We start from the raw sequence: 114,748 nt of genomic DNA, 5'->3' as shown, positions 1-114,748 counted from the left end.
CTTCCGCCCCTGCCTGCGCTGCCGGCCGGAACTGTCGCCGAGCGATGGAGCGTGGCGCCGCGGCGACGCCGTGCTGGCACGCGCGCTGACGCTGATCGACCAGGGCCTGCTGGCCGAACAGCCCCTGTCGGCACTGGCCGAACGCGTAGGCCTGGGCGAGCGGCAATTGCGACGGCTTTTCGTCGAGCGCCTGGGCGCCGCCCCGGTTGGCGTGCACGGCACCCGCCGCCTGCTGTTCGCCAAGCAACTGCTGACCGAGACCACCCTGCCGATCACCGAGATCGCGATGGCGTCGGGTTTCGGCAGCCTGCGCCGCTTCAATGCAAGCTTCCTTGAGGCCTATCGGATGGCGCCGCGCGATCTGCGCCGCCGACCCGCGGCCGCAGCCGATGGAGTGCTGGTGTTGCGGCTGGGTTACCGCCCGCCGTACGACTTCACCGCGATGCTGGATTTCCTGCGCGGACGTGCGCTCCCCGGCGTGGAGCGGGTCGACCACGAAAGTTATGCGCGCGTTACCGGACCGGCGGCTTCGCCCGGCTGGTTGCGGGTCAGCGCGTGGCCTGGCGGCGACCATGCGCTGCAGCTGGAACTGCGCGGCGTGCCTTCGGTGCAACTGCTGCCCATCGTCAGCCGGCTGCGGCGCATGTTCGACCTGGATGCCGACCCACGGGCAATCGCGGCGGCATTGTCGCGCGATGCGCGCCTGCGGCCACTGCTGAAGAAGTGTCCCGGACTGCGGCTGCCCAGTGGCTGGGATGGGTTCGAGATCGCCATGCGCGCGATCATCGGCCAGCAGGTCAGCGTGGCTGCGGCACGCACCCTCACCGCCCGACTGGCGCAGGAATTTGGCGCAGCGCTGCCGGTCGGTTTCGCCGAGGGCATGTCGCACCTGTTCCCGACTCCCGAAGCGCTGGCCGAGGCCGACCTCCGCCGCATCGGCCTGACCCGCACGCGTGCCGAGACGGTACGCACGGTGGCTCGCGCGGTGCTGGACGGCCGCGTGGATTTCAACGGCGAACGCACCCTGGACGATTTCGTGTCCCGCTGGGTCGCCCTGCCGGGGATTGGTCCGTGGACAGCCAGCTACATCGCCATGCGCGCGCTGGGCCATCCGGATGCGTTTCCCGCCGAGGACCTGGTGCTGCAAAAGGCTTTTCCCGGCAGTCCTGCTACCACACAGGCGGAGGCAACGCGGATTACCGCGAAGGCGCTGACCGCGCGCGCCGAGGGCTGGCGCCCCTGGCGGGCGTACGCGGTGATGCAGTTGTGGAAGGATTCGATGGGTGATGGAAAATCGAAGACCGTCGCAAAGGATCCAGCGCGAAAAATTACCGCCGTCATTCCCGCGAAGGCGGGAACCCAGTGACTTCCGCTGTTTCGATCGGCAAACCCGACAGGCTCCGAATTTTCGTGGCGGGGATGACGGATTTTTCAAAAAACAAAGCAAAGCAAAAGCAAAAGCAAAAGCAAGAGCACCCTCCTCAATCCTCCCCTGCGCTGCGCGCAAGGGAGGAGGCAGAAGCAGAACCGAGGTATCGAGAGCACCCTCCTCAATCCTTCGCTGCGCCCGCGCAAGGGAGGAGGAAGAAGCAGAACCCAGGTATTGAGAGCACCCCTCCTCAATCTCCCCTGCGCTGCGCGCAAGGGAGGAGGCAGAAGCAGAACCGAGGTATTGAATGATCCACTACCAATACATGAACAGCCCCGTCGACCCCCTATTGCTCGCCGCCGACGAACAGGGATTGCGCCTGATCGAATTCCACCGCCCCCGCCATGCGATGGCGCGGGTGGCCCACTGGAGTGAAGGCGACAATGCGGTGCTGCAGGCCACGCGGGTACAACTGCAAGAGTATTTCAGTGGCACGCGCAGCAGTTTCGAACTGCCGCTGACGCCGATGGGCACGCCGTTCCAGAAGCAGGTGTGGTTCGCGCTGGCCGCTATTCCCTACGGAAGCACCATCAGCTATGCGCAACTGGCGCTGCGCGTGGGCAAGCCCAGCGCAATGCGCGCAGTCGGCGCGGCCAACGGGCGCAACCCCTTGCCCATCGTGCTGCCCTGCCACCGCGTCATTGGCGCGGATGGTTCGCTGACCGGCTTCGGTGGCGGCCTGCCGACCAAGCAGTTCCTGCTGGAGCTGGAAGGCGCCTTGCCGCGCGCGGACGACCTGTTCGCCTGATTGTCTCGGGTTCCGGCCCCGTGCCGGAGCGGACCGCTAGTCGGCTAGCAGGGTTGCAAGGGTGGCGCGATAACGATGCGCGATGGATTCCCGATCGCGGTGGCGTCCATCGGCGACCCACTGCTGCCCACCCACGTGCACTTCGGCCACCGCATTGCGGTTGCCGCTGAAGATCCAGCGATCCACCACGTCGCCATCGCTGGCACCGGCGAGGATCGGCGCATTGGCATCCAGGACCAGCAGGTCGCCACTGCCGTCCTGGCCGGTGGGCGCGCTGCCGCTGGCCAGTGCGCCGCGCAACAGGGTCTCGCCGACGCTGCTGGAATCGGTGCCGACCGCGATGTTGCGATGGCGGGTGACCAGGCGCTGGCCGTATTCGAGCCAGCGCAATTCCTCGACCGGGGAGACCGAGATATGCGAATCCGAGCCTATGCCCCAGCTGCCGCCGGCATCGAGGTAGTCACGCAAGGGAAACAGGCCGTCACCGAGGTTGGCCTCGGTGGTCGGGCAGATGGCCACGGTGGCGCCGCTGGCCGCCAGCCGCCTGGTTTCCTCGGGCACCAGATGGGTGGCATGGACCAGGGTCCAGCGCGCATCGACGTCAAAATTGTGTTGCAGCCACTCCACCGGGCGCGCACCGCGCAGCGACAGGCAGTCCTGCACTTCACCGATCTGCTCGGCGATGTGGATATGCAGCGGCACGTCGACAGGCAAGGCGCTCAACACCTCGCGCATTGCGGCTTCCGGCACCGCACGCAGGCTGTGGAAGGCACAGCCGATGCGCAGCAAGCCGTCCTGTTCCGCACGCAGGGCCTGGTGCAGCTGCAGGAAGGCCTCCAGGTCGTGGCCGAAGCGCTGCTGGCGCGCCGACAGCGCGCGCCCGTCGAAACCACCACTCATGTACAGCACCGGCAACAGGGTCATGCGGATGCCGGTGTCGCGCGCGGCGGCGATCAGGGCCCGCGACATTGCCGCCGGATCGGCATAGGGACGGCCATCGGGCGCATGGTGCAGGTAATGGAACTCGCAGACGCTGGTGTAGCCGGCCTCCAGCATTTCCACATACAGCTGCGAGGCCACCGCGTAGGTGCTGTCCGGATCCATGCGCGCGGCGAAGCGGTACATGGTCTCGCGCCAAGTCCAGAAGCTGTCCTCCGGATGGGTCTGGCGTTCGGCCAGCCCGGCCATCGCGCGCTGGAACGCATGCGAGTGCAGGTTGGGAATACCTGGCAGTTGCAGGCCGTGCTGCGAACGGGTGACTAGCGATGCGGGAACATTCATCGCCGCATTCTCGCCTACCCTGACGGACAGCGCGAGGTGCCCCGCCTAGTTGGCCGGCTCCCGCGCGACCACCCATGCGAGGCCGCGCGTCACATCCTGGCCCTGGCGGTATCGAAGACCTCGCGCGCCACGGCAGGCGCGTCGTCGACGCCGGAGAAAGTCAGCGTCACCAGGTCTTCGCCGGTGCGGATCATCAGCGCCGGACCCACTGCGGCGGCCTGGTCGCCCAGACCCTCATAGGGATTGGCAATGCCCGGCTCGATGTTGCCCATCATGCCCATCGCCGTCATCGCGGCGTGGCCGTCGCCCCAGGTCACCGCGAATTCGACCTGCGGGCTGACGCCCTGCTCAGGCGCATACACACATTCGGTCTTGCCGGACGAACTTTCGTTGGGCACGCCGATCACGGTCGCGCCCAGGATCTTCGACATTTCCGCAGCGGTCACCAGTTCGCAGGCGCGCGGCGCTGGTTTCGTTTCCGTGGCGGCCTGGCCACTGACGGCGGCGTGCGCGGCTTCTTCCGCAGGCGTGCTCGCAGCCGGTCTCGAACATCCACCCAGCATCGGCAACGTCGACATCAGCAAGGCGAGCAGGAAACAGTTCGGATGCATGGGATTTCCCTGAACGGATTGGGAGGTGAGTGAAGGCGGCGCAGGTGATGGGCGATCAGGGCGAAGCCGTTTCGTCCACGGCCGTTTCAGCCTGCGTGCGCTGCGCTTCGCGCAAAGGCGTCTTGCCGCTGACGATGATGATTCCAGCCTCTGCAGCTCTCTTGCCCGCACCGGTGGCCTGCACGGCTGCATCGCTGGGCGGCCGGGGTGGCAAGGGCTGCGGATTCAGCGACACCGCATCGGCGGCATGGCCGACTCCGGCGCCTTGCTGCAGGCCTGCTTCCTGCGGCCGGCCGGCGCTGACGCGCACCCCTTGCAGGAGGCGCTGCGAACGTTCGCCACCATTCGCCCGCGCATACTCGGCTTGCAGCTGCCCGCGCTGGGCCTGGCCGATGCCGTTGCGGTTGAACGGGAAGGGGGAACCGGTCAAGCCCGGCCAGAGCTCAAGCAACTCTTCCGGCGCGTTGTCGCCGACCCGGTTGCAGCGGGTGTGGTGCAACCACGGATCCTGCTCGCAACGCGCGCCCATCACCACGGTGAAGGATTGCGAGGGTCCAGACAGCGTGCTGACCTGGAACACTTCCGATGCATTGGCGTTGGCAGGGTTGTCCTCGCTCGGCGTCCAGGTGGCCGAGACGCGGTAACCGAGCATGCGGCCGCTGTCACGCGCAGTGCAGACGCCACTGAAACTGTACTCGGCGCGTCCCGGCGACACCTGGCTGAACACCGGTGGCGCAGCCAGGCTGCCTCCATGACAGTTCACCGGCGGGATTTGCGGTGGGTCGGCACGGGTCTCGCCGATTCCCAGCATCGCGCCAGCAAACACACCACACAGCGCGATGCCGGCGCGACCCGCGCTTTTCGTGGTACTGGAAGACGCCGCGCGGTTCATGGCGTGCCCCCCGCCGCGCGGCACTGCGACTCGAGGCCGGGCGCAGCGGGTGAATTGCGAGCGCGGGCCTGTCGCGCATTGATGCAGATCGGTGGGTCGGCGACGGGAGGATACGGGATTCCAGCGGGCTCCAGCGCCGTGCCGGACATCGCTGGCACGGGCGCAATTGCAACCGAGCCTTCAAGCGCCGGACCCTTGTGCGGCTTCACCCGGCCCAGGGCCAGCACGGGTTTCTCCGTGGGCACCCGGCCAAGTGCAATCGGCGCCTTGGGAATCGTCGGCGCATCGCAGATCAGCCCCATTGCATCGAGCCATTTTCCCGAGCGTCCATGTATGCCGGTGGCAATCTGGTTGGCGGGACAACGCAGGGAGCCATGATTGCGGCTTGAGAACTGACCCATCACTCCGGCTGCGCCGGTGTATTCCGGTGCATCGAGGATGGCGGAGGGATAAGCATCTACTGCTTGCTCGGCAACCACCTGGCCACAGAACAGATGGATATTGTTGACGACCTCGGTGACGCCTTCCGATTTCACGTCAATGCCGATCACCACCGGGGTCCTGGCTGGACACAGCAGGCGCTGCATGTCGCCGCCCGCGCCTCCATACCAACGTTCTGTGGGAGCTTGGGCTGCGCTGGTCTTGCCCGGTCCGGTGGGCAACACACAGAGCGGCCGGATCGCGTCCACGTCGTCGCCGACGCGCAGTTCGACACCGGCAAGCAACTGTCCGGGCACGCACGGCGCCTTGAACTGCCCCCCACCGCCGCCGCCGGTTGCAGGGAGATAGCCTTCCGCATGTGCGCTGATGGTTACCGCTGCGAGCGAAGCAAGCAGCGCAAGCGCGCGGAACAAGGGCTGACGGATCAGCGGACCTTGCCTGTCCGGTAGTCCAACCGGGGAGTGGTATCTCTGCTTCGTGACCGGGGCGCGGCCTGCGGCGCAGCGCAACAATTCTGTTGTTTTCATTCGTATGCTCCTGGGTGCCCGGCAGTCCGCAGGCAGCGGCTGGTACCGTCGACACAACAAGGAACACGGTGCGGCGGCGAATGCGGACATCGGGCAGTCCGGATACGCTTTTTACGGGCAGATTGTCAGTGCATGCTTGCTGACGGCTTCCCAGGCCTATCGGCCCTGGCCGCCGTCAGGGTGGAAACCCGTACGGCGGTTTCGGCCTCGGCCAGGCTTGCCGCACCCGGCGCGTCATACCGTCGGCTCGCCTCGAGCGCTTTCACCGCCCATTGGCGCGCCCCTTTCGCATCGCCACTGCGGAGCAGCAGATGGCTGTGCAGCAACCACAACCTGGGTTGCAATCTGGCGTCATGCAGGCCCTGTACCTGTTCCAGCATCGCCAGGGCCTTGCGGCTGTGTTCCAGTGCGGCGTTGGGGCCCGAACGAATGACCGCGATGCGCGCCAGGCCGGCTTGGGCCAGCGCTGCTTCGGCGCCCGGCGGACCGTCCGAGGCCAGCACGCTGCGGAATTCGACCTCGGCTCTGGACAGATCGACCGAAACCGCTTCGGGATGGTCCAGCAGGAACCGGCCCCAGCGCTCGCGCATGCGCATTGCAGGCTGCGATCCGGGCGCCTCCCGGGCGAGATACTCCGCATGCGCCGCTGCCAGCACCCTGCGCGCGTCCGCCGTGCGACCCAGGCGGTCATACGCGTCGCCGAGCTTCAGACGCACCTCGCGCAGGTCGTATTCGTATTGCGTTTTCTCCAGATACGACGCCTGCGAGGCTTCGAACAACGGGATCGCCTCTGCTGGCCTGCCTTCCGCCGCCAGGCTTTCGGCATACAACTCGCGCGCCCAATGGTCGTTGGTATTGGTTTTCCAGTCCGCGGGAATCGCAGCCAGCATGCGTGCGAAGAGTGCGTTGGCACGCTCGCGTTCCCCGCGCTGATGCAGCATGCGGGCGTGATAAGCCAAGGTTAGCCAGTAGTTAGCGTGATGGATGCCATAAGTCTGTCGAGCCAGCTCCTCAGCGCGTTGGTAGGCGCTTTCGGCTGCAATGAAATCACCCAGCTTCTCCAGCTTGCGTGCCAGGTTGTTGTGCAGCAGGCCGATCAGTGCATCATCGCGATCCGGAGCTGACAGGGCCGCTGCCAGCGCCTGTTCGATAAGCCGCCTTGCCCTGGCATGATCGCCCGCTTCACTGCTGTCCCGGGCCGCCATGTTCAGCGACGCCGCATAGCCGTTGCCATGCGGTGCAAGCCTTGCGTACAGCGCATTGGCCCGTTCGATTGCACGGCGTCGCTCCTCCTTGCGGTTGGCCTCCGCTCCCAGAGCGCGCGCCTTGGTGCGCCACCAGTCGGCGCGCATCACGCTGTCGTCCTGCCCTGAAGAAGCGAGCAAGCCATCGCTTTCGGCAAGCAACTGGTTGGCGCGAACGTAATCCTGCCGCAGGCACGCGGCATCGGCCTCGCTGACCATGCCTGCGATCACCACCGGATGGGCAGGCCCATAGTGCGCGCGCGCCAGCTGCATGCGGCGCTTCTGGGTAGCTGCATAACGTTCCTCGTCGGGCAGGTTTCCATAGATGGTTGCCGTGGTTCCCAGCAGCTCGATCTGCAGCTCAGGTTGACCTGCGAAGTCACGCTCGATCCTGGCAGTGCCGATATCCAGCAATTCACGTGCGGTGACCTGCCCCCGCGGCCGGTCGCTGGCGATGCGTGGATCGTTGGCGCTGAAGATGCCGAGCAGGAAGTCCTTGGTCGCAGTCGCACGCGCGGCCTCGCGTTCGGCGCGCCGTGCCTGCCAGGTGGTGCCTGCAAGCCCGGCGACAAGGGCCAGCAACAGCATGCCGGTGCCGATGGCCGCGGTACGGTAACGGCGCAGCAGGCGCCCAAAGACATACCAGCGCGCGCCCTCGCGCGCGAGCACTGGTTCCCGGGCCAGGTGCCTGCGTACGTCCGCCTGCAAGCCGGCGACCGTGGCATAGCGCTCGCCAGGATCCTTGCGCATGGCCTTGCCGACTACCGCATCGAGATCCCCGGCAAGCAAGCGCCTGCCTACGGGACCGGATCCGTCCGGCCTCGCGACTGCGCTGGGCGCCGGCGCGGCTTCATGCAGCATCTTGTCGATGGCCACGGCAACCGGCAGGCGATGGGTCGGCCACGGCAATCTATCGGTGAGCAGCTGGAACAAGAGCACGCCGAGGGCATACACATCGGTGGCGGTGCTGACCGGCGCCAGGGTGAGTTGTTCAGGGGCCGCATACGACAGGGTCATTGGTGCGCCGCGGGTCGGCTCGTCTTCACTGCCGGTGAGCAGCTTGGCCACGCCGAAGTCGAGCAGCTTGACCTGGCCGTCACCATCGATCATGACGTTTTCCGGCTTGATATCACGGTGGATCACCAGGTTGCGGTGCGCATAGGCCACCGCATCGCAGGCCTGCAGGAACAATTCCAGACGGGCCTGGAGACTGGCCCCGTTGCTCGCGCACCATTGCGTGATGGCCACGCCTTGCACCAGCTCCATCACCATGAAGGGTCGCCGGTCATCGGTGATGCCCGCGTCGTAAAGACGGGCGATGCCGGGATGCTGCAGGCGCGCCAGGATGCGGCGTTCGGCGACGAAACGGCCAAGGTGTTCCACCGCATCGTGGCGCAGCAGCTTCAGCGCCACCTGCTGGTCGAACTGCCCGTCTGCACGCTCCGCGCGATAGACCTCGCCCATGCCGCCGCGTCCCAGCAGCGAGAGCACGCGATAGGCGCCCACCCGATGGCCCGCCTGCAATTCGGAAATGGTGGAGGGCCGTGACACGGCCTCGGCTGCGGGGCGGTCGAGCAGGTCGCCGCGGGTGTCGAATTCGGCCATCAGCGCCAATACTTCCGCACGCAACCGCGGATCGTCGCCGGTGCACGCCTCGACGAACGCGAGCCGCCCCGACGGCGCCATGGCCAGCACCTGGTCGAGCAAGCGGTCGACGCGCGCCCATTGCTCGGCGACGTTGGCGTTGTCCATGGACGCTCCGGTTTCCACCCAGACTACCCGAAACGAAAACGGGCCATGAAATCGGCTGAGGGAGCGACTTTGGGCCTGCCAAGGGGCGGCTATGCCAGAATCGGCGCAGGAGCACTCCTTGAACGATGACCTTCCCAGCCTGCTGCAAGACGAACGATTGCCCGCGGAAACGCGGCGCGGCGCGGCCGAGCTGTTGCCGCTGCTGTATGCCGACGTGCACCGTATCGCGCGCAATGAGCGGCGACGGGTGCGCGCCGGCGACACACTGCAAACCACAGCCCTGATCAATGAGGCCTACCTGAAGCTGTTCCGGTCGGCGGCCTTCAACGACCGTGCGCACTTCCTGCGCTCGGCTGCGCTGGCCATGCGCCACGTACTGGTCAATCACGCCCGCGAAAATCTGGCGGAAAAACGCGGTGGCGGCATGGTCGTGGAGTCGCTGGAGGGCCAGGAGATCGGCAGTGTTGAAGACCAGTCCCTGCTCGACGTCCATGAAGCACTCGACCGTTTGTCGCTGCTGGATGAGCGCCTGGGACAGGTGGTCGAGTGCCGTTTCTTCGCCGGATATACCGAGCAGGACACCGCCCTTGCCCTGGGATTGACCGACCGCACCGTGCGTCGCGACTGGATCAAGGCGCGCGCCTGGCTCAGGCGGGAGCTCGGCGCCGCGCATCGACTTGCACCGGAAGACCAGCAGACATGACAGATCGTGCATCCGATCCATCAGCACAGCGCGGCCCATGGGATTGCCTGCTGCTCGGCGGTACCGTCGCAACACTCGCACAAGGCGCCGGCTACGGCGTCATCGAAGACGCGGCGTTAGGCTGGCGGGATGGCGTCATTACCTTCGTCGGCACTCGATCGCAGTTGCCCGATGCAGCGGAAATGCTGGCGCACGAGGTGATCGATGCACAAGGCAGCTGGATCACTCCGGGCCTGGTCGACTGCCATACCCATGCCGTGTTCGCAGGCAACCGCGCGGGCGAGTTCGAACAACGCCTGCGGGGCGCGAGCTACGAGGAAATAGCACGTAGCGGTGGCGGTATCGTCTCCAGCGTGCGCGCCACGCGGGAAGCAAGCGAGGCGGACCTGTTCGCCCAGTCCCTGCCCCGCGCGCACGCGTTACGCGACGACGGCGTGACCACTCTGGAGATCAAGTCGGGTTACGGCCTGGATTACGAGAACGAACGCAAGATGCTGCGGGTGGCGCGCCAGCTTGGCGAGGAACTCGGCATCAACGTTCGCACCACCTTCCTTGGTGCCCATGCCCTGCCACCCGAATTCGAAGGGCGCGCGGACGACTACATCGATGCGGTCTGCGAATGGCTGCCGCGATTGCACGACGAAGGGCTGGTCGATGCGGTGGACGCGTTCTGCGAGCGCATCGGCTTCACGCTTGCGCAGACGCGCCGGGTGTTCGAGCTCGCGGCTTCATTGGGACTGCCGGTAAAGCTGCATGCCGATCAGCTGAGCGATGGCGCAGGCGCGGCACTGGTGGCCGAGTTCAGCGGACTGTCGGCCGATCATGTGGAACATACTTCCGAAATCGGAGTTCGTGCGATGGCCCAGGCCGGCACCGTGGCGGTATTGCTGCCGGGCGCATTCCATTGCCTGCGCGAAACGTTACTGCCTCCGCTCGATGCGTTCCGCCGGCATGGCGTGCCCATGGCCGTGGCCACCGACTGCAATCCGGGCACCTCGCCACTGCAATCGCTGCGTCTGGCGATGTCGCTGGCGTGCACGCATTTCCGGCTGACGCCGGAAGAAGCCTTGCGTGGCGCTACGACCCATGCGGCCAGGGCTCTCGGCTTGCGGGATCGCGGTCTGCTGGCAGTGGGCATGCGCGCGGACCTGGCGCGCTGGAACATAAACCAGCCTGCCGAGCTTGCCTACTGGCTTGGCGGCGACCCGCTGATTGCCCTGTATTCGGCCGGCAACCGGATTCGCTGACGCCAGAAACAAAAACGCGACGCCGGGCGTCGCGTTTTGTGCATGACGGCGGTGAGCCGATCAGCCGGCTTTCGCCACCGTCTTCTTGGCCACGGCCTTTTTCGCCGGTGCTGCCGTCTTGGTCACGGTCTTCTTGGCGACAGGCGCAGCCGGACCCACGGCGACCTTTGAAACGTGCGTGCGTGCATTGCCGTAGCTGGCGATGCTGCGCTTGCCCTTGGTAGTCTTGCGATCACCTTTGCCCATGGTTTGCTCCTGATTTGGCGGTTGCGCCTTGCGCGCGAGGCCGCAAAGCCTATCACGCAGGCCTCAATGCGCACAGCTCGCGTCGTGCATGTGCCAGTGGTTCAGCCGCAGGTTGACGATATGGGCCAGACCTACCAGGGCGCCGCCCAGGGTCATGACGACGGCATGCACCACCACCTGATGATGCAGCGGCGACACAGAGATACCCGCCCACAGGATCGCCAGGCCGATCAGCAGCAGGGTCAGCGCCCGGAACGTGCGATGGCGCCGGTACCCCCACAGCAGGCTGAACAAGCCCAGCACGGTCACGAAAAGCACGAAGCCGCGTTCGAACCCATCGCCCAGCCAGGCAGACAGCCCCAGCGACGGAATCGCCGCCAGCAACAGCGGCGTCAGCGCGCAATGCACCGCGCAGATCACCGAGCCAGTGGCGCCAAATCGATCCAGCAGGCTGCGAAAGCGGGAATCCATGAGTTCAGTATGACTTTCGGGAGGGGACGTTCCGGTGTTGCTATAATATAACATCAATAACCGACTCCCGCAGGATCTCCGCATGACCCTTGAAAGCGCCTTTGCCCGCAACTGGCTTGCGATTGGCTTGGCATTGGCACTCCCCCCGGTCACCGCTTTTGCAGTTGAAACCGACTCCAGCGCTCCACCGACCGATAGCCGCCACGAGGGCGACCCCGCATCTGGCGCCCATATCAAGGATCTGGACAGCGTGCTGGTCACCGCCAGTCCATTACGGGATGCCGCTGACGCCCTGAGCAGGCCGGCCGAAGTACTGGCCGGGGAACGCCTGGACGAAACCCGCGCCGCAAGCCTGGGCGAAACGATCTCCAGCCTGCCTGGCGTGCAGAGCTCCAGCTTCGGACCCGGCGTGGGCCGGCCCATCCTGCGAGGGCTGGACGGGCCCCGGGTCGCAGTATTGAGCAACGGCCTGTCCACCCAGGACGTCTCCACGGTAAGCCAGGACCACTCGCCCGCAGTCGAATCATTTCTTGCCGACCAGATCGAGGTTCTGAAAGGTCCTTCCACACTGCTTTATGGAAGCGGCGCCATCGGCGGCATCGTCAATGTGGTTGACGGCCGCATTCCGGAAGCGCCCATCGAAGGCGGCTTCAGTGGTCGCGCTGAAATCCGATTCGACAGCATCAATGAAGGCAATACCGACCTGGTACGCGTTGATGCGGGCAACGACCGCTTCGCCCTGCATGCCGATGCCGTGTATCGAAACAACAAGGATTACGACACCCCAAACGGCAGCCAGCCGAATACCTTCATCGATACCAGGACCGGTGCGGTCGGTGGTTCGGTGCTGGGGGAATGGGGCTTCGTGGGCGCTTCTGCATCGCGCTTCGAAGACGATTATGGAAATCCCGGGGAACCGGGCGATCTGTCCGCCGGAGAGCGCGGCGTGTGGCTGAAGATCCGCCAGGACCGTTACGACCTCAAAGGTGCGCTGATCGAACCGTGGGGCGAAGGCAGCAGCCTGCGCTACAGCTTCGGGCATACCGACTACAACCACATCGAGTTCGAAGGCGAAGAAGTCGGCACCACATTCGTCAAAAAAGCGGATGAAGGAAGGGTGGAAGCGGCGTTTGGTGGCGCCTCGGCCTGGAAGGGCGCTGTCGGCTTGCAGGGCGGGGATTCGACCTTCGCGGCTGTCGGCGAGGAATCATTCGTTCCCGAGACCCGCACCCGCTCTCTGGGTATCTTCGGTGTGGCGCGCCGGAACTGGAATGACTTCCAGCTGGACCTGGGTGCCCGTATCGACCAGGTGGAAGCCGATCCGCTTGATGGACCGGCGCGTGATTTCAAACCGGTCAGCCTTTCACTAGCCGGCGGCTGGCGTCTCAGCGAGGAGTGGCGGCTGACCGCCAACCTGGACCATGCGGAACGTGCACCGGCCGAAGAGGAACTGTTCGCCGACGGCCCCCACCTAGCAACGCTTGCCTACGAAATAGGCAGCGCAGACCTGGGCAAGGAAAAGGCAAACCAGCTGGAGTTCGGACTGCAATATCAATCCGCGCTCATGGATGCGAAGGTGTCCCTCTACTACAACCGCTTCGACGATTTCGTCTACCTTGCCGATACCGGCGAGCAGGTTGAATTCGAAGACGGCCAGTTCCTGCCCGTACGCCAATGGAGCCAGGCAGATGCGCGCTTCCACGGCGCGGAGGGCGAAGCGACGTTCCACCTGGCAAACGGCGATCGTGGTACTTGGGACCTTCGCGTGTACGGCGATACGGTGCGCGGCGCGCTGGCCAGTGGCGGCAACCTTCCCCGTATCGCCCCATCCCGGCTGGGGACCCAGTTGCGCTGGGCCCGCGAAAGCTGGCGTGGGTCAATCGGCGCGATCCGCTATGACAAGCAGGACAAGGTCGCCGTCAACGAAACGCCGACGCCCGGCTACACGCTCGTAGACGCCCACCTCGCCTACCACCATGACGCGGGCGGCAGCGCTTGGGAATTATTCCTCGATGGCAGCAACCTGACCGACCAGACCGCGCGGGTCCATACCTCTTTCCTCAAGGATTCGGTAGTGCTGCCGGGCCGGGGCTTCTCCACCGGCATACGTCTGTTTTTCTGATCCAGGCCAGCCCGCGAAGACGGCTGCCAGGGCAGCGGCCGCCTTTGCTGTTGACATATACGTGCATATGCACTTGAATGCGGGAAATCCATTCCGCCGCTTGCCATGCCGACCGCAGCCGACAGCGTCTGTACGTGTTTCCGCCTGCGCCGCGCGGCGCGCCAGGTTTCGCAGGTATACGACCGCGAACTGGCCGCAATAGGCCTGAGCCTCAACGAATATTCGATCCTGCGTCATGCCCAACGCGGGTCCAGGCTGTTGGGAGAGCTGGCTGAGTCGCTTGGCATGGAGCGCACGACACTGACTCGTAACCTGCGGCCGCTGCTGGCCGCAGGCTGGCTACAGGAAGATCGGGGTGAAGACGGTCGCCAACGCCTGATCTCCCTCACCGCCAGCGGAAAAGCGCAGCTCGCTATTGCCCGACCGCACTGGAAGCGCGCCCAGAAGCGCATCGATACCAGCTTCGGAAGCGAAGCTGCAGCAAGGCTGCGCGATGACCTCGACCGACTGGACCACGCATTGCGCGGCGGCATGGAGACCATTGCATGAGCAGCGTTCCAGCGTCACGGCCTGGTCCGAACATGCACTGGGGCCTGTTGCTCGCCGCAGCCACCATGCTGATGATCACCATGGGCGTGCGCCAGACGACAGGACTTTTCCTCAAGCCCATCCATGAATCCACCGGAGTTGGCATTGCAGCGCTGAGTTTTGCGCTGGCGATCGGACAGTTCGTATGGGGTGCGGTGCAGCCGATCTTCGGCGCCGTCGCCGACAAGCAGGGATCCACCCGCATTCTGGTGGCCGGAGGAATCCTGCTGGCACTGGGCATGGCGCTTACGCCGCTCATGTCGACGCAATGGGGATTCATGTTCACCCTGGGACTGCTCACCGCGGCGGGCGCTGGCGCGGGCAGCTTCTCAATCCTGATTGGCGCCACTGCTTCGCGACTGGCACCGGAAAGACGCTCGTTTGCCGCGGGATTCATCAATGCGGGCGGCTCATTGGGCCAGTTCGTTTTCGCGCCGCTGGTGCAGATGGTGATCACTGCAGCGGGCTGGGGCATGGCCATGTTCGGGCTTGCAGCAGCCTCCCTATTGACCCTGCCGCTGGCCTGGCCGTTGCGCAGGAAAGCAGCGGTACCCGCAGGCACTACCAGCGGCAGCATCACGGCAGTCAAGGAAATGACCTTGCGCGAACAGGTGCGCATCGCCCTACGTGATCGCAGCTACTGGCTGTTGCATCTTGGATTCTTCACCTGCGGTTTCCACATCGCTTTCCTGGTGACCCACCTTCCGGGCGAGATCGCCTTGTGCGGCTTGCAACCCAGCGTCGCGGGCGTGTCGATTGCGCTGATCGGCCTGTTCAATGTCGCCGGGAGCCTGGTGGCCGGCGCATTGGGGCAGCGTTACCGGATGAAGCTGATACTCGCGGTGATGTATGCAAGCCGTGCAGTGATGATCGCGATCTATCTGATGTCGCCACCGACACCGGCGACCTTCTACATCTTTGCCGCCGCGCTGGGATTCACCTGGCTGGCAACCGTGCCGCCAACGGCTGGCCTGATAGGCAAACTGTTTGGCCCGCGGTACCTGGGCACTTTGTTCGGACTGACCTTGCTGTCGCATCAGATCGGCGGTTTTTTTGGCGCCTGGCTGGGTGGCGTGGCGATGGAGAAGCTGGGCGACTACACCTGGATGTGGTACGCGGACATTGCCCTGGCGCTGATTGCGGCGGCAGCGAACCTTCCCATTCGCGAAAAGTCTCTCCGCCTCGCCACCGTGGGAGCGGCGTAAGTCACGATGCACTTATTGGGAAAACCCCATTGCGACTCTCGTCGCGCCTACGAGCCTAAGGGCTAGGCCGCGCAGCGCGCGCACAGGCCGTGCACTTCCAGCGTCTGCGCCTGTGGCTGGAAGCCCAGCGCCTTGGCGCGCGCCTCCAGCTGGCTGACCACCTCGCGGTCCTCCAGCTCGACCGCGCTGTGGCAGCGGTCGCAGATCAGGAACGGCACCGAATGCTGGTCGCTGTTGGGGTGGTGGCAGGCGACGAACGCATTCACCGATTCCAGCTTGTGCACGAAGCCGTTGGCCATCAGGAAGTCCAGCGCGCGATACACCGTGGGTGGCGCGTCGGCCCCCACGCCCTTCTGCGCGCGCACCAGGTCCAGCAACTCGTATGCCTTTACCGGTTTTCCGGCCTCTGCGATCAGCTGCAGCACGCGCGCACGGATCGGGGTCAGGCGCAGCCCGCGTTCCTGGCATGCACGCTCGACCGCCAACACGAAGCCATTGGCGTCGCTGACGTGGTGCTGGGGGTCCGTGCAGGAGTGCGTCTGTGACATGGGAATGAGGACGGGCGGCGGTCAGGTGGCGGCAGGGATCTTGATGAGTGCGGCATCGATGCGTTTCAAGGCCTGCTCGCGCCCTGCCAGATACACGGTCTGGGAAATGTCCGGGCTGACCTGGGTGCCGGTGATGGCAACGCGCAACGGCTGCGCCACCTTGCCCATGCCCAGTCCCAGCGCTGCGGCAGTGTCATGCAAGGCAGTCGAGACCGACTCCACGGTCCACTCCACCGCATTCGAGAGGTGGTCGCGGGCAGCAGCCAGCGGCGTGGCAGCGGCGGCATTGAGATGCTTGGCGACGGCGACTTCGTCATAGGCTGCCAGCGGCTGGTACCAGACCGCGGCGCGCTCCGCCATTTCCTTCAACGTATGCACGCGATCACGCAATGCAACGACCACGTCGGCAGCAGCAGGGCCATCGGCCACCTGCAGCCCGAGCCTGTGCAGCTGGTACTCCAGCTGCGGCGCGATGGCGACGGGATCCTCGTTCTTCAGGTAATGCTGGTTGACCCAACCGAGCTTGTCCATGTCCAGTCGCGCGGCCTTGGAATTGACGTCTTCCACCGAGAACAGCTGGATGAGTTCCTCCCGGCTGAACAGCTCCTGGTCGCCATGCGACCAGCCCAGGCGTGCCAGGTAATTGATCAATGCATGCGGCAGGTACCCGGCATCCTTGTATTGCATGACGTCGGCGGCGCCGGTGCGCTTGGACAGCTTGGCGCCTTCCGGGTCCAGGATCATCGGCATGTGCGAGAACAGCGGCACCGGTGCGCCCAGCGCCTCATAGATGTTGATCTGGCGCGGGGTGTTGTTGATGTGGTCGTCGCCGCGGATCACGTCGGTGATGGCCATGTCGATGTCGTCGATGACCACCGCGAAGTTGTACGTCGGATAGCCGTCGGAACGGAAGATCACCAGGTCGTCCAGCTCGCTGTTGCTGATCTCGATGCGACCCTTGATGCGATCCTCGAACACCACGCTGCCGCCTTGCGGATTCTTGAAGCGGATCACCCGGTTCGGGTCTTCCCGGTACGGCAGGTTCTGCTCGCGCGCGCGGCCGTCGTAACGCGGCTTGTCGCCGGCAGCCTGGGCAGCATTGCGGATCGCATCCAGTTCTTCCCTGGTTTCGTAGGCGTAGTAGGCCTTGCCGGCGGCGACCAGGTGTTCGGCCATCTCGCGGTAACGATCCAGGCGCCGGGTCTGGTAGATCGGACCTTCGTCATAGTCCAGCCCCAGCCATTCCATTGCCTCCAGGATCGCGTCGATGGCGCCCTGGGTGCTGCGCTCCTGGTCGGTGTCCTCGATGCGCAGGATGAAGTCGCCGCCACGGTGGCGCGCCTCCAGCCAGCAGTACAGCGCGGTGCGTGCGCCGCCGATGTGCAGGTAACCGGTGGGGCTGGGGGCGAAACGGGTGCGGCAGGACATTGGCAGGCTCGACGGGAACAGGGATCTTGCGAAGCAGGCGATTTTACCCCGTTGAACCTACAATCCGGCCATGAGCACCCTTTTCATCTCCGATCTGCACCTGGATTCCACCCGGCCCGCAATCACCCGTCTGTTTGGCCGCTTCCTGCGCGAGCAGGCATGCAAGGCCGATGCCCTGTACATCCTGGGTGATCTGTTCGAGGCGTGGGTAGGCGATGACGACCCTTCAGAAGTGGGCGTCTTCGTGGCCGCCGCCCTCCAGGAAGTCGTCGCCGCGGGCGTGCCGGTGTATTTCATCCGCGGCAATCGTGATTTCCTGGTCGGCACCGATTACGCCCGCCGCGCCGGTTTCAGGCTGCTGCCCGACCCTGCCGTGGTGGTGTTGCATGGCAAGCCGGTCCTGCTGATGCATGGGGACCTCTTGTGCACCGATGACGTCGCCTACCAGGCGTTCCGCACGCAGACGCGCAATCCGGCCTGGCAGGCGCATTTCCTTGCCCAGCCCGTGGAAGCACGGCTTGCATTCGCTGCGCAGGCGCGCGCGGCCAGCCAGGCGCACCAGGCGCAGCTGCGCGAAGGCGGCAATGACGTGCGCTTCGAGGCCGTGACCGACGTAACCCCGGCCACGGTGCAGGCCACCTTCGCGCGCTTTGGCATCGACACCATGATCCACGGCCACACCCATCGCCCTGCCCTGCACGAGGTGACGGTGGATGGTCGGAATTGCCGCCGCATCGTGCTGGGCGACTGGTATGAACAGGGATCGGTGCTGCGCGCGGATGCCGATGGCTTCCACCTGGATTCACTGCAGACGCCCTAGCAAAGCGCCTACGGGGCCAGTTGCTCCAACGCGGCGATTTCCTCGGCATCGAAACCGGCCTGCAATCGCGCCTGGTGGTTGAACGGGCCGCGCAATACCGGACCGGCATATTTCGTCAGCAGTTCGCGGAAGGTGGAGCGCGGCTCCAGCCCGGCCCGTTCGCAGTACCAGCGGTACCAGTGCGAGCCGGCGGCGACGTGCGCCACCTCCTCGGCAAGGATCAGTTCGAGGATTTGCACGCTCGCACCGTCACCCAGGTTGCGCAGCTTGGCGATCATGCCCGGGGTCACGTCAAGCCCGCGCGCTTCCAGCACCCTCGGCACCAGCGCCATGCGGGCGAGGCCATCATGCGCGGTCTTTTCGGCCATTTCCCACAACCCATTGTGGGCGTCGAAATCGCCGTACTCATGGCCCAGTTCACGCAGGCGATCGCGCAGCAGCACGAAATGCCTGGATTCGTCGTTGGCCACCGATACCCAATCCGCATAGAACTGCGGGGGCAGTCCACGGAAACGGTAGACCGCGTCCCAGGCCAGATCGATGGCATTCAACTCGATATGCGCGATGGCATGGATGAAGGCGGCACGGCCTTCGGCGCTGCCGATGCCGCGTTGCGGCAGGTCGCGCGCTGGCACCAGACGCGGTCGCAGCGGCCGCCCTGGCATGCGCACAGCTTGCGGTGCAGTCGCCTCGGGATCGACGATGAGGTCGCCACGGAAGAACGCGGCGAAATGCGACTGGGTCAGTGCAACCTTCGCGTCGGCTGATGCGGCATCCAGGCACGCGCGAGCGGCTTCAAATAGTGAATCCATGGCTACAGCGCCATCCCTGCCGCTATCGACAGTCGCATGTGTGAAATGACGCTGGCAGGATCACGAAACCCGGCGCTTGCGCTTCGCTTCGTCCGAGCGCAGCGATTCGATGCGTTCGAAGTAGCCCGGCTCGATACCGGTAACGTAATTGCCGTCAAAGCACGACGAATCGAAGCGCTGCAGGTCCAGGTTGCCTTCGCGAACCGAGGCTTCCAGGTCTTCCAGGTCCTGGTAGATCAGCCAGTCGCAACCCAGGAATTTCTCGATGTCCTCGATGCTGCGCTCGTTGGCGACCAACTCATCCACCGCCGGCATGTCGATGCCGTAGATGTTGGGAAAGCGCACCGGCGGCGCGGCCGAGGCCAGGTAGACCTTGCGCGCGCCGGCATCGCGCGCCATCTGCACGATCTGCTGCGAGGTGGTGCCGCGCACGATGGAATCATCGACCAGCAACACCACGCGGTTGCGGAATTCCAGCGGGATGGGATTGAGTTTGCGGCGCACCGACTTCACCCGCTCGCCCTGCCCCGGCATGATGAAGGTGCGGCCGACGTAACGGTTCTTGATGAAGCCTTCGCGGTACTTCACGCCCAGCACGTTGGAGATTTCCAGCGCCGCGTCGCGCGAGGTGTCGGGAATGGGGATGATGGTGTCGATGTCGTGGTCCGGACGCAGGCGCAGGATCTTTTCGCCCAGCTTGACCCCCATGCGCATGCGCGCCTTGTGCACCGACACGTTGTCGATCATCGAATCGGGGCGCGCGAAGTACACGTATTCGAAGATGCACGGCGCGTGCTGCTGCGGCTCGGCGCAGATCTCGGAGAACAGCTCGCCACGCGCGGTGATGACTATGGCCTCGCCCGGCTGCACGTCGCGCACGCGCTGGAAGCCGAGGATGTCGAGCGCCGCCGATTCGGAGGCGACGATATATTCATTGCCCTCGTTGTGTTCGCGCTTGCCCAGCACCAGCGGCCGGATGCCGTGCGGGTCGCGGAAAGCGACCAGGCCCAGGCCCAGCACCACGCTGACCACCGCATAGCCGCCCTTGACCCGGCGATGCACGCCTGCGACGGCGCGGATCGCGGTTTCCGGCGACAGGGTACGCTGACGGTCGAGTTCGTGCGCAAACACGTTCAGCAGCACTTCGCTGTCCGAATCGGTGTTGATGTTGCGGCGATCCTCGGCGAACACGTCCTGGCGCAGGGCTTCGGTATTGATCAGGTTGCCGTTGTGGGCCAGGGCGATGCCGTACGGCGAATTGACGTAGAACGGCTGCGCCTCGTCCAGGCCTTCGGAACCGGCGGTGGGATAGCGGCAATGGGCAATGCCCACCCGGCCTTCCAGGGTGCTCATCGCCTTGGGATTGAAGACATCGCGGACCAGGCCGTTGTCCTTGTGCACGCGCAGGCGCGTGCCGTCGGCGGTGGCGATGCCCGCCGCATCCTGGCCGCGATGCTGCAGGACGGTCAGCCCGTCATAAAGCTGCCCCGCTACGTTCTGGTGACCGACGATTCCGACGATGCCGCACATGGTTTGCGTACTCCGCTTGCTTATTGCGTTGCTGGTAGCGAGTGGGGCCGTTTCTGGCCATTGGGATGCGTGGAGGGTTCGATGTTCGCAGGCTCACCTGCCGGGCTTGGCCCGATCGCTTCGATACCTGCCTCGATGTTTGCGGGCCCCTGCCCGCCGGCCACGATGCTCGCCGGATACCTGCCTGCCGGAACGCCTTCCACCGCCTGCCGCTGCGACACGCCACCTTTGGCATTGTCGATGACTTGCTTGACGATGCCGTCCAGCAAGGGGCCGGACACTGCGTCCGGCCCGCCATTATCGCCCGGGAGGGGGGCTTTGCGAAAATCCATTTCCGGAACGGACCAGCCCGGCAGCCTGGCGCGCATCCAGCTGGCGCCCGGCATCAGCAACGGAAGTGCCACGGATTGCTGCCAGGCCGGTTCCCGCGGCAAGGGCGTGAAGCCCAGCGCCAGCACCAGCAGGCAGGCCAGGAAAGCGCCACGCAGCAGGCCCAGGCCCGCGCCCAGCAGACGGTCAACGCCCGACAGCCCGACCGATTTCACCATGGTCCTGGCAAGCGCCCCGAGCAATGTCACTGCCACCATCACGCCTACGAAAGTCAGCGCGTAGCCGCTAAAACGCTCCGTCATGGTCGGCATGCCGTCATCGGAGAGCCAGACCCCGATCTCGCCGCCGAACTGGAAGGTGATCCAGCCCGCGAGCAGCCAGGCTGCGGTCGAAACCAGGGTGCCGACCAGGCCGCGGACCAGGCCCAACAGGACCGATCCGCCCACGATGATCAACAGCAGGATGTCGATCATCGGCTAGTCAACGGCATGGTGCGGACTGTTGCGGCAGGCGACCTGCCCAGGAATTGCACCAAGCCGGCCAATTGGACACGCGTCCGCAGAGTCGGACCGTTGCTGCTGCAGCGGAGCGTGTCCACTCGAAAAATTCAGGCCTCGAGCTGTTACGGATGCGGACGCACCATGCCTTCGATACCCACTTTTGCCGCGACCTGTGCCTTCAGCCGGTCAGCATCGGCACGACTGGCCACCGGCCCCACACGCACCCGGTTCAAGGTGCCCTTGTCTGTGTTGACCTGTTCGACGAAGGCGCTGAAACCACCTGCGCGCAATTTATCGCGCATGGCAGCCGCATCGGAAGCCTGGGAAAAGGCGCCCAATTGCACCGCAAAACCAACGCTGGAAGCCGCGGCCTTGGGTGTTTCAACCGGCTTGGCGACCGGCGCGGCCGGGAGGGGGGCCGCGGCCACCGGCTTCGGCGCCGTAGCCGTCGGCTTGGGCACTGCTGGCGCTGGAGTGGCCTTGGGTGCCTCAGGCGGCAAAGGCTGAGTGGTTACCGGCGGCGCGGCAACCGCCGCCTGCGCCACCGAGGTTGAAGGGCTTGCAGTTGGAGCGGAAGGCGTTGCGGGCGCCGCGTCCAGGGTCACCACCTGCGCCTTCACATCGCTGCGGACCTGTGCGGCTTTCAGGCGAACTGCTTCGGCGTCGGCGCGGTCGGTGTAGGGACCGATGCGCACGCGATAGGCGGTGCGGCCGTTGATGGTCGCCGGCTCGCGAAACGCGGGCAATGCGGACTGCTTCAACTTTGCGATCACCACGTCGGCATCGGCCGGGGTTGCATAGGCACCAAAGTTGACCGCGTAGTTGCCGCCGGCCGTGCTCGCCGGCAGCATCGCAGCGGCGGCATCGGGGGTTGAGCCGAGCGGAACCGCCTCGCTTGCCGAGGCACCCGCTGCCGGTACCGGCGCGCTGTCCATGCCTACCACTCCGCCTTGGGGCGCATTGCCTGGTGTCACCAGCGGCAGTTCCCGGGTTTCGTACTGGCCGCCGGGCGCGGCGGGCACATCAAGCGGGACGTCGGAGACACCACTGTCGGGGGCAGGCCCCTTGATCAGCATGGGCAGGAAGATCACCGCCAGTGCTACCAGGACGACGGCGCCGATCAGGCGTTGCTTGAGTGCGGTATCCATGCGGGCTCGCAAAACGACGCGGCGGGAATGCCGCGCGAATTATACGGCGCGATGAATCGGCTTCCCCGTCATTGACCTGAATGCAGGACCGCGAGCGCCTCGGCGACGGTGTGGAAGGAACCGAACACCACGATACGGTCGTCGTCGCGCGCATGGGCACGGGCGGCCGCCAGCGCCGATGGCACGTCGGGATGGCGGGATCCGCGTGCCGCCGCAGACGCGGACAATTTGCCTGCCAGCGCGTCCACATCCTGCGCGCGCGAACCCACGCCGTGCAGGCCCGCAAGGAACCACGCGGAAACCTCGCCCTGCAACGCGTCCACCACGCCTCCCACGTCCTTGTCGGCAAGCGCCGCGAACACGGCCAGGGTCTGTCCCGGCACAGGGGCGGCACGCAGCCATGCCGACAGCGTACGCGCGGCCTGCGGGTTATGGCCCACGTCCACGATCACCGGCGTGCCCTGCAGGCTGAAACGCTGCAGCCGTCCCGGCAAGGCCGCAGCGGACACGCCCTGCGCGAGCGCGGTGACCGGAAGCTCGATGTCCAATGCGCGCAGTGCTGCAATGGCAGTGGCGGCATTGGCCTGCTGTGCGGCGCCGCTCAATGAGGGACAGGGCAGCCGGACCTCGAAGCCCGCGTCCCACCAGCGCCAGTGCGCGTTATCCACGGGCTCGTGGAAGAAATCACTGCCCAGGCGAATGGCATTGGCGCCAATGGCATAGGCATGGCGCAGGACACTGGACGGCGAATCGATTTCACCCAGAACCAGCGGCTTCCACGCACGGGCGATGCCCGCTTTTTCGAAGCCGATGCTCTCGCGGTCGTTGCCCAGCCAGTCCACATGGTCGATATCGACGGTGGTGATGACCGCGACGTCCGCATCGACCAGGTTCACTGCGTCCAGGCGACCACCCAGCCCCACTTCCAGCACCACCAGGTCAAGCGCGGACTGCTGGAACAGCCAGAGCGCAGCCAGTGTGCCGAATTCGAAATAGGTCAGTGGCGTTTCCCCGCGCGCGGCCTCCACCACTTCGAAGGCGCGCACCAGTGCGGAATCGCTGGCGTCCTGGCCGTCGATGCGCACGCGTTCGTTGTAGCGCAGCAGGTGCGGCGAGGTGTAGCTGCCCACCTTCAATCCACCGGCCCGCGCGATGGCCTCGATGAAGGCGACCGTGGATCCCTTGCCATTGGTGCCGCCGACGGTGATGACGTGCGCGGCCGGCTTGTCCAGCGACAGCCGCAGGGCTACCTCGCGGGTGCGCTCCAGGCCGAGTTCGATCGAGCTGGGATGCTGTTGCTCAATGTAGTCGAGCCACTCGTGCAACGTGCGTGCCACGGCGTTACAGCGCCCGGTGGACCGCTTCGCCGAAGAACGGCGTGTGGTGCGAGCAGTCGTTGAGGCGCACGACTTCCAGATGCTCCACGTCGGGGCCTTCCAGCAGGTTGAGCGTGGTCGGCGCCTGGCGAAAGCTCCACAGCTTGGCCAGCGGCAGTCCCAGGATGCGGCACAGGATCACGCGGTTGACCGCATCGTGCGCCACGACCAGCAACGTATCGCCGTCGCCCAAGCCTTCGGTGGCGCGCGCGAGGCCCTGCCAGGAACGATCGAGCACCTGTTGCAGGGATTCCCCGCCGGGCATCAGGACCGTTTCCGGCTCCTCGCGCCAGGCACGCAACCGCGTGGGGTCCTTGCCGTCGATCTCGCTGGCCAGCAGGCCTTCCCATTCGCCATGCGCGATTTCCTGCAGATCGGCGTCCAGGGTCAGCATCGGCGCGCGGTCGCGGCCCAATGCCAGTTCTGCGGTACGCCGCGCGCGCGACAGCGGCGAGGCCACCGCGCGGGTGATGTCCATGTGCGCCAGGCGCTTGCCTAGTTCGGTGGCCTGGGACTCGCCCGTGGCGGAGAGGGGAATATCGATCTGGCCCTGGTAACGGCCTTCGGCATTCCACGGCGTTTCGCCATGGCGGGCAAGCAGGATGCGCATGCGTGGGTGGATCCAGTCTGGGAATAATGCCGTTGCAGCTTGCAACAACGAAGGGAGCGAATGATACCGCTCCCTCCATGCGCCGTGCCGCCACGCCTGCGATCAGCGCGCCACGTCCATTTCCTTGAGCAGGCGCGGCGCCGGATACACCTCCTGCATGATCCAGCGCAGGTAACGGCCGTCAACGGAGATCATCCGGGTCATCGCCGGGTCGAATACCCAGTTCGAGCTGACCGACTCCCAATTGCCGTCGAACGCCAGGCCGACCAGCTTGCCCTGCGCGTCCAGCACTGGCGATCCGGAATTGCCACCGGTGATATCCAGGTTGGACAGGAAATCCACCGGCACGCTGCCCAGGCGTTTGTCCTGCAGTCCACCGTAGCGCCTGGCCTTGACCGCATCCAGCAAGGCCTGCGGCGCATCGAAGGGCTCTTCGCCCGTTGCCTTCGCCGCCACGCCTTCGATGGTGGTGAACGGCGTGTACTCCACGCCATCCCTGGGCTCGTAACCGGTGACGTTGCCGAAGGTGATGCGCAGCGACAGGTTGGCGTCTGGATAGACGAACTCGCCCCGGCTCCTGCGATAGTCCGCCACCGCCTGCAGATAGAGCGGCCGCGCAAGCAACGCCTCACCGGCGCGGGTCTTGCGCTGCTCTTCCAACGCCAACAGGGTGGGCATCACGGCCACGGCGTACTCGATAGCCGGATCCTTGCTTGCCTCGAAGTCCTTGCGGTCGGCCTGCAGCCACTTCAGGCGTTCCCCGGTGCTGCCGAGCCGGGTCCGGGCCAGCCGGTCCAGGACACGCTCGAGATCCCGCTCCTTGTCGCCGCCCAGCAATGTATCGATCGCTGCCTGGCGTTGGGTCGCAGGCAGCTTCACGTATTGCTGCAACCAGTACTGCTGCAGCTGGCGATCCATGGCGGCCACGTAACGACGTTCCAGCTGCTTCTGCGCGCCTTCGATGGTGGGCAGGTCGCGCTGCTGGTAACCGGCCTCGCGCTCGGCGTCCGGCTTCTCGCGCTCGATCGCCAGCCGATACAGCTGGATGGCCGACCCGAGCGTGGCGGTGCTGTTGAGCTGGCCAACGACGAAATCGCGTTCGCGCGTCGCCTTGGTTATTTCGCCCAGTTCCAACAACTTCCCGTGCGCCGCCAGCGCCGCGCCGCCCTTCGCCCCACGGCTGCGCAGCCATGCCAGTACGGCGTCCTCATCGGCATGCTTCTGGGCGGCCGCATCGATGCGTTGGAAACCTGCAAACTGGCCTTCGTAGTTCTTGCTGGTGTTGCTCCAGCTGGCCACGGTGCTGGCGTACCTCACCTGTATGTCCGGATCCTTCTTGCCTGCCGCCTGCACCAGCGCGATCAGGTTGGCGTAGTGCTTGCCCACGGTCGGATAGGTCCAGCTGGCCGTATTGTCGAACTCGCTGGCCAGCGCGTAGCGGTTGGTCGTACCCGGATAACCGGCGACCATGACGAAGTCGCCCGCGCCAAGCGGCTTGTCGGCGAACTTCAGCCAGTGCCTGGGACGGTACGGCACGTTGTCGGCCGAGAAGGCGGCCGGCTTGCCGTCCTTGCCCACGTAGGCGCGGTAGAACGCGAAGTCGCCGGTGTGGCGCGGCCACATCCAGTTGTCGATGTCGCCACCGTATTTCCCCACCCCGCTCGGTGGCGCATAGGCCAGGCGCACGTCCCTGATTTCCAGGTTGCGGAACAGGCGATAGGCATTGCCACCGGAAAAGCTGAAGAGGCGGCAGCGGAAGCCAGCCTCGGCTTCACAGTCGGAAACCAGCTTCTTGTCGAAAGCTTCGAGCGCATGCGTGCGTGCCAGCGGATCGTCGCCCGCCAAGCTGATGGCCGCCTTCGCGTCGGCAGTGACATCCCTGATGGAATCAAGCACGTAGATGCGCGCGTTGGGACCGGCGCTGAGCTCGTCACCGGGCGTGGCCGGGTTGAAGCCCTGCCGGATGAGGTTGTTGGAGGCCGTCGAGTTCAACTGGATGGCGCCGTAGGCGCAGTGATGGTTGGTGACCACCAGCCCACCCGGCGAAACAAAGCTGGCGGTACAGCCGCCCAGCGCCACCACGGCACCCATGGGGTCGCCGGTGAGGTCGGCCAGCTGCCTGGCCCCGAGCTTGAGCCCGGCCTTCTTCAATGGTCCGGAAATCTCCGGTAGCTGCTGCGGTACCCACATGCCTTCGGCTGCAAGCGCAGCGCCCATCTGGGCTGACAACACGGTGGCAAGCGACACGGATAGCAACTTCAGGCGCACGATAACTCCTTGCAGATCATGGACTTTCAATTGTAGCGAGGGGGTCCGCCGCTGGCTCCCCTGACCAATGGCACGGGCGTTGGCGCCCCCATCTGGTCCGTCATCTGGCCCAGCGTATAATTCGCGCCCTCTATCAAGCAGGGCCTGCCCCGTCATGGCGCAAACGATGAAAGCACTGGTCAAGCGCGAAGCGGGCAAGGGAATCTGGATGGAACAGGTTCCGGTGCCCAGGCCTGGTCCCAACGACGTGCTGATCAAGCTGGAGAAGACCGCCATCTGCGGCACCGACCTGCACATCTACCTGTGGGACGACTGGAGCCAGCGCACCATCAAGCCGGGCCTGACCATCGGCCACGAGTTCGTCGGCCGCATCGTCGAACTGGGCTCGGCAGTCAGTGGCTACCAGCTGGGCCAGCGCGTCTCGGCCGAAGGCCACATCGTCTGCGGCCACTGCCGCAACTGCCGTGGCGGCCGTCCGCACCTGTGCCCGAACACGGTCGGCATTGGCGTCAACATCGACGGTGCCTTCGCCGAGTACATGGTGATGCCGGCCAGCAACCTGTGGCCGATCCCCGACCAGATTCCCAGCGAACTGGCTGCCTTCTTCGATCCCTACGGCAACGCGGCGCATTGCGCGCTGGAGTTCGACGTGGTCGGCGAGGACGTGCTGATCACAGGCGCCGGCCCGATCGGGGTGATCGCCGCCGGCATCTGCAAGCACATCGGCGCGCGCAACGTGGTGGTCACCGACGTCAATGATTTCCGCCTGAAACTTGCGGCCGACATGGGCGCCACCCGCGTGGTCAACGTGGCCAAGCAGTCGCTCAAGGACGTGATGGCCGACCTGCACATGGAAGGCTTCGACGTGGGCCTGGAAATGAGCGGCAACCCGACTGCGTTCAACGACATGCTCGACTGCATGTACCACGGCGGCAAGATCGCGCTGCTGGGAATCCTGCCCAAGGGCGCGGGCGTGGACTGGGACCGCATCATCTTCAAGGGCCTGACCGTGCAGGGCATCTACGGCAGGAAGATGTACGAGACCTGGTACAAGATGACCCAGCTGGTGCTGGGTGGCTTCCCGCTGGGCAAGGTGCTGACCCACCAGATGCCGATCGACGATTTCCAGAAGGGTTTCGACCTGATGGAAGCGGGCAAGGCCGGCAAGGTGGTACTGAGCTGGAACTGATGGCGGCTGATCAAGCAGGCAACGAAAAAGGGCGCCAATGGCGCCCTTTTTCTTTAAAAGACAGGTGCGCTTACGGGGCCCAGGTCACGGTCAGCACGGCGCGGTCGTCGGCGAGCTTGCCGAAGTTGACGTCACCGTCATTGTCGGTGCCCACGTATCCCAGGCCGACGGTGAAATCGCCCCATGACTTGTTCAGCGTCACCGAATAATCGGTGTAGTCGCGGATCAGTCCCGAGAACGTGCCGTGGCCGATACCAGCCGAAAGCGTCATGTCCCAGGGCAGGTCGGCGCTGCCGCCGGCAGCGTAATACCAGCCATCCTCGCCCGAGTTGTAGACGTCGTTGGTATAGCCGACGGTAACGTTGACGTGGCCGCCAAGGGTCAGCTTGGTGATGAGCTCGTTGTAGGCCAGGTCGCTGGCATTGTCGCCGCCCATGTAGTTGTAGCGGTTGAGCAACACGTCGAGGTTGACGAATTCATCGCCCAGGTCGGTGTTGTAGCCGATGTAGGTGTCGACTTCGGCGTTCACGTCGGTGCCGAAGTCGACGTTGGAAGCCCAGACGCCTGCGTACAGGCCGACCGGAGAGGTGTAGGTGAAGCTGCCCTGCAAGGCCGGCTTTTCATCGGTCTGCGACACGCCACGGAAGGTGTAGTCGGAGGTTGCGGCAACGGTGAATGCGAAAGGCGATTCCGCTTCTTCTTCCGCCACGGCCGAATCCTGCGCGAACGAGACGAGCGGCATGGCTGCCAGGACGAGTGCAACTGCGAAACTGAGCTTGACTGGCTTCATCCGGATTCTCCTGAGGGTTATCGATTGATGGCGGCAACCGCGAAGCGATCACGCATTCACGGTTTTTTAACCAACTCGATACTGCGACGCACCATGGGCCCTGGTCAAGCCCCGCCGGGCCCGGAATTCCATAAAGTTTCCAAGGACTTGTGCCGCCGCATCGCTCAGCGCGGAAACACCCCAAAATGGGTCGCGCCCAGGGTGATTTCCGCACCAGGATCGTGCGTTGGGGTGCCCGCACCGGCGGGCAGCTCCAGTTCGACTTCCGCCTCACTGCCGCGCAATCGCGCCCACAGGCGCTGGCGGGCACCACTGCGCTGGCTGTTGAGCACGGTCGCCGGCCAACCTGCTTCAGGCGTCTGCAGCAGGCGCAGATGCTCCGGACGCACGTACAGCTCCATTGCCCCTTCTCCTTGCAGGCCGACCGGCGCCGGCAGCCGCAGGCCCGCGACTTCAAGGCCACCCTCGTGCCAGCGTCCAGGCAATCGGTTTACCGCACCCACGAAGGAATACACGAATGGGCTGGCCGGATGGTCGTAGGTGTCGGCGGGACTGCCGAGCTGTTCGATGCGACCCTGGTTGAGGATGGCGACGCGGTCGGCCAGCTCCAGGGCTTCTTCCTGGTCATGGGTGACGAACACCGTGGTCAAACCGGTGCGGTCGTGGATTTCGCGCAGCCAGCGCCGCAGGTCGCGCCGTACCTGCGCATCCAGTGCGCCGAACGGTTCGTCCAGCAACAGCACGCGCGGCTCGATGGCCAATGCGCGCGCCAGGGCAACGCGCTGGCGCTGGCCTCCTGACAGCTGTGAGGGAAACCTCGACTCCAAGCCATCCAGTTGCACCAGCGCAAGCAGTTCGGTGACGCGTTCGCGTATGCGCGCCTCCGGCCAGCGCGCGTCGCCGCGCCGCACCCGCAGCCCGAAGGCAATGTTGTCGCGGACATTCATGTGCCGGAACAGCGCGTAATGCTGGAACACGAAACCCACGCGCCGCGCCTGCACGCTGAGCTGCGAAGCATCCTCGCCCGCCAGGAACACGCGACCGGTGTCGGCCTGCTCCAGCCCTGCGATGACCCTCAGCAAGGTGGTCTTGCCCGAACCCGACGGGCCCAGCAGCGCCAGCAACTCGCCCTCGCGCACATTCAGGCTGATGTCGTCCAGCGCGGTGAAATCGCCGAAGCGCTTGCTGGTGTTCTCGATGCGGATGCTCATGCGGGCTCTCTCGATGGATCTCTCAATGACGTCGGTTGGCGGCGAGTGAATCGCTATGCCGCCATTCCAGATAGGCCTTCAGCACCAGCGTGACCAGGGCGCTGAGTGCCAGCAGCGACGCCACCGCGAACGCGGCGCTGTAACTGCCCGAAATGTCGTTGTAAAGCACCTCCACGTGCAGCGGCAGCGTATTGGTACGCCCGCGGATATGCCCGGACACCACCGACACCGCGCCGAATTCCCCCATCGCCCGCGCGCTGCATAGCAGTACGCCGTACAGCAGTGCCCAGCGGATGTTGGGCAGGGTCACCCGCCAGAACGTCTGCCAGCCGCTGGCGCCCAGGCTGAGGGCGGCCAGTTCCTCGTCGCTGCCCTGCTGCTCCATCAGTGGCATCAGTTCGCGGGCGATGAACGGGAAGGTCACGAACAACGTCGCCAGCACGATGCCCGGCACCGCGAATATGACCTTGGGCAACTGCAGGGTGTACTCGCCCAGTCCAGGAAGGGCGAAATGCCAGCCCTCGTCGATCAGTGGCCAGGCCCAACCCTGCGCGCCGAAGATCAGCACGAACACCAGGCCTGCGACCACCGGCGACACGGCGAACGGCAGGTCGATCAGGCTGACCAGCAAACGCTTGCCGGGGAACTCATGCTTGCTCACCGCCCAAGCCGCCGCCACGCCGAATACCAGGTTCAGTGGCACTACGATCACGGTGACCAGCAAGGTAAGGCGAATCGCCGACAGGGTGTCGGCTTCGGTGATCGCAGACAGGAACGTCGGCAGGCCGGCACGCAGGGCTTCCACGAAAACCAGCAGCAGCGGCATCAGCAGGAAACCCAGCAGGAAACCCAGCGCCAGCACGATCAGCACGACCTGCACCCAGCGCGGCTCGGTGATGGCCGAGGCCATGCCGTTCTGGACGGTGCTGGCGGGTGCCCGGAGTTCCTGGCGCGGCATGGCGATGACAGCGGTAATGGCGTCGCCCATCTTAGCCTCCCCGCCGCGACAGCCTGGCCTGCAGGGTGTTGATGACCAGCAGGACGGCCAGCGACAGCAGCAGCATGGCCAGGGCAATGGCAGTGGCGCTTGCGTAATCGTATTCGTCCAGGCGGAAAGTGATCAGCAGGGGCGCGATTTCGGTCAATCCGGGCAGGTTGCCGGCAATGAAGATCACCGATCCGTACTCACCCACGCCGCGCGCAAAGGCCAAGCCAAAGCCCGCCAGTACCGCCGGCCACAGGGCAGGCAGTACGACGCGGCTGACCGTATGCCAGCGGCTGGCGCCCAGGGTGGCGGCAGCCTCTTCCAGTTCGCGTTCCACTTCCGCCAGCACCGGCTGCACCACGCGCACCACGAACGGCAGGCCCACGAACACCAGCGCCACCACGATGCCCAACGAGGTGTAAGCCACCTTGATGCCGGCCTTCTCCAGCCATTGGCCGATCCAGCCCGACGGCCCGTAAAGCGCGGTCAGCGCAATGCCAGCCACGGCAGTGGGCAACGCGAACGGCAGATCGATCATGGCATCGAAGATGCGCTTGCCGGGGAAGCGATAGCGCACGAAGACCCAGGCCACCAGCGTACCCATCACCGCATTGAACGCGGCCGCGGCAAACGCGGTGCCGAAGCTCAGTTTCAGTGCAGACAGGACGCGGGGCTGGGTCCATATCTCCCATAAACCCTGCAGCCCAAGTCCGCCGGCCTTGACGAACAGGCCGGCCAGCGGAATCAGCACGATCACGCCCAGCCAGGCCAGGGTGATGCCCAGGCTCAGGCCGAAACCGGGCAGGACGCGCTTGCGCCCTGCCCTTTCATGCCGCGAAGAAGTTGTTACCGCCATGGATTATTTTTCGGACTGGATCTGGTCAAACACGCCGCCTTCGGCGAAGTGCGTGGCCTGCGCCTTGGCCCAGGAACCGAACACGCCTTCTATCGTCACCAGTTCCACCTTCGGGAAACGGGCAATGTCGGCGGGATCTGCGAATTGCGGATGGCGCGGCCTGTAGTAATGCCTTGCCGCGATCTTCTGGCCCTCGGGAGAATACAGATACTGCAGGTAGGCCTGCGCCACCTCGCGGGTGCCGTGCTTGTCCACGTTCTTGTCCACCAGTGCCACGGGTGGCTCGGCCAGTATCGACAGCTTCGGCACCACGATCTCGAACTTGTCCGGTCCCAGTTCCTCGATGGAAAGAAACGCCTCGTTTTCCCAGGCCAGCAACACATCGCCAATGCCGTTCTGCACGAACGTCGTGGTGGCGCCGCGTGCGCCGGTATCCAGCACCGGCACGTTGCGGAACAGCGCGCGCACCATGTTGCGGGTCTTGGCTTCGTCGCCTTTGAAGATCTTCAGCCCGTACGCCCAGGCAGCCAGGTAGTTCCAGCGCGCCCCGCCGGAGGTCTTGGGATTGGGCGTGATCACCGCCACGCCCGGCCGCAGCAGGTCGGGCCAGTCCTTGACCTTCTTCGGATTTCCCTTGCGCACCAGGAACACGATGGTGGAGGTGTAAGGCGTGCTGTTTTCCGGCAGGCGCTTCTGCCAGTTCGCCGGGAAAAGCTTGGCGCGCTGGGCGATGGAATCCACGTCATAGGCCAACGCCAGGGTCACCACGTCCGCTTCCAGGCCGTCTATCACCGAGCGCGCCTGCTTTCCCGATCCGCCGTGCGAGGTTTCTATCTCGACTTTCTGGCCTTTTTTCTGCAGCCACTCCTTGGCGAACGCGGCGTTGAAATCCTTGTACAGCTCCCGGGTCGGGTCATAGGAAACATTGAGCAGTTTCACATCCTTGGCCATGGCACCGGCGGCAAGGGTCAGACCGAAGGCAAGCAGCACGGCCCGGAGCGATGATGAGACGGATGTGGATTTCATGTAGGAAGCTCCGGTTTCTTAAAAGGCTACTTGCAGGCGAGTGAATACGGCTTTCTCGTCTTCGCGATCGGCACCGCCCGCGGCGCCGCCTTCCAGGCTGGTCTGCAGGTAATTAATTACCAGCTTGAGGTTGCTGTTGAGGTACCAGTTCAGACCCACGGTCCAGGACGATGCCTCGCTGGAGGAGACCGCCGGATCTGCGAACAGCGGGAAAGCATCCTCGTCCACTTCCAGCACGCCATAGCGGCCGACCAACTCGAACGCGCCCCAGCCGTCCTTGCCCGGATTGAACGGGTTCGATGGCTTCACCACTCCACGATAGCTGGCGTCCTCGCCGGTCAGCACGTAACTCGCGGTTGCCTGCCAGGCCTTGTGGGAAAACTCGTCGCTCACCCCGCCGATGCGTACTTCCTGCCTGGACACGATGTACTCGGCCAGCAATCCGAACGCATTGCGATAGTAATAACCCTGGGGTGAGAACCGGCTCTGCTGGCCATCGGCCAGGACGGCCGCGCGATAGTTGAAGAACTGCACCTGGCCCGGGGTGCGGTAACGGGGCAGGAAATTGTTGCCACTGCCGACCTTGTCGCCGACGCTGGCACCGATGCCGAAGCCGAGGCCGGACCAGGCGTTGGCGCTGTTCTTGAAGGGTTCGAAGAACACGCGGCCGGCATACTCGAACTCATTGTCCGGATTGGCGGTGACCGCATCGCGTCCATCGACGGTTCCGTTGAACACGCCGATGGCGTAACCCAGCCGCCCTTCGGCCACGTCACCCTGCAACTGGATGCCGATGTCGCGGTTCGGCGCCAACTCGCTTGGCAGCGCCCGTTCCACATCGGCCAGCGCCGAGGAGGATTGCAACCGCTCCAGCCCCACCGGGGAAGTGAACTTGCCCGCGCGTACCGTATAGGCGGGATCAAAACGCAGGTCCACGTAGGCGTCGACGATGCTTGCGCTGTCGCCTGCGAATTCCGGAGTGAAACGGAAGCCGACCAGCTTGCCCAGCGAGCCTTCGATGATCGGCCGCGCGGTGCGCAGCAGGAAGGTGTCGTTGTTGCCGGACGGCACGCCGTCCAGGAAGAACCGGCCATCGCCCTGCAGCAGTCCGCGGATCTTGATCTCGTAGTCGCCATTGGCCGACTTGAACGAAGCACCCTTGTCGTTGACCGCGATCACCGGCGCTTCCTTGGCCTTGGCCACCTGTTCCTCCTGCTGCAGCTCCAGCTTTCGCTCCAGGATGCGCAGGCGCTGGTCCAGATCGGCCAGGCCCGGTTCGCCCGCTGGTGCGCCTTCGTCGCCCTCGTCCGGAGTCCCGATGACGCGGCGCTCCAGCGCTTCGAGGCGCTGCTGCAATTGTTCAACCGTGAGCTTTTCCTGGGCCGAAGCAGGAACAACCAGCGCACAGGTCATTGCCCCCGCGATCCATGCGGTCCTGGCCTTCGACTTGGCTTGCCTGGTTCCTGATCTCACGGCTGATTCCTGAATAGGCCTCTCGGCTGGAAGGCTGATGCTGCGTATGCACATTGCCAAGGAGAAATGAATTAAGCCCCTGGACTTATGCCGTATTGGCATGACCTAGCCTACTGTCAGGTCTGGAGTCGAAATGGATTGTTAAACTGGCGCTCTTTATTGAGTGCATGGCCCATGTCCGACTCGCTGACCTCGCATTACGCCGCGGAGCTCGACTCCATCCGTGCCCAGGGGCTTTTCAAGTCCGAACGCATCGTCACCAGCCCGCAGTCCGCGGAAATCGAGCTGGCCGACGGCCGCAAGGTATTGAACTTCTGCGCCAACAACTACCTGGGCTTGGCCGACCACCCCGACATCATCCAGGCCGCGAAGGACGCACTGGACAGCCACGGCTTCGGCATGGCCAGCGTGCGCTTCATCTGCGGCACCCAGGACCTGCACAAGCAGCTGGAGGCCAGGATCGCAGAATTCTTCGGCACCGAGGACACCATCCTCTACGCTGCCTGCTTCGATGCCAATGGCGGGCTGTTCGAGCCATTGCTGGGCGAAAACGACGCAGTCATTTCCGATGCACTCAACCATGCCTCGATCATCGATGGCGTGCGCCTGTGCAAGGCCAAGCGGTTCCGCTACGCCAACTGCGACATGGCCGACCTGGAAACGCAGCTGCAGGCCGCTGACGCTGCCGGTTGCAAGACCAGGCTGATCACCACCGACGGCGTGTTCTCGATGGATGGGTTCATTGCACCTCTGGATGAAATCACCGCGCTGGCGAAGAAATACGGCGCACTGGTCCATATCGACGAATGCCATGCCACCGGCTTCCTGGGCGCGACGGGCCGCGGCTCGGCAGAGGTCAAGGGCGTGCTGGACAGGATCGACATCATCACCGGCACCCTCGGCAAGGCGATGGGCGGCGCGCTGGGCGGCTTCACCACGGCGAAGAAGGAAGTCATCGAACTGCTTCGGCAGCGCTCACGCCCCTACCTGTTCTCCAATTCGCTGCCGCCGCACGTCGTGGCCGCCGGTATCAAGGCGTTCGACATGCTCGAATCGGCAGGCGACCTGCGCGAAACGCTTTCGCAGAACACCCGATATTTTCGCGAGAAGATGACGGCCGCAGGTTTCGACATCCGTCCGGGCGTGCATCCCATCAGCCCCGTGATGCTGTACGACGCGCCCCTGGCGCAGCGATTCGCGGCGCGGCTGCTTGAGGAGGGCATTTACGCGATCGGCTTCTTCTTCCCTGTCGTTGCCAAAGACCAGGCACGCATCCGCACCCAGATCAGCGCCGCGCATACCCGCGAGCACCTCGGCCGGGCCATCGACGCCTTCACCCGCATCGGGCATGAGCTGGGCGTCATCAAGAGCTGACCGCCTCACAGGCTGCAAAAACTATTCGTTTCCGGCAGTCAACCCGGCCACTTCGGCCGGGCTCAAGTGACGCCATTGCCCCTTGGCCAGGTCGCCCAGCATCAATCCGCCAATTGCGATACGGACCAGCCGCAGCACGTTGATGTCGAAGGCGCTCAGCAACCGTCGTATCTGGCGGTTGCGGCCTTCGTCCAGCACGATTTCCAGCCATGCATTGCGCCCGCCGCAGCGGAGCAGCTTGGCCGCGCTTGCGCGCAGCAGCTCGCCATCCACCTCCACTCCTGCAACAAGGCGACCCAACAGGGGTTCATCGGGTATGCGATCGACCTGCACGTGATAGGTCTTCGACGGACCGGTTTCAGGATCGCTTATGCGTGCCGCCCATTCCGGATCGTTGGCGAAAATCAGCAGCCCCTCGCTGGCCTTGTCCAGACGTCCGACCGGCGCAATCCAGCCCAGGCCGGCACCGTCGAAACAACGGTAGACCGTCTCCCGTCCGCGCTCGTCGTGTGCGGTGGTGACCAGGCCGCGGGGTTTGTTGAGCACGAGGTAACGAAGCTCGCCCTGCCCCCTTTCCACGCCATCAATGGCGATGCGGTGGATACCACGCACCACGGGGAATTCGATATCCCTGACCACCCGGCCGTCGACGGATACGCGTCCAGCGGCTATCCATGCAGCCGCTTCCGTGCGCGAACAGATGCCCAGTTTCGAAAGGGTCCGCGCCAGCCCATGCCGCACGGCTTTGCTGGCGGAAGACTGGGCAGCTTTTGCAACCACGGGCATTTACCTTGCGCGCCCGCAGTGCGGGCGGCCTCGCTGGAGGATTACTTGTTGACAGGCTCGACGGGTGCAACAACCGGTGCCGGAGCGGCTACCGCAGGCGCTGCCTTGACCACGCGTACGCCACGGGACTTCATCCACGCATCGAATTCGTCGGCGGTCATGCGCTTGCCGTTCTGGGTCATGTCGAAGCGCCATGGCGTATTGTCGAATTCTGTCTTCGGCTTGTAGGCAGCCGGATCATTCGGATTGGCCACGCTCTGGACGGGCATCGCCATCGCCACGTTCTGGCAGGCCTGCACCCGCATCCTCAGCAATACCCGATCGACTGACTGCGCCTCGTCATAGGCATGTGCCAAGACGCCACTCGGCGAGCCCAATGGAGTGGTGTTGGCGAACAGCTCCGGTGCAACCGGCGACAGGCTCGTCTGCGAAGAAGAAAGCGGCGCTGCAAGCACGCTGCCGCTGCAATTTTGCAGGGCATTGGCGGCCGGGATGACGCAGAAGGCAAGCAAGCTGGAGACAACGATGCGGCGCATGGGCAAACCCGGACTGAATGTGTGCCTGAGTGTAGGAAGCGACGCCTGCAATATCAAGGAATGCAGGCGCGTGACGCTGCAATCCAAGTTACCGCAGCGGTTCATGCAGCCCCGCAGGCGGATACGCACGCAAAAAGAAGCCCGGCACTAGGCCGGGCTTCGGGTCTTGCTTGAACCTGCGTCCGATTAATTCTGGACGTTCAGCTCGGTACGACGGTTCTTCTCGCTCTTGCAAGCCGGGAAGGCCTGGCCCAGGTCTTCCAGCGGACGGCTCTCGCCGTAGCCGTTCGGGCCCGCCAGACGGCCGGCATCGACGCCGTTCGTGGTCAGGTAGTCATACACAGCCTTGGCGCGACGCTCGGACAGGCCCTGGTTGTAGCCGTCCTTACCGCACTGGTCGGTGTGGCCGGCGACTTCAACGCGCAGATCCGGGTAACGCTTCAGGATTTCGGTGGCTTCGCTCAGGATCGCGATCGCGTCCGGACGCAGCGTGGCCTTGTCGAAGTTGAAGTTGACGCCTTTCAGGTCGATCGCCACGGAAACCGGGCAACCGTCCGGTCCGATGGTCTGGCCAGCCTGCGAACCCGGGCACTTGTCGTTGCAGTTGTTGACGCCGTCGCCGTCGTCATCCAGGTCTGCGCAGTTGGCGGCAACCGGCGGGGCAACGGGTTCAGCAACGGCGCGGGCACCGAGCGGAATCACGACGCCGACCGAAGCCAGGATGTCGCCGAAGTAGCTTTCATTCTGCTGGTGCGGGTAGCCCTGGCTCTGGGCCGGACCGGCTTCAGCCGCGAAGCTGGAATCGTCGAAGTCGGCACGGTAGGCCAGCTCGGCACGTACTGCTACGCGCTTTTCGAACGTGGACTGCACGCCAACACCAAGCTTGGCGGCAAAGTTGCCGTCCTTGCGCTGGCCCGGGGAATTCGGGTTCGGGAACGCGTCGTACTCTTCTTCCGAACGCTGGTAGCCCAGGCCCGCAAGCAGGTACGGGTTCCAGCCACGGCCTTCAGAGATGAAATGGCGGCGCAGGTCCAGCGAGACGCCGTACTGGCTCCAGTTCAAATCGTCATTGGCGCCGGCGACACCACCGTCAAAGTTCGGGTTCTGGTAGTTCAGCTCGCCGTCCAGCGACCAGTTCGGGCTGATGAACTTGCCCAGGCCAAGGCTCAGGAAAGGAGTGTCTTCAGTGCGGCGGTCATTGTCCTGCATGTTGTAGCCAACCGCGCCCGTCAGGTACCAACGGTCGTCGAACTCCTGAGCGGAAGCGGCCTGCGCCCAGCTCAGACCGGCCAGCATTGCGGCACAGAGAATTTTCTTATTCATTTGCAGCTCCTTAAAAAGAAATCAGATGTTAGAGAAACCGGAGTACTTCGCTACGGGTCCAGCTTTATTAGTAGTTCAGACGGCCATGTCTGCACGCCATCCAGGCAAGGTTATGCGCGTCCACGTGAAGGCCGTGTTAACGGTACCGTAACAAGTCAGGTCCCGGCCAACAGGGCGCACTATCTCATATCAGGCTGCACGGTACATGTTCATGAATGCGTCGCCTGCCATGTTGGGCGCCGTCGCGGGGGGCAGCCATGGCGCGCGGGAGCTGGGGATGGCGGGGCTGACAGCTGTGTGGCCAACGTCCAGTCGCCTTTGACCAAAGGCCAAGCAAATGGCTTCCCAGGCGCTTTCGGGCGCCCGCGTGCTGCGGTGCTGGCACGAAGACGACTTCACCGACCAACCTATGTACCGCTTGTCGGGATCATGGTTGCCGGCCAGATGTCCTTGAATTGCAGCCAACGGATTCGCGCCGATGGCGGAGCAGGCGGTACGGGTTCCGTTCGTGCAGAGAGCCGGCAACAAGAACCCCGCCAGCTCTGGCAGAGCATCACACGCGTTTTCACGGCGCCAGGAGGGTCGATCCTGTGGTCCACCACCTGACCGCCGATGTCGACCATCACTTGTAAGGCTGGGGGCGAACGGCGGAACGCAGTTCATGACTCCTGGGAGATCCGGAGCGGGAACCTTACGGGTCCTGGCAGCCACAGCGCGCCTTTCTTCCGCATCGGTCCAGGCTTGGTTGAACGTGCACGCATGCAACACACCGACCCGCCGCCAACGCTTGGATGACAGATTCCTGGCCCGACCTTTGTTGCATGGAAACCAAACCGCTGCCTTCGCTGTTCCTGTCCCACGGCTCCCCGATGATGGCCCTGGAGGATTCGCCCACGGCACGCTTCCTGGACGCCTTGGGCACCTCGCTGCCACGCCCGCGAGCGGTGGTGGTGGCATCGGCGCACTTCATGGCCCGCGAGCCGACCGTGACGTCGAACCTGGCGCCGGAAACCATCCATGATTTCGGCGGCTTCCCCAGGCCCCTGTACGAGATCCAGTACCCCGCCCATGGGGCACCGGTGCTGGCCGGGGAAATCGCCTCGCGGCTGATCCAGGCCGGCTTCGACGCCCGCGTCGATGACCGCACGGGGATCGACCATGGCACCTGGGTGCCGCTGCGGCGCATGTACCCGGGGGCGGACGTTCCGGTCGTGGCCCTGTCGGTGAATCCGTCCCAGAGTGCGACCTGGCACTACCAACTGGGGCGCGCCCTGGCGCCGCTGCGCGAGGACGGCGTACTGGTCATTGGTTCCGGCGGCTATTCCCACAACCTGCGTGAGCTTGACTGGCAGAACGGGGATGCCCCCCTCTACCCGTGGGTAGAGGCCTTCACCGACGCACTCAGTGCGAAACTGCTGGCAGGCGACCTGCAAGGCGCCCTGGACTGGCTCGCGCTGCCGGAAGCGCGCCGCAACCATCCCAGCACCGAACATCTGTATCCGCTCTACATAGCGCTTGGTGCAGGCGGCCCCGATGCCGTGGCCACGCGGCTGCACCACGCGGTGCAGATGGGTGGCATGGCGATGGATGCGTTTGCCTTCGGACAGGCTGCCTGAGGCTCAGGGGGCCAGGCCGCGCTCCCAGGGCGCGTCACCGAACTGCAGCACCAGGAAATCGACGAATGCCCCCACCCGTGGCGGCACCAGCCTTCGCTGCGGCATCACCGCGCTGATGGCGGTCGTGGCGAGCCTGCAATCAGGCAGCACGACCTGCAGGCGTCCGGCACGCAGGTCTTCGGCCACGTGCCATAGCGAATGGATGGCAATGCCCTCGCCCGCCACCGAGGCATCACGCAGCAGTTCGCCGTAGTTGCTTTCGAACCTGCCCTGCACGCGGATTGCGTGTTCCTCGCCATGCCGATCCTGCAGGCGCCATACATCCTGGCGACCGGCACTGCCGAACAGCAGCAGGCAATCGTGCTGCACCAGATCCCGGGGCAGCTCTGGCGCGCCGCGCCGCCGCAGGTAATCGGGTGAGGCGCACAGCACCCGCCGGTTGGGCGCGATCTGCCTGGCCACCAGGCCCGAATCTTCCAGAGCGCCAATGCGGATCGCCAGGTCGAATCCTTCGCTGACCAGGTCCACGACCTGGTCACTCAGGTGCACGCTGATGCGCAGCTTGGGATGCATGGCCAGGAACTGCGGCAGCAGTGGCGAGATGTACTGGCGACCAAAAGAGGCCGACAGCGTGACCCTGAGAGTCCCTGCGATTTCGGTGCCGGTCTCGCGCAGCCCCGAACCCAGCGCTTCCAGGTCTTCGACCAGCACCCGGCCCTGCTGCGCCAGGGCCGCGCCTTCGGGAGTGGGATGCAGGCGGCGGGTGGTCCGATGCAGCAGGCGCACGCCGAGGTCACGCTCCAGCCGCTTCAGTCGCTGGCTGGCCACGGCCACCGACAGATCCAGGCTGCGGGCCGCTGCTGTTATGGAGCCCAGATCCAGGACCCGAAGGAACAGGGCGAGATCGCCTACCCGATCCATTATCAATAATCCGTTGAAATTGATTAGCCATAATCGCCGTTTTTAATATTGCGCGGAAGTCCCAAGCTGGCGGCCTTCGGAAATCCGGGTCCTTATCTTGAACACCACCACTTCCACCGTTCCCGCCGGTCGCAGACGCTTCCCCATTGCCCTGTATGCGCTGACGGCCGGCGCCTTCGGCATCGGCACGACCGAATTCGTGATCATGGGCCTGCTGATGCAGGTAGCCGCCGACCTGCAGGTCAGCATCGCCGCGGCCGGACTGTTGATCTCCGGCTACGCACTGGGCGTGTTCGTCGGCGCGCCGCTGCTGACCGCCGCCACCCGTCGCATGCCCCGCAAGGCGGTGCTGGTTGCGCTGATGATCATCTTCACCCTGGGCAACCTGGCCTGTGCACTGGCGCCCAGTTACACGGTGCTGATGATCGCCCGGGTGGTCACCTCGCTGGCCCACGGCACCTTTTTCGGGGTTGGCGCGGTGGTGGCGACCGGCCTGGTTGCGGAAGATCGCAAGGCCTCGGCGATTTCCATCATGTTCACCGGCCTGACCGTGGCCACCCTGCTCGGCGTGCCCGCGGGCGCCTGGCTGGGCCTGCATCATGGCTGGCGCGCAACGTTCTGGGCGGTGACCGCGATCGGCGTCGTGGCCACCGTAGTCATCGCGACGCTGGTGCCGAAAGACCGTGGCGATGCCGCACCCATGGCGTTTGGGGACGAGCTGAAGGCCGTTGCGCGCCCGCAGGTGTTGCTGGGGTTGCTGATGACGGTGCTGGGTTTCGGCGGCATGTTCACCGTCTACACCTATATCCAGCCGCTGTTGACGCAAGTGGCAGGGTTCGCCGAGGCCGCCGTGTCGCCCATCCTGCTGGTGTTCGGCGTGGGAATGATCGTGGGCAACCTGCTGGGCGGAAAATTCGCTGACCGCCGCCTGCTGCCTGCCCTGCTGGGAACGCTGTCCGCGTTGGCCCTGGTGATGGGCCTGATGACCTTCGTGCTGCACAGCCAATGGGCCATGGTGCTGTTCGTCGGGCTGCTGGGCGCGACGGCGTTCGCCACTGTTTCGCCGCTGCAGCTGTGGGTGCTGCAGAAGGCCAGCGGCGCGCAAAGCCTGGCCTCGAGCCTGAATATCGGCGCCTTCAACCTGGGCAACGCGTTCGGCGCGTGGCTGGGTGGCGTGGTGATCATGCATGGACCCGGCCTTGAAGCCCTGCCATGGGTTGCGGCGCTGGTGCCGCTGTCCGCATTGATGGTGGCGCTGTGGGCGATTGCGCTCGAGCGTCGCGGTCACCCGCCCGTGTTGATCGAACAGACCCACTCTGCCTAACCTTCCCTCCCTTCCCCCAAGGAATACACCTCATGGAATACCGTCACCTCGGCCGCTCAGGTTTCAAGGTCCCCGCGTTGAGTTTTGGCACCGGCACCTTTGGCGGCCAGGGCAAGCTGTTCAGTGCCTGGGGCAATACCGACGTCAGCGAGGCAAAGCGCCTGGTCGATATCTGCCTGGACGCCGGCCTGAACCTGTTCGACAGTGCCGACATCTATTCCGGTGGCGCCTCGGAATCGATCCTGGGCGCGGCCATCAAGGGCCGCCGAGACCAGGTGCTGATCTCCACCAAGGCCACCTTCCGCTTCGATGACGGCCCCAACAATGTCGGCTCGTCGCGCTTCCACCTGGTCAACGCGGTCGAAGCGGCGCTGATGCGCCTGGGCACCGATTACATCGACCTGTTCCAGCTGCACGGCTTCGATGCCAGGACGCCGGTGGAAGAAACCCTGTCCACGCTGGATGACCTGGTGCGGGCCGGCAAGATCCGCTACCTCGGCGTTTCCAACTTCTCCGGCTGGCACCTGATGAAGTCGCTCTCGGTCTCCGAACGCCACGGCTGGTCGCGCTATGTCGCCAACCAGACCTATTACTCGCTGATCGGCCGCGACTACGAGGAAGAACTGATGCCGCTGGGCCTGGACCAGGGTGTGGGCGCGGTGGTGTGGAGTCCGCTCGGCTGGGGAAGGCTTACCGGCAAGATCCGCCGCGGCCAGCCGCTGCCGGAAACCAGCCGCCTGCACGACACGGCCGAATTCGGTCCGCCGGTGGAACAGGAGCGCCTGTACAAGGTCGTCGACGCGCTGGACCGGGTCGCCGCCGAAACCGGGAAGAGCATTCCGCAGATCGCCCTGAACTGGCTGCTGCAGCGTCCCACCGTGTCCTCGGTGATCATCGGCGCGCGCAATGAGGAACAGCTGCGCCAGAACCTTGGCGCGGTGGGCTGGTCGCTCAGCGCCGGACAGGTCAAGGCACTGGATGAGGCCAGCGCGACCACGCCGCCCTACCCGTACTGGCACCAGCGCGGTTTCGCCGAACGCAATCCTTCGCCGGTCTGAACCAAGGAGTTGCACATGAAAGCCGTCGCCCTGACCCGCTACCTGCCCATCGACGATCCGCAATCATTGCAGGACGTGGAACTGCCCCGACCCGTGGCCAGCGGGTTCGACCTGCTGGTGCGTGTGGAAGCCATCTCGGTCAATCCCGTCGACACCAAGATCCGTTCGCCCAAGCCGCAGGTCGAAGCCCAGCCGAAGGTGCTGGGCTACGACGCGGCCGGCGTGGTCGAAGCCGTTGGCGAGCATGTCACCCTGTTCCAGCCGGGGGACGAGGTCTATTACGCGGGCGACGTCACCCGCAGCGGCACCAACGCACAGTTCCACCTGGTCGACGAGCGCGTCGTGGGCCGCAAGCCGGCGACGCTGGAGTTCGCGCAGGCCGCCGCGTTGCCGCTGACCACCATCACGGCATGGGAGCTGTTGTTCGACCGCATGCCGTTTTCCGTGGATATGGAAGGCAATACACGCACCCTTCTGATCATCGCCGGCGCCGGCGGCGTGGGTTCGATCGCGATCCAGCTGGCCAGGCATGCGGGTTTCACCGTCATCGCCACCGCTTCCCGCGGCGAAACCATGGCCTGGTGCAAGGAAATGGGTGCGCACCACGTCATCGACCATCGCCAGCCGCTTGCCACCCAACTCGAGGCTCTGGGCTACAGGCAGGTCGATGCGGTCCTCAACCTGGCCGACACCGACCGCTACTGGGAAGTCATCGGCGAAATCATCGCGCCCCTGGGACATGTGGGCCTGATCGTCGAGCCCAGCGGGCTGCTGAAGATCGGCGACCCCTACAAGGCCAAGAGCGTGGGCATCCACTGGGAGATGATGTTCGCGCGGGCGCGCTTCCAGACGCCGGACATGATCGAACAGCACCGGCTGCTCAACCGGGTCGCGAGCCTCATCGATGCCGGCGAACTGCGCACGACCCACACCCAAACGCTGGGCGCCATCAATGCAGCCAACCTGCGCGAAATGCACCGTCGCCTGGAGTCGGGCACCACCGTCGGCAAACTGGTGCTGGCCGGCTGGGACTGAGTGTCGCAGCCATGCGCGGCGGGCAGCCGATAGACTCGGCGTCCGCCCTGGAATCCGCGCATGACGTTTCCTCCCCGTTTTCTCCCCAGGCTCGCCCAGCTCGTCCTCGGACTTTTCCTGTACGGCATCGGCATCAGCCTGATGGTGCGCGCAGGCATCGGCATCGCGCCCTGGGATGTACTGACCCAAGGCCTGTCGAAACAGACCGGGCTTGCGTTCGGGACACTGACCAATCTCATCGGCCTGGCCGTGCTGCTGCTGTGGATTCCCATTCGCCAGAGACCCGGCCTGGGCACGGTGCTCAATGTGCTGCTGATCGGCCCGAGCGCGCAGTTCGGCCTGTGGCTGTTCCCGGAATTCCACGGACCCTGGCATCAGGTGCCGGCGTTCCTGGCCGGCCTGTCGGTGCTGGCCCTCGCCACGGGCATGTACATAGGCGCGGCGTTCGGTCCCGGTCCCCGCGACGGCCTGATGACCGGCCTGCACCGGCGCAGCGGCTGGCCGATAGGCCGGGTGAGGACGCTGATCGAAGCGGCCGTGCTGCTGGCCGGCTGGGCGATGGGTGGCAATGCGGGCTGGGGCACGCTGGCGTTCGCGCTGGCCATCGGCCCGATGTGCGCGGTGACCATGCGCTGGTTCGCGGCGACACCCGCACGGGCCGAGCCTTGCCCGGGAACCGGATAACCGGCATCGTGCGTGCTCCATACGCACACGTATCCGTTGCATGACGCCTGCCAGCCCGTTGCCTTCCGCCACCGAAGCGGTCAATCCACACTACCCGCATCTGTTCGCGCCGCTGGACCTGGGCTTCACCCGGCTCCGCAACCGGGTGCTGATGGGCTCCATCCATACCGGCCTGGAAGACCGGGCCAGCGATTTCCCGAAGCTGGCCGCGTATTTCGCCGAGCGCGCCGAGGGCGGCGTGGGCCTGATGGTGACCGGCGGCTTCTCGCCGAACCTGGTGGGTTGGCTGAAGCCCTTCGGCGGCAAGCTGTCCTGGCCCTGGGAAGTGCGGCCGCACAAGTTCGTCACCCAGGCCGTGCACGACAACGGCAGCAAGATCTGCCTGCAACTGCTGCATGCCGGGCGCTACGCCTACCACCCCTTTTCGGTAGCGCCGTCGAAGCTCAAGGCGCCGATCAACCCGTTCACCCCGCGCCAGTTGTCTTCGCGCGGCGTGGAGCGGCAGATCACCGCCTATGCAGACGCCGCCCGCCGCGCGCGCGAGGCCGGCTACGACGGCGTGGAAGTGATGGGCTCGGAAGGCTACTTCATCAACGAGTTCACCGCCCCGCGCACCAACAAGCGCAACGACGCCTGGGGCGGCACCCCGGAGAAGCGCATGCGTTTCGCCGTGGAAATCGTGCGCCGCGTGCGCGAGGCCTGCGGCCCGGACTTCATCATCATCTACCGCCTGTCGCTGCTGGACCTGGTGGACGACGGCAACCAGTGGCAGGAAATCGTGGCCCAGGCCAAGGCCATCGAGGCGGCCGGCGCCACCCTCATCAACTCGGGCATCGGCTGGCATGAAGCGCGCGTGCCGACCATCGTCACCTCGGTGCCGCGCGCGGCCTTCGTCGATGTCACCGCCAAGCTCAAGCCGCACGTGTCCGTGCCGCTGATCGCGACCAACCGCATCAACATGCCCGACGTGGCCGAACGCATCCTTGCCGACGGCATCGCCGACATGGTGTCGCTGGCACGCCCGCTGCTGGCCGACCCGCACTGGACCAACAAGGCGCGGGCTGGCAAGCCCCAGTCGATCAACACCTGCATCGCCTGCAACCAGGCCTGCCTGGACCATGTATTCGAGAACAAGCGCGCCAGCTGCCTGCTTAACCCACGCGCCTGCGCCGAGACCGAACTGAACTACACCAGGACCTTCAAGCCCAAGCGCGTGGCCGTGGTCGGCGCCGGCCCGGCCGGACTGGCCTGCGCGACCGTGGCGGCGGAGCGCGGCCACCAGGTGACCCTGTTCGATGCGGCCGCCGAAATCGGCGGCCAGTTCAACTACGCCAAGCAGATTCCCGGCAAGGAGGAGTTCCACGAAACCCTGCGCTACTTCCGCCACAAGCTGGAGGAGACCGGCGTGCAGGTGAGGCTGGGCACGGTGGCGACTGCGGACAACCTCGCCGGCTTCGACGAAGTGGTGATGGCCACCGGCATCGTGCCCCGGCAGGTGGATTTCCCGGGTGCCGCCCACGCCAAGGTGGTGAGCTACGTCGACGTGCTCAGCGGACGGGTGAAGGTAGGGGCGCGTGCCGCGATCATCGGCGCCGGCGGCATCGGTTTCGACGTCGCCGAATACCTGGTGCACGAGGGTCACTCTTCCACGCTGGACCCGAAGCGCTGGATGGCCGAATGGGGCGTGGATCCGACCTTCGAATCACGCGGCAGCCTGGTCAGGCCGCAGCCCGAGCCGCCCGCGCGCGAAGTCTGGTTGCTGCAACGGTCCATCGGAAAACCCGGCGCCCGGCTGGGCAAGACCAGCGGCTGGGTCCATCGGGCCACCCTCAAGGCCAAGAAGGTGCAGATGCTGGGGGGCGTGGAATACCTGGGCGTGGACGAGGCCGGCCTGAAAATCCGGGTGGCCGGGGCCGAGCAGGTGTTGCCAGTCGACCACATCGTGGTCTGCGCCGGCCAGGAACCCCGCCGCGAACTGCAGGCCCAGCTGCTGACGGCGGGCATCACCGCCCACCTGATCGGCGGCGCCGACGTGGCCGCCGAGCTGGATGCCAAGCGCGCCATCGACCAGGGCAGCCGGCTGGCCGCGGCCCTGTAAACGCGTCGTCCCAGGCCGCGTTCGGCTGGGCATCGAAAGTCGGCGATGAAGCTTTTTTGCTTTCCCGAACAGCAAATCGGCTTTCGGGAACAGCAAATTGCTCTTCCCGAACAGCAAATCGCTCTTCCGGAAGAGCAAATCGGTATTCCGGAACAGCAAATCGGTCTTCGGGAACAGCACATTGCTATTCCCGAACAGCAATTCGGTGTTCCGTAGCAGCAATTTGCTCTTCCTGAGCCGCAGATCGTCTTTCCGGAGCAGCAGAAACCAAGGGAGTCGCCAGGCGCCCGGCACCGATCGACAGCAGGGTCAGCGGCCAATTCCAGGCTTCGCGACTCGCTCGCCTTTAGACACGCTCCTGCAGGGCAATCGGCCAGGCAGGCGCCTGCCTTGACCGGCATTTCCGTGCTGCCCAGGGAGGGCCCGGAACCCGCCCGCCGAGCCTTACGCAGCCAACTCTCCGGTGCCGGTCCGGACACGGCCTGTGCGACAGGCCCAGCCCGGACCGAACCCATCCAGAGTAAAGACTCCATTTGCAATCAATCACTTAGCATGATTGTCAAGCTTCCTGGTTCAGGTGACGTTGGGTATTCGGCCCTTACCTTGCGCCAACTTTTCGGCCCGCCCCCGTTTCAACTGGCAGGCCATCCCGGCCCTGATCCCACCTTCTGGCCGGCCTCGGGCAGCTCGTCGGAGTAGCTGCCTCCCCATGACGCCCTGACGCCGTGTCTATCCAAAACGCATCCTCCCGATGGAGGGCGCGTGGACGCTGCCAAGACGGAGCAAGGAGTTCCCTGAATGAAACTGGCCTGGATCCTCTGGCTTTCCAACATGCTGCCGCAACCGGCCGCTGATTCTCTCTGCCTCAGCACCACCGTTTACCTGGAAGCCCGCGACCAGACCCTGCGCGGCCAGCAGGCCGTGGCCGAGGTCGCCCTGCGCCGCCTCGACAGCGGGTTGTGGGGCGACTCGATGTGCGAGGTAGTCACTGCCCGCAAGCAGTTCGCCCCCACCATCGTGGCACCGGGCACCCGCCTGCAGAACCCGGAAGCCTGGGCCGCCTCGATCAACGTGGCCCTGGGCGCCGAGCGCAACTGGGCATTGCCGGTTGGCCAGCGCAAGGAGATCGTGCCGGGCGCCAGCCACTTCATGGCCCACAACATCGCCAGCCCGAGCTGGCGCAATGCCTACCAGGTGGCGCAGATCGGCGACCACACCTTCCTGCGGGTGCAGAAGCTCAAGCCGCGCCCTTCATGACGGCCACGGCCTAACGCCGCGTTACCTGCGCGGCATCGACAATCCAGTCATGGATCGGGAACATTCCCCCCTATTTCCCTGGAGATGATCCGCATGAAGCTCTACACCAAGCCTGGCGCGTGCTCGATGGCCGACCACATCGCCCTGCGCTGGATCGGCAAGCCATTCGACCTGCAGGTCATGGACGCCGACAGCATGAAGACCGCTGAATACCTGAAGCTCAATCCGGCCGGTGCAGTACCCGTGCTCGAGGTGGATGGCTGGGTCCTCACGCAGAACGCGGCGATCCTCAATTACCTGGCCGACTCGTTCCCCAAATCCGGCCTGGGCGGCGACGGCAGCCCGAAGAGCCGTGCCGAGATCAATCGCTGGCTGGCCTTCCTCAACGCCGACCTGCACCCTGCCTTCCATCCCATCTTCGGTTCGACGCGTTACCTGGGCGACGAAGCGATGATCCAGGCGACCAAGGACAACGCGCGCACCAAACTGCGTGGCCTGTTCGAACGACTCGACGCGCAGCTGCAGGGCAAGGACTGGCTGACCGGCGACCGATCAATCGCCGACCCTTACCTGTTCGTCACCCTGCGCTGGGCCAAGGGCACGCAAGTGGATCTGTCAGGACTGCACAACCTGGAACGCTTCTTTGCGCGTATGCACGCCGACCCTGGCGTGGCCGCGGCGATGACCGCCGAAGGCGTCTGAGGCACGGGCAGGCGAGAAACGGGCACGGCGCAATGCCGTGCCTGGATGGCAAGTCAGGCCTGCACCTCGGCCCGCGTGCGTACCAGCCATTCGCTGGCAAACGCATGGTCCTTGGCCTTGGTAAGCGCGGTGGCGATTTCAGGAAGCAGGGCCAGGAGCGAGTCCACGTCCGGGCACTTCTCCACCTTCAACTGCACGAAATACCCTTTCAGTCCCAGGTGCCTGCGCACAGTATCGGTCACGATCTCGTACAGGCGCCGGTAGCGGCCGAAGTCGGCCGGCAAGGTCACCGCACCGGGCAGAGGTCCCAGGGCCGGCGCCGTCACCGGTTCGGTGCGTTTCACCAGACCCAGGACGACCAACTGCTCCAGCCCGTCCTCGGGCGCATGCAGGCCGGCCATCATTTCGCGCAATTGCGCCTGGTCGCGTTGCCCGTCGACCATCAACAGCAGCGAACGCAGCGATGACGGCAACCGGTGCCCTCGATCCTGGATTTCCTGCTTGCCTGCTTCGGTCTTGAAATAAACATCCCCCACTTGCATCCACTCCCCTCCGGTCAGCAGACGAATCGTCGTCTGGTCGTGCAATTCCCCATCGCAAGAGTGACGGCAATCACTGCTTCGATCCGTTATCGGAGTCACAAATGCAGGCCGCTTCCCCACGCAACACGGGAAACGACCCGCCAATACAAGGGTCCCGGGTCCATTCGCGCAAAAGCCCGCGTGAATTGTCTGGCCGGCACACGCCCCCATATCAAGTGTCCAAGCACCTCCCCTACAGGACATTCCATGCACCCCCACCTGCTTTCCCCGGTCCAGGCCGGCTCGCTGACCCTGCCCAACCGTGTCGTCATGGCACCGCTCACCCGATCGCGCGCCAGCCAACCGGGCGATGTGCCCAGCAGCATGAACGCCGAGTACTACGCCCAGCGCGCGGGGGCCGGCCTGATCGTGTCCGAAGCGACCCAGATTTCGCAGCAGGGCCAGGGCTATGCCTGGACCCCTGGCATCTACACCGATGCCCAGGAAGCAGGATGGAAACTGGTCACCGATGCCGTCCACGCCAGGGGCGGGCGCATCGCGGCCCAGCTCTGGCATGTGGGACGCATCTCGCATCCGCTGCTGCAAGCGGACGGCGCGGCCCCGGTCGCACCGTCGGCCCTCATTGCCGAAGGCGCCAAATGTTTCGTCGTCCAGCCGGACGGCACCCCCGCCAATGTGCCAACGGCGCTGCCACGTGCGCTGGAAACAGCGGAGATCAGTGGCATCGTTTCCGAATATGCGCAGGCGGCGGCGCGCGCAGACCGCGCCGGTTTCGACATGGTCGAGGTGCATGCGGCCAACGGCTACCTGCTGCAGCAGTTCCTGTCGACCAACAGCAACCTGCGTACGGACGGCTATGGCGGCTCGCTGGAAAACCGTGCCCGCATCGTGCTGGAGGCGGTCGATGCGGTCATCGCGGTGCTGGGAACCGGTCGCGTCGGGGTCCGGCTGTCGCCGCATTTCGCGGCCCACGGCATCGCCGACGCCGAAGCCGAGGCCAGCGCCCTGTACCTGGCCCGGGAGTTCAGCCGGCGCGGGATTGCCTACCTGCACATTGCCGAGCCGGACTGGGCGGGCGGGCCCAAGCTGACCGATGCCTTCCGGCGCGAGCTGCGCGAGCAGTTCACCGGCATGCTGATCTTCTGCGGTGGCTATTCGGCAGCGCAGGCCGAAGCACTGATTGCCAGCGGCCTGGCCGACGCGGTTGCCTTCGGACGGCCCTACCTGGCCAATCCTGACCTGGTGGAACGCTTCCGCGCAGGCGCCACGCTCAACCAGCCCGATCCGGCCACCTTCTACGGCGGCGGCGCGCATGGCTACCTGGATTATCCGGCCCTCAAACAGGCCGCCTGATTCGGTAGACAGCGCAGGTCCGCCCTTGCGGGGGCGGCCCTTGCGCCACCCGCTCGCGGACACAAAAAAAACCGCCTTCCGGGCGGTTTTTCCTTGGCTGTTGCATGCGCGGCCGTCGCGCCCAACCAGATCGGCGCAAGCCGTTGATCCGGTTGGTGGGCGGTACAGGGTTCGAACCTGTGACCCCTACCATGTCAAGGTAGTGCTCTACCGCTGAGCTAACCGCCCGGTATGCCCCGAGGTGAAGCTTTCAGGGGCGCGAATCATAGCATCCATGCAGGCGATGCGGAATCCGGCCCTGCTTTTCCGGAAATGCCCACGGCCACATCGGCACGGCGGGCATCCTGGGCCCACCGGCTCAGATCACCAGGCTCGCGTCCTTCAGCTTGTGGATCTCGTCGCGTAGCCTTGCCGCGTCCTCAAACTCCAGGTCGCGGGCGTGCTGGTACATCTGCTGCTCCAGCAGCTTGAGGCGGGCCGCAATCTGCGCAGGACTGAAGGAAGCGTAGTCCGGCGATTTCTCGGCCACGCGCTTGCCCTTGCCGCGCCCACCCTTGCCGGCCTGCCCTCCGTCGTTGGCGGCGTCGCTGCGCGCGCCCTCCAGGATGTCGACGATAGGCTTGGCGACCGAGATCGGGGTGATGCCATGTTCCAGGTTGTATTCCACCTGCTTCTCGCGACGCCGGCTGGTTTCGTCGATCGCCGCCTGCATCGAAGCGGTGATCTTGTCGGCGTACAGGATCGCCTTGCCACGCAGGTTGCGCGCGGCGCGGCCGATGGTCTGGATCAGCGAACCGCGTGAGCGCAGGAAGCCTTCCTTGTCGGCGTCCAGGATCGCCACCAGCGAGACCTCGGGCATGTCCAGACCTTCGCGCAGCAGGTTGATGCCGACCAGCACGTCGAACTTGCCCAGGCGCAGGTCACGGATGATCTCCACCCGCTCCACCGTGTCCACGTCCGAGTGCAGGTAGCGCACTTTGATGCCGTGCTCGCCCAGGTATTCGGTCAGGTTCTCGGCCATGCGCTTGGTCAGCGTGGTGATCAGCACGCGGTCGCCCATTGCCACGCGCAGGTTGATTTCCGACAGCACGTCATCGACCTGCGAAGCCACCGGCCGGATTTCCACCGGCGGATCGATCAGCCCGGTCGGGCGCACCACCAGCTCGACCACTTCGCCCACCGATTCGCGCAACTCGTACGGCCCGGGCGTTGCGGAGACATAGATGCTGCGTGGCGAACGCTCCTCCCATTCCTCGAATTTCAGCGGGCGGTTGTCCAGCGCCGAGGGCAGCCGGAAGCCGAATTCCACCAGCGTCTCCTTGCGCGAACGATCGCCCTTGTACATGGCGCCGATCTGCGGAATGGTCACGTGCGACTCGTCGCAGACCAGCAGCGCGTCCGGCGGCAGGTAATCGAACAGCGTCGGTGGCGGCTCGCCGGGTGCCTTGCCGGTGAGGTGGCGCGAGTAGTTCTCGATGCCGTTGCAGAAACCGACCTCGGCCATCATTTCCAGGTCGAACTGGGTACGTTGGGCCAGGCGTTGCGCTTCCACCAGCTTGTTCTGCGAATACAGCTGTTCCAGCCGCTCCTTCAATTCGACCTTGATGGTCTCCACCGCGGCCAGCACGCGGTCGCGGGTGGTGGCGTAGTGGGTCTTGGGATAGATGGTGTAGCGCGGCAAGCGGCGCAGGGTCTCGCCGGTCAGCGGGTCGAACAGGGTCAGGTTCTCCACTTCGCCGTCGAACAGTTCGATGCGCAGCGCCTCGATGTCGGACTCGGCCGGGAACACGTCGATGACCTCGCCCTTGACCCGGAAGGTGCCGCGATGCAGTTCGTACTCGTTGCGCGTGTACTGCAGCTGGGTCAGGTGCTTGATCAGGTCGCGCTGGTCGATGTGTTCGCCGCGCGACAGGATCAGGCGCAGCGACAGGTAGTCTTCCGGCGCGCCCAGCCCGTAGATCGCCGACACCGTGGCCACCACGATGGTGTCGCGGCGCGACAGCAGGGCCTTGGTCGCGGCCAGGCGCATCTGCTCGATGTGCTCGTTGATCGAACTGTCCTTCTCGATGAAGGTGTCCGACGACGGCACGTAGGCCTCAGGCTGGTAGTAGTCGTAATAACTGACGAAATATTCGACCGAGTTGTGCGGGAAGAACGACTTGAATTCGCCGTACAGCTGCGCGGCCAGGGTCTTGTTCGGCGCCATCACCAGGGTTGGCTTCTGCACCGCCTGGATGACGTTGGCGATGGTGTAGGTCTTGCCCGATCCGGTGACCCCCAGCAGCGTCTGCTTGGCCAGGCCCGACTCAAATCCCTCGATCAACTTGGCGATGGCCTGCGGCTGGTCGCCAGCGGGGGAATAGGAAGAAACGAGTTCGAAACGTTCGGTCATGGTGGGGGTTCAATGGCGAAAAGCCAGTATAACGGCGCCCCGGATTACGAACGCGTCAGTAAAACTCCTACCCGACGGTGCGGGACTGGCCGATTTCCCGAACCGGGTCTGGAAGGCAATCTGGTCATGCCCGGACAGGGCCGACCAGGACAACGCCCATGTGCAGGACGCACCTCGCCCCTCTTTCCCCCCTCACCCCGCCCCCGTGGGTGGTCCGGCGCGGGGCCCGCACCGGCTTCAGCCTGCTGGAGCTGATGGTTACCCTGGCCATCGCCTGTATTGGACTGGTCATCGGCGTGCCGTCCTACCAGGGCCTGGTGGAACGCCAGCGCGTCACCTCCGCCATGCACCTGCTTACCGCCCACATGGCCTCCGCACGCATCACCGCCATCACCTACCGGATTCCCACCGTCGTCTGCCCTTCGGACCGCGCCGGTGGCTGCCGCCAGGATGGGGACTGGAGCCATGGCTGGCTGATGTTCTTCGACGCCGACGGCAACCGCAGTCCCGATGCGCGCGAAGACATCCTGCGCGATGAGAATGCGCCCATCCATCCCTCGCTGCGCATCCTGTCTTCCAGTGGCCGGCCGCAGTTGCGATACCTGCCCGATGGCCGCAGCGCCGGCAGCAACATCAGCGTCCGGCTGTGCCGCGAGGACATGCTGTTGGGGACTGTGATAGTCAACAACGTAGGGCGAATCCGCAGTGAAACCTCCAGCGGACACCGTCCCTGCCAAGGCTGAACAGACAAGGCGCGGCTTGCTTGAACGGCGATCCACGATGAGTCAATAGGAGGAAAAAAGTGGTTCCGCCTTGCCTGAGCGCAGCACCGCCCATACAATGGCCGCCCCGCCCGAATAGCTCAGCCGGTTAGAGCACTTGACTGTTAATCAGGGGGTCGTTGGTTCGAGTCCAACTTCGGGCGCCAGTAAACTGAAGGGCTTGCGATGAACTCGCAGGCCCTTTTTATTTGTCCTCTCCAGCCTGGGGACGTTGCGGCTTCGGCTTCACTACCGCCCCGGCTCAATGACCCATGCCAACCCGAGCAACGGCCACATGCGCTGCGCAGCTCACCGCATCGTGGGGATGACGAAACTCTGGTCGGATATGGGCCCGCCCTTGGGCCAGCGCTGGGTGATGGTCTTGGTGCGCGTGTAGAAGCGCACGCCATCCATGCCGTACTGGTTGAGGTCGCCGAAACCCGAACGCTTCCAGCCACCGAAGCTGTGATAGGCCACCGGCACCGGGATCGGCACGTTGATGCCGACCATGCCGACCTCCACCCTGTCGGCGAATTCGCGCGCTGCATCGCCATTGCGGGTGAAGATGGCCACGCCGTTGCCGTACTGGTGCCTGGACGCGAGCTCAAGCCCTTGCTCGAAGGTTTCCGCACGCACGATCTGCAGTACCGGTCCGAAGATCTCCTCGCGGTAGGTCCTCATTTCGGGGGTCACGTGGTCGAACAGGCTCGGGCCCAGGAAGAACCCCTGCTCGCTGCCAGCCAGTGAGAATCCACGGCCATCCAGCACCAGCTCGGCGCCCTCGTCGACACCCATCTGCAGGTAGGACTCGACCTTGCTGCGGTGGGCCGCGTTGATCAGTGGTCCGTAATGCGCCCGGTCGTCGGTCGAGTTGCCGATACGCAGCGCCTTGATGGCAACGACCAGTTTCTCGCGCAAGGCCTCGGCGGTTTCCCTGCCGACCGGCACGACCACCGGCAAGGCCATGCAGCGCTCACCCGCCGAACCGTAGGCGGCCCCCACAAGATCGGCGACTGTCTGGTCCAGATCAGCGTCAGCAAGCACGATCCCGTGGTTCTTGGCGCCACCCATCGCCTGCACCCGCTTGCCGTGCTGCGCGCCCAATGCGTACACCGACTGGGCGATGTCGGAAGAACCGACGAAGCTGACGGCCTTGATGGTCGGATGCCGGAGGATGGCTTCCACCGTGTCCTTGTCGCCATGGACCACGTTCAACACGCCTGGCGGCAGGCCCGCCTCGATCATCAGTTCCGCCAGGCGCACGGGCACCGAAGGATCGCGCTCGGAAGGCTTGAGGATGAAGGCGTTTCCGCAGGCAATGGCAGGCCCGAACATCCACATCGGGATCATTGCCGGGAAGTTGAACGGGGTGATACCCCCCACCACGCCCAGCGGCTGCCGAGCGGAATACACATCGATGCCCGGCCCGGCACCCTGCGTGTACTCGCCCTTCAGCAGATGTGGAATGCCGCAGCAGAATTCGATGACCTCCAACCCCCGCTGGATGTCGCCTTTGGAATCAGCAATCACCTTGCCGTGTTCGCTGGAGAGGAGATGGGCGAGTTCCTCCATGTGCACCTCCAGCAGGCGTTTGAATTCGAACATCACCCGCGCGCGGCGCTGGGGATTGGTTTGGGCCCAGCCCTTTTGGGCCTGCGCGGCATCGGAGACGGCCAAGTCGAGCTCCCGGGAAGAAGCCAACGGGACATGGGCCTGGACAGCACCCATGTTGGGATCGAAGACCTGCCCGTAGTGTCCCGGGGTACCCGGCATCTTCCGGCCGCTTATGAAATGGTCGATTTCGCGCATGGATCTATTCCTTGCACTTCAGCTCTTCGTCACGGCTGGCCACTGGACCGGCACCGCCGACCTGATAGTAGACATTGCCGCCAGCGGAGGCGTCTGCTTGCGAAGCGGCCGTCCGACCGGCGTGGCCCTTCCAAGCAGCCTACTTCCGGATGTAACGCGTGCGCAACCTGCACGACCAGTGAAGCGGCCAGCAAAATTCAGACAGTGACCTGGCGTGCCTGCGAGCTCTGCCTGAGAGCGCACTCGGCCCAATTCCAAGAGCCGTTCGCATCAAGAAAAAAAGAAGCCGCCAGGCAGGCGGCTTCTTCGCGCAGCGGGCTATCGTCCAGACTCACCAGCACTCAGACAGGGTCGCCGCGCCACTTTTGGTCTTCACGCCGGCCTGCGTCAGGGTTAGTGTTCCGCACCGGTCCACCGCCTGGGCGCCAGCCGGAGTCGCAGTGATGGTGAACGTGTTGGCATCGCCGAACGCGCCGGCGGGCGTCAGGTTGTAATGGGTGGTCGCTCCGGCTTCTCGCGGGGAAACCGTGGTTGGCAGGGTGAAACCCACATAACTGTTGTTGGTGGAGTGGAATCGCTCAGCCAATCCTGCGTACTCCACCATATCCGCCTTGGCCTGGGCGCGGCGCGACTTGCGGATCTGATCCTGGTAGGACGGATAGGCAATGGCGGCAAGGATCGCCACGACTGCAACCACGATCATCAACTCAATCAAGGTGAAGCCGCGCACCCTTCCCGCGAGTGCTGGCAGGCGCAACGCATAGGTTGGCACCACGGTTTTTCCATTGCTCATCGCACCTGTCTCCATGATTGTCGCCCGCACGGCCTTGGGATGTACATGGGTGGCGCCCCCGCCACTTGCACCAGCATCGTGCAGCGTGTTCCAGGCGGAGGTGCTACTTCAGTACAACCAGGACTGCCTGGAACGCAGGTGAGCGGCTGGACGCGGGGATTGGACATTACTGCGACGTCTTTCACCGGTGCCGACCCACCCGTATCCAGGGTGATGGCTCCCGTGGCAGTCCCCGGCTTTGGCCCGGTGGGCGACCCTACGCTAACCTGTGAAAGCGCAGCTCCGCCACTCAGGGCGTTCAATCCATAAATCCTGTTAAGCCCTTCCCCGGAGCATGAGCCAGTCGAGAGTGGCGCATAGGAAGGGAAAAACACGACGCCCCCTTCTATTCGCGGATAGCCTACCGAACGCTCGCCGGTGGCGGCGACAGTACCGCTGGTGGTGATTCCGAGATCCAGATACCAGCCGAGTTTGCCCGCAGTCAGGACGTTGGTACTGACCGTACGGTTGATTCCGACGTCCGCGCTGGCGGTTTGCTGCTGCAACGCGCTCCGCCCACTGATCGCCACACCGTTATCCAGCACGCCGTAAAGCGTCTGTATCTGCTTATCGGTCTTGTCATTCTCGAACGAAAAGCTGCCCGTGCCGAAGTACAGCATCACGCCGCCATTGGGACCACTCGCGGCCTCGAAGCCACCCATGACAGGCTGGCGCGCACCGGTGCCGTCGGTAGCGACAAACAGCGGAGCTGCCGGGACCGTATTGTTGCGCAGATCGAATTTCCAGACCGCCCCGTTCTGGTCGCCGGCATAGACGGTGTCGGCATATCCGTCCCTGCCCGAAGTGGTGGTGCTGCCCACGAACCGGTCCACCGCGATCAGGTTGCCCAAGCCATTGGTGATGGCAGCGCGGGCGCTTTCCTCCGCCTTGATCTTGGTTACTGCGCCCGTGGCGACATCAACCACGAACAGGACCGCATCCTGGTTGATGCTGTTGTAGCCATTCCCGAAGATAGCCTTCCAGGACACCACAGAACCGACCTTGACTGGAACGATCACCGGCTTGCCCAGCACGTAACCGATGTTGTTCCTGACCGGCACTCCGCTCGAATCAAGCGCGGTCACCTGGTCGTTTACTTCCCAGAGGACGTTGCTGGGACCGAAACTGACCGGAGTGGTGACATCAAGGCCGAACACGCCACGACCACCGGCGCCTGCAGTGCCTACCAGCACGGTCTTCCAGCTGCTTCCGATATAAGCGTCGGAAACCGTGGAAGGACCGTCCACGTAATACGTGTGCTTGAACACCTGCGCGTTCTTGTCAAGGATGTTATACGGGAACAGCAGGTTACCCATGTGGCCAACAGCGGTGGCGGGCGCATAGGCAAACAATTCAACGCCTGTCTTGCCGTCGAATGCATGCAGCATGCCGTCGTTAGCGCCCACGTAGACCATGGGCTTGTCCGCAGTTTTCTTGGCCGACATATGCGTCGCATAGCTGGTGGCGTACGGATAAGTGAAGGTCCCATTGGCCTGCAGGTCGCGCACTGAGCGGTAGCCGTAGTCGAGAATGGGCGAAGTGACCAACGGGCTGGAACCCACGATATCCCCTAGCCGTGTCGTGCGCTTGCGTAGGGGCGTCGTCGTCGAAGTCTCCAGACTCTGGTCGCCGCGAAGATAGTCTATCGCCTGAGCCAACGTGACCTTCAATTTGCTCGTGACACCGGTAATGCCATCACTCGCGCCAGTGGCCGTGCAACGCTTCAAACTGTCTACACATAGATCTGCGGCGGATACGTTCGACGCATTGAACACCGCAGCGGCAGGCTTTACGGCACCGTTTGTCTTGCCGAAAACAATGTTGCGGGCTGCGGCCGCCGGAATCTTGCCGGGATCCGTCACCTCCCAGAGGCTCGTGAAGGTCACCACGTTCGTTAGCGGATCGCTGGCGGCCGACTGGCCACTCAAGGTGCTGAACCAATCGGTACTGTTGTTGGCCGAGGTATACCGCGGCACGACCGTAAACGATCCCGCTCCGATTCGGGAGCCAGTCAAGCCAATACTGCCAGAAGGCGTGTTGCCCGAACCTACCGAAGCTAGGATCCTGCGCATCGCATCGACGATTGCTGTTGGCGACTGGGCATTGATGTACTCACCGCGAGTATTAAGTGCGGCATGCCAGATATCGTCGACGTTCGCCGGGTTCAGATTCATGGTGCCGGTCGCACCCCATGCAGGTGGATTCGCATAGGGGTCGGCGGTCGCAGCAGCGTTGACGTCATAGACCGAGCCACGTGCGCCGAGCGTTACTCCGTAGAAGTTAACGTGCTGGTTCCTGTTGCAATCGAGGCGCGGATCGGGATTGGCCCCAGCGCACTGGTCTGGGACAGGCACATTGCCAAGTCCCATATCCGGGCGGATGTTGTTCTTGTACGACCACATTGCAAGATCGGCGATGGTATTGGACTGATTGTCGGCAAACGGCGTTCCCAAGCCCCCATCCTGGTTGTCCACGCCGGTAGTGACCAGACCACTATTGTTGTCGTTGGTGTAGCCGTCAGTGAAAAGCATGGCTGCATTCTTCTGGCAAGACAACTGCACCGGCGCTCCCGCATCGGTGCGCCTGAACTGATCGCCCATGTAACGGACCGCCCTACGCAGCGGCGTGTTGCCTGACGCATCCAAAGAACGCATCTGTGTATACAGACTGGCCTTGTCAGTGTTCATGTCGTACATGGTGACATTGCCCGACGGTGGAGCCGGATTGATCTTGAAGTAGCCCACCCGCATATCCTTTACGTCGGCCATCGACTGGGTCATGCCCGCGATCATCGCTCGGTTGCGGTTTCCATGATAGGTCCACCAATTGGCGAAATTCTGCGCCGCAGCTGTGCCACCCGTAGTGAAATTGCCTGCCAGATAAACATACTTGTAAAGGTCCGCGCCCTTGGGGCCCGCAGCCTTGATGAGCACCCGCTTGGTCAGGTCATAGCCCACTGGAGGCGTGGCCGTCGTACTCAGGTAGACCACCGCTGGGTAGTATTCGAAAGTAACACTGCAGTTCGAGCCAGCCGGGAACGTGATGTCGCTGGTGAGCGTGATCCAATTATTGGTTGCATTTCCGGTGCCCGGAACCGGGGAGTTGCTGCACTTGTTGTTGTTGTTGTACCTGGTTCCCTCGTACAACACCATGCCCGCCGTGAAGGTGAACGTACTCTGCAGTGGCTTGGTGAAGTCGAATGTCGTTCCACCATTGCGCACATCCTCGACAGCCGCGGTGACCGGAGAATCCGTCTCGAAGGAGCCATTTGCCATCTGCCAAGGCTTGTAATCCACTGCCGGATTGAAATAAGCGCGGTTGTACTCAGGATCGCGTGCTGCGCCGTAATGGTCCGGCCTGGGTGCACCGTCATCCACGACCTTGGAATACTGAGTGCCCGACTCAAGCGCCACGCCGTTCGCATCAAAGAAGCTGCGAGTGGTGTTGTTCCAGAAGCACCTTCCCTCTGCCGTCCTGCACAGCGTTTCGTCGCTGCTCATGGACCCGGAATTGTCCACCCCCATGAGGAACGCAGGCTTGATGTTGGCTTCGATATTCAACGGAGCCTGCGCCAGGGTGCCGGCCCCTTGCACCGCGAACGCCGAATAAACGTAATAGCCCATTACTCCCAAACCCAGGAGGGCGACGGCGGAAACGAGCTGAATGCGTCGGAATGACATGGCGTAGCTCTCAGGGGCTGAAGATCGTGTCGATGGCGGCGTCGGCCGTCGGATTGCTGGCGAAATCGGTTGCGTACGTTGTCACTTGGTAAATCGGGTTTGGGTCGCCGCCCTTCTCGGCTTCCCTGCCCATGCCCAGACTGGCGCCGCCGGAAATGCACTGGCCAATGGAGCGCACCAGCACCCGGTCGGCGGCTGCGTCGTCCATGGCGCGCTGCTTGGCCCAGTTGGTGGCATCAAACCCGGTATCGCAGATCTGCTCTATGGGCGCCGCGGTGCACGCGCTGGCTGTGCGGTTGACCTGCGCTTCGATGTAGCACTCTGTCATGCGCGCACTGCCTTCACTGTTCTGGAAGGCCAGATTCACGTTGCGGTAGTTGGCTGACATCTTTTCCTGGAGCCCCGCCACCTGCATGCCTACGATGCCGATAAGCGCCATCAGGATCAGCATGATCAAGGCGACGTACAATACTGCCCCGCGCTGAGAGGCGGCGGAATGCGGATTTATGCGCCTGTGTTGCATGGAAATCGCCTTCTTCATTGACCGTACAAACGATTACGCAGGGCAATCGTTGCTTCATAACTGTTGCGGTAGCGTCCATCAGCGGGCACGGTGTAAACCACCCCCAGGGCACGACGAGGGTCGACCGGCGCGGGTGCGCTGGAAATATCAGGACTGCGTGCGAGCAAACCCACCTGGACCTGACCCACTCGACGCCAGCTGGCTGCATTGGTAACGCCACCGGCCGGATCTACCACAGCTGCGGTGTTCTGCATGCCGATGTTGCCACTCAGGCTGTTGACGTCGGTCGATTCATCCTGCCCATACAAAAGCTGCAGATTCTCGATGCCTTCCACCAGCTCTTCAGTGATATTGGTGATTGCGTTGCTGCCTGCAGTAGAGGAGAAACGCGCTCGATACAGGGAGGGGACACCGCGGTTGTTGACCCCTACGTAGTAGGCAACGGCGTTGGCACGGTAAAGCATGGACTGGCCAGCCGGACTGGCGGTGTAGCGCCCGCTGAAATCGGTCGCCGTGGTATTCAAGCCATTCGCAGTCGCCGTAACCACGCCGGTGCCGGGTGCCACCGTGGAACCTTGGAAGACATCCGTGTAAGAGCAATCGGAAGCACCAAAGAGCACCGGGGTTGCGACGCCTTCGTCAGTGAGCACGCTCCACTTTCCGGAATCCACCGTTACCTGGCTTCCAGCCACGCCAATGATGGGCACTCCGTTTGCGCCCAAGTAGCGCAACATGAGAACGTCGCTGCCCACCCGGGGCGCCGGATTCAGGTTGCTCAGGTAGGCGGGAAGCGCCGGCGTGAACCCGGCCGTCGCACCGGCCACGTTGACGGTGTTTGTCGGCGCGGAATTGGCCGCCTCATAACCCTGGATCGAGATAGCAAAATTGAGCGGATTATCGGTTGCTGCCAGGTGGGAGATCAGCGCGCCGTTGGTCTGCAGCCGGGCCTGGTCATTGACACAACCATAATGGCCCGCCATGCGGATGTCGCGCTGCAGATAATCCATGGCGAAACGGCCATTCTCCTGGACACGCGCCAATCCTTCAGACAACTGGTAAGCAGTGCGGGAAGCACCGAATACCTGGACCAAGCCTATCAGCAGGATCAAGCCAATCAGCAACGCGATCATTAACTCGATTAGCGAAAGGCCCTGGATGTGTTTGCGCGATATCCGGTTCACAGGCGGGTACTCAAGGTAAGGGTGCCGGTCTCATATGCGCCAGTCCTGCGGGCAGCATTGCTTTCCCAGCGCTGGTCTCCCCAGACAATGGTCACCGTGGCAATTCCACCCGCATAGGTGACTGTTGCGCTTGATCCGACACCAAGCGCGGCGCGGACCTGGCACTGCCATCGCGTGATGTTGCTGGCGACGGTGACTGTGCCAGTAGCGCGTGTGCAGGCAGTGTCGGTACCGCCAGTGAATGTCGCATTACGGTACTCAACGGCACCGAGCCTGTTGCTGCGCATCTGATCGAGCATGTCGTACGCAAGATTGGTGGCATGGGTCCGCTGATTCGCGCTTTGCGAATAGCGCACGCTCATCGTCTGCAAAAGCGCAAATCCGAGCAGCCCGACGGCCATTACCAATACGGCCACCATCACCTCGATCAGAGTGAATCCGGCCTGCCGGCCGCGACCGGCCATATTTCGGCCTGAGCGGATCATCATGGACAATCACTCCGTTCCATCGTTACCTGGCCCGTCATGTTGACGTTCATGGTCCTGACCAGGTTGCTGCCTGCCGGACACACATACGATTGCATCACAACGGCCTGGTTTCCTCCCATCGCTCCGCCAGTGCCATTGCGGGCCGACATACGCCCGCGGTTATCGAAGACGAAAGCGCCCACGCCGCCAGCATTGATCGCCATTTTCGACCTGCCTTGCGAATAACGGACGATGGTGTCGGTGGCCTCCAGGGTGCCCAGGCCGACATTGCCGACATCAGTCCACACCAGCCAGCCCAAGTTCCAGTCTGCTCCACAAGTCGCGCCGTCCGCGCTCGCGCATACGCCTGCGCTCTGGGTCCCGCGGATCGCCTCGCTGCGCGCCAGGGATATCGCCCCGAGGAATTCATTGGTCGTTGTGGCGACTTGGTTGGAGCGCAGGCTGGCTTGGAAGCTTGGAAGGGCGATCGTCAGCAGGATAGCCGCGATGGCAATCGTGACCATCAGCTCAAGGAGGGTGAATCCCTTCATTTGGTGCGTAGACATCGAGCATCCGCTCCCCAGCCAGGATGGATGCACCTTATCCGAGGCCGGGTGCCAGGCAAGCCAGTTCAGGATAGGCGGTCGGGATAGAGCGACAGGCGTTGCCATTCCGGTGGGCGCCGGCTCATTTATCCAGGGGCACCACCACCTCACACTCGTATCCACCGTCGCTCGGAGCGCCCGACAGCCGGGCGCGCATGCCGAACTTGTACTTCAATCGATAGGCGATGTTGCGCTGGGCATGACCGGTTCCCCGCTGTAGCGCCAATCCCGGGAATTGCGGGGGTGGTGTCGGGTTGCCGATGCCGAAGTGCAGGTTCTCTTCATCGGTCCAGATCGCGATGTCCACTTTGCCTCCCTCAGGCAGCCGGGATATGCCATGCAGCACCGCATTTTCCACCAGAGGTTGCAGCATGAGGTGGGGCAGGCGCAACGACCACGGCAACTGATCGCCCAGGCGCCACTCCACTTGTAAGCGATGCCCCATGCGCAGCGATTCTATGGACAGGTAGCGCTTGGCGAGTTCAACTTCCTCCAACAGGCTGGAATCTCCGTCGTTGACGCCGAGCGCGGCCCTGAAAAGGTCGGACAGATCCAGCACCGCACGTTCGGCCACTTCGGGGTCGCGACGCACTAAGCTAGCTATCAGGTTCATGCTGTTGAAGAGGAAATGCGGTCGAATCCGTGCCTGCAATGCGTCTGCTTCGGCACGCGCATTCGCGTTCACCTGCGCCGACCAACGATCAATGACGTAGAAGTATCGAAGCAACAGGGCCGTCATCAACACCGCGATCGCCGCGCTTCCGCATAGGAATCGCCAAAACCCGACGTTCATGGCTGACGTCCCCAGAGTGTTGTACAGCGCGTACACCACTCCCGCGGCGAACAAGGCAATTGCACCAACCAACGCCAGCGCGACTGCCGCGCCCAGTGCGTGGGGCAGGCGCGACAATGGCCTGCGCAGCATGCACAGGAGCACCGCGACGGCCAATGCAATCCACAACGAGAGGGCGCTGGCTGAAACGAATTGGGACAGTGTCGGCGCGGCCTTGCCCGCCGGCCACAAGGCCACCACCACCACGACCAGTTCGGCCATCCCCAGCATGACCAATACCCTCGGTCGCCGGCAGAAGTCAGGTACCCAGGGTTCCCCCGTGCCAGTCACCATCCGATTCCCCCTGAGCTATGGATTCCATACACCCGGCATCAGTTCCACTCGCAGACCTGTCTGCAACTTGCATGCCGCGCTCAATTACGGCGGTGGCCCAGCCTGCAGCAGCGCTACGCCAACACGCGATAGCAAGGCCTGTATTCCCCCGCAATCTTCATCCGCCGCTGTTCGACGAACGCGCGCAGCAAGGCATCCAGTGCCTGCATCATGTCGGGGTCGCCATGGATCTCGAAAGGTCCGAATTCCTCGATGCGGCGCATGCCGTCTTCCTTGACGTTGCCGGCGACGATGCCGGAGAACGCGCGGCGCAGGTCGGCGGCCAAAGCGTGGGCGGGGCGTCCGTGGTGCAGGTCCAGTGCGGCCATGGCTTCGTGCGTTGGCACGAACGGCTGCTGGTATTCGAGCGGCACGTCGATGGCCCAGTTGAAGAAGAACGAATCCTTGTGGGCGATGCGGTACTCGCGCACCTTCCTGATGCCGGCGGTCATGTTTTTGGCCACCGCGACGGGATCGCCGGTGATGATCTCGTAACGCGTCGTGGCCGCTTCGCCCAGGGTAAGGCGGATGAACTGGTCGATCTGTTCGAAATACGGCGCGGCGATGGTCGGGCCGGTGAGGATCAGCGGGAACGGCAGGCCGGCGTTTTCTTCCCGCAACAGGATGCCAAGCAGGTAAAGGATTTCCTCGGCCGTACCCACGCCGCCCGGGAAGACCAGGATGCCGTGGCCGACACGCACGAACGCTTCGAGACGCTTCTCGATGTCCGGCATGATCACCAGGTGGTTGACGATGGGATTGGGCGATTCGGCGGCGATGATGCCCGGCTCGGTGATGCCGATGTAACGCGTGGTGCGGCGGCGCTGCTTGGCGTGGGCGATGGTGGCGCCCTTCATCGGGCCCTTCATAGCGCCCGGGCCACAGCCGGTGCAAATGTCCAGGTCGCGCAGGCCCAGCTCGTAGCCGACCTGCTTGGTGTAGATGTATTCCTCGCGGGAGATGGAATGGCCGCCCCAGCACACGACCAGATTGGGATCGGCCGGCTTCAGGATGCGTGCGTTGCGCAACAGGCCGAACACCGCGTTGGTGATGCCTGCGGAGGAAACCAGTTCGTCTTCGTGCTCGGGGCCCAGCTCGATGGCGGTGTACGCCAGGTCGCGCACCACCGCGAACAGCAGCTCGGCCACGCCACGGATGATTTCACCGTCGACGAACGCCATGGCCGGCGCATTAGCCAGGTCGATGCGCACGCCGCGGTCCTGCTGCAGCACCTGGATGTCGAAGTCGGGATACAGGTCGCGGGCCGCACGCGGGTCGTCCGACGCACTGCCGCTGGTCAATACCGCCAATGCGCAGCGTCGCAGCAATTCGTGCATGCCGCCGCTGGAGGCATCGCGGAGCCGCGCCACTTCAACGCGCGACAGCACGTCCAGCCCACCACGCGGATAGATCCGCGCGTCCTGTACCGGCAGCGCCCGGGTTGCCGTTTCGGTCATTTCCATGCTCGTGCTTGTCTTCATCGTGGGGCGGAACTGTAGCGCAGTCCGCCCCACAAAAGAAAACGGCCGGATATACCGGCCGTTCTCGTCAAGCACCTGCAGCAAATCAGAACTTGTAGCGGAAGCCCAGCTGCAGCGACCACTGCGAAACGCCCTGGTCGAAGCCGTCGGCATCGCCGTTGGCCACAGTCGGCTCGTCGGCGAAGCTGTAGCTGTACACGTACTTGCCGCCGTGGATGCCCTGCAGGGTGGCGACGCGGGCGTCGGCGAAGAAGCCGTAGTCGTAGATGTGGCCCCAATCCTTGTTGATCAGATTACCCACGTTCTGGATGTCCAGCCAGATCTCGGACTTGTGGCCCTTGAAGAAGCCGGGCAGTTCCTGGCTGAGGCGTACGTCGAAGGTGTTGACGAAGCTGCCGCGGAAGCCGTTGGTCGGCGCAATGCCGCCTGCGTACTTCGCCAGTTCCGGATGGGCCTCCAACCAGGTGAAGAAGTTGTTTTCCATCGCGGCGTTGGCGGTGAACACACCTGCGGCCGTCAACGTACCGAACTTCACGTCACCACGGCCGTTGGGCACGTAGAACAGGTCGTTGGCGGTACGCGTGTCGCCGTTGGCGTCGTTGACGAAGACATAGCTGTACGGACGGCCGCTGCGGCCTTCGTAGACCAGGCCCACGCTGGTTTCGTTGTCACCGAAGAACTTGTGCTTCCAGTTCAAGGAGCCCGAGAAGCGGTCCCTGATCTCGTAGCGCGCGGTGGTTTCCACGTCTTCATTGATGTTGAAGCCGTACTGGTAACCCCAACCCGAGCTGGCGGTGGAGCTGGTCAGCGGGCCGACTTCGGTGGCGCGCGTGAAGGTGTAGCCCAGGTTCCAGGACCAGTCGCTGTCGGCAGTCCAGGGCTTGGCGAGGCTTACGGTGAACTGCCTGGTCTTGCCCTTGTCGGTGTTGTCGATCAGGAACACGTTGTTGTAGGCAGCGCCACGGCCGAAGCGTGCATCGCCCGAGGCCCACGCGCGGCCGGTACGGGCCGGGTTCCAGTACAGCTCACGACCATCCGGGCCGAGCAGGTTGGCCACCGGGCCTGCGCCTGGCACCGGTGTCGGGCCCAGGTTGAGGCTCTGGTAGTACAGGCCGCTCTTGACGTTGGTAAGCAGCAACTCGGCCGAGGCCACGATGCCGTACCACGGCAGCTCATGGTCGATCGCCAGGTTGGCCTTCCAGATGGACGGCAGCTCGAAGTCGTTGGCAACGAAGTTGACGTTCTGGGTCGGCAGCACGCCCGGGCCCGCGGGAACGGTGGGGTTCAGGCCATCCGGACCGAACGGAACGGTCGGGTTGTAGGACTGGTAGTTGTAGGAGACGTAGTTGAGGCCGGTGGTGTTGTAGCTGTTGCCGATCCAGACCTGCGGCGCATCGCCCTGGAACAGGCCGATGCCACCACGCAACTGGGTGGGGCGATCGCTGTTGAAGGTGTAGTTGAAGCCGAAGCGCGGCTGGATCAGGAAATCGCCAGTGAAAAGTTCGCTGTTGTCATAGCCGAAATAGGCCGACGCGCCCGCGTTGTACTGCGGAGCGGGACTTGCGTCAGGACGGTCGCCGCGGACGCCCAGGGTCAGGGTCAGGTTGTTGTTGACGTACCAGGTGTCCTGGATGAACAGGCCGAGGTTGGTGCTGGCGTATTCGGCGGCGATGGAGCCCGGCGAGGTCTCCTTGCTGAGGTTGTAGCTGCTCCACACACCGTTGGCGAAGTTGTTCAGGCCGAAGAACGTATAGGTGCCATAGGAGTTGGCGCCGAAGTAGTTGTAGATGTCGTTGTCGCTGTAATTGGCGCCGAACTTCAGGTCATGGTCGCCGAGGGTCAGCGTACCGGCCGCGTAGTAGTCCCAGGTCTTGGTCAGCAGGGTGTTGCCGTGGGTGTTGGCCTCGGTACCCAGGTAGATGGAATCGCCGCTGGGAGACGCCTGGCTGCCGCCGAAGAAAATACGGATGCTGGGGGCGGTGCTGTCGGTGACGCGGACGGCGCTGTAATCGCGGTAGGAGGCCTTGAACTCGGTGGAGAAGTTCTCGGTCCAGTCGCTGAACACCTGGGCCACGTAGCTTTCGACGGTCTTCTCGTGCTGGTACCAGTACGAGCTGAGCGAAACGCTGGAAGCAGCCATGCCCTGGATGCGCAGCTTGTCCTGCACCAGCTTGCTGTAACGCAGGCTTGCGCGGTGGTTGTCGTTGATGTTCCAGTCCAGCTTCAACGCATATTCTTCAAGATTGGTATCGCCGTTGCTGGCCAGTCCACCGGCATTGAAACCGTAGCTGTCAGCGATCTGCTGCGCGCGGCTGATGTCGGCATCGGTGATGACGGCATTGGGCTTGCCCAGCGCAGTGGTGCTGAGATCGACACCCGGGGCTTTCTGCTCGAACTTCTCGTAGTTGGCGAAGAAGAACAACTTGTCCTTGACCACCGGGCCACCGATGGTGACGCCGTAGGTCTGTTCCTTGGTGAAACCGCCGAAAGGCTGGCCTTCGGGGTTGTCGCCGAACCAGTCGCCGTCACGGTAGGTGCCATAGACCGAGCCGTGGAATTCATTGGTACCCGACTTGGTCACCGCATTGACGGTTGCGCCCGAAGCCGAAGGCGTGCTGACTTCGTAGCCGGACAGCTTGATGTCGATCGCCTCGATGGCGTCCATCGCGACCGGCTGGCGGCGCGTGGTCATGTTGTTGCCTTCCAGGCCGAATGTATCGCTGGCCGAGACACCATCAATGGAGATGGAGTTGTAACGCGGGTTCTGGCCGCCGGCCGAGATGGTGCCTGAGGCGCGGTCGACGAAGGCGACGCGCGGGTCCAGGCGCATGTAGTCCTGGATGTTGCCGCCGATGGAAGGCAGGGCTTCGATCGTGACCTGGTCGAGGTTGGTGCCCGAACCCATCTTGGTGGCGCTGAACACTTCCGAGCCACCGGCCACGCCGATTGCGGTCACGGTTTCCAAGGTGGCGACGTCGCCGCCTGCCAGGGTCGCATTGACCGTACCGACCTGATTGAGGCCCAGGTAGATGTTTTCTTCCGAATCGGTGCCAGCACCGGCCTTTACAACCAGGACCGTGTACGGACCGCCGACGCGCAGGCCACGCGCGGTGTAGCGGCCATTTTCGTCAGTGGTAGCGCGGCTGACCGTGCCCGATTCCACGTGGGTGATGGTGACCTCGGCGCCGGCGACGGGAGCGCCGTCACTGCCGGTGACCAGGCCGCCCACACCGGACGAGGTGCTCTGCGCGAAGGAAGGCGCCGCGGCGAGCGCGACCACGAGACCAAGGGCGAGCTTGGACATCCGGAAACGGGGTTGATTCATTTGGTAAGCCTCAGTGCGGGTTGGCGATGGCGAAAACAACTGGATAAGGCAAGCGCAGGCACTCCGGATGGAGTGCTGGCGGTGAAGTGATGGGGTCCCTGTTTGGCCTGCGCCCTGAAGCCGCGAAGGTTAATAACAGGTTAACACGGTAGGCCTGATTTGTGACCGCCCGATGACCGCTTTTTGCGTTGCAGCATGGTCAAAAATCCGGCAACTTCGCTGCGGAACCTGAAGCGATCAGATACTGGGCGGTGAGAGTTTCAGGTAAGTGCCTATTCCATCAAGGAACATCTGCACGGAGATGGCAACCAGCAGCATGCCCATGAGGCGCTCCAAAGCGGTCAGCGCACTGCGCCCCAGCCAGCGATACAGCAGCGTGGCCGAAAACAGGATCACCGCGGTGGCTCCCCACGCGATCATCAGGGCCAGGCTCCAGTCCCACAGGCGTCCGGCCTCGTTGCCCATCAGCATCACGGCGGCCATGCCCGAAGGGCCCGCCACCAGCGGGATGGCCAGCGGGACGATGAAGGGTTCGCCGCCCGGGAGCTCGCCCATCAGGCCTTCGGGGCGCGGGAAGATCATGCGGATGCCGATCAGGAACAGCACGATGCCACCGGCGATCTGCACCGATTCCTGGCGCAGGTGCATCAGTTCCAGCGCGTACTTGCCGCCCCACAGGAAGCCCATCAGCACACCGAGCGCGATCAGCAGCTCGCGGGCCAGGACTATGCGCTGGCGTTTCGGCGCCAGGGGCTTGAGCACGCTGAGGAAGACCGGGATGTTGCCCAGCGGATCCAGGATCAGGAACAGCAGCAATGCCGCCGACAGGATCGTCACGCGCGCACGCTCCAGACCTGGCCGCGTTGGGATTGGCCGGCCGGCGAGAGCAGCGTCACGCAGGCCTGCGCGTAGTCGGCCGGGTCGCGCGCCTCCGGATCCTTGTCATCGGCATAGGCCCTGGCCCGCAGGGAAGTGCGCATTGGACCGGGCTGCAGCGCCGACACGCGCACGCTGGAATTGGCGAGTTCGGCATCCAGCATGCCCACCATCGCGGCCAGACCGTGCTGGGCCAGGCCGTAACCGCCCCAGTAGGCCTGCCCTACCCGACTCATGTCGTCCACGGTGAACACCAGCGCGGCGTCGCTGGACTGCTTCAGCAAGGGCAGGCAGGCCTGCGACAACCACCAGGGCGCAGTCAGGTTGACGTGTACGGCCCGGGCGAAATTCGCCGGGTCGGTGTGCTCCAGCGGGGTGAGCCCGCGAAACTCGGCCGCGCAGTGCAGCAAGCCATCCAGGCGTCCCAGCTCACGCTGCAGCCGATCGGCCAGCTCGGCATAGTCGTCGGGCGCCGCACCTTCGAGGTCCAGCGGATACAGCAAGGGCTCGGGACCCAGCTTCGCGCAGGCATCGTAGATGCGGTTCAACTTGGCTGGCTTGCGCCCCAGCAGCACCACCGTGGCCCCGGCACTGGCGCAGGCCTGTGCCGCCGCGCTGCCCAGGCCACCCTGCGCGCCACTGACAAGGACCACCCGCCCCTGCAACGCCCCGGTTTCCCGGGTCGGCAATCCAATCAGGCTCACGGAACCAGCGCCTCTGAAACGATGCGCTCCAGCTCGCCGGACTCGAACAGCTCCAGGGTGATGTCGCAGCCGCCGATCAACTCCCCATGGATGAAGAGTTGCGGAAACGTGGGCCAGTTGGAGAAGCGCGGCAGGTTGGCGCGAATCTCCGGCTCTTCCAGCACATTGACGGTATGGACCTTGCCGGCACCGGCCAGGGTCAGCGCCTGCATGGCGCGGCTGGAGAATCCGCACATGGGAAACTCCGGCGTGCCTTTCATGAAGAGCACGATGGGATGGCTGTCGAGTTCGGCCTGGATTCGTTCCATCACCGGCATTGCGCTTCTCCTGCTTTGACGGCGTGCAAACCGCGGTCGGGTAGACTCCCATTGTAAGCCTTCGCACGGCCCCGCCGTCGCGCCGAACAATCCCTGCCCAGCATTGCAAAAGGAAAAGCCATGGCCATTGAACTTCCCCCGCTCCCGTACGACCGTACCGCGCTGGAACCGCACATTTCCGGCGAAACCATCGACTTCCATTACGGCAAGCACCACAAGACCTACGTGGACAACCTCAACAAGCTGATCGAGGGCACCGAGTTCGCCGATCTGCCGCTGGAAGAGATCATCCGCAAGTCGCAGGGCGGCATGTTCAACAATGCCGCACAGGTCTGGAACCACACCTTCTACTGGAACGGCCTGAAGCCGGCCGCTGACGGTGGCGGCGGCGAACCCGGCGGCAAGCTGGGCGAGCTGATCAACCAGGCCTTTGGCGATTTCGCCAAGTTCAAGGAAGAGTTCACCAAGACCGCGATCGGCACCTTCGGCTCGGGCTGGGGTTGGCTGGTGCAGCGTCCCGATGGCTCGCTGGCCCTGGTCAGCACCTCCAATGCCGCCACCCCGCTGACCGGCGATGACAAGCCGCTGCTGACCATCGACGTGTGGGAACACGCGTACTACATCGATTACCGCAATGCGCGGCCGAAGTACGTGGAATCGTTCTGGGCGCTGGTGAACTGGGATTTCGTGGCCGCCAACCTGCGCTGATAGCTTCACGGCGCGAACCAGGAAAAGCCGGGCATGTCCCGGCTTTTTCATTGGCCCGGTGCGCGCTGTCAATCCACGGAATCATCCCCAGCCCGGGCACGCCCGATGCCCAATCCAGACCAAACCATCCAGTTGCCTGTGTCAACGCATTCGCTCCTGCCGGGTTACCGCAAACGCAGGACCCGACCAACCAGGAGAACGCGATGAACACTTCCCGATGGCTGATGGTTTCAACATTGGTGGCGGCTACGCTTTTCAGCGGCACGGCGCTGGCCCGCAACACCAGGCATGACCGCGACAACAACCCGCCCGGCCCCGCGGGCGGCCCGGGCACCAACTGGGAAAATCCCCCCGGCTGGAGGGGTGGCCCGGGCACTTCGCCGGACTATCGCTACTATCGCCATGCCGGCAAGCGCTACAAGTTCACTGCCGGCCGCAATGGCTATTACTACAACCCCGGTTTTGGCTACTGGCACCCGAGATACGGGTTATGGAACCAGGCGCGCCGCTGCTGGCTGGACTTTGACAACAATCCCCCGGGACCGATCGGCGGACGCGGCACCAACTGGGAGAATCCTCCCGGTGCTCGCGGCGGGCCGGGCGCCTCTCCAGACCGATACGGTCGCTGCCGCTGAGTCCTGGCAACGGAATGGCCGGGAAACCGGCCATTCCACCTGGATGCACGGCGTCGCTATCGCAACGCCTGGACGATAGGCGAAACCTGCGATTGGCGGGCCAGCAGGTCGCCCACTTGCCCGACCTGGGTGGCGAGTTCGGTCGTGGTTTCGGCGCGCAGCGTGGCGTGTCCGACCTTGCGCCCTGAACGCGGCAATTTGCCGTAGTCGTGCCAGTGGCCCGTAGGCTGCGACAGCACGGCCGTGCGATCGGGGACCTCGCCAATCCAGTTCAGCATGCAGGCATGGCCGAGCATGCGAGTGTCCCCCAGCGGCAAGCCGAGCACCGCGCGGATGTGGTTCTCGAACTGCGACGTCTCGGAACCTTCGATGGTCCAGTGCCCTGAGTTGTGGACCCGCGGGGCCATCTCGTTCGCCAGCCATTGTCCGTCGCGGCAGAAAAGCTCCAGCGCGAACACGCCCACGTAATCCAGCGCATCGGCGAGGCGACGTGCATGGGCGAACGCCTGCTCTGCCAGCGCGTCATCGACGATCGCCGGCGCAAGGCTTGCCGACAGCACACCGTCGACGTGCCAGTTCTCGGTCAGGGGCCAGCTGCGGAATTCGCCATCGCGTCCACGCACCGCCACCACCGAGAGCTCGCGCTGGAACGGGATGAAGGCTTCGACGATCAACCCGACGGTAGCTGCCTGGGAACCGAGCGCCTGCCAGGCTGCTTCCACATCGGCTACGGACCTGATCCGGAACTGACCCTTGCCGTCGTAGCCCATGCGGCGCGTCTTGAGTATGCAGGCGCCGCCGATCCGGGCCACCTCGGTTTCAAGCTCATCGCGCGTGGCAACCGCGGCGTAATCGCCGACCGGGATGGCCAGGCTGCGAAACAGGTTCTTCTCGACCAGCCTGTCCTGGGCCAGTGCCAGTGCACGCGGGTTGGGGAATACGGGCACGCGGGCGGCCAGCCACTCCGCACTTTCCGCCGGTACGTTCTCGAAATCGAACGTGGCCACGTCTACGCGTGAGGCGAACTCGGCCAGCGCGCTTTCGTCACGGTAGTCGCCCACCAGCAGCGGCGCGCACTGGCCGGCACAGGCATCGGCCTCGGTGTCCATGACCAGGAACCGCAGCCCGAGCGGTGCACCGGAAAGCGCGAGCATGCGGGCCAGCTGCCCGCCGCCCAGAATACCGACGGTGGTCATCAGGCCGATCCGGAACTTGCGATCGGCAGGCGCGGGTCATCGTTGGCAGTCACCTCGTCGCTTTGCCTGCTACGGAATGCTTCAAGTGCGCTGGCGATGCCGGCATGACCCGGCGCAAGCAGGGCAGCCGCGAACAACGCGGCGTTGGCGGCACCGGCATTGCCAATGGCAAACGTGGCGACCGGGATGCCCGCGGGCATCTGCACGATGGACAGCAACGAGTCCATGCCATTGAGGGCTTTGGACTGCACCGGCACGCCTAACACCGGCACGGCGGTCTTGGCGGCCAGCATTCCCGGCAGGTGCGCGGCGCCACCGGCACCGGCGATGATTGCGCGCAAGCCGCGGGAAGCCGCGTTTTGTGCATAGGAGAACAGCACGTCCGGTGTGCGATGCGCCGAGACCACTTTTACTTCGTAGGGAACACCTAGCGCATCGAGCTTCTGCGCGGCGTGCTGCATGGTTTCCCAGTCGGAACGGGACCCCATGACGATGCCGACCAACGGGCTTGGGGCTGTGGCGGTCATTGCCATCCTCTCTGGAAAAAAGGGCAGGCCATTCACAGCCTGGGTTCGCAAAGGCTTATTCTAGGTCATCTTCAAAGCCCGACGACGACCCCATGGACCGCAAACTGCTCGACCTGCTGTGTTGCCCTGTCACGCGCCAGCCGCTGGCCCTGCTTGATGCGCCGGGTCTTGAAGCATTGAATAGGGGCATTGCCGCAGGCGGGGTCAAGCGCGCCGATGACACCGCGCAGACCGACACCCTGCGTGAGGCCTTGCTGACCCGCGATCGCAAGACGATCTATCGGGTGGATGATGGAATTCCGGTTCTGCTGGCCGAGGAAGCCATTGCCACGGCCCAGGTGGAAGGATTTCCCGGCTGATGCCACGCGACCTTTCGCCGCCTCCCGCGCACGTGGTTGCCGATGACGTGGCTCGCGCGCTGGCCGAAGACCTGGGCACGGGCGACGTAACCGCTGCGCTGTTGCCTGACGTCGCCGATGTTGCCTACCTCCTCTGCAAGGAAGACGCCGTGGTCGCGGGGCGGCCGTGGTTCGATGCATGCCACCGCGCGCTGGATCCTGCGGTGGTGATCGACTGGCGCGTGCAGGAAGGCGACCGCGTGCCGGCGGGCACCGTGCTGGCCACGCTGTCCGGCCGCGCTCGCGCGCTGGTCAGCGCGGAACGGGCCAGCCTCAACTTCATGCAGACACTTTCGGGAACGGCAACCACGACTGCCGCCTATGTGAAAGTTGTGGAAGGCACGGGCACCCGAATCCTCGACACGCGCAAGACCCTTCCCGGCCTGCGCCTTGCACAGAAGTACGCGGTGCGCTGCGGTGGCGGCAGCAACCACCGCATCGGCCTGTTCGATACGGTGATGCTGAAGGAAAACCATGTTCGCGCCGCCGGCTCGCTGACTGCCGCCGTACGTGCGGCCCGCCAGGCGCAGCCCGCGTTGCCGCTGGTGGTGGAAGTGGAAAGCCTGGCGCAGTTGGAGGAAGCACTTGCCGCCGGATGCGACCGCATCCTGATCGACGATTTCGACGTTGCCATGCGTCGGGCCGCCGTACGCATCGCCGCCGGGCGCATTCCGCTGGAGGTTTCCGGCGGAGTCAGCCTGGAAACACTGCGCGGCATCGCCGAGGACGGCGTGGATTTCATCTCGGTTGGCGGATTGACCAAGCACGTGCACGCCATCGACCTGTCGCTGAAACTCGGCCCTGCGCCGCGCTGACCGCCGATGACCCTGATTATCCTGATGATCGCCGGGGCGGCGCTGTTCGCCTACTGGAACGCCGCGCGCGCGGCTGCCGAACACGCCAAGCAACTGGGGCGCAATGCGTGTTCCGCTGCCGAGGTGCTGTGGCTGGACGAATCCGTGCACGCCTCGGGCATCCGCGTCCGGCGCGGCGAGGATGGTCGCCTGGGCTTCGAACGCAACTTCCGCTTCGAATACTCCTACGATGGCGTCGACCGCCATGTGGGTCGCATGGTCCTGCGGGGCGAGCGGCTGGTGTCCTTTGTCGGACCGGTCAGGCCGAGCGTGGCACCGATCAACCTGCACTGAGCTGTGCGTCGTAGCGTCCTAGGGGCCAGGTCCGGCCCACGATGCCTTTGGGTAGAGAAGCAGCAGCCCGCAAGCATCGCGGGCAAGGCCCGTTCCTGCGTGCGGGGCGGTATTACTTCACGACGCGCAGGTGCGGGCGTTTCGCAGGCCTGCCCGCGCCTTCGTCGGAGGGTGTTGCGGGCGAAGGTGGCTCATCGTCATCCCCTGGGCCGGTGGTGGCACCACCAATCTCGTCGGGCAGCGCCATGCCCTGCCCGGTTTCCCGCGCGTAGATGGCAAGCACGGCGGAAATCGGCACCATGACGGGATAGCTGACCCCGCCAAAGCGCGCACTGAAGCTGACCGAGCTGTTGTCGATCTGCAGCCGCACCACCGCGCGCTCGGCGATATTCAGCACCACCTTGCCTTCCTTCACCGAGCTGGGAGGCACCTGCACTCCGGCATGCGTGGCATCGACCAGCAGGTGCGGCGTCATGTCGTTGTCGGCAATCCACTCGGACAGCGCCCGCAACAGGTACGGACGATGGCTGGTCATGCGTGGTGTTTCATCGGTCATCGTTTGAGGTCAGGTCGTCCGCTTCGCGAACCGGGAAGTCGCCGGCTGCGCCGCCCGGGAAGGGTAAAGCAATGTGCTTGTCTTCACCATTTCCAGCAGCGACGCCGCCGCTTCACCCCCGACTGATCAGGCCGGGATCTCGCGCAGGCGCTTTTCCTGGTCGGTCAGGCTGCGCACGAACCCGGGATTGCGGAAGATGCGGTTGCCGTAGTCCTCGATGGCCTTGCCGTCCTTGGGCAGCGGGATGTCCAGCGAAGGCAGGCGCCAGATAATTGGCGCCATGGCGCAGTCGGCCAGGCTCATTTCCGGATTCAGGAAGAACTTGTAGGCCTTGAACAGCGGCACCGAAGCAGTCAGCAGTTCCTTCAGTCGCTTGCGCCCGGCCTCAGCCTGGGCCTTGTTGCCCATCTGGATGGCCTGTACCTGGGGCACCCAGTCGTGTTCCAGGCGCAGCATCGCCAGGCGCAGGCGCGCCCGCGACAACGGGTCGACCGGCATCAAGGGCGGATGCGGGTAGCGCTCGTCCAGATATTCACTGACCACCGAGGCGGCATACAGCACCAGGTCGCGCTCCACCAGCGTGGGCACGGAATGGTAGGGATTGAGGTCGATCAGGTCTTCAGGCGGATTCTGCGCATCCACCGGCACCAGATCGTAAGTCACGCCCTTGGCCGCCAGCACCAGTCGCACGCGATGGCAAAGCACGTCGTCAACAGAAGAAAACAGGGTCAAGGTATTTCGCATACGAGGACTCGCAGCCATCTGGCTCTCCGAACGACCGGAACCGCCGGTCGCATCGACGCCGGCAGCCCTTTGCTGACGGTCGCCACGGCCTCGAGTAGGAATGTTCCAGCCGGGCCGTGTTCCGGCCCGCCCCATTGATTCGCGCACCGCCACGAATCGGCTGGAAAATCCGCTTAGTGGACGTCCTTCCAGTATTCCTGCTTGAGCAGGAAGGCCAGGAAAGTCAACGCCACCAGGAACAGGATCACCCACACACCCATGCTCTGGCGCTTCAGGGCGGCAGGTTCGCCGGCATACTCGAGGAAGTTGGTGATGTCACGCGCGGTCTGGTCGAACTGTGCGGGGGTCTGGCTGCCCGGCTGTGCCAGCGTCAGTCCCTCGACGTGGCGTTCGCCGACTGCATCCGGCTCGCTCAGTTCCGCGTGCTGCATTCCCTGCATCTGCCACAACGGATTGGGCATGGATGCATTCGGGAACAGCTTGTTGTTCCAGCCCACCGGACGGCTTTCGTCCAGGTAGAACGACTTCAGGTACGTGTAGATCCAGTCGCTGCCGCGGACGCGTGCAATCAGGCTCAGGTCGGGCGGCATCTTGCCGAACCACTTGGTGGCCGGATCATGCGGCATGGACACCAGGATCTGTTCGCCGAACTTGGCACCGGTGAAGTTGAGGTTGGTCATCACCTCTTCCTCGGTCAGGCCCAGGTCCTCGGCCATGCGCGAATAGCGCAGGTACTTGAGCGAATGGCAGCCGGAGCAGTTGTTCATGTACAGCTGTGCGCCACGCTGCAGCGAGGCCCGGTCGCTGAGGTCGTTGCCGGCCTGCAGCGTGTCGCCACCTTCGGCCGCGGACACCGACAGTGTCAGCAGCATTGCGCCGAGGAACACGGCCAGGCGCGCGGCGAGCTTGCGCGAAATCAGGTTCTTAGTCATGCGTCGTCACCCGTTCCGGCACCGGCTTGGTTTTCTCGAAACCAAAGTATGTGTAGACCCACAGGAAGATGAAGAAGCCAAAATACAGCACGGTCAGCACGCGACCCACGATGGTCTCGACCGGATCGGTACCCGGCCCTGCGCCGATCTTGCCCAGGTAGATGAAGCTGAATGCGAAGATTCCAATGGCGATCTTGTAGGCCAGGCCGCGGAACTTGATCGACTTGACCTTGCCGCGGTCCAGCCATGGCACCAGGAACAGGACGGCAATGGCGGAGAACATCACGATGACGCCGATCAGCTTCTGCGGAATCACGCGCAACATCGCGTAGTAAGGCGTGTAGTACCAGACCGGCTTGATGTGCGCCGGGGTCACCAGCCGGTTGGCTTCGGTGAAGTTGTCGTGCTCCAGGAACCAGCCACCCACCGCCGGAATGAAGAAGATGATGAATGCGGCGATGATCAGCAGGAAGCCGACACCGACCAGGTCCTTGACCGTGTAGTAGGGGTGGAAGGGAATGCCGTCCTTGGGCGCCGTCGGCGACCAGCGGTTGCCCTTGGGACCATGCTTGACGTCGACGCCTTCGGGATTGTTCGAACCCACCTCATGCAACGCGCCCAGGTGCAGCACGACCAGCAACAGCAACACCAGCGGCAGTGCAATCACGTGCAGGGCGAAGAAGCGGTTGAGGGTGGCATCGCCGGGCAGGTAGTCGCCCATGATCCATTCGGTCAGCCCATTGCCGATCACCGGGATGGCGCCGAACAGCGAGATGATGACCTTGGCGCCCCAGAAAGACATCTGGCCCCACGGCAGCACGTAGCCCATGAAGGCTTCGGCCATCAGCACCAGGTAGATCAGCATGCCCAGGATCCAGACCAGCTCGCGCGGTTTCTGGTAGCTGCCGTAGATCAGGCCGCGGAACATGTGCAGGTACACGACAATGAAGAACAGCGAGGCGCCGGTGCTGTGCATGTAGCGGATCAGCCAGCCCCACTCGACGTCGCGCATGATGTATTCGACCGACGAAAAGGCTTCGGCCGCCGACGGCTTGAAGTGCATCGTCAGGAAGATGCCGGTGACGATCTGGTTGACCAGCACCAGCATGGCCAGCGAGCCCATGTAGTACCAGAAATTGAAGTTCTTCGGCGCGTAGTACTCGGTCATGTGCTTGCGATAGACCGGCAACAGGCCGGGGGTTCGCGCGTTGAACCATTCCACTACGTTGCCCGCGGTGCGGGTGATGATGTTGTTGGCCATGGCTTACGCGGCCCCCTGTGGATCGAGACCAATCACGATGGTGTTGTCGTCCTGGTAATAGTGCGGCGGCACCAGCAGGTTGATGGGTGCGGGAACGCCCTGGAACACGCGTCCGGACATGTCGAAGCGCGACTTGTGGCAGGGGCAGAAATAGCCGCCCTTCCATTCCGGGTCGTACGGCTCGGGCTTGATCTCCGCGACCATCTCCGGCGAGCAACCCAGGTGCGTGCACAGGCCAACCAGTACCGAGATGTCCGGCTTGACCGAACGGAACTCGGGGTTGCCCTTCAGCACGTATTCCGGCTGCTGTTCCTTGTTGGTGGACTCGGGATCGCGCAGGCGCCCGTCCAGGGTGGGCAACGCGTCCAGGATCGCCTTGGAACGCTTGACGATCCAGATCGGCTGGCCGCGCCACTCGAAGACCAGGCGCTGGCCTTCCTGCAAACCGGTCAGATCCGCCGTCACCGGCGCACCGGCCAGCTTGGCCCTTGCACTGGGATTCCAGGACTTTATGAACGGTACTGCTACAAATCCGGCACCCACCGCGCCCACCACAGCCGTGGTCGCGGTCAGGAACCGGCGTCGGCCCGTATTCACAGGCTCATTGACCCCATCATTTGCCATCCGGCACTCCGCAAAACATTAGGTAGCAAAAGGCTGCCAAAGCCGTCGCCGTTACTCGGGCGAGGACCACAAAAGATGGGAAATTGTAACGGAAGCCTTAATCAACCGACAACGTTGGCCGGTAAATCAATGACTTGTGGGTGCCTGAACGCCTGCAGGCGTTCAACGTGCGCCGACCGCGCCCCGATAACGGTCCGCCAGCTGCCCTACCCGGACCACGTAGCGCTGGGTTTCCTGGTACGGCGGCACGCCGCCATGGCGATCAACCGCACCCTCGCCCGCGTTGTAGCCGGCGGCGGCGAGGGTCAGGTTTCCATTGAAGCGCTTCAGCAGGAAGGCCAGGTATTGCACGCCCCCACGGATGTTCTGGCTGGCATCGTAGGAATTGGTGACCCCGAAACGACGGGCCGTGCCCGGCATCAGCTGCATCAGGCCCTGCGCGCCGGCGTGCGACAGCGCCATGGGATTGAACGAGGATTCGGCGTGGATGATGGCGCGCACGATGGCCTCGTCCACGCCGTAATCGCGGGCCGCGGCTGCGATCTCGGCCTGGTAGGACGCGGTGTTCAAGCGCAAGGTGCCGAAATTGACACCCGGATTGGCGGCGCATGCGAAACAGGTTTCGATGAAGCTGTACTTGATGGTGCGGACGCTGGCGATCGCGACCATGCCAGCGCCCCTGGGCTTGGTGCTGGTGTAATGGCGAACGCCATCCTTGATATAGGAGTAGACCTGCCCGCTGACTACCCGCCGGGTATTTCCGGCCCGCGGCGGGGTCGTGGCCATGGCGGAGGCCGTACTCCCGACCTTGGCCGAAGAGGATTCCACTGGGGTGATGACCGAACCCGTGCCGGCCATGCCGGTGGCGGTAACTGGCGTTGCGGGCAAGGAAACCCGGGTAGCGACGGGCGCGGACATGGCCGAGCCGCCGGACCGGCCAGGCGAATACCGGCTGATCACCTGGCAACTGGAGCCGCCGATGCGCTTGCTGACATAGCTCGGCACGCCGTCGGCGCCGGTGCACTTGTATAGCGTGCCGGCAGCAGCGGGCAATGCCAGCACAGCCGTCATGGCCGCCAGCGCCAGCAGCGCAAATCTTCGAGAAGCCCCCTTCATGCGCGGAGTGTCCCAAGTAAACCGGTGATTGCCAAGTGCTTGTGCGACAAAAGGATTTCTCCAGGAAGCGGAGGGTGACCCACTTCTCATTGCACGCGCCGGTTGTAGCGGCTTTGCCTAAGCAAACGCCAGCCGCATGCCAAGGCGGCCGCATGGCTTGGCGCCCCCCGCTAAACTAGGCGCCTCTTCCGCCAAAACCCGCCTGGATTACCCACCATGCCCGGGATCGCCCCCACCTCCCCGCCTGCCGCAGACGCCGCGCCGCTGCTGCCGCTTCCACACCCACAGCCAGCTACCGCGAAAGAAGCAACACCCGTGCCACTGCCTGCCCGGGGCAAGTTGTTCATCAAGACCCACGGCTGCCAGATGAACGAGTACGACTCGTCCAAGATGGCCGACGTGCTGGCCGATTCAGACGGGCTGGAGCTGACCGACAACCCCGAGGAAGCGGACGTCATCCTGATCAATACCTGCTCCATCCGCGAGCGGGCCCAGGAAAAGGTCTTCAGCCAGCTTGGCCGCTGGAAGTCGCTGAAGAAGGACGGCAAGCCGGTCCTGATCGGAGTGGGCGGCTGCGTCGCCTCCCAGGAAGGCGCCGCCATCGTCAAGCGCGCGCCCTACGTGGATCTGGTGTTCGGGCCGCAGACCCTGCACCGCCTGCCCGAACTGATCCGCGCCCGACGCGAATCCGGCCAGCCGCAGGTGGACATAAGCTTTCCCGAAATCGAGAAGTTCGACCGCCTGCCCGAACCGCGCGCCGACGGCCCGGCTGCCTTCGTGTCGATCATGGAAGGCTGCAGCAAGTACTGCAGCTTCTGCGTGGTGCCTTATACCCGTGGCGAGGAAGTCAGTCGCCCGTTCGAGGACGTGCTGGTGGAAATCGCGCAACTGGCCGGCAAGGGCGTGCGCGAGATCAACCTCCTGGGCCAGAACGTCAACGCCTATCGCGGACCGTATGGCGAAGGTGAAGTGGCTGACCTGGGATTGCTGATCCGGACCATGGCTGAAATAGAAGGGGTCGACCGCATCCGCTTCACCACCTCGCACCCGCTGGAATTCTCCGACTCGCTGGTCGAGGCCTATCGCGACGTGCCGCAACTGGCCAATTACCTGCACCTGCCGGTGCAGGCCGGCAGCGACCGCATCCTGGCGGCGATGAAACGCGGCTACACCACGCTGGAGTTCAAGCAGAAGATCCGCAAGCTGCGGGCGGTGCGGCCGGACATCTCGATCTCCTCGGACTTCATCGTCGGCTTCCCGGGTGAAACCGATGCCGATTTCGACAAGACCATGAAACTGATCGAAGACGTGGGCTTCGACCAGTCCTATTCCTTCATCTACTCACGCCGGCCAGGCACGCCCGCGGCGGACCTGGAGGACGAAACGCCCGAGTCGGTGAAGCACCAGCGGCTGGCCCGCCTGCAGGCCGCGATCAATGCCAATTCCACCCGCATCTCGCAGGGCATGCTCGGCAGCGTGCAACGCGTGCTGGTGGAACGCCACAGCACCCGCGACGCTTCCGAACTGACCGGGCGCACCGAGAACATGCGCTACGTCAATTTCCCCGGCAATGCGCGCCTGATCGGCCAGTTCGTCGACGTGGAAGTCACCGAGGTCATGGCCAACTCGCTGCGCGGAAAACTCCTGGTCAGCTGATGGCGGCCACGCCGCCAGTGGCGCATGCGTGACTCCCGCCAATGGATTCCACGAAACATGGGCAGTGGGTTTTCAATCCAGGCGCTTGTGGAACCGCAGGATCGCCAGCGACATCATCACCACGGTGAAGGCGAGCAGGGCCAGCACGTCCGGCCATAACTCCAGCAGGCTGGCGCCTCGCAGCACCACGCCCCGGATCAGGCGCACGAAATGGGTCAGCGGCAGCACTTCGGCGATCCATTGCGCCACCCAGGGCATGCCGTCGAAGGGGAACATGAAGCCGGACAGCAGGATTGAGGGCAGGAACAGGAAGAACGCCATCTGCATGGCCTGGAACTGGGTGCTGGCCGCCGTGGAGACCAGCAGGCCCAGGGTCAGGTTGGCGACGATCAGCAGCATGGCCGCGCCATACACGCCCCACAGGCTGCCGTTGATGGGCACCTTGAACAGCCACACCCCCAGCAGCAGCACCACCGTCGTCTGCACCAGGCCCACGCCGATATAGGGCAGGACCTTGCCCACCATCAATTCGCCACTGGACACAGGGGTGGTGATCAGCAGCTCCAGGTTTCCGCGCTCTTTTTCGCGCACGATGGCCATGGCCGTGAACATCACCAGGGTCATGGTCAGGATGACGCCTATCAGCCCCGGCACCACGTTCACCGCCGAACGTCGCTCCGGGTTGTACAGCGGCAGCACGCTGATCTGCCCCTGCAGTCGGCTGGGCCCCCGCCCGTCCAGGGGCATCTGCGCAAGCTGCCGCGCGGTGGCTTGCACCGACGTATCGCTGCCGTCGACGATGACCTGCAACGCCTCGCGCCCGTCGATCCTGCGGCGCTCGAAATCGGAGGGAATCACGATCCCGATCTTTATCTCGCCCTTGCGCAGCAGGGTCTGCAGCTCCTGGGGCGTACGCACGCCGGCTACCGGCCGGATCACGCCGGTAGCGAACAGATCCTGGGTCAGCGCGCGCGAACCGCTGGTGCCGGAAAGGTCGGCGACCGCCGCAGGCAGGTTACGCACGTCCAGATTGATGGCGTAGCCGAACAGCAGCAGCTGCAGTGTCGGAATGCCGAGCATCATCGCCACGGTCATCCGGTCGCGCGCCATCTGCCGCAACTCCTTCACCATCACCGCGAAGATCTGTTGCGCCTTCATGCCGCCTGCGCCTTGTGCCCGGAATGGGTGGCGGAAACGAATACGTCCTCCAGGTTCGGCTCTATGGGCATCACGTCCGCCGCGATGCCCCTGGACCGCAGGAACTCGTGCAGCTGCGATTCCATTCCGGCAGCGGCGTCGGTCAGCACGCGCAGGTCGTTGCCGACCTGGGCCACGCTGATTACGCCCTGCGCGGCGTGGAGGGCGGCCTGTGCCTTGCGCGGCTCACTGGCGCGCACGCCGATAGTGCGGCCGGCCAGGCCGTGGGTAAGGTCTGCAGGCGTTCCATCGGCGACCAGGCGTCCGGTATCGAGGATGGCGATGCGATGGCAGCGCTCCGCTTCGTCCATGTAATGGGTGGAGACGAGGATGGTGGTGCCGGCATCGGCCAGGTCGAAGAGCTTCTCCCAGAAATCGCGACGCGATTCCGGATCGACCGCGCTGGTGGGTTCGTCCAGGAACAGCAGCTCCGGCTTGTGGACAATGGCGCCGGCAAGCGCCAGGCGTTGCTTTTGTCCTCCGCTCATCGTGCCGGCGAGCTGCCTGGCGCGATCGGCAAGGTTGTAGGCGCCAAGCAGTTCCTCTATGCGCGAACGGCGCCTGTCTTTCGGCAACCCTTGCACGGTGGCCAGAAATTCCAGGTTCTCGCGCACCGTGAGGTCTTCGTACAGCGAGAATTTCTGGGTCATGTAGCCGATACGCTTGCGCAGTTCCTCGGCCTGCTGCGGAATCTTCAGGCCCAGCACCTCGATCTCGCCCGCGCTCGGCGTCAGCAGGCCGCACAGCATGCGGATGGTGGTGGATTTCCCGGAACCGTTCGGCCCAAGGAATCCATACACGCTGGAACGCGGTACGTTCAGGTCCACGCCATCGACGGCCTGCATCGCTCCAAAGCGTTTGCTCAGCCCGCGCGCGCGGATGACCGTATCGCTGGATTCGTGCGGGATCATGCAGTGGAACCGAGGCAGAAAACATCCGTCATTCCCGCGAAGGCGGAAACCCGGTGACTTTGCTCATGCGCTCCAAGCCGAACCCCGCGAGCCGAAGGCGCTGGGCACCCCCCTTTGCGGCAGTGACAAGCGTAAGCAACACCACGGAAACTACTTTCCATCTGCAGTCGCCGCAAACTCGACGCGCACCGGCATCCCGGCGGGCAGGTCGGCATCGGCCTTGTCCAGGGTGATTTCGGCCAGGTAGCTCAGTCGCTCCGCATCACGGCCGGACAGCGCGTAATACGGCGTAAAGCTCGGCTCGCTGCGAATCATGCGCACGCGGCCGTCAAAGGCAGCCTCGCGACCGTCGACGAACACGCGCGCCATCTGCCCCACCCTGACGTTCACGCGCATCGGCTCCGGCACGTACACGCGTGCGTAAGGAGCGTCGCCCACCAGCAGGATCGCCAGCGGCGAACCCACCGGCGCCTGGTCGCCCAGCTTGTAGGGCAGGCTGTCCACGCGGCCTGCGCGCGGCGCGACGACATTGAGCTTTTCCAGCGAGACGCTCTGGGCCAAGGCCTGGGCCTCCGCGGCAGCGACCGCCGATCGCCCCTGCGCGACCTGCTCGCTGCGCGTACCGCGCTCCAGTTCGAGCAGGGCCGACTGCGCTGCGCGCACCTGCGCCTGGGCGTTGCCGGCCGCGGCACGCGCCCGATCCACGTCGGCGGCGGCCACCAGTCTCTGCCTTCCCAGCGGCTGCAGGCGCGCGTAGTAGGCGCCGGCATCGGCGGCCTGCGCCTGCGCAGCCGAAAGTTGGGCGCGGGCCTGGGCAATCTCCTCGCTGCGCGGACCCGCTTCCAGTTCGGACAACGCTTCACGGCTCTGCTGCGCCTGCGCCTGCACGACGGCCAGCTGCGACTGGGTCCGGGTCAATTCAAGTTGCATCAGTGGGGCGCCAGCCACTACCTGCTGGCCTTCGCGTACGTCCATGCGCACGATTTTCTCGGCCACCGGCGCCGGCAGCGTGACCCGGTCCCACTCCAGCGTACCCAGCACCTGCGATTCGCCCGGTTGGCAGGCCGACAAGGCCAGCGCACACAGAAGCATCAGAGGAAGCGTTTTCCTATTGCTCACGGTCCAGCTCCAATCCGCGATCCAGCAAAGAAAGCGTATGCAGGCGCACGGTGTCGAAATTGAGGTCATCGGCGTTGAACAGGCGCCGCCAGATCGGAGCGCCTGCGGCCGGGAACAGGGTCAGCCCCACCAGTGAAACCATCAGCAGGCGTGGATCCAGATCAGGATTGATCCGTCCCTTTGCCTGGGCCTCGGCGAAGCGGCCAGCCATCATTTGCGGAAGCTGCGGCCCCAGCTGTTCGAACAGCAGGTCGCGCAGCGCGCCGCCGTCGCAAAGCACCTCGCGTACCCACAGGGCAGGCAGCCACGGATGCTCGACCACGATGGCGCCGATACCGTTGACAAAGCCCCCGATCAGCGCGGCGATGTCGTCCCCCGCCTTCACCAGCGGTTCGCGCAACCCCGTGAACACAGGAAGGATCTTGCGGCTGATCACTTCCGCCTGCAGCTGCTCCTTGTCGCCGAAGTAGTAATGCAGCAGTGCCGGCGTCACTCCAGCCTCGCTGGCTATATCGCGCAAGGAGGTCGCAGCGATGCCCTTGCGCACGAAACAGGCCAATGCCGCGTCCACCAGTTGCAGGCGCAGGTCAGGCGAGTCGGCCACCGGGCGGCCGGGCGAGCGTCGCTTCGCGGCCTTTCTGTGCGGGGCCGGTGTGGGGTTCGTATCGGGAACAGGCGGAGAGCTGGTCATGGACTAATATTTAATTCATCAATTAATTAACTGCAAGTCGCTGCCGACGAACGGTTATCGTCTGGTCGCCTTCACCCGCCCGCGATACCCTGCACCGCCCACTGCGGCCCGCTTGCCATCGACCAGAACGCCCCAAAGTTGTGGGTCTTCGTACTCGAGGCCGTACCCCTTCCCGATACTCCCGATTTCCAGGAATTCGGTGGCGCCTTCGTGCTCTGCTACCAGATCCCCGGACTGGCCGAGGATCCTGTTCGCCGCGCCAGCGAATTTCTGCGCGAAGCCGGCTGGCGTGTCACGGGGGTGCAGGAAGATCCCAGCCAGGTCCGACGCGAGGACGCGCCCGACGCCTCGCACTTCGATCACGCACTGATCGACGACGAGGCTTACGTATTCCACCAATGGCGCGTCGACGACGCCGATGACCAGACCAGGCACTGAGCAACCCATGACTGCAACCGAAAAACGCGAATTCCTGCTTGAACCCGAGAACATCGAGCACCTGGCCAACCTGGCCGGCCCGTTCGACGCGCACCTGCGCCAGATCGAATTGCGCCTTGGCGTGGAAATCGCCAACCGCGGCAACATCTTCAAGGTCACCGGCCCTGCTGCGGAAGTGAAAGCCACCGAGAAGCTGCTGCGCGCGCTGTACCAGGAGGCCGGCGAGGAGACTTTCGACAGTGAAGCCATCCACCTGCGGCTCAACGAGGCCAACGTCTCCCATGTAGCTTCTGGCGGATACGAGCCGCAGGAAGTCGCCATCAAGGTCAAGCGCGGCACCGTGCGCGGGCGCGGCCCCAACCAGGCCGGTTACCTGCATGCCATCGCCACCCATGACATCAACTTCGGCATTGGCCCGGCCGGCACCGGCAAGACCTTCCTGGCCGTGGCCAGCGCGGTGGAGGCACTCAACGAATCGCGGGTGCAACGCCTGATCCTGGTGCGGCCGGCGGTGGAAGCCGGCGAGAAGCTCGGTTTCCTGCCGGGCGACCTGAGCCAGAAAGTCGATCCCTACCTGCGACCGCTCTACGACGCGCTCTACGAAATGCTGGGCGTGGAAAAGGTGATCAAGCTGCTGGAGAAGAACGTCATCGAGATCGCGCCGCTTGCCTATATGCGCGGACGCACGCTCAACGATGCGTTCGTGATCCTGGACGAGGCGCAGAACACCACCATCGAACAGATGAAGATGTTCCTGACCCGCATCGGCTATGGCAGCACCGCGGTGGTCACCGGCGACCTGACCCAGATCGATCTGCCCAAGCACGTCAAGTCCGGACTTAAGGACGGGCTGGAAGTGCTGCGCGGGGTGGAAGGAATCAGCTTCACCTTCTTCACTTCACGCGACGTAGTGCGTCATCCGCTGGTGGCGAAGATCGTGCAGGCTTACGATGCGCGCGATGGCAAGGATGCCGATGCCGAACAGATCTGATGCAGTGACCTTTCTTTGTAGAGCCGGCTTTCCGGCTGCTTATTCGTGAACCAGCCAGAACCATCAACAGCAGCCGGGCAAGCCCGGCTCTACAGAAATCAAACCATGACCCAGGGTCCCGTGATACTCGAAGTCTCCGTCAGCTACGCCCTGCCGCGTGCGGGACTGCCGTCGGCGGTCAGCTTCCGCAAGTGGGTCGCCGCGGCGCTGGACGGGCGCATCCGCGAGGCCGACCTGGCCGTGCGCATCGTCGACACCAAGGAAGGACGCGCACTCAACCGCCATTACCGCGGCAAGGACTACGCCACCAACGTGCTGAGCTTTCCGGCGGAAATCGCCGAAGGCGTGAAGATGCCGAAGGGCTTCAAGATGCCGCTGCTCGGCGACCTGGTGATCTGCGCACCGGTGGTGGCACGTGAGGCCAGGGAGCAGAAGAAGAAGCTTGCGTCCCACTACGCCCACCTGACCGTGCACGGCGCCCTGCACCTGCTGGGCTGGAACCATGAAGACGACCGCGAGGCCGAAGCAATGGAACAGCTGGAACGCGAAATCCTGGCCGAACTCGGCATCAACGACCCCTACACCATCGAGGACTAGGCATGCGCCGTCTCCTGCTTTCCCTGGCGCTGTCGCTGCCATTCCCGGCGCTGGCCCAGACCGTGCCAGCTCCGTCGACTCCCGCCGCCACTACCGCCGTCGATGCGGAAAAGCTCGACCTGGCCCGGATCGACCTGCCGGCCCTGATCGAGTGCCGCAAGGAACTGGCTGATTTCCACTACCTGGCGCCGGCGCTGGCCGATCCGCTGCAGGCCGTGGCGCTGGGCTGGCGTCCCCTACCGCAAGCCAACCTGTTCATGACCGAGTTCATGTTGAACACCCCCATCATGGTGTTCGGCCACGCCACCGACCATATCGCCTTCACCGGCGACAGCATCATCGGCCTGCTCGACCTGCCCGACCCGCGGCCGCTGGCCAAGCAGCTTGAGCTCGAGACCGCCATCGACACGCCGGCCAAGGCCATGTTCGGCAAGGAACTGGTCAGCATCGAGGAACCCAATGCCGAAGCCGGCGTCACCTTCATCCGCTCGGTGGTCCTCAATGTCTCCAATGTGGCCTCGCATCCGGGCAAGACCCTGGTCGGCTGCAGCTACAGCCTGGACCTGGCCGAGGATCCCGAACCGGCGGCCGCAACGGCGCCGTCCGTCGACGCAGCCCCCTGAGCGGGCCTGCTAGACTGCCGCCGACGCCCTCCCCCCGGGCTGCATCCCAGCAAACACGCAATGTCAGAAGACGACAGTATTCCCGCGCCGGACGCCTCCGAGAAACATCCGGAGAAGCGGCGCACCTGGCTGGACCGCATCAGTTCGGCGTTCTCCGGCGAACCTTCCTCACGCGATGACCTGGTCGCGCTGCTGCGCGATGCGCAGGCCGACGGCCTGATCGCCAGCGACACCCTGCGCATGATGGAAGGCGCCATCGCCGTGGCCGACCTGACCGTGGGCGACGTGATGATCTCGCGTTCGCAGATGGTGTCGCTGCCCGTCTCCTCGCGGTTCCTTGACCTGATGAAGGAAGTGGTGGAGTCGGGCCACTCGCGCTTCCCGGTGCATGGCGAGAACAAGGACGAGATCCTGGGCATCCTGCTGGCCAAGGACCTGCTGCGTGGTGTGGTCGCCGACAACGGGCCGGGCAACGTGCGCGAGCTGCTGCGGCCGGCGGTGCTGATCCCCGAGTCGAAGAAGCTCAACCTGCTGCTCAAGGAATTCCGCCTGTCGCGCAACCACATGGCCATCGTGGTCGACGAGTACGGCGGCGTCGCCGGCCTGGTCACCATCGAGGACGTGCTGGAGCAGATCGTCGGGGAGATCGACGATGAGCACGACGATGCCGAGGAAGGCGCCGACCAGATCGCCGCCCACGCCGACGGCCAGTACGTGGTCGACGCGCTTACCCCGATTTCCGATTTCAACGAACGTTTCGGCGCCCACTTCCCCGACGACGAATACGACACCGTCGGCGGCCTGGTCACCGCCGCCATCGGCCACCTGCCGGACACCGACGAGGAACTGACCCTGGGGCGCTTCGAATTCCGCGTAGCCAAAGCCGACGCACGCCGCGTGCATGCGTTCCACGTCGCCGTGCTTCCCGATAACTAGGTTGTCCGCCCGCGCTCACATGCTGGTCCGGTTTCTGCTGCCGGCCCTGTTCCTGGGGTTGCTTGCGCTTGGCAATGCGGCGTGGGCGGCTACGCCCGCCGCCGCCCCGCGCATCGGCGTGATGACCATGCAGCCCGGCGAGATCTTCTTCGAGCGCTTCGGCCACGACGCAATAGTGGTGGTGGATGCGCAGACCGGTGAGGCGACCTCGTACAATTTCGGCTTCTTCGACATGGCCGAGCCCGGCTTCGTCGACCGCTTCGCCCATGGCGACATGCAGTACTACCTGGTCGCCCTGCCCCTGCAACAGGACCTCTCCTATTACCGCGAGGTCGGGCGCGGGGTGAAACTGCAGTGGCTGGACCTGCCCGCCGACCAGGCACGCTCGCTGGCCGCGGCACTGGCCGAACGCGCCAAGCCTGAAAACGCGCGCTACCGCTACGACTACTTCACCTCCAACTGTTCCACCCAGGTGCGCGATTCGCTGGACACCGCGATGGGCGGGGCGCTGAAGCCGCAGATGGTCGGCCGCTCGCGGGGCAACACCTTCCGCAGCGAAGCGGTGCGCCTGGTCTCGCCGGTGCCGTGGATGTGGCTGGGTTTCGACATCGGCCTGGGGCCGTATGCGGATGTGCCGATGTCGCGCTGGGAAGAGGCCTACGTGCCGATGCGCCTGGCCGACAGCCTGCGCGAGGCAAAGAACGCGGCGGGGCGCCCGCTGGTGCAGGCCGAGCAGGTTCTTGTCGAGCACCGCATCTCGCCGGAACCAGCCGAGCAGCCGCGGCACTGGTGGCCGTGGCTGCTGGCCGGCCTGGCGATTGCCGCGGCCATCGTGCTGGTGGCGCCACGCAAGCCGCGACTGCTGGCCGCACTCGCCATGCCGTTGTGGCTGGTGTGCGGCCTGTGCGGCGCGGTGCTGGTGTTCCTGTGGGGTTTCACCGAACACCAGGCGGCATGGGCCAATCGCAACCTGCTACTGCTCAATCCGCTGTGCCTGCTGCTGCTGCCCGGGGCGGTCACCCTGCTGCGCGGGCGCCGTCCTGCAGCGTGGTTCGGCTGGCTGTTGATGACCGTCGCCGGACTCGCGGCAGTGGCGTGGATCATCCACTGGCTGCCCTTTGCACTACAGTACAACCAGAGCTGGATCGCCCTGCTGCTGCCGGTGCATGCGGCGCTTGCATACGTATTCGGCCGGCGACCCAGCTTGTTGCGGTGAGTCCACTGGCGCAGGATGCGGGCTCATTGCCGCTACCCGGATGCCCGCATGCTCCTTCGCCTGTTCGCGCTGACCGTCCTGTGCGTTTCCACCCAGGTGCTGGCGGCGCCGTCGGCTCCGGTCCTACCGAAGGTCGGCATCGCTTCGCCTGATGGCAGCCTGGCGGTGGAAGTCACCACCGACAATGACGGCCGGCCCAGTTACGCTGTATTGCGCGGCGGCAAGCCGGTCATCACGCCTTCGCGACTTGGCTTCATCTTCCTGGACGTGCCCAAGTTCGAACGCAACTTCGTCATCGCCCGGCATTCGGAGTCCAGCTTCGACCAGAGCTGGGAGCAGCCCTGGGGCGAGCGCCGCCGCATCCGCAACCACTACAACGAGCTCCGCGTCACCCTGAAGGAAAAGACTGCACCCAAGCGCAGCATCGACGTGGTGTTCCGCGTCTATGACGACGGCCTGGGTTTCCGCTACGAATTCCCGAAGCAGCCCGGCCTGGAGCAGGTGAGGATCGGCAGCGAACTGACCGAGTTCAACATCGCCGAGCCGGCGACCGCGTGGTGGATTCCGGCCGGCGAATGGAACCGCGAGGAATACCTCTACCACCGCACGCCACTGCAGGAAGTCGGCGATGCGCAGACCCCCATCACCCTGCGCACCGACAACGGCCTGCACCTGTCCATCCATGAGGCCGCGCTGGTCGACTACGCCGGCATGAACCTCACGCGCATCGAAGGCCGCAAGCTCAGGGCCGACCTGACGCCCGGCATCGGCGATGGCAAGGTGGTGCGCAATGCACCGTTCAACACGCCCTGGCGCACGTTGCAGGTGTCCGACGATGCCGGCGGGCTGGTGACTTCGTCGCTGATCCTCAACCTCAACGAACCCAACACGCTCGGGGATGTGTCCTGGGTCAAGCCGATGAAGTACGTGGGGGTGTGGTGGGAAATGCACCTGGACCGGAAGACGTGGGCGTCCGGCCCCAAGCATGGCGCCACCAATCAAAACGTGATGAAGCACATCGACTTCGCTGCCAGGCACGGCTTCGGTGGCGTGCTGGTCGAAGGCTGGAACGTGGGCTGGGATGGCGACTGGTTCGGCAATGGCGAGGACTTCAGCTTCACCCAGCCGTATCCGGATTTCGATATCGAAAAGCTCGCCGCGTACGCGAAGTCGAGGAACGTGCGACTGATCGGCCATCACGAGACCTCCGGCAACGCCGCGCATTATGAATCGCAGATGGACGCGGCCTTCGACCTGTACCAGCGGCTGGGCATCAACGCGGTCAAGACCGGCTATGTCGCCGATGCCGGCCAGGCCAAGGTCATGGGCCTGGCCGGCAAGGTGCATTACGCCTGGCATGAAGGCCAGGACATGGCGCGTCATCATCTCAAGGTGGTCACCGAGGCGGCCAAGCGCCATATCGCCGTCAACCCGCACGAACCCATCAAGGACACCGGCCTTCGCCGCACCTATCCCAACTGGATATCGCGGGAAGGTGCCAGGGGCATGGAGTTCAGCGCCTGGGGCGTGCCTGGCAACCCACCCGAACACGAGGCCAACCTGGTATTCACCCGCCTGCTGGCCGGGCCCATGGACTACACGCCCGGCATCTTCGGCATGAAGACGCGCGCGCCCGACGGCGTGGCCACCACCTGGGCCAAGCAGCTGGCCCTGTACGTGGTGATCTACAGTCCGATCCAGATGGCCGCCGATCTGCTGGAGAACTACGAGAAGAATCCCGGCCCGTTCAAGTTCATCGAGGACGTGCCGGTGGACTGGGACGAGACCCGGGTGCTCAATGGCGAAGTCGGCGACTACGTGACCATCGTGCGCAAGGACCGCAATTCGGACGACTGGTACCTGGGCTCGGTGTCGGACGAGGAAGCGCGGGAACTGCAGGCACCGCTGTCGTTCCTGCAACCTGGGCGAAAGTATGTGGCGCAGATCTACCGCGATGGTGACAAGGCAGACTGGAAGCGCGCCCCGCAGGACATCGTGATCGAGGAACGCAGCGTCACCAGTGCCGACACGCTGACCCTGCGGCTGGCGCCGGGCGGCGGCCAGGCGATCCGTTTCGTCGCCCGATAAAGGCCCGCTGTGCGCTCGGCGCAGTTCGCGCGGCTTGCCGGGCCGGCCGCGGTGGCGCACGATTCGCACCTATGAATTATTTGAACAAGCCCGTGCTTCCCTCCTGCGTAATCAACTGCGTCGTCTATGACAAGGAAGGCCAGCGCCACGACATCACCCTGGATGCGATCAGCGACGTACTGGCGCAGGACGATGGCAGTTTCGTATGGGTGGGACTGTACGAGCCGGCCGACGAGATACTGGAGAAACTGCAGGAAGAGTTCTGCCTGCACGATCTGGCCGTGGAGGATGCGCAGAACGCGCACCAGCGGCCCAAGGTGGAGGCCTATGGCAATTCCATGTTCGTGGTCACCCACACCGCGCAGGTGGTGGACGAGAAGATCGTCTACGGCGAAACCCATGTGTTCGTGGGGCCGCGCTATCTGGTGACCGTGCGCCACGGCGCGTCGCTGTCGTATGCGCCGGTGCGTGAACGGGTGGAGCGCGAACGCGAACTGCTGGTGCTGGGGCCGTCGTATGGCCTGTACGCGGTACTGGATTTCATCGTCGACAACTACCGTCCGATCATCGACGAGTTCCGCGATACCGCCGATTCGCTGGAGCAGGCGATCTTCGCCGACACCTACAGCCGCGACACGGTGGTGCGGCTGTACGAACTGAAGCGCGAACTGAGCAAGATGCGCCTGGCGGTGGGTCCCCTGCAGGATGTGCTGGCCCAGCTCAGCCGCACCCAGAGCGCGCTGGTCCCCGAGGAAGTGAGGCTGTACTTCCGCGACGTCCACGACCACGCGCTGCGCGTCAACGAGTCTCTGGATACCCTGCGTGAAATGTTGACCACGGCCTTGAGCGTGAACCTGTCGCTGGTGACGCTGGGCCAGGGCGAGGTGGTCAAGCGCCTGGGTGCGTGGGCGGCGCTGCTGGCCGCGCCTACCCTGATTGCCAGTTGGTACGGCATGAACTTCCATCACATGCCGGAGCTGGACCAGGCCTATGCCTATCCCGTGCTGATCGTTGGCGTGGCCGTGGTCTGCGGGGCACTGTATGCCATGTTCAAGCGCGCCAAATGGCTTTGAGGCCCGCGGGCTGGCGATGCGGCGCTGCACAAAGTCCCGCGCAGGTCATTAAGACCAAAGTTGCAGGCTGAATCCGCCGTTACACATTGACCCCCATCGCGCATGGGAGGACTCTACCGGCAGTTCACCGGAGGGGTTCGCATGAAGGGTTTCTCGAAGTTGGCATGGGCCGCGCTCGCCGTACTCGGCGCGTTCTGCCTGGGCACCGTCGCCTTGCGTCGTGGCGAACAGATCAACGCGCTGTGGATAGTGGTCGCGGCGGTTTCGATCTACCTGGTGGCGTATCGCTACTACAGCCTGTTCATCGCCGACAAGGTGATGGGACTGGACCCCACCCGCGCAACCCCGGCCGTACTGCGCAACGACGGACTCGACTTCGTCCCCACCAACAAGCACGTGCTCTTCGGGCACCATTTCGCCGCCATTGCGGGCGCGGGCCCGCTGGTCGGACCGGTGCTCGCCGCACAGATGGGCTACCTGCCCGGCATGTTGTGGCTGATTACCGGCGTGGTGCTGGCCGGCGCCGTCCAGGACTTCATGGTCCTGTTCATCTCAAGCCGCCGCGACGCGCGTTCACTCGGCGACCTGGTACGCGAGGAAATGGGCAGGATTCCCGGCACCATCGCCCTGTTCGGCGCGTTCCTGATCATGATCATCATCCTGGCGGTGCTGGCGATGATCGTGGTGAAGGCGCTGGCGGAAAGCCCTTGGGGCATGTTCACCGTGATGGCCACCATCCCCATCGCGGTGTTGATGGGCGTGTACATGCGCTACATCCGCCCCGGCAGGATCGGCGAGATCTCCATCGTCGGCATTGCATTGTTGCTGCTCTCCATCTGGCTGGGCGGCAAGGTCGGCGCGCATCCCGTCTGGGGCCCGGCGTTCACCTTCACCGGCACCCAGATCACCTGGATGCTGATCGGCTACGGTTTCGTCGCCGCGGTGCTGCCGGTGTGGCTGATCCTGGCGCCGCGTGACTACCTGTCCACCTTCCTCAAGATCGGCACCATCGTCGCGCTGGCCATCGGCATCGTGATCGTGATGCCCGAGCTGAAGATGCCGGCGCTCACCCAGTTCACCGACGGCACCGGTCCGGTTTGGAAAGGCGGCCTGTTCCCGTTCCTGTTCATCACCATCGCCTGCGGTGCGGTTTCGGGCTTCCATGCACTCATTTCGTCCGGCACCACGCCCAAGCTGCTGGCCAGCGAAGGCCATATCCGTTACATCGGCTATGGCGGCATGCTGATGGAATCGTTCGTCGCGATCATGGCGCTGGTGGCCGCCTCGGTGATCGAGCCGGGCATCTACTTCGCCATGAACAGCCCGGCTGCCGTGATCGGCACTGACGCGGTTTCGGCCGCGGCCAAGATCACCGAATGGGGCTTCACCGTCACTCCCGACATGCTGACCGCCACCGCCACCGACATTGGCGAGAAGACCATCCTCTCGCGCGCCGGTGGCGCGCCGACCCTGGCGGTGGGTATCGCGCACATCCTGCACAACGTGATGCCAAGCGCGAACTCCATGGCGTTCTGGTACCACTTCGCGATCCTGTTCGAAGCCCTCTTCATCCTGACCGCGGTCGATGCGGGGACGCGTGCCGGCCGCTTCATGCTGCAGGACCTGCTGGGCACCTTTGCGCCAGCCTTGCGCCGCACCGAATCCTGGGGCGCCAACGTCATCGCCACCGCCGGTTGCGTGGCCTTGTGGGGCTACTTCCTGTACCAGGGCGTGGTCGATCCGCTGGGTGGCATCAACACCTTGTGGCCGCTGTTCGGCATCGCCAACCAGATGCTGGCCGGCATCGCGCTGATGCTGTGCACGGTGGTGCTGTTCAAGATGAAGCGCGACCGCTATGCCTGGGTCACCATCCTGCCAGCCACCTGGCTGCTGATCTGCACCGTCACTGCCGGCTTCATCAAGATCTTCGATTCGAACCCGGCCGTCGGCTTCCTGGCACAGGCCGCCAAGTACCGCGCCGGCATCAATGCGGGCGAGATCGTGGCACCGGCCAAGAGCATCGAGCAGATGCAGCAGATCGCGACCAACAGCTACGTCAATACCGTGCTGACCGCGCTGTTCCTGTTCGTTGTGTTCAGCGTGCTGGTCTATGCGGTAGGCGCCGTGCGCAAGGCACGCGCCAACCCGCAGCGCAGCGACCGTGAGACGCCGTATGTGAAGGTCGATCCCAACGCGTTGGTCGGACTGTGAAGCGCTGATGGGAACCGATCTGGTCCCCGTTGGCCAGTACCAGGCGCATCGCCGCGTATGGCGACGCCTGGTGCAGACCGCGCGCCTGTGCTGTGGTGTGCCCGATTACGACAACTACGTGCGGCATGTGCTGGAAAAGCATCCCGATCGCGAACCGATGGACTACAAGACCTTCTTCCGCGAACGCCAGGAAGCACGCTTCGGCGGCGGCAAGGGGTTTCGCTGCTGCTGAAAGCACGCAGTTGAGGTGACCATGAGTGGCCGCGGCGCAACGCCCGGCCCTGAGTTCCACTGCATCGATCCTTGCTGGCTGGTGCGATACGGGATCGCTTGCACAATTCGCGAGGGCTAACGGAATTGGAACACCGGCGCCGGCAAGCCGGTGCTAGGATCGGTGCGTCGCAAGGGACATCACGTCGCGCGATCCAAGCCACGCAGCCGGAAAGGACACCGCAATGCGCAAGCAGGCCCCCGCCTTGGCGGCACTCGCGACTTCCCTCCTGATGGTTTCATGTGCCGCCGACCCGGTCGGTGCAAAGGAGCAGACCAGCATGTCCGCACCACGCAAGGACGCCGCCCTTCCCTTCCATGAGCCGGCGATCAAGCCGCTGGCCGAAGCGGTCGCTGAAGGCAACGTGGCCCGCATCCGCGCGCTCGCCTCCTTGGCCGACCTGTCTGCGCATGGCGATGACAATGTCACCCTGCTCGAGTGGGCGATCTGGAACCAGCAACCTGGCTCGTTGTCGGCGCTGCTGGACGCCGGTGCGGATCCCGCCCTGACCGGCATGGACGATGAAACCGTGGTGCACATGGCCGCCATGGTGGACGATCCGCAGTACCTGCGCGTTTTGATCGCCCACAAGGCGCCGGTCGACATCGCACGCCCGGGGCTGGGCTGGACACCACTTTTCCGCACGGTGGAAAGCCGACGCAACCCCCAGTTCGACATGCTGGTCGCCGCCGGCGCCGATCTTCACCATACCGACGCGATGGGCGATTCGCTGCTGCACGTCGCGGCCAATGTAAACGACGCCGAGCGGGTGCTGCAGTTGCTGCAGGCCGGCCTCGATCCCCTGCAGGCAAACCAGCGGGGAGCGACGTTCCAGGATGCGTTGTTCGCGGGATCCGACTCAAGACTCAATGCCAGCGGCAGGGCGGCGCGCCAGAAAGTGCGTGACTGGCTGGCTGCGCACGCGATACCCCGGCAATAGTCAGGTCCATCAGGAAGCAACCTGCGCGGCCCGGAAGCATGTCCAGGCGGCCCAGGCCGACACGCAAGGATTTGCGAATGGATGATTCAAGGAACGGTTCTTCCCCGCCGACGCACGGCACCGGTTTCGCCGGCGAGGTGCGAGGCCAGCAACCCCACGTCATCGATCGCGAGCTGTCGAGCCTGCTGCAGGACAACTACGTGGTGACCGACCTGCGGCGCGGCCTGGCGGGCAACGCGGCGCCATTGCCTGGCAGCTGGGCGCGCATGGGCGACGATGAGGTGCGCGCCGCCGGCATCCATCCGGGGCTCATGCACGATGCCAAGAGCGGCTTCGACGCTTCGTTCTATCGGGACGTGCAGGGACACGTGGTGCTGGCGTTCGCGGGCACCGACGAGGGTCGCGACTGGAAGCACAATTTCGCCCAGGGGCTTGGCCTGGAGGACGCGCAGTATGGTCGCGCCATCACCCTGGGGCAGAAAGCGCGGGACGCTTTCGGCGCGGACGTGATTTTCGCCGGCCACTCCCTGGGTGGTGGCCTCGCGGCTGCGGCAAGCATGGTCACGGAAGTCCCCGCCGTGACCTTCAACGCGGCCGGCGTGCACGACCGGACCCTGGAGCGCTACGGCATGGATGCCGGCGTGCTCAAGCACGAAGCCGCCCAGGGCCTGATCCGCACCTACCATGTCAGGAATGAGTTGCTGACCCACCTGCAGGAAGACAGCATTCCCCTGAAATGGGCAATGCCCGATGCGGCCGGCCACAGGATCGAATTGCCCGATCCCGACCCACTCACGTTCTTCGAGCGCCTGGTTCCCGGCCGCATGCTCATGCATCGCCTCGACCTGCATTTCATCGATGCCGTGATGGAAGCGCAGGACCTGGCCCAGTTGAAGCTACGCGAGCGCAATCCTGGCGCCGGGCCGGCCACCATTGGCGATGCCGGCAGCACATCCAATGGCTTGCTACGCAGTGCGGTCGATGGCCTCGCAGGACAACGCGGACAACTGGGGCTGGAGGACGGCGAGCGCTTCTTCAATACCGCCGCGAGCGTCGCCGCGCGCGCGCGTACGGACGGCCTGACGCGCATCGACCACCTGCTGGTGTCGGATCGCGAGCACGGCATTTTCTCCGTGCAGGGCGGCCTGCAGGATCCCGCGCACCAGCGCAGCAGGATCGATGCGCAACAGGCCGGCCAGGCCCCGGCGCAGGTCAGCGCGGCGCAGTTGCGTGCGCAGGATCAGCAACTGCAGGTCCAGGCGCCGCAGCTTGCGGACCCCCGCCAACACCGCGCCGCCCACTTCTAGAAGCAGGCGTCCGGCGGCTTCAAACCCGCGCGTACTTGGCCGGCCTCAGGCGCCGGCCATGGATCGCAACACGATCCCGACTACGTACGCCGCTACCGTGCCAGTGGCATAGCCCAGCGCGCCCAGCAGCGCGCCGACCGGGGCCAGCGAGGGATGGAATACCGAGGCGACCACCGGCGCCGACGCGGGGCCGCCGATATTGCTCTGCGAGCCCATTGCGAAATAGAAAAAAGGCACGCGCAACACTCTGGCCAGCAGCGCCAGCAGGACGATGTGCACCAGGATCCAGATCACGCCCAGCGCCAGCAGCCAGGGCCTGTCGGCCAGCTTGCCGATGTCCATCTGCATGCCGATGCAGGCGATCAGGATGTACAGGAACAGGGAGCCGATCTTCGATGCCCCGGCCCCGTCCAGCGCGCGCGCACGCGTCAGGCTCAGGCCCAGGCCGACGAAGGTGGACAGCACGACGACCCAGACGAAGGGTTCGTGCAGGCTGACCTGCCTGGCCCATGCAAACGCGCCGAACCATGTCGATGCAGGGCCCGCGACCGCATGCGCCAGGCCGACCGTGCCGAAAGCGATGGCCAGGATGACCATCAGGTCGGTCAGCGTGGTCACGCGTTCATGCCGCTTCTGGAAGCTGGCCAGCCGCTCCTTCAGCTCTTCGATCGCGCGCGTATCGGCACCCGTGCGCGCATCGATTGCCGGCGCGCGGTTGGCCAGGAAAATCAACACCGCCATCCACACATAACCGACCGCGACGTCGACCACGACGAACTGGCTGAACGTGGTCTGGTCGACATCGAACGCCACCTGCATGGCCATCATGTTGGCGCCGCCGCCGATCCAGCTTCCGGCCAGCGCCGCCATGCCGCCCCAGGTGTCGCCGGCAACGGTCTGGGGATGGAGAAAGTCCATCACCGCGAAAGCAACGACTGCGCCCAGTATCACGCTGATCGATGCAGCGGCATACATCACCAGCAGCTTCGGCCCCAGCTTCAGCACGCCCTTCAGGTCGATGGTCAGGGTCAGCAGCACCAGCGCCGCCGGCAGCAGCACGCGGCTGGCCACCGGGTTGTAGAGCTTGCTCGCAGCGCCGTCGATCAGGCCCACGCTGTTGTAGATGCCTGGAATGAAATAGCAGAGCAGCAGCGCCGGCACGTAGGTGTAGAACTTCTTCCACGGGCCGGTCTCGCGCGACGCGGTCCAGAACACTGCGCCCAGGGTCGCGGCGATCAGCCCGAACAGCACGATGTCGTTGGTGATCAGCGCGGACGAAGGCGCCGTGTTGTCGATTGCGATGGTTCCGGCTCCCGCAGTGATGGAGACGCGCGCTGCCGGCGTGGCCGGTAGCGCGCGCCATGCAGCCGGTTACTGCCCCAGGTGCTGCTTCAGCCAGCCGTTGACGGTGTCATGCCACAACACGCTGTTCTGCGGCTTCAGCACCCAGTGGTTTTCATCGGGGAAATACAAAAGCTTCGACTCGATGCCCTTGCGCTGCAGCGCGGTGAACGCGGACAGGCCCTGGTCCTCGGGAACCCGGAAGTCCTTGCCGCCCTGCACCACCAGCATCGGCACGCGCCACTTGGCCACGTGGTTGACCGGGTTGAACTTCTCGTAGGCCTTCGGGTTCTCGTAGGGCGTGCCGCCGTTCTCCCATTCGCTGAACCAGAGTTCCTCGGTGATGTAGGCCATCGAGCGCGTATCGAATACACCGTCGTGGTTGACCAGGCACTTCCACGGTTCGTTCCAGTTGCCGGCTATCCAGTTGACCATGTAGCCGCCGTAGCTGGCGCCCAGCGCGCAGGCGTTCTTGCCATCCAGGAACGTGTACTTCTTCTGTGCGGCGGCCCAGCCTTTCCGCAGGTCCTCCAGCGGCTTGCCGCCCCAGTCCTGGCTGATCGCATCGGTGAAGTCCTGGCCGTAGCCGGTGGAACCGTGGAAATCGATCATGACCACCGCATAGCCCTGGCCCGCGTAGGTCTGCGGATTCCAGCGGTAGCTCCAGCCATTGCCGAAGCTGCCCTGCGGCCCGCCGTGGATCAGGAAGGCGACCGGATACTTCTTTCCTTCCACGTAGTTCCACGGCTTGACCACGTAGCCGTGGACGGTGTCGCCAGCGGCACCCTTGAAATCGAACTGCTCGGCTGCACCGAACGCCACGTCCTTGAGGCGCTCGCCCGTGCTGGCCGTGATCGCACGCAGCGGCGCACCCGGCACGGTAGTCGTGGTGAACAACTGGTCGCCGGTCTGCAACGTGTTGCGGGTAAAGGCCAGGGTGTCGCCGGCGATGTCGAACTCGGCGATGGTTCCGTCGCCGACGATCTGCTCGACCTTGCCGGTGGCGATCTCGACGTTGAACAGCGGATGCTGGCCGACGTCCTGCGCGGTGGTGTACAGGCTCTTGCCGTCCGCCGACAAGGTGATGCCGTCGGCCGAACGGTCCCAGTGTGCGGCGAGCTCGCGCACCTGGCCGCTGGCCACGTCCATGCTCATCAGCGCGAAGCGATCGGCTTCGAAACCCGGGCGCTTCATCGCGCGATAGAACAGGGTCTTGCCGTCTTCACTGAACACCGGACCCATATCCCAGGCCTTGTTGGCCGCGGTCAGGTTGACCGGTGCGGCACTGCCATCGACGGACAGGCGGTAGAGGTCGAAGTTGGTGGACCAGGCCTCGCCCTTGCCCGCCACGCGAATGCCAGCCACCAGCGACTTTCCATCCGGCGCCCAGGTGTATTCGCTGGCATCCCCGAACGGCTTGGAAGGCGCGTCACCATCCAGCGTGTCGGTGAGGGAAACGGCCGTGGCGGCGGCCTTGGCCTTGCCGGCCGGCAACGCGGAGACGAACAGCCGGCTACGGCGTCCGTCGCCCCAGGTATCCCAGTGGCGTACGAACAGCTGGTCATGGATTACACCGGTGCTCTTCTTCGCCTTGGTGTCGTCGAGCTTCTTCTGCGTGCAGGCGAAATCGGACTTGCAGTCGACAAAGGTCTCGGCGCTGAAGGCCAGGTGCGAGCCATCCGGCGACAGCTTGTAGCTGCCCACGTCCAGTGCGAAGGCGGTCAGCTGTTTCGGCACGCCACCGGTCACCGGTACCGAATACAGCTGCTGGGTGCCCGACTTGGCGCTGAGGAAGTACACCGTCTGGCCGTCGGCCGAAAATTCGGGCGAGTTGACGTTCCAGGCCACCGGCGTCAAGCGCTTCGGCGGGGCCATGTCGCGGGTGACCAGGTTGCGCATCCACAAGCCGGTCGTCCCCTTGGTCACTTCCTTGTCCATCTCGCGCTGGGCGAAAACCAGGATGCGCCCATCGGGCGAGAGTACCGGCGACGACACGCGGTCCAGCGCCACCATGTCGCGCACGTCGAAGCCACGGGTCGCGGCAGTCGCGGGCAACGCGGCCAGCAGGCAAAGGGGCAGCAGGGCGGTACGCAGGTTCATCCGGGGCTCCGGTCACAGGAAAACCCGATGTTAGGCTGTAACAGCAGCGCGGCGCAAAGGCATGAAGTCATGCCTTGCACCAGGGTGCCTTATTCCACCGGCAATTCCTGATGCGGCCGGGACTTGCTGCCAGTGCGATACAGCAGCCAGCCCACGACCGCCAGCACCACCAGTCCGATCCACTGGTTGAAATGCCAGGCTTCCGGCAAGGCAAGCACCTCGGCGCTGCCGGACACCACGATCGGCACTGCAATGGCAATGCCCATCAATGCTTCGCCGGTGATCAGGCCTGCGGAGAACAGTGTGCCGGGACGGTGGATGCGGTCCTTCTCCAGCTCGTCGTCGTCGCTGACCTTGTGCTTCTTCTGCACGAAGTGGGAGATCAGGCCGCCGAGGAAGATGGGGACCATCAGTTCCAGCGGCAGGTAGATACCAATCGCGGCGGCCAGCACCGGCACCCGGAACTTGGCGCCGCGCGCCTTCAACCACTCGTCCAGCGCGATGATGGCCGCACCGATGGCGCCGCCGATGGCGATCATGTCCCAGGGCAACTTGCCACCGAACATGCCCTTGGCCACCGAGGCCATCAGCATGGCTTGTGGCGCGGCCAGCGGGTTGGGGTGCTCGGCCGTCGGCGCGCCGATGCCGTAGGCCGCCGCCAGCAGGTTCAGCACCGGCGCCATGATCAACGCGCAGGAGAAAGCGCCGATGGCCAGCATCAGCTGCTGCTTCCACGGGGTGGCGCCGACGATGTAGCCGGCCTTGAGATCCTGCAGGTTGTCGCCGCCGACCGCCGCCGCGCAGCAGACCACCGCGCCGATCATGATCGCCGCCACCGCGCCGATCGGCGAGTCACGGCCCAGCAGGAACACCAGGATCACCGAGGCGAACAGGATGGTGGCGATGGTGATGCCGGAAACCGGGTTGTTGGAGGAACCCACCAGGCCGGCGAGGTAGGCGGACACAGAGACGAACAGGAAGCCGGCCACGATCATGATGATGGTCATCAGGATGCCGATGGCCCAGGGGCTGCTCACCGAAGCATCGGAGGAAACGATGGCGTGATAGAGCACGGCCAGCGGGATCACGAACACCACCAGCGCGATCAGCATCCATTTCATCGGCAGGTCGCGGTCGGTTTCAGCCACCGCCTCGCCCTTGGCCTTGCGCGCGGCGGCGAAACCGCTGCGGATGCCCGACGCCAGCGACTTGCGCAGCGAGAACAGCGTCCACACCCCGCCGACCAGCATCGCGCCGACGCCCAGGTAGCGCACCTTGGTCGACCAGATGGCGAATGCGGTATCGACGGCGCTGGCGCCGGCCACCTGCGCGGCCAGTGCCGGGTCGCTGCCCAGGAACAGCGCGTTGTAGAGCGGAATGGCGATGTGCCAGGACAGCACCGCGCCCGACAGCACCACGATGCCGATGTTGAGGCCGACGATGTAGCCCACGCCCAGCAACGCCGGCGACAGGTTCGTGCCGAGATAGGCCAGGCCTTTGCCATTGGCGAAGAATCCCGCGGTCGCCCAGCTGTCGGGGATCATCTTCAGGCCACTGGCAGCCGCCAGCTTGAGGAACCCACCCACCGCCGCGGAGAACGCCAGGATCCTGATGCCGGGACCGGGATTCTCGCCCGCCTTCAGCACTTCGGCGGCGGCCTTGCCTTCGGGGAACGGCAGCGGCTCTTCCACGATCATGGTCCGGCGCAGGGGCACCGAAAACAGCACGCCCAGCAATCCGCCCAGGCCGGCGATGGCCAGCACCCATGAGTAACGGAAGTCCTGCCAGTAACCCATGATGATCAGCGCGGGAATGGTGAATATGACGCCCGCGGCGATGGAGGAGCCCGCAGACGCGCCGGTCTGCACGATGTTGTTTTCCAGGATGGTGCCGCCGCCAAGCAGGCGCAGCACGCCCATCGAAACGACTGCCGCCGGGATCGCCGTGGCGATGGTGAGACCGGCAAACAGGCCCAGGTAGGCGTTGGCTGCCGAAAGGATCATGGCCAGCACGATCGCCAGCACCACGGCACGGAGGGTCAGTTGCGGCGTCTGCTCGCTGTTCATGCGTATCCCGGAATGCAAAGTGCGGACAACCTATAAGGAAGCCTCCTGCAAGTCCAGCACCGGGCGCCCGGGGACAGGCCGCAGCCTATACTCCGGCTTTCCACGCAGGCCTGATTCCTTGTCCGCATTCACCTTGCCGGCAATCCCGGCGCGCGAAGACTTCCTCGGCCATCCCAAGGGCGTCTACGTCTGCTTCTTCACCGAGATGTGGGAGCGCTTCTCCTTCTACGGCATGAAGGCGTTGCTGCTGCTCTACCTGACCAAGTACCACCTGTTCGGAGACAACGCCGGCCTGGACCTGCTGGGTGCCTACGGTGGCCTGGTCTACTGCATCCCGGTGATCGGCGGCCTGCTTGCCGACCGTTGGCTGGGCATGCGCAAGGCCGTGGTGTTCGGCGGCATCCTGCTGGTGCTGGGCCATGCGGGCATGGCCTTCGAAGGCACGGCCGCGGTCAACGTCGGTGGCGTGGTGACGCGCGACGAGGGCGCGCTGCGCTACACCTACCTGTCGCTTGCGCTGATCATCATGGGCGTGGGCTTCCTCAAGCCCAATATCTCGACCATCGTGGGCAAGCTGTACGAGGCCGACGATCCCCGCCGCGATTCGGGTTTCTCGCTGTTCTATGCGGGCATCAACCTCGGCGCCCTGTTCGCGTCGCTGGTCTGCGGCTACCTGGGCGAGACGCTGGGCTGGAAGTACGGCTTCGGCGCCGCTGGCGTCGGCATGCTGCTGGGCCTGGTGCTGTTCCTGTGGGGCCAGAAATACCTGCACGGGCATGCGGAGCCGCGCGAGCCTGCGCTGCTGCGCGAATCGGTCCTCGGCATGCGCCGCGAGTGGGTCATCTACCTCGGCGCGGTGCTGGGAGTAGTGCCCATTGCCTGGCTGATGTGGGCGGCCGGCAATGGCGCGTTCGCGCTGGGCGGCGAACTGTCGCTGGCCCTGATGCTGATGCTGCTGGTGCTGGTAGTGGTGCTGGCGTGGTTTGCCTGGTTCATCACCACCCAGTGCACCCCGGTGCAACGCCAGCAGATGCTGGCGTTGATGGCGATGATCTTCATGTGCCTGGTGTTCTTCACCCTGTACGAGCAGACCTATGGCTCGTGGGTGACTTTTACCGACCGCCTGCTGACCAAGGACATCGCACCTTCGCTGGTCAGGCCACTGGTGCCGTTCGAATGGACCTCGAACTGGGCGGACAACCTGATGCTGTTCGTGCACACCGCGCCGTGGTCCACCTATTCGCTGCTGCTGGCTCCGTTGTCGTTCATGCTTGCAGCACGATTGTCGGACCGCAGTCCGGAATCGAAAGTGCCGCGCCTGTTGTTCATCGCGGTGACGCTGGTGATGTTCGTGTGCCTGGCCCGCGACTGCATCGTGCTGCCGCAGACCGCCGGCTCGCTGACTTACCTGGGCGCCTTCTTCCTGGTGGTGCTGGCGCCGCTGTTCGCCGCGTTGTGGGCGTGGCTGGGCCGGCGCGGCCGCGACCCCTCCAAGCCCTTCAAGTCGGCGCTGGGCCTGATGTTCGGCGGCCTGTGCTTCATTCCACTGGCCCTGGCCGCGCAGCAGGTGGGCACGACCGGTGAAATGGCCAGCGTGTGGTGGCTGGTGCTGGCTTACCTGATCCTGGAAATCGGCGAGATGTGCCTGGCACCGGTGGGACTGTCTGCGGTCACCCAGCTGTCGCTGCCGCGCGTGGTCAGCCTGATGATGGGCACCTGGTTCCTGGCCACCGCGTTCTCGGAAACCCTCGCCGCCCTGTTCGGCAAGCTGGCCTCGGTGGAGGTCGACGCCGAAGGTGCCTTCGACGTCGCCGCGGCCGCCGCCGGCTATGCGGGCCTGTTCTGGAAACTGATGTGGATCGGCCTGGCCTGCGCGCTGGTGGCGTTGCTGGTTTCACCGCTGCTCAAGCGCATGATGCATGGAGTGAAATAGCCCGGGTCGCTCCGGCAACCGGCCTCGCGCATCATGTTGTTTCCATCGTTGACGCGCGGCCAGCCCCCGGCAGGCCGCGCGTGCCAGAGCCCTGTCCTGGGGCCTATTTCACAGCTGCCTGGCCGATATTGCGTTCCAGGAAGGCAAGCAGCCTGGTGTAGTACTCACGCCGGTGCTCGACCGTGTAGAAGCCGTGGCCTTCGGTCCTGTAATACAGGGTCTCCACGGGCACGCCGGCTGCTTTCAAGGCCGCTTCCATCTTTTCGCTCTGCTCGATCGGTGCCGTTTCATCCTCGCCGCCCGCGGCCAGGAACACTGGGACCTTGATGCGGCCGGCAGTGCGGTTCGGCGAGACTGCCGCGAGGCCACCCCCTTTGCCAATCCATTCGGACGTGAACGTATCCATCCGCTTGCTGACTCGGCTGTCCTGTGCGCTCAGCGTCACCAGGTCATAAACGCCCACGTATCCCGCCGCGCATTTGTACAGGTCCGGTTCCTTTGCCACGCCCATCAGGGAGGCATAGGCGCCATAGCTGGCGCCATACATGCAGATGCGTTCCGGATCGGCTATGCCCTGCCCGATCGCCCATCGGGTCGCATCGGTCAGGTCGTCCTGCATGGCCAGGCCCCACTGCTGCGCGCCGGACTGGTTGAAGCTGCGGCCGTAATTGCCCGAGCCGCGATAGTTGACCTGCAACACCGCATAGCCGGCCGCCGCCAGGATCTGCGGATCAGTATCGAACGTCCAGTAGTCGAACACCCCAAACGGACCGCCGTGCGGATAGATCACCAGTGGCAGGTTGCGCTCGCCCTTGCCGGGCGGCAGTGTCAGGTAACCACGCATCACCACTCCATCGCGGGCCTTCAATTCGACCGGCTTCACCCTGGCCATGTTCTTGGGCTCGACCCAGCTGCGGCGGCTCTGCACATAGGACGCCTTCTTGGTTTCCGTATCGAACAGGTAGAAGCTGCCCGGGTCGCGATCCGAGAAGGTGCTCACCAGCGCCAGTTTTCCGTCATCGGTGGTCGATGTCACCACCACCACATCCTCAGGGAAGGCCGCCTCCAGCATCCGGTACACACGCGCCTCGGGTCCTTGCGGGTCGAAGAAGCGGGTATGCGGACGCCCATCCATGTACAGAACACCCACTGGCGCCTCCGACGACCCGAACGCGCGGATGACCACGGTCGGATCGGAAAATTTGTCGCGCAGCAGTTCCTTGCGATCCCCGGTCGTGGTGTCGTAGGAGATGATCGCGTCGGGGCCGCTGGCTTGCTCCACCTGCAGGTAGGCGATGCGGTTGTCGGCGGAGAATCCGACGGGCGACTCGACACGTCCACTGGAGGTTTCCTCGTTGACCAGCTTCCACTCCGCCGTGTCATTGGCGCGGTAATAAAGCTTGCTGGCGTTGTCGTATTCCGATCCCTCCGCGAAGCGGACGGCACCGGCGTTGTCGGTGTAGAAAGAGGAGCCCTTCACCGGGGCGCGCGCCACGGTCGTGCGTCGGCCGTTGTAGACGTCCATGCGGTCGGCGCGCGTCCACGTCTCCTTGTCGTCGTAGGGACTGACGGTGACGACGACGTTGCGCTCGTCACCGGCAATCAGTTCCATGGCAATGGCTGCCACCGTGGCTCCGTTGCGGGAAGTGCCCAGACGCGAGCCTGCCGAAGAGCCGAGAGCCGCGCGATAACCGACCAGCGCGAAAGGTGCCTTTTCATCGAGATCCATGGCCAGGACCTCGCCAGTCGGCATCGGCTCCTCCAGCATGCCGAATTTCTCCGCGACCCTGATCAGCAGGCGTCCCTTGTTCGCCCAGTCGAAGTTGGACACATGGTTGTTCTTGCCCATCGCGAAGGACGAAATGACCTTGGAGTCGCTGCGCCTGAGTATCACCAGTCCGGTGCGATCTTCCAGGGGCACTGTCGCCGCGAGATGCTGGCCATCAGGTGAAACCTTGATGTCATTGAACTGGTTCTTCTTGATGAACGCATCCAGGTTCACCTGCGCGCGCGTTGGCAACGCGACGCTGACCAAAAGAATCGCCACCAGCATTCCGTGCTTCATTCTGTTTTCCCCTGTTGGATGAGTGAAACCCTTGGCGAACCGCCAAATCCCGCGCAGCCCCCTGCGCAAGGTCGATGGTAACGGAAAGGGGCATTCATTCCAGTGTCTCCTCCCACGTTTCGCGTAGCGATGTGGGACGCGCTGGATCAGAAAGCCTTGGAAATCTACGACGCCTGCATCGGAATGTTATCGAGCACGTCTTCCAGCCCCTGCTCCCAAGCCGGCAATTCGATATTGAAAGTTGCCTGCAGCAACCCGCAATCGAGTCGCGAATAGGCGGGGCGACGTGCGGGGGTCGGGTAATCAGCGGTGGTGATGGGAACCACGCGCGGGATGTGGGCCAGTAGTCGCCTGCGATGCGCAGCCTCGAAAATGGCACTCGCAAACCCATGCCAGCTGGTCTGGCCGCCTGCGGTCAGGTGGAACAGGCCCACGGCGTCGTGCGATGCAGTCATGGCTCGCGCGGTCACATCGGCAATCAAGGCCGCCGGCGTCGGCGCGCCCAACTGGTCTGCAACCACGCGAAGTTCGTCGCGCTCGGCGGCAAGGCGCAGCATGGTGGCCATGAAGTTGGCACCGTGGTTGCCATATACCCAGGCCGTGCGGAAGATCAGGTGCCTGCAGCCTGATTCCTGTATTGCACGCTCGCCGGCCAGCTTGCTGGCGCCATACGCGCCCAGCGGCGCGGTGCGATCTTCTTCGCGGTACGGGCGCGTGCCCTGCCCATCGAAAACATAGTCGGTGGAATAGTGGACCAGCAACGCATCGCTTGCGGCACAGGCCTGCGCCAATCGCGAAGGCGCCTCGGCGTTGGCGCGAAACGCGACCTCGGGCTCGGATTCGGCGCGGTCCACCGCGGTATAGGCCGCTGCATTCACCACGACATCCGGCGCGATGCGTTCAACCAGCGCGGCCAGCGAACCGGGCTGGTCGAAGTCGGCGCGCTCGCCCGCCACGCCGTCGAGCATGCCATCGCGCGTAGTCGCGATGACCTCGCCCAACGTCGCCAGGCGGCGCCTCAACTCATGCCCTACCTGGCCATTTGCGCCCAGCAGCAGGATCTTCATGGAAGGAAGGCCGGCAAGCGGTCTGTAGCCACGTCTGCGAGGAACGGTGAGCGGGCGTCCTTGTCCGAAAGCAGCGGTGTGGCCAATGGCCAGTCGATGGCAAGTTCGGCATCGTTCCAGCGGATGCTCGCATCGGCGGCCGGGTCGTAGGCGGCGGTGCACAGATACTGGAAGACCGCGTTGTCCGACAACACGGCAAACCCATGCGCAAAACCTTCCGGAATCCACATCTGCCGCTTGTTTTCCGCGCTCAGTATCGTTGCGGTCCAGCGACCGAAATACGGCGAGCCACGGCGGATGTCGACCGCGACGTCGTAGACCTCGCCTGCCAGCACGCTGACCAGCTTGCCCTGCGGATTGGGCCACTGATAGTGCAGGCCGCGCAGCACTCCGCGTGCCGACGAGGAGACATTGCCCTGGACGAAATCGGTGGGCAGGCCGTGCTCGGCATGGCGGGTCGCACTCCAGGCCTCGAAGAAGAAACCGCGCTCGTCGGCGAACACGCGCGGTTCGATCACCACGCAACCCGGCAACGACGTCTGCATGACTTTCAACGCACTGCCCCACGGTTCGCCAGCGAATGCAGGAATTGCCCCGACCTGCCCGGCCGGCGCATGGGATCAACATCCATGAAGACGACATCCGGGGCCGCCCTTGCGGGCGCCCGGCGCTTCATCTCAAGCATGTAATTGCTCAGAACGGGATGTCATCGTCGGCGAAGTCGTCCATCGGCGCCTGCTGGGTAGCGGGCTGCGGGCGGCTTGGCCCGGAGCCGGAACCCTGGCGCTGGGCCGGTGCGCTGCGCTGCGGACGATCGCCGCCACCACCGCCACCGCCGCCTTCACCCTTGCCGCCGAGCATCTGCATTTCGTCGGCGATGATGTCGGTGGAGTATTTCTCCACGCCATCCTGGCCGGTGTACTTGTCATAGCGCAGCGAGCCTTCCACGTAGACCGAACTGCCCTTGCGCAGGTATTCGCCGGCAATCTCGCCGAGCTTGCCGAAGAACACCACCCGGTGCCATTCGGTGCGCTCCTGCTGGTTGCCATCCTTGTCCTTGCGCACGCTGGTGGTGGCCAGGCTGATGCGGGTGATGGCCATGCCGCCCTGGGTGTACTTGGTATCCGGGTCGTTGCCCAGGTTGCCCACCAGGATCACTTTATTGATGCCGCGTGCCATATCGTCTTCCGTCAGGTCATGCCCGCCGAGTGCGGGCGCAGTCCAGTGAAGTATACCCGCGGGGTCCGGCGCCATCGGTAAACCACGCGCCCTCACGTCAGGCTTGTCCGCGCGTCCCTTATAATTCAGCCACTTCCCCCGCCCGGCTCCCATGACCGACCTCGAACGCCTCACAACAAACGAAGGCTGGTCCACCGTCCAGCCCGCACTGGACCTGCCCCGGATCCAGGCCCTGGCCTCGGCCGACATGGCGGCCGTGGACGCGCTGATCCGCGACCGGCTGTCCTCCGACGTGGTGCTGATCAACCAGATCGCCGACCACATCATTTCCGCGGGTGGCAAGCGCCTGCGTCCCATGCTGGTGGAACTGGCCGGGCGCGCCTGTGGACCGGTCTCGGCCGAGCACCACCAGCTGGCCGCGATCATCGAGTTCATCCACACCTCGACCCTTCTGCACGACGACGTGGTCGACGAATCCGACCTGCGCCGTGGCCGCAGCACCGCCAACGCCCTGTGGGGCAATGCGCCCAGCGTGCTGGTCGGCGACTTCCTGTACTCACGCAGCTTCCAGCTGATGGTCGAACTGGACCGCATGGAAGTCATGCGCATCCTGGCCGACACCACCAACCGCATCGCCGAAGGCGAAGTCCTGCAGCTGCTGCACGTGCACAACCCGGATACCGACGAAGCCGCCTACCTGCGGGTGATCGAACGCAAGACCGCCGTGCTGTTCGCGGCCGGCACCCAGCTCGGCGCGCTGGCGTCCGGCGCCGATGCGGTCCTGCAGCAGAAGCTCTACGACTACGGCATGCACCTGGGCTATGCGTTCCAGATCGCGGACGACGTGCTCGACTACACCGCCGACGCCGCCGACCTGGGCAAGAACCTGGGCGACGACCTGGCCGAGGGCAAGGCGACCCTGCCCCTGATCCATGCCATCGCGCATTCGGCCGAACCGGTGCGTACGCGCCTGCGGGAAATCATCGAAGCCGGGGACGGGCAGGCCATGCCCGAGGTACTGGCGGCCATCCATGCCACCGGCGGCCTGCAATACAGCCAGCGCCGCGCCGCTGAATATGCAGAAGCGGCCGAACAGGCCCTGGAAGGCCTGGCCGAAAACGAGGCGGTGGCCGCGCTGCGCGGCCTGGCCCGCTACGCCATCGAACGCACGCACTGAGAACCACGCGACTGCTCGTGTAGGAGCGACGTCAGTCGCGAAGCTCCCGGCAATTCCGGATCCGGAACCTGTCGATCACTGCCAGGCTGACGGCTTCGCGACTGGCATCGCTCCTGCAACGCACTTGCACCTGTCAGCGCACGAAGACCTCATCAAGGAAGTTTTCCATCATCTTGTTGGCACGTTTCGCCGCCCGTTTGTTGTACATGCAACCTGGCGGGCTGTTGGCCGTCTCCAGCGCGAAGCAATGCACCGCGCCGCTGAAGTTGACGAACTGCCAGTCCACGCCGGCCGCGTTCATTTCCTTCTCGAAACCCGGGATGTTGGGGGCCACGCTCTGGTCGTCGGCGCCGTTGAGGACCAGCAGTGGAGCCTTCACCACACCCCGAGCCGCCGGCATCGTCGTGTCCAGGCCGCCGTGGAAGGTGACCACGCCGGCGATATCGGCGCCGCTGCGGGCCAGCTCCAGCACCGAAGCGCCGCCGAAGCAGTAACCGAACGCGGCCACGCGCGTGGCATCCAGCGGTGCCTTGCCAGCCTGGGCGCGTAACACCTGCAGCGCCTTGTTCATCCGCGCACGCATTGCCGGTCGGTCGGCGTATAGCTTCTTGACCTGGGCCAGTGCCTGCTCCGGATTCTTCGGCCTTATGCCCTTGCCGTACATGTCGACCACCAGCACCACGTAGTCATTGCCGGCCACCTGCCTGGCTTTGGCGACCGCATCGGGGGTCACGCCCAGCCAGTCAGGCACCATCAGCAGCCCGGGACGCTTCGGCTTGCCGGCGTCGTCATAGACCAGGAAGCCGCTGAAATCCTGTTTGCCAAGCTTCCAACTGACGGGTCTGGACACCGGGGCGGCCAGCAGCGGTGCCGACCAGAGGGCGGCCAGCGCCAGCCAGGCGAGGGAAATCTTGCGCATGGTCATTTCTCCAGGTGAACGATCGAACGCGAGAATATCCGGCCGATGTTTCGACGGCGCGAAACCACAGGCGCCGGACCCGTGAGGCGATGCCGGCGACGGGGACTCAGGCGATGCCGATACCGGGAATGGCCGATATGAGGTCGGGGTCGAAACCGGCGAGAGCCGCGAAATGGCGACCACGCGCAACATAGTCCTGGTACGCGCCGAAGCTGGGCGCCCCCGGGGAGAGCAGCAGCACGCCTCCCGCCTCGCCGAGGAGGCCGCGGGCCTGCTCGACCGCGGCCCCCAGATCGGCTGCCGCAGCCAGCTTGAATCCATACTCCGGAGCCAGCGGGGCCAGCAAGGCGTTGATGCGCGCGCCATTGGCGCCCATGGTGACGATGCCGCCCGGCGCCTCGACTCGCATGGCCGTGGCGAAATCCGCCCAGTCCACGCCGCGGTCGTGGCCGCCTACGAGTACGGCAATGTCGCGGCCGTGGAAGCATTCCAGCGCCGCAAGCGTGGCATGCGGGGTGGTGCTGATCGAATCATTGACGTAAGTGATGCCATCGCGCACACCCAGCGTCTGCAGGCGATTGGGCAGTGGGCGGAAGGTCTGCGCATGCGGCGCCAGCGCGGCGGCATCCAGCCCGAGCGCTTCCAGCGTCGCCAGTACTGCACACAGGTTGCCGCGGTTGTGGCGGCCAGGCAGCGGGGTGCGGGTGCTGTCGAACACGAAGGTGTCGGCGCGCCATACCTCTTCGCCGCGCAGGTGCCAGCCTTGCGGATGGTTGAACCAGTGCACTTGGCTGTCGGGAAGCGCCAACGAGGCGAGCCGCGGGTCAGCGGCATTCAACACCGCGGTCCTGGGGCGGGCCCGGGTTACCAGTGCGAGCTTGTCTTCCACATAACGCGCTTCGCTGCCATGCCAGTCCAGGTGCTCTGGAAACAGGTTCAGCACCACCGCGACTTCCGGACGTGCCGTCGCAGCGGCGACATCGAGGGTCTGGTAACTGGACAGTTCGATGGCCCAGTAATCGGGCGTCGGATCGGCATCGAGCGCCTCCAGCAAGGGCATGCCGATATTGCCGACCAGTGCGGTGCGATGGCCACCCGCGCGCAGCAGGTGTGCCAGCAGCGCGGTCGTGGTGCTCTTGCCCTTGGTGCCGGTGACGCAGATCGAATGCGGCACGATTCCCGCGTCATTGCCCCGTTCGTCGAACCACAGCGTACTGCCGCCGATGAAACAGGTGCCCTGGGCGGCGGCCGACCGGGCCGCCTCGCCGTAGGGACTGACGCCCGGCGACTTGATGACCAACTGCTGGACCGCCAGCGTTTGCGCATCGACATGCGTGGCAATGGCCAGCAAGGGATCGCCATATCCCTCGACTTCGGCGGCTTCCTCGCCGCTGCAGAACAAGGTCAGCGGCAGCGCCGGCAGCCGGGAACGGATGGCCCGATACGCCGCGCGCCCTTCACGGCCCCAACCCCACAGTGCGACCCGCCGGCCTTCAAGCTGCGAAATTCGCACGCAGCCGCTCCCACAGTGCCGGCGGTACGCGATGCTCGCCCTCCAGCTCCAGTAACGGTGCAAGCTGCAGCTCTTCGGCAACCAGCTGCGGCTGTATCTCGCGCTGGAAGCGCGCGACCAGCGCGTCTTCCTTCCATTCCGGGC

Annotated in this window: 104 protein-coding genes and 2 tRNA genes (2 of these 106 only partly in view); 42 read left to right on the top strand and 64 right to left on the bottom strand. The window is 64.6% G+C overall.

What is annotated here, in order from left to right:
- Together DT603_RS10810 and DT603_RS10805 are read left to right on the top strand one after the other, a co-directional pair.
- Positions 1–1,366 carry the 3' portion of a DNA-3-methyladenine glycosylase 2 family protein gene (locus DT603_RS10810; RefSeq protein ID WP_162349885.1) on the top strand. 203 nt of this gene lie to the left of the window's left edge, so only the last 1,366 of its 1,569 coding nucleotides appear in the window; its start codon lies off the left edge, out of view; the stop codon is at positions 1,364–1,366.
- A gap of 310 nt (positions 1,367–1,676) precedes the next feature.
- Positions 1,677–2,177, top strand: a complete 501-nt coding sequence (locus tag DT603_RS10805) for a methylated-DNA--[protein]-cysteine S-methyltransferase (protein ID WP_162349884.1) — start codon at positions 1,677–1,679, stop codon at positions 2,175–2,177.
- Positions 2,178–2,213: 36 nt separating this feature from the next.
- Here the strand turns inward: DT603_RS10805 and DT603_RS10800 are convergent, their stop codons facing one another.
- The 5 genes from DT603_RS10800 to DT603_RS10780 form a co-directional block, all read right to left on the bottom strand.
- Positions 2,214–3,488: a formimidoylglutamate deiminase gene (locus DT603_RS10800; RefSeq protein WP_281350914.1), complete on the bottom strand. Its 1,275-nt coding sequence runs from the start codon at positions 3,486–3,488 to the stop codon at positions 2,214–2,216.
- Between the two features lie 59 nt (positions 3,489–3,547).
- On the bottom strand, positions 3,548–4,069 hold the full coding sequence (locus DT603_RS10795; RefSeq protein WP_162349882.1) for a hypothetical protein: 522 nt from the start codon (positions 4,067–4,069) through the stop codon (positions 3,548–3,550).
- A 55-nt stretch (positions 4,070–4,124) separates the two neighbouring features.
- Entirely contained in the window at positions 4,125–4,961 is an 837-nt protein-coding gene (locus DT603_RS10790) for a hypothetical protein (RefSeq protein ID WP_162349881.1), read from the bottom strand.
- Positions 4,958–5,929, bottom strand: coding sequence for a hypothetical protein (locus tag DT603_RS10785; RefSeq protein WP_162349880.1), 972 nt, complete (start codon positions 5,927–5,929; stop codon positions 4,958–4,960). The genes DT603_RS10790 and DT603_RS10785 overlap by 4 nt, the downstream gene beginning before the upstream one ends.
- A gap of 125 nt (positions 5,930–6,054) precedes the next feature.
- Positions 6,055–8,925, bottom strand: coding sequence for a serine/threonine-protein kinase (locus tag DT603_RS10780; RefSeq protein ID WP_162349879.1), 2,871 nt, complete (start codon positions 8,923–8,925; stop codon positions 6,055–6,057).
- Positions 8,926–9,043: 118 nt separating this feature from the next.
- Here DT603_RS10780 and DT603_RS10775 point away from each other — a divergent pair, with 118 nt between their 5' ends.
- A complete protein-coding gene (locus DT603_RS10775; RefSeq protein WP_211368388.1) occupies positions 9,044–9,628 on the top strand; it encodes an ECF-type sigma factor in 585 nt (194 codons plus the stop codon).
- On the top strand, positions 9,625–10,875 hold the full coding sequence (gene hutI, locus DT603_RS10770; RefSeq protein ID WP_162349877.1) for an imidazolonepropionase: 1,251 nt from the start codon (positions 9,625–9,627) through the stop codon (positions 10,873–10,875). The genes DT603_RS10775 and hutI overlap by 4 nt, the downstream gene beginning before the upstream one ends.
- A 60-nt stretch (positions 10,876–10,935) precedes the next feature.
- On the opposite strand, the gene DT603_RS10765 is transcribed toward hutI, so the two are convergent.
- Both DT603_RS10765 and DT603_RS10760 read right to left on the bottom strand, forming a co-directional pair.
- Complete coding sequence (locus DT603_RS10765) at positions 10,936–11,121, bottom strand: 30S ribosomal protein THX (RefSeq protein ID WP_162349876.1); 186 nt, start codon at positions 11,119–11,121, stop codon at positions 10,936–10,938.
- Positions 11,122–11,184: 63 nt separating this feature from the next.
- On the bottom strand, positions 11,185–11,592 hold the full coding sequence (locus DT603_RS10760) for a MerC domain-containing protein (protein ID WP_162349875.1): 408 nt from the start codon (positions 11,590–11,592) through the stop codon (positions 11,185–11,187).
- An 82-nt stretch (positions 11,593–11,674) separates the two neighbouring features.
- On the opposite strand from DT603_RS10760, the gene DT603_RS10755 reads away from it, so the two are divergent.
- The 3 genes from DT603_RS10755 (at position 11,675) to DT603_RS10745 (ending at position 15,507) form a co-directional block, all read left to right on the top strand.
- Positions 11,675–13,714, top strand: coding sequence for a TonB-dependent receptor (locus DT603_RS10755; protein WP_162349874.1), 2,040 nt, complete (start codon positions 11,675–11,677; stop codon positions 13,712–13,714).
- Positions 13,715–13,819: 105 nt separating this feature from the next.
- Positions 13,820–14,263 (top strand): MarR family winged helix-turn-helix transcriptional regulator, encoded by a 444-nt coding sequence (locus DT603_RS10750; protein ID WP_162349873.1) that lies wholly within the window; start codon positions 13,820–13,822, stop codon positions 14,261–14,263.
- A complete protein-coding gene (locus tag DT603_RS10745) occupies positions 14,260–15,507 on the top strand; it encodes an MFS transporter (RefSeq protein WP_162349872.1) in 1,248 nt (415 codons plus the stop codon). The genes DT603_RS10750 and DT603_RS10745 overlap by 4 nt, the downstream gene beginning before the upstream one ends.
- A gap of 62 nt (positions 15,508–15,569) precedes the next feature.
- Here DT603_RS10745 and DT603_RS10740 read toward each other — a convergent pair whose 3' ends face one another.
- Both DT603_RS10740 and gltX read right to left on the bottom strand, forming a co-directional pair.
- Complete coding sequence (locus tag DT603_RS10740; RefSeq protein WP_162349871.1) at positions 15,570–16,055, bottom strand: Fur family transcriptional regulator; 486 nt, start codon at positions 16,053–16,055, stop codon at positions 15,570–15,572.
- Between the two features lie 21 nt (positions 16,056–16,076).
- Positions 16,077–17,483, bottom strand: a complete 1,407-nt coding sequence (gene gltX, locus DT603_RS10735; protein ID WP_162349870.1) for a glutamate--tRNA ligase — start codon at positions 17,481–17,483, stop codon at positions 16,077–16,079.
- 70 nt (positions 17,484–17,553) lie between these two features.
- Between gltX and lpxH the strand changes: the two genes are divergently transcribed.
- Positions 17,554–18,303, top strand: a complete 750-nt coding sequence (lpxH, locus tag DT603_RS10730) for a UDP-2,3-diacylglucosamine diphosphatase (RefSeq protein ID WP_162349869.1) — start codon at positions 17,554–17,556, stop codon at positions 18,301–18,303.
- Between the two features lie 8 nt (positions 18,304–18,311).
- Here lpxH and DT603_RS10725 read toward each other — a convergent pair whose 3' ends face one another.
- The 7 genes from DT603_RS10725 to DT603_RS10695 all read right to left on the bottom strand — a co-directional run bounded on the left by DT603_RS10725 (position 18,312) and on the right by DT603_RS10695 (position 26,877).
- The gene (locus DT603_RS10725) at positions 18,312–19,115 is read right to left on the bottom strand and encodes a ferritin-like domain-containing protein (protein ID WP_162349868.1); all 804 of its coding nucleotides are present in this window, start codon (positions 19,113–19,115) and stop codon (positions 18,312–18,314) included.
- Between the two features lie 60 nt (positions 19,116–19,175).
- Positions 19,176–20,645: an amidophosphoribosyltransferase gene (purF, locus tag DT603_RS10720; protein ID WP_162349867.1), complete on the bottom strand. Its 1,470-nt coding sequence runs from the start codon at positions 20,643–20,645 to the stop codon at positions 19,176–19,178.
- A 20-nt stretch (positions 20,646–20,665) separates the two neighbouring features.
- Positions 20,666–21,448, bottom strand: a complete 783-nt coding sequence (locus DT603_RS10715; protein WP_162349866.1) for a CvpA family protein — start codon at positions 21,446–21,448, stop codon at positions 20,666–20,668.
- 149 nt (positions 21,449–21,597) lie between these two features.
- Positions 21,598–22,623, bottom strand: a complete 1,026-nt coding sequence (locus DT603_RS10710; RefSeq protein ID WP_162349865.1) for an SPOR domain-containing protein — start codon at positions 22,621–22,623, stop codon at positions 21,598–21,600.
- A 68-nt stretch (positions 22,624–22,691) separates the two neighbouring features.
- Positions 22,692–23,960, bottom strand: a complete 1,269-nt coding sequence (folC, locus tag DT603_RS10705) for a bifunctional tetrahydrofolate synthase/dihydrofolate synthase (protein WP_162349864.1) — start codon at positions 23,958–23,960, stop codon at positions 22,692–22,694.
- A 4-nt stretch (positions 23,961–23,964) separates the two neighbouring features.
- On the bottom strand, positions 23,965–24,609 hold the full coding sequence (locus DT603_RS10700; RefSeq protein WP_162349863.1) for a histidine phosphatase family protein: 645 nt from the start codon (positions 24,607–24,609) through the stop codon (positions 23,965–23,967).
- A gap of 102 nt (positions 24,610–24,711) precedes the next feature.
- The gene (locus tag DT603_RS10695; RefSeq protein ID WP_162349862.1) at positions 24,712–26,877 is read right to left on the bottom strand and encodes a S46 family peptidase; all 2,166 of its coding nucleotides are present in this window, start codon (positions 26,875–26,877) and stop codon (positions 24,712–24,714) included.
- A gap of 154 nt (positions 26,878–27,031) precedes the next feature.
- Here DT603_RS10695 and tdh point away from each other — a divergent pair, with 154 nt between their 5' ends.
- A complete protein-coding gene (gene tdh, locus DT603_RS10690; RefSeq protein ID WP_211368387.1) occupies positions 27,032–28,066 on the top strand; it encodes an L-threonine 3-dehydrogenase in 1,035 nt (344 codons plus the stop codon).
- 70 nt (positions 28,067–28,136) lie between these two features.
- Here tdh and DT603_RS10685 read toward each other — a convergent pair whose 3' ends face one another.
- The 6 genes from DT603_RS10685 to DT603_RS10660 all read right to left on the bottom strand — a co-directional run bounded on the left by DT603_RS10685 (position 28,137) and on the right by DT603_RS10660 (position 34,407).
- Positions 28,137–28,856: a TorF family putative porin gene (locus DT603_RS10685; protein ID WP_162349860.1), complete on the bottom strand. Its 720-nt coding sequence runs from the start codon at positions 28,854–28,856 to the stop codon at positions 28,137–28,139.
- 164 nt (positions 28,857–29,020) lie between these two features.
- The gene (locus DT603_RS10680; RefSeq protein ID WP_162349859.1) at positions 29,021–30,067 is read right to left on the bottom strand and encodes a sulfate/molybdate ABC transporter ATP-binding protein; all 1,047 of its coding nucleotides are present in this window, start codon (positions 30,065–30,067) and stop codon (positions 29,021–29,023) included.
- A gap of 22 nt (positions 30,068–30,089) precedes the next feature.
- The gene (gene cysW / locus DT603_RS10675) at positions 30,090–31,025 is read right to left on the bottom strand and encodes a sulfate ABC transporter permease subunit CysW (protein WP_425500959.1); all 936 of its coding nucleotides are present in this window, start codon (positions 31,023–31,025) and stop codon (positions 30,090–30,092) included.
- A 31-nt stretch (positions 31,026–31,056) separates the two neighbouring features.
- Entirely contained in the window at positions 31,057–31,908 is an 852-nt protein-coding gene (gene cysT / locus DT603_RS10670; RefSeq protein ID WP_162349857.1) for a sulfate ABC transporter permease subunit CysT, read from the bottom strand.
- 3 nt (positions 31,909–31,911) lie between these two features.
- Complete coding sequence (locus DT603_RS10665) at positions 31,912–32,934, bottom strand: sulfate ABC transporter substrate-binding protein (protein WP_162349856.1); 1,023 nt, start codon at positions 32,932–32,934, stop codon at positions 31,912–31,914.
- A gap of 18 nt (positions 32,935–32,952) precedes the next feature.
- The gene (locus DT603_RS10660; RefSeq protein WP_343037749.1) at positions 32,953–34,407 is read right to left on the bottom strand and encodes an OprO/OprP family phosphate-selective porin; all 1,455 of its coding nucleotides are present in this window, start codon (positions 34,405–34,407) and stop codon (positions 32,953–32,955) included.
- Positions 34,408–34,581: 174 nt separating this feature from the next.
- Here DT603_RS10660 and kbl point away from each other — a divergent pair, with 174 nt between their 5' ends.
- Positions 34,582–35,781, top strand: coding sequence for a glycine C-acetyltransferase (kbl, locus tag DT603_RS10655; protein WP_162349855.1), 1,200 nt, complete (start codon positions 34,582–34,584; stop codon positions 35,779–35,781).
- A 21-nt stretch (positions 35,782–35,802) separates the two neighbouring features.
- Here kbl and DT603_RS10650 read toward each other — a convergent pair whose 3' ends face one another.
- The 3 genes from DT603_RS10650 to DT603_RS10640 all read right to left on the bottom strand — a co-directional run bounded on the left by DT603_RS10650 (position 35,803) and on the right by DT603_RS10640 (position 38,426).
- Positions 35,803–36,567: a pseudouridine synthase gene (locus tag DT603_RS10650; protein WP_162349854.1), complete on the bottom strand. Its 765-nt coding sequence runs from the start codon at positions 36,565–36,567 to the stop codon at positions 35,803–35,805.
- A 41-nt stretch (positions 36,568–36,608) separates the two neighbouring features.
- Positions 36,609–37,103 carry a hypothetical protein gene (locus DT603_RS10645; protein WP_162349934.1) on the bottom strand — a complete coding sequence of 165 codons (495 nt, stop codon included), beginning with the start codon at positions 37,101–37,103 and terminating at the stop codon, positions 36,609–36,611.
- A gap of 186 nt (positions 37,104–37,289) precedes the next feature.
- A complete protein-coding gene (locus tag DT603_RS10640; protein WP_162349853.1) occupies positions 37,290–38,426 on the bottom strand; it encodes an OmpA family protein in 1,137 nt (378 codons plus the stop codon).
- Positions 38,427–39,247: 821 nt separating this feature from the next.
- Between DT603_RS10640 and DT603_RS10635 the strand changes: the two genes are divergently transcribed.
- Entirely contained in the window at positions 39,248–40,042 is a 795-nt protein-coding gene (locus tag DT603_RS10635) for a dioxygenase family protein (protein ID WP_162349852.1), read from the top strand.
- A 3-nt stretch (positions 40,043–40,045) separates the two neighbouring features.
- Here DT603_RS10635 and DT603_RS10630 read toward each other — a convergent pair whose 3' ends face one another.
- Positions 40,046–40,963: a LysR family transcriptional regulator gene (locus DT603_RS10630; protein ID WP_162349851.1), complete on the bottom strand. Its 918-nt coding sequence runs from the start codon at positions 40,961–40,963 to the stop codon at positions 40,046–40,048.
- A gap of 97 nt (positions 40,964–41,060) precedes the next feature.
- Between DT603_RS10630 and DT603_RS10625 the strand changes: the two genes are divergently transcribed.
- The 8 genes from DT603_RS10625 to DT603_RS10590 all read left to right on the top strand — a co-directional run bounded on the left by DT603_RS10625 (position 41,061) and on the right by DT603_RS10590 (position 49,121).
- A complete protein-coding gene (locus DT603_RS10625; protein ID WP_425500956.1) occupies positions 41,061–42,287 on the top strand; it encodes an MFS transporter in 1,227 nt (408 codons plus the stop codon).
- Positions 42,288–42,319: 32 nt separating this feature from the next.
- Positions 42,320–43,345, top strand: coding sequence for an aldo/keto reductase (locus DT603_RS10620; protein ID WP_162349850.1), 1,026 nt, complete (start codon positions 42,320–42,322; stop codon positions 43,343–43,345).
- Positions 43,346–43,360: 15 nt separating this feature from the next.
- Entirely contained in the window at positions 43,361–44,380 is a 1,020-nt protein-coding gene (locus tag DT603_RS10615) for a zinc-binding alcohol dehydrogenase family protein (RefSeq protein ID WP_162349849.1), read from the top strand.
- A gap of 60 nt (positions 44,381–44,440) precedes the next feature.
- Positions 44,441–45,064: a membrane protein YczE gene (gene yczE / locus DT603_RS10610; protein ID WP_162349848.1), complete on the top strand. Its 624-nt coding sequence runs from the start codon at positions 44,441–44,443 to the stop codon at positions 45,062–45,064.
- A gap of 40 nt (positions 45,065–45,104) precedes the next feature.
- Positions 45,105–47,162: an NADPH-dependent 2,4-dienoyl-CoA reductase gene (locus DT603_RS10605; RefSeq protein WP_162349847.1), complete on the top strand. Its 2,058-nt coding sequence runs from the start codon at positions 45,105–45,107 to the stop codon at positions 47,160–47,162.
- Positions 47,163–47,207: 45 nt separating this feature from the next.
- Entirely contained in the window at positions 47,208–47,378 is a 171-nt protein-coding gene (locus tag DT603_RS10600) for a hypothetical protein (protein WP_162349846.1), read from the top strand.
- Positions 47,379–47,960: 582 nt separating this feature from the next.
- Entirely contained in the window at positions 47,961–48,419 is a 459-nt protein-coding gene (locus DT603_RS10595) for a cell wall hydrolase (RefSeq protein ID WP_162349845.1), read from the top strand.
- Positions 48,420–48,512: 93 nt separating this feature from the next.
- On the top strand, positions 48,513–49,121 hold the full coding sequence (locus DT603_RS10590) for a glutathione S-transferase family protein (protein ID WP_162349844.1): 609 nt from the start codon (positions 48,513–48,515) through the stop codon (positions 49,119–49,121).
- 53 nt (positions 49,122–49,174) lie between these two features.
- On the opposite strand, the gene DT603_RS10585 is transcribed toward DT603_RS10590, so the two are convergent.
- Complete coding sequence (locus DT603_RS10585; protein WP_162349843.1) at positions 49,175–49,663, bottom strand: hypothetical protein; 489 nt, start codon at positions 49,661–49,663, stop codon at positions 49,175–49,177.
- A gap of 246 nt (positions 49,664–49,909) precedes the next feature.
- Between DT603_RS10585 and DT603_RS10580 the strand changes: the two genes are divergently transcribed.
- A complete protein-coding gene (locus DT603_RS10580) occupies positions 49,910–51,016 on the top strand; it encodes an alkene reductase (protein WP_162349842.1) in 1,107 nt (368 codons plus the stop codon).
- A gap of 153 nt (positions 51,017–51,169) precedes the next feature.
- Here the strand turns inward: DT603_RS10580 and DT603_RS10575 are convergent.
- Positions 51,170–51,244 (bottom strand) — tRNA-Val (locus DT603_RS10575).
- A gap of 130 nt (positions 51,245–51,374) precedes the next feature.
- The gene (gene uvrB / locus DT603_RS10570) at positions 51,375–53,408 is read right to left on the bottom strand and encodes an excinuclease ABC subunit UvrB (protein ID WP_162349841.1); all 2,034 of its coding nucleotides are present in this window, start codon (positions 53,406–53,408) and stop codon (positions 51,375–51,377) included.
- Between the two features lie 158 nt (positions 53,409–53,566).
- Here uvrB and DT603_RS10565 point away from each other — a divergent pair, with 158 nt between their 5' ends.
- Together DT603_RS10565 and DT603_RS10560 are read left to right on the top strand one after the other, a co-directional pair.
- Positions 53,567–54,151 (top strand): GspH/FimT family pseudopilin, encoded by a 585-nt coding sequence (locus DT603_RS10565; protein ID WP_162349840.1) that lies wholly within the window; start codon positions 53,567–53,569, stop codon positions 54,149–54,151.
- Positions 54,152–54,259: 108 nt separating this feature from the next.
- Positions 54,260–54,336 (top strand) — tRNA-Asn (locus DT603_RS10560).
- A gap of 142 nt (positions 54,337–54,478) precedes the next feature.
- Here the strand turns inward: DT603_RS10560 and DT603_RS10555 are convergent.
- The 13 genes from DT603_RS10555 to grxD all read right to left on the bottom strand — a co-directional run bounded on the left by DT603_RS10555 (position 54,479) and on the right by grxD (position 71,134).
- Positions 54,479–55,978, bottom strand: a complete 1,500-nt coding sequence (locus tag DT603_RS10555; protein ID WP_162349839.1) for a CoA-acylating methylmalonate-semialdehyde dehydrogenase — start codon at positions 55,976–55,978, stop codon at positions 54,479–54,481.
- Between the two features lie 331 nt (positions 55,979–56,309).
- Positions 56,310–56,771 carry a type IV pilin protein gene (locus tag DT603_RS10550; RefSeq protein WP_162349932.1) on the bottom strand — a complete coding sequence of 154 codons (462 nt, stop codon included), beginning with the start codon at positions 56,769–56,771 and terminating at the stop codon, positions 56,310–56,312.
- Entirely contained in the window at positions 56,768–60,490 is a 3,723-nt protein-coding gene (locus DT603_RS10545) for a pilus assembly protein (protein ID WP_162349838.1), read from the bottom strand. Before DT603_RS10545 ends, DT603_RS10550 begins: the two co-directional genes overlap by 4 nt.
- Positions 60,491–60,500: 10 nt before the next feature.
- Positions 60,501–61,031, bottom strand: a complete 531-nt coding sequence (locus tag DT603_RS10540; protein ID WP_246191753.1) for a pilus assembly PilX family protein — start codon at positions 61,029–61,031, stop codon at positions 60,501–60,503.
- Entirely contained in the window at positions 61,028–62,170 is a 1,143-nt protein-coding gene (locus tag DT603_RS10535; RefSeq protein WP_162349930.1) for a PilW family protein, read from the bottom strand. The genes DT603_RS10540 and DT603_RS10535 overlap by 4 nt, the downstream gene beginning before the upstream one ends.
- Positions 62,171–62,190: 20 nt before the next feature.
- Complete coding sequence (gene pilV, locus DT603_RS10530) at positions 62,191–62,679, bottom strand: type IV pilus modification protein PilV (RefSeq protein WP_246191765.1); 489 nt, start codon at positions 62,677–62,679, stop codon at positions 62,191–62,193.
- Positions 62,679–63,212: a GspH/FimT family pseudopilin gene (locus DT603_RS10525; RefSeq protein ID WP_162349837.1), complete on the bottom strand. Its 534-nt coding sequence runs from the start codon at positions 63,210–63,212 to the stop codon at positions 62,679–62,681. Before DT603_RS10525 ends, pilV begins: the two co-directional genes overlap by 1 nt.
- A 136-nt stretch (positions 63,213–63,348) precedes the next feature.
- Entirely contained in the window at positions 63,349–64,392 is a 1,044-nt protein-coding gene (locus DT603_RS10520) for a sensor histidine kinase (RefSeq protein WP_162349836.1), read from the bottom strand.
- Positions 64,393–64,505: 113 nt separating this feature from the next.
- On the bottom strand, positions 64,506–65,894 hold the full coding sequence (gene ppnN / locus DT603_RS10515; protein ID WP_162349835.1) for a nucleotide 5'-monophosphate nucleosidase PpnN: 1,389 nt from the start codon (positions 65,892–65,894) through the stop codon (positions 64,506–64,508).
- Positions 65,895–65,997: 103 nt separating this feature from the next.
- The gene (locus tag DT603_RS10510; protein ID WP_162349928.1) at positions 65,998–69,216 is read right to left on the bottom strand and encodes a TonB-dependent receptor; all 3,219 of its coding nucleotides are present in this window, start codon (positions 69,214–69,216) and stop codon (positions 65,998–66,000) included.
- 258 nt (positions 69,217–69,474) lie between these two features.
- Complete coding sequence (locus tag DT603_RS10505) at positions 69,475–70,074, bottom strand: YhgN family NAAT transporter (protein ID WP_162349834.1); 600 nt, start codon at positions 70,072–70,074, stop codon at positions 69,475–69,477.
- Positions 70,071–70,817, bottom strand: a complete 747-nt coding sequence (locus tag DT603_RS10500) for an SDR family NAD(P)-dependent oxidoreductase (protein WP_162349833.1) — start codon at positions 70,815–70,817, stop codon at positions 70,071–70,073. The genes DT603_RS10505 and DT603_RS10500 overlap by 4 nt, the downstream gene beginning before the upstream one ends.
- The gene (grxD, locus tag DT603_RS10495; RefSeq protein ID WP_162349832.1) at positions 70,814–71,134 is read right to left on the bottom strand and encodes a Grx4 family monothiol glutaredoxin; all 321 of its coding nucleotides are present in this window, start codon (positions 71,132–71,134) and stop codon (positions 70,814–70,816) included. The genes DT603_RS10500 and grxD overlap by 4 nt, the downstream gene beginning before the upstream one ends.
- Before the next feature lie 120 nt (positions 71,135–71,254).
- Here grxD and DT603_RS10490 point away from each other — a divergent pair, with 120 nt between their 5' ends.
- Both DT603_RS10490 and DT603_RS10485 read left to right on the top strand, forming a co-directional pair.
- The gene (locus DT603_RS10490) at positions 71,255–71,842 is read left to right on the top strand and encodes a superoxide dismutase (protein WP_162349831.1); all 588 of its coding nucleotides are present in this window, start codon (positions 71,255–71,257) and stop codon (positions 71,840–71,842) included.
- A gap of 203 nt (positions 71,843–72,045) precedes the next feature.
- Positions 72,046–72,477: a hypothetical protein gene (locus DT603_RS10485; protein WP_162349830.1), complete on the top strand. Its 432-nt coding sequence runs from the start codon at positions 72,046–72,048 to the stop codon at positions 72,475–72,477.
- Between the two features lie 56 nt (positions 72,478–72,533).
- Here the strand turns inward: DT603_RS10485 and DT603_RS10480 are convergent, their stop codons facing one another.
- Positions 72,534–73,673, bottom strand: a complete 1,140-nt coding sequence (locus DT603_RS10480) for a 5-(carboxyamino)imidazole ribonucleotide synthase (protein WP_162349829.1) — start codon at positions 73,671–73,673, stop codon at positions 72,534–72,536.
- Entirely contained in the window at positions 73,673–74,200 is a 528-nt protein-coding gene (gene purE / locus DT603_RS10475; RefSeq protein ID WP_162349828.1) for a 5-(carboxyamino)imidazole ribonucleotide mutase, read from the bottom strand. The genes DT603_RS10480 and purE overlap by 1 nt, the downstream gene beginning before the upstream one ends.
- Positions 74,201–74,292: 92 nt before the next feature.
- Between purE and DT603_RS10470 the strand changes: the two genes are divergently transcribed.
- From DT603_RS10470 to DT603_RS10460, 3 genes are read left to right on the top strand one after another with little or no spacing between them, the layout of a single operon-like run.
- Positions 74,293–74,559, top strand: coding sequence for a Trm112 family protein (locus tag DT603_RS10470; protein WP_162349827.1), 267 nt, complete (start codon positions 74,293–74,295; stop codon positions 74,557–74,559).
- The gene (nadC, locus tag DT603_RS10465) at positions 74,559–75,413 is read left to right on the top strand and encodes a carboxylating nicotinate-nucleotide diphosphorylase (protein ID WP_162349826.1); all 855 of its coding nucleotides are present in this window, start codon (positions 74,559–74,561) and stop codon (positions 75,411–75,413) included. The genes DT603_RS10470 and nadC overlap by 1 nt, the downstream gene beginning before the upstream one ends.
- Before the next feature lie 6 nt (positions 75,414–75,419).
- The gene (locus DT603_RS10460; protein ID WP_162349825.1) at positions 75,420–75,746 is read left to right on the top strand and encodes a DUF3301 domain-containing protein; all 327 of its coding nucleotides are present in this window, start codon (positions 75,420–75,422) and stop codon (positions 75,744–75,746) included.
- A 112-nt stretch (positions 75,747–75,858) separates the two neighbouring features.
- Here the strand turns inward: DT603_RS10460 and DT603_RS10455 are convergent, their stop codons facing one another.
- The 6 genes from DT603_RS10455 to DT603_RS10430 form a co-directional block, all read right to left on the bottom strand.
- Complete coding sequence (locus DT603_RS10455) at positions 75,859–76,302, bottom strand: ClpXP protease specificity-enhancing factor (protein WP_162349824.1); 444 nt, start codon at positions 76,300–76,302, stop codon at positions 75,859–75,861.
- 126 nt (positions 76,303–76,428) lie between these two features.
- Complete coding sequence (locus DT603_RS10450; protein ID WP_162349823.1) at positions 76,429–77,064, bottom strand: glutathione S-transferase N-terminal domain-containing protein; 636 nt, start codon at positions 77,062–77,064, stop codon at positions 76,429–76,431.
- A 155-nt stretch (positions 77,065–77,219) separates the two neighbouring features.
- Entirely contained in the window at positions 77,220–77,918 is a 699-nt protein-coding gene (locus DT603_RS10445) for a cytochrome c1 (protein WP_425500958.1), read from the bottom strand.
- Positions 77,919–77,970: 52 nt separating this feature from the next.
- Positions 77,971–79,239 (bottom strand): cytochrome b, encoded by a 1,269-nt coding sequence (locus tag DT603_RS10440; RefSeq protein ID WP_162349821.1) that lies wholly within the window; start codon positions 79,237–79,239, stop codon positions 77,971–77,973.
- Positions 79,240–79,242: 3 nt separating this feature from the next.
- Positions 79,243–79,863: a ubiquinol-cytochrome c reductase iron-sulfur subunit gene (petA, locus tag DT603_RS10435; RefSeq protein WP_162349820.1), complete on the bottom strand. Its 621-nt coding sequence runs from the start codon at positions 79,861–79,863 to the stop codon at positions 79,243–79,245.
- A 162-nt stretch (positions 79,864–80,025) separates the two neighbouring features.
- The gene (locus DT603_RS10430; protein WP_162349819.1) at positions 80,026–80,979 is read right to left on the bottom strand and encodes a lytic transglycosylase domain-containing protein; all 954 of its coding nucleotides are present in this window, start codon (positions 80,977–80,979) and stop codon (positions 80,026–80,028) included.
- A gap of 216 nt (positions 80,980–81,195) precedes the next feature.
- Between DT603_RS10430 and miaB the strand changes: the two genes are divergently transcribed.
- Positions 81,196–82,635: a tRNA (N6-isopentenyl adenosine(37)-C2)-methylthiotransferase MiaB gene (gene miaB, locus DT603_RS10425; protein ID WP_162349818.1), complete on the top strand. Its 1,440-nt coding sequence runs from the start codon at positions 81,196–81,198 to the stop codon at positions 82,633–82,635.
- A 72-nt stretch (positions 82,636–82,707) separates the two neighbouring features.
- Here miaB and DT603_RS10420 read toward each other — a convergent pair whose 3' ends face one another.
- The 4 genes from DT603_RS10420 to DT603_RS10405 form a co-directional block, all read right to left on the bottom strand.
- A complete protein-coding gene (locus DT603_RS10420; protein WP_162349817.1) occupies positions 82,708–83,793 on the bottom strand; it encodes an ABC transporter permease in 1,086 nt (361 codons plus the stop codon).
- Positions 83,790–84,713, bottom strand: a complete 924-nt coding sequence (locus DT603_RS10415; protein ID WP_162349927.1) for an ATP-binding cassette domain-containing protein — start codon at positions 84,711–84,713, stop codon at positions 83,790–83,792. The genes DT603_RS10420 and DT603_RS10415 overlap by 4 nt, the downstream gene beginning before the upstream one ends.
- A 180-nt stretch (positions 84,714–84,893) precedes the next feature.
- The gene (locus DT603_RS10410) at positions 84,894–85,835 is read right to left on the bottom strand and encodes an HlyD family secretion protein (protein WP_162349926.1); all 942 of its coding nucleotides are present in this window, start codon (positions 85,833–85,835) and stop codon (positions 84,894–84,896) included.
- Between the two features lie 16 nt (positions 85,836–85,851).
- Complete coding sequence (locus DT603_RS10405; RefSeq protein WP_343037748.1) at positions 85,852–86,466, bottom strand: TetR/AcrR family transcriptional regulator; 615 nt, start codon at positions 86,464–86,466, stop codon at positions 85,852–85,854.
- 225 nt (positions 86,467–86,691) lie between these two features.
- On the opposite strand from DT603_RS10405, the gene DT603_RS10400 reads away from it, so the two are divergent.
- The 12 genes from DT603_RS10400 to DT603_RS10345 all read left to right on the top strand — a co-directional run bounded on the left by DT603_RS10400 (position 86,692) and on the right by DT603_RS10345 (position 99,244).
- Positions 86,692–86,991, top strand: coding sequence for a hypothetical protein (locus DT603_RS10400; protein ID WP_162349815.1), 300 nt, complete (start codon positions 86,692–86,694; stop codon positions 86,989–86,991).
- Positions 86,992–86,998: 7 nt separating this feature from the next.
- Positions 86,999–87,982, top strand: a complete 984-nt coding sequence (locus DT603_RS10395) for a PhoH family protein (RefSeq protein ID WP_162349814.1) — start codon at positions 86,999–87,001, stop codon at positions 87,980–87,982.
- Between the two features lie 105 nt (positions 87,983–88,087).
- Entirely contained in the window at positions 88,088–88,579 is a 492-nt protein-coding gene (gene ybeY / locus DT603_RS10390) for an rRNA maturation RNase YbeY (protein WP_162349813.1), read from the top strand.
- A gap of 2 nt (positions 88,580–88,581) precedes the next feature.
- Entirely contained in the window at positions 88,582–89,202 is a 621-nt protein-coding gene (locus DT603_RS10385) for a hypothetical protein (RefSeq protein ID WP_162349812.1), read from the top strand.
- Positions 89,203–89,262: 60 nt separating this feature from the next.
- Positions 89,263–90,138 (top strand): CorC family transporter, encoded by an 876-nt coding sequence (locus DT603_RS10380; RefSeq protein ID WP_162349811.1) that lies wholly within the window; start codon positions 89,263–89,265, stop codon positions 90,136–90,138.
- Entirely contained in the window at positions 90,104–91,354 is a 1,251-nt protein-coding gene (locus DT603_RS10375) for a lipoprotein N-acyltransferase Lnb domain-containing protein (protein WP_211368384.1), read from the top strand. Before DT603_RS10380 ends, DT603_RS10375 begins: the two co-directional genes overlap by 35 nt.
- 48 nt (positions 91,355–91,402) lie before the next feature.
- Positions 91,403–93,442, top strand: coding sequence for a glycoside hydrolase family 97 protein (locus DT603_RS10370; protein ID WP_162349809.1), 2,040 nt, complete (start codon positions 91,403–91,405; stop codon positions 93,440–93,442).
- Positions 93,443–93,513: 71 nt separating this feature from the next.
- The gene (gene corA / locus DT603_RS10365) at positions 93,514–94,515 is read left to right on the top strand and encodes a magnesium/cobalt transporter CorA (RefSeq protein WP_162349808.1); all 1,002 of its coding nucleotides are present in this window, start codon (positions 93,514–93,516) and stop codon (positions 94,513–94,515) included.
- A gap of 141 nt (positions 94,516–94,656) precedes the next feature.
- The gene (locus DT603_RS10360; protein WP_162349807.1) at positions 94,657–96,726 is read left to right on the top strand and encodes a carbon starvation CstA family protein; all 2,070 of its coding nucleotides are present in this window, start codon (positions 94,657–94,659) and stop codon (positions 96,724–96,726) included.
- Between the two features lie 7 nt (positions 96,727–96,733).
- Entirely contained in the window at positions 96,734–96,958 is a 225-nt protein-coding gene (locus DT603_RS10355) for a YbdD/YjiX family protein (RefSeq protein WP_162349806.1), read from the top strand.
- Positions 96,959–97,181: 223 nt separating this feature from the next.
- The gene (locus DT603_RS10350; protein ID WP_162349805.1) at positions 97,182–97,937 is read left to right on the top strand and encodes an ankyrin repeat domain-containing protein; all 756 of its coding nucleotides are present in this window, start codon (positions 97,182–97,184) and stop codon (positions 97,935–97,937) included.
- A 77-nt stretch (positions 97,938–98,014) separates the two neighbouring features.
- Entirely contained in the window at positions 98,015–99,244 is a 1,230-nt protein-coding gene (locus DT603_RS10345) for a Tle-like phospholipase domain-containing protein (RefSeq protein ID WP_162349804.1), read from the top strand.
- A 45-nt stretch (positions 99,245–99,289) separates the two neighbouring features.
- On the opposite strand, the gene DT603_RS10340 is transcribed toward DT603_RS10345, so the two are convergent.
- From DT603_RS10340 to DT603_RS10330, 3 genes are all read right to left on the bottom strand, one after another.
- Positions 99,290–100,540 (bottom strand): DUF819 family protein, encoded by a 1,251-nt coding sequence (locus DT603_RS10340; protein WP_343037751.1) that lies wholly within the window; start codon positions 100,538–100,540, stop codon positions 99,290–99,292.
- A gap of 75 nt (positions 100,541–100,615) precedes the next feature.
- Entirely contained in the window at positions 100,616–102,685 is a 2,070-nt protein-coding gene (locus DT603_RS10335; RefSeq protein ID WP_162349803.1) for an alpha/beta hydrolase family protein, read from the bottom strand.
- An 89-nt stretch (positions 102,686–102,774) separates the two neighbouring features.
- Entirely contained in the window at positions 102,775–104,751 is a 1,977-nt protein-coding gene (locus DT603_RS10330; protein WP_162349802.1) for an OPT family oligopeptide transporter, read from the bottom strand.
- Between the two features lie 118 nt (positions 104,752–104,869).
- Between DT603_RS10330 and DT603_RS10325 the strand changes: the two genes are divergently transcribed.
- A complete protein-coding gene (locus DT603_RS10325; RefSeq protein ID WP_246191751.1) occupies positions 104,870–106,684 on the top strand; it encodes a peptide MFS transporter in 1,815 nt (604 codons plus the stop codon).
- A 103-nt stretch (positions 106,685–106,787) separates the two neighbouring features.
- Here the strand turns inward: DT603_RS10325 and DT603_RS10320 are convergent, their stop codons facing one another.
- From DT603_RS10320 to DT603_RS10305, 4 genes are all read right to left on the bottom strand, one after another.
- Entirely contained in the window at positions 106,788–108,749 is a 1,962-nt protein-coding gene (locus tag DT603_RS10320) for an alpha/beta hydrolase family protein (RefSeq protein WP_211368383.1), read from the bottom strand.
- A 164-nt stretch (positions 108,750–108,913) separates the two neighbouring features.
- Positions 108,914–109,816, bottom strand: coding sequence for a dTDP-4-dehydrorhamnose reductase (rfbD, locus tag DT603_RS10315; protein ID WP_162349801.1), 903 nt, complete (start codon positions 109,814–109,816; stop codon positions 108,914–108,916).
- Positions 109,813–110,361, bottom strand: coding sequence for a dTDP-4-dehydrorhamnose 3,5-epimerase (gene rfbC / locus DT603_RS10310; protein WP_425500954.1), 549 nt, complete (start codon positions 110,359–110,361; stop codon positions 109,813–109,815). Before rfbC ends, rfbD begins: the two co-directional genes overlap by 4 nt.
- Before the next feature lie 148 nt (positions 110,362–110,509).
- Positions 110,510–110,995 carry a single-stranded DNA-binding protein gene (locus DT603_RS10305; protein ID WP_162349799.1) on the bottom strand — a complete coding sequence of 162 codons (486 nt, stop codon included), beginning with the start codon at positions 110,993–110,995 and terminating at the stop codon, positions 110,510–110,512.
- A gap of 151 nt (positions 110,996–111,146) precedes the next feature.
- Here DT603_RS10305 and DT603_RS10300 point away from each other — a divergent pair, with 151 nt between their 5' ends.
- Positions 111,147–112,172: a polyprenyl synthetase family protein gene (locus DT603_RS10300; protein ID WP_162349798.1), complete on the top strand. Its 1,026-nt coding sequence runs from the start codon at positions 111,147–111,149 to the stop codon at positions 112,170–112,172.
- A 133-nt stretch (positions 112,173–112,305) separates the two neighbouring features.
- Here DT603_RS10300 and DT603_RS10295 read toward each other — a convergent pair whose 3' ends face one another.
- The 3 genes from DT603_RS10295 to murL form a co-directional block, all read right to left on the bottom strand.
- Positions 112,306–113,091 (bottom strand): dienelactone hydrolase family protein, encoded by a 786-nt coding sequence (locus DT603_RS10295; protein WP_246191749.1) that lies wholly within the window; start codon positions 113,089–113,091, stop codon positions 112,306–112,308.
- Positions 113,092–113,197: 106 nt separating this feature from the next.
- Entirely contained in the window at positions 113,198–114,604 is a 1,407-nt protein-coding gene (gene murD, locus DT603_RS10290) for a UDP-N-acetylmuramoyl-L-alanine--D-glutamate ligase (protein WP_162349796.1), read from the bottom strand.
- On the bottom strand, positions 114,585–114,748 hold the 3' portion of the coding sequence (gene murL, locus DT603_RS16080; RefSeq protein WP_162349795.1) for a UDP-N-acetyl-alpha-D-muramoyl-L-alanyl-L-glutamate epimerase. 1,204 nt of this gene lie beyond the right edge of the window; 164 of the gene's 1,368 nt are visible here — the last part of the coding sequence; its start codon lies beyond the right edge, outside the window; the stop codon is at positions 114,585–114,587. Before murL ends, murD begins: the two co-directional genes overlap by 20 nt.

Source organism: Pseudoxanthomonas gei (genome assembly GCF_010119615.1).
In the GTDB taxonomy this organism is placed as follows: domain Bacteria; phylum Pseudomonadota; class Gammaproteobacteria; order Xanthomonadales; family Xanthomonadaceae; genus Pseudoxanthomonas_A; species Pseudoxanthomonas_A gei.
This window is presented reverse-complemented; position numbering and strand designations above follow the sequence as displayed.

Coding starts and splice junctions, on each gene's coding strand:
- DT603_RS10520 (WP_162349836.1), bottom strand. CDS start 64,392: ATGGTGACTGGCACGGGGGAACCCTGGGTACCTGACTTCTGCCGGCGA.
- DT603_RS10440 (WP_162349821.1), bottom strand. CDS start 79,239: ATGGCCAACAACATCATCACCCGCACCGCGGGCAACGTAGTGGAATGG.
- cysT (WP_162349857.1), bottom strand. CDS start 31,908: ATGGCGGTAACAACTTCTTCGCGGCATGAAAGGGCAGGGCGCAAGCGC.
- DT603_RS10790 (WP_162349881.1), bottom strand. CDS start 4,961: ATGAACCGCGCGGCGTCTTCCAGTACCACGAAAAGCGCGGGTCGCGCC.
- nadC (WP_162349826.1), top strand. CDS start 74,559: ATGCCACGCGACCTTTCGCCGCCTCCCGCGCACGTGGTTGCCGATGAC.
- DT603_RS10740 (WP_162349871.1), bottom strand. CDS start 16,055: ATGTCACAGACGCACTCCTGCACGGACCCCCAGCACCACGTCAGCGAC.
- hutI (WP_162349877.1), top strand. CDS start 9,625: ATGACAGATCGTGCATCCGATCCATCAGCACAGCGCGGCCCATGGGAT.
- DT603_RS10585 (WP_162349843.1), bottom strand. CDS start 49,663: ATGCAAGTGGGGGATGTTTATTTCAAGACCGAAGCAGGCAAGCAGGAA.
- ppnN (WP_162349835.1), bottom strand. CDS start 65,894: ATGGAAATGACCGAAACGGCAACCCGGGCGCTGCCGGTACAGGACGCG.
- pilV (WP_246191765.1), bottom strand. CDS start 62,679: ATGATCCGCTCAGGCCGAAATATGGCCGGTCGCGGCCGGCAGGCCGGA.
- DT603_RS10605 (WP_162349847.1), top strand. CDS start 45,105: ATGACGCCTGCCAGCCCGTTGCCTTCCGCCACCGAAGCGGTCAATCCA.
- DT603_RS10370 (WP_162349809.1), top strand. CDS start 91,403: ATGCTCCTTCGCCTGTTCGCGCTGACCGTCCTGTGCGTTTCCACCCAG.
- DT603_RS10485 (WP_162349830.1), top strand. CDS start 72,046: ATGAACACTTCCCGATGGCTGATGGTTTCAACATTGGTGGCGGCTACG.
- DT603_RS10320 (WP_211368383.1), bottom strand. CDS start 108,749: ATGAAGCACGGAATGCTGGTGGCGATTCTTTTGGTCAGCGTCGCGTTG.
- DT603_RS10715 (WP_162349866.1), bottom strand. CDS start 21,448: ATGATCGACATCCTGCTGTTGATCATCGTGGGCGGATCGGTCCTGTTG.
- DT603_RS10615 (WP_162349849.1), top strand. CDS start 43,361: ATGAAAGCCGTCGCCCTGACCCGCTACCTGCCCATCGACGATCCGCAA.
- DT603_RS10680 (WP_162349859.1), bottom strand. CDS start 30,067: ATGAGCATCCGCATCGAGAACACCAGCAAGCGCTTCGGCGATTTCACC.
- DT603_RS10295 (WP_246191749.1), bottom strand. CDS start 113,091: ATGCGCAAGATTTCCCTCGCCTGGCTGGCGCTGGCCGCCCTCTGGTCG.
- DT603_RS10380 (WP_162349811.1), top strand. CDS start 89,263: ATGTCAGAAGACGACAGTATTCCCGCGCCGGACGCCTCCGAGAAACAT.
- DT603_RS10780 (WP_162349879.1), bottom strand. CDS start 8,925: ATGGACAACGCCAACGTCGCCGAGCAATGGGCGCGCGTCGACCGCTTG.
- grxD (WP_162349832.1), bottom strand. CDS start 71,134: ATGCCGGTGATGGAACGAATCCAGGCCGAACTCGACAGCCATCCCATC.
- yczE (WP_162349848.1), top strand. CDS start 44,441: ATGACGTTTCCTCCCCGTTTTCTCCCCAGGCTCGCCCAGCTCGTCCTC.
- DT603_RS10490 (WP_162349831.1), top strand. CDS start 71,255: ATGGCCATTGAACTTCCCCCGCTCCCGTACGACCGTACCGCGCTGGAA.
- DT603_RS10725 (WP_162349868.1), bottom strand. CDS start 19,115: ATGGATTCACTATTTGAAGCCGCTCGCGCGTGCCTGGATGCCGCATCA.
- petA (WP_162349820.1), bottom strand. CDS start 79,863: ATGGCAAATGATGGGGTCAATGAGCCTGTGAATACGGGCCGACGCCGG.
- DT603_RS10795 (WP_162349882.1), bottom strand. CDS start 4,069: ATGCATCCGAACTGTTTCCTGCTCGCCTTGCTGATGTCGACGTTGCCG.
- DT603_RS10430 (WP_162349819.1), bottom strand. CDS start 80,979: ATGAAGGGGGCTTCTCGAAGATTTGCGCTGCTGGCGCTGGCGGCCATG.
- DT603_RS10630 (WP_162349851.1), bottom strand. CDS start 40,963: ATGGATCGGGTAGGCGATCTCGCCCTGTTCCTTCGGGTCCTGGATCTG.
- DT603_RS10700 (WP_162349863.1), bottom strand. CDS start 24,609: ATGCGCATCCTGCTTGCCCGCCATGGCGAAACGCCGTGGAATGCCGAA.
- DT603_RS10335 (WP_162349803.1), bottom strand. CDS start 102,685: ATGAACCTGCGTACCGCCCTGCTGCCCCTTTGCCTGCTGGCCGCGTTG.
- DT603_RS10470 (WP_162349827.1), top strand. CDS start 74,293: ATGGACCGCAAACTGCTCGACCTGCTGTGTTGCCCTGTCACGCGCCAG.
- DT603_RS10805 (WP_162349884.1), top strand. CDS start 1,677: ATGATCCACTACCAATACATGAACAGCCCCGTCGACCCCCTATTGCTC.
- DT603_RS10455 (WP_162349824.1), bottom strand. CDS start 76,302: ATGACCGATGAAACACCACGCATGACCAGCCATCGTCCGTACCTGTTG.
- lpxH (WP_162349869.1), top strand. CDS start 17,554: ATGAGCACCCTTTTCATCTCCGATCTGCACCTGGATTCCACCCGGCCC.
- DT603_RS10645 (WP_162349934.1), bottom strand. CDS start 37,103: ATGCGCCGCATCGTTGTCTCCAGCTTGCTTGCCTTCTGCGTCATCCCG.
- ybeY (WP_162349813.1), top strand. CDS start 88,088: ATGACCCAGGGTCCCGTGATACTCGAAGTCTCCGTCAGCTACGCCCTG.
- DT603_RS10420 (WP_162349817.1), bottom strand. CDS start 83,793: ATGAAGGCGCAACAGATCTTCGCGGTGATGGTGAAGGAGTTGCGGCAG.
- DT603_RS10600 (WP_162349846.1), top strand. CDS start 47,208: ATGAAGCTTTTTTGCTTTCCCGAACAGCAAATCGGCTTTCGGGAACAG.
- DT603_RS10395 (WP_162349814.1), top strand. CDS start 86,999: ATGACTGCAACCGAAAAACGCGAATTCCTGCTTGAACCCGAGAACATC.
- DT603_RS10300 (WP_162349798.1), top strand. CDS start 111,147: ATGACCGACCTCGAACGCCTCACAACAAACGAAGGCTGGTCCACCGTC.
- DT603_RS10480 (WP_162349829.1), bottom strand. CDS start 73,673: ATGACCACCGTCGGTATTCTGGGCGGCGGGCAGCTGGCCCGCATGCTC.
- DT603_RS10355 (WP_162349806.1), top strand. CDS start 96,734: ATGGGAACCGATCTGGTCCCCGTTGGCCAGTACCAGGCGCATCGCCGC.
- DT603_RS10760 (WP_162349875.1), bottom strand. CDS start 11,592: ATGGATTCCCGCTTTCGCAGCCTGCTGGATCGATTTGGCGCCACTGGC.
- DT603_RS10565 (WP_162349840.1), top strand. CDS start 53,567: ATGTGCAGGACGCACCTCGCCCCTCTTTCCCCCCTCACCCCGCCCCCG.
- DT603_RS10685 (WP_162349860.1), bottom strand. CDS start 28,856: ATGAAGCCAGTCAAGCTCAGTTTCGCAGTTGCACTCGTCCTGGCAGCC.
- DT603_RS10345 (WP_162349804.1), top strand. CDS start 98,015: ATGGATGATTCAAGGAACGGTTCTTCCCCGCCGACGCACGGCACCGGT.
- DT603_RS10450 (WP_162349823.1), bottom strand. CDS start 77,064: ATGGCTGCGAGTCCTCGTATGCGAAATACCTTGACCCTGTTTTCTTCT.
- purF (WP_162349867.1), bottom strand. CDS start 20,645: ATGTGCGGCATCGTCGGAATCGTCGGTCACCAGAACGTAGCGGGGCAG.
- rfbD (WP_162349801.1), bottom strand. CDS start 109,816: ATGAAGATCCTGCTGCTGGGCGCAAATGGCCAGGTAGGGCATGAGTTG.
- DT603_RS10785 (WP_162349880.1), bottom strand. CDS start 5,929: ATGAAAACAACAGAATTGTTGCGCTGCGCCGCAGGCCGCGCCCCGGTC.
- DT603_RS10510 (WP_162349928.1), bottom strand. CDS start 69,216: ATGTCCAAGCTCGCCCTTGGTCTCGTGGTCGCGCTCGCCGCGGCGCCT.
- uvrB (WP_162349841.1), bottom strand. CDS start 53,408: ATGACCGAACGTTTCGAACTCGTTTCTTCCTATTCCCCCGCTGGCGAC.
- tdh (WP_211368387.1), top strand. CDS start 27,032: ATGGCGCAAACGATGAAAGCACTGGTCAAGCGCGAAGCGGGCAAGGGA.
- DT603_RS10410 (WP_162349926.1), bottom strand. CDS start 85,835: ATGCTTCTGTGTGCGCTGGCCTTGTCGGCCTGCCAACCGGGCGAATCG.
- DT603_RS10445 (WP_425500958.1), bottom strand. CDS start 77,918: ATGCTGCTGACACTGTCGGTGTCCGCGGCCGAAGGTGGCGACACGCTG.
- DT603_RS10750 (WP_162349873.1), top strand. CDS start 13,820: ATGCCGACCGCAGCCGACAGCGTCTGTACGTGTTTCCGCCTGCGCCGC.
- DT603_RS10755 (WP_162349874.1), top strand. CDS start 11,675: ATGACCCTTGAAAGCGCCTTTGCCCGCAACTGGCTTGCGATTGGCTTG.
- purE (WP_162349828.1), bottom strand. CDS start 74,200: ATGACCGCCACAGCCCCAAGCCCGTTGGTCGGCATCGTCATGGGGTCC.
- DT603_RS10590 (WP_162349844.1), top strand. CDS start 48,513: ATGAAGCTCTACACCAAGCCTGGCGCGTGCTCGATGGCCGACCACATC.
- DT603_RS10375 (WP_211368384.1), top strand. CDS start 90,104: ATGCGTTCCACGTCGCCGTGCTTCCCGATAACTAGGTTGTCCGCCCGC.
- DT603_RS10540 (WP_246191753.1), bottom strand. CDS start 61,031: ATGAAGAAGGCGATTTCCATGCAACACAGGCGCATAAATCCGCATTCC.
- corA (WP_162349808.1), top strand. CDS start 93,514: ATGAATTATTTGAACAAGCCCGTGCTTCCCTCCTGCGTAATCAACTGC.
- DT603_RS10545 (WP_162349838.1), bottom strand. CDS start 60,490: ATGTCATTCCGACGCATTCAGCTCGTTTCCGCCGTCGCCCTCCTGGGT.
- miaB (WP_162349818.1), top strand. CDS start 81,196: ATGCCCGGGATCGCCCCCACCTCCCCGCCTGCCGCAGACGCCGCGCCG.
- DT603_RS10460 (WP_162349825.1), top strand. CDS start 75,420: ATGACCCTGATTATCCTGATGATCGCCGGGGCGGCGCTGTTCGCCTAC.
- rfbC (WP_425500954.1), bottom strand. CDS start 110,361: ATGCAGACGTCGTTGCCGGGTTGCGTGGTGATCGAACCGCGCGTGTTC.
- DT603_RS10305 (WP_162349799.1), bottom strand. CDS start 110,995: ATGGCACGCGGCATCAATAAAGTGATCCTGGTGGGCAACCTGGGCAAC.
- DT603_RS10745 (WP_162349872.1), top strand. CDS start 14,260: ATGAGCAGCGTTCCAGCGTCACGGCCTGGTCCGAACATGCACTGGGGC.
- DT603_RS10640 (WP_162349853.1), bottom strand. CDS start 38,426: ATGAATAAGAAAATTCTCTGTGCCGCAATGCTGGCCGGTCTGAGCTGG.
- DT603_RS10635 (WP_162349852.1), top strand. CDS start 39,248: ATGGAAACCAAACCGCTGCCTTCGCTGTTCCTGTCCCACGGCTCCCCG.
- DT603_RS10710 (WP_162349865.1), bottom strand. CDS start 22,623: ATGGATACCGCACTCAAGCAACGCCTGATCGGCGCCGTCGTCCTGGTA.
- DT603_RS10550 (WP_162349932.1), bottom strand. CDS start 56,771: ATGAGCAATGGAAAAACCGTGGTGCCAACCTATGCGTTGCGCCTGCCA.
- gltX (WP_162349870.1), bottom strand. CDS start 17,483: ATGTCCTGCCGCACCCGTTTCGCCCCCAGCCCCACCGGTTACCTGCAC.
- DT603_RS10525 (WP_162349837.1), bottom strand. CDS start 63,212: ATGAAGGGATTCACCCTCCTTGAGCTGATGGTCACGATTGCCATCGCG.
- kbl (WP_162349855.1), top strand. CDS start 34,582: ATGTCCGACTCGCTGACCTCGCATTACGCCGCGGAGCTCGACTCCATC.
- DT603_RS10595 (WP_162349845.1), top strand. CDS start 47,961: ATGAAACTGGCCTGGATCCTCTGGCTTTCCAACATGCTGCCGCAACCG.
- DT603_RS10580 (WP_162349842.1), top strand. CDS start 49,910: ATGCACCCCCACCTGCTTTCCCCGGTCCAGGCCGGCTCGCTGACCCTG.
- DT603_RS10650 (WP_162349854.1), bottom strand. CDS start 36,567: ATGCCCGTGGTTGCAAAAGCTGCCCAGTCTTCCGCCAGCAAAGCCGTG.
- DT603_RS10765 (WP_162349876.1), bottom strand. CDS start 11,121: ATGGGCAAAGGTGATCGCAAGACTACCAAGGGCAAGCGCAGCATCGCC.
- DT603_RS10555 (WP_162349839.1), bottom strand. CDS start 55,978: ATGCGCGAAATCGACCATTTCATAAGCGGCCGGAAGATGCCGGGTACC.
- DT603_RS10330 (WP_162349802.1), bottom strand. CDS start 104,751: ATGAACAGCGAGCAGACGCCGCAACTGACCCTCCGTGCCGTGGTGCTG.
- DT603_RS10360 (WP_162349807.1), top strand. CDS start 94,657: ATGAAGGGTTTCTCGAAGTTGGCATGGGCCGCGCTCGCCGTACTCGGC.
- cysW (WP_425500959.1), bottom strand. CDS start 31,025: ATGCCGCGCCAGGAACTCCGGGCACCCGCCAGCACCGTCCAGAACGGC.
- DT603_RS10385 (WP_162349812.1), top strand. CDS start 88,582: ATGCGCCGTCTCCTGCTTTCCCTGGCGCTGTCGCTGCCATTCCCGGCG.
- DT603_RS10350 (WP_162349805.1), top strand. CDS start 97,182: ATGCGCAAGCAGGCCCCCGCCTTGGCGGCACTCGCGACTTCCCTCCTG.
- DT603_RS10665 (WP_162349856.1), bottom strand. CDS start 32,934: ATGAAATCCACATCCGTCTCATCATCGCTCCGGGCCGTGCTGCTTGCC.
- DT603_RS10620 (WP_162349850.1), top strand. CDS start 42,320: ATGGAATACCGTCACCTCGGCCGCTCAGGTTTCAAGGTCCCCGCGTTG.